The following is a 115,343-nucleotide window of genomic DNA, read 5'->3' on the forward strand; positions in this document are numbered from 1 at the left end:
CTGTAATAATTAAGATTCAGCTTAACAGTAAGCTGAACCTTAATTATGAGAATAATGTTAACTTAATATCATTTCAAATCACTCAAATAAAATTTAAGAAGATTTGTCAGTGATGATAAAGTCAACTCGACGAGTTTTTGAACGCTCAGAGCTGGTTAGTCTAACACCATTATCTTCAATAATTTTAGTGCTAGAAACTAACTGGTCGTATGACGCACCTAAAGAAACTAAGTACTCTACGATTCCATCAGCACGACGTTGTGCCAGTGCTTTATTGTACTTTATAGTACCTTTATCGTCGGTTAAACCTTGAATGTTAAGTTCTTTATCGACGTGGTTAGCTAAATAAGTAGCAACGCAAGACATGTGCGCATCAAGCTTACTGTATGACTTATCGCTATTCAGTTCGAAATACACAGGTCTAAATCCTACAATCATTTCATCATCTGTTTGTAAGGTATATTCAATACACTCTGGAGAAATTGAAAATGTTTTGATGGGTTCTGATACAGTAACGGGTGCTGATTGACAGCCCGTAAGTGCTAATAACACAACACCTGCTAATGAAAGATTGATCGGTCTCATATTTGACTTAATCCTTTAAAACTGTGGTCCATTAAAAAGAAGACGTAAATTACCGATTATGTTTTATTGGGTCAATAGGAAAACGATATTTTTGATAATTTGATATTTATTTATCTTAATAAGACATACTTTTTAATGTGTTTTTATTTCAATACATACTAATGGGTAGTTAATTTAAACTGATTTATATAAAATTTATTTTGCTGGTTTTTAAATGTTGTTTTTTGAGTTTGCTTGCTGCAACATATTGTGGTTATTTTGATTCACTAGGACGTTAGTTTACATACTTTAGGATAATATCAAGGGATTAACCTGTACTTATGGATAAGAGTAAAGCACCAAATAACTTAGCTGAAGACAAAACTGTCATAGCAGGATTAGACAATTCTGAAAATAATGCTAACAAAGTTAATTTGATTGGCAAATGTTTCAAAAATCGATATTTAATTGAATCAAAAATTGGTCATGGAGGTATGAGTGATATATACCGTGCCAAAGACCTGTACTTAGAGTCGTTGAATGTCAGTGAGCCATTTGTTGCAATAAAGGTATTATTGCCTCAGTTATCTGATATACCCGAAGCTCAACAAGTCCTGATTAAAGAGTCGGTGCAAACCCAAAAACTCTCTCATCCAAATATCATCCGAGTGTATGATGTTGATACTGATGATGGCTTTCACTTTATGGTAATGGAGTGGTTAGACGGTGAATCATTAGACCAAGTCATTAAACGTTCCAAACCGATGGGGATTAATTTCAAAGGATCAATGAAAATCATTGATCAGATTGCTTCAGCCTTATCGTATGCGCATCATCAAGGTATTGTTCATACAGATTTAAAACCATCGAATATTTTCCTGACTCGCCAAGGTAATATTAAAGTCTTCGATTTTGGTGTTGCAAAAAACTTGCAACAAAGAGAAGACCGCTACGCACTTGCTGAGGTAGATCAAGACTCATCATTAACAGGTTACACTCCAGCATATGCTAGCTTTGAACAGCTAACTGGCGAAGATGCTTGTGCGGAAGATGATATTTTTGCTTTTTCATGCATTAGCTATGAATTGCTTACAAGTAAACATCCCTATCAGCGTGTCGCAGCAAATGAAGTTGACGTTACCAAGAATAAATTGGTCAAGCCAAAGCATATCAGCATGTCTTTGTGGCCTACACTCAAAAAAGGCTTGGCACTCAAAAAGGCGCAACGAGCATCATCAATTGATCAGATAATCAGCACTTTACACCGTAAAACTTGGCCGATTTTAACTGCCATTGCAGCAGGTACGATTTTGGTTATTGGGGGATTTCAAATTCAACAATACTATCAAGTGCAATTAGATAACTTGAATAATAAAGTGGCGATAACAAATAAGGCAAAAAGTGAAGTTCAAGCATTTGAGTTTATCCCAGCTTCAGACTTATTAGCCCGAATTGACAGTATTCCTGAATCTAAAAGCATCATTAAAAATGGTCTATTAAAAACACATCAATCAGAAGTATTGGATATCGTTGAACAACGTATTGCTTCCTTACCTAAAAGTGATAATGGCCTCTATCAGGATTATGTAAAAATAGCTGAAGTTATTAATGATATAGAGCGTTTTTATCCTGATTCAGTTCGTTTGCTGCAAATGAAAAATCAAGCTGAACGAAGTAAACAATTGGTTGTTGATGCTCTGTCTGAACGTTTGAGTCTTTTATTATCTCAAGCTCGTTATAACGAGCAAGGGACCAATAATATTAAGGCTATCGTTGATGGACTAAGCTTTGTTGAGCCTAATTATGTATATCTCGCGAGTAATGAAGAATATACGCTCTATGCAAGCACCTTTGATAGTGCATTAAAGAAACACGATATTAATCAAATTAGCGAACTTATCACTACGGGTGAAAATGTGTTTGCAAACTATCCTGAAGCTAAGTCTTTAATTGCCTATGGTGCACAATTAAAAGTTGCCGTAAAAGCATTGAACGAATATCACAATGCGACGGCAAAAGGCAAAACTGTTGATTATCCGTATGACGCCGCTGAGGTTTATTATCGGGATACATTTGAGCAATTAACCGCAAGACTAGAAGCGATTGATGATCCCAAAGATCTACATGAATTTGATAAAGAAGTAAGAGATCTTGCCACAAATTTACCTGATGATTTTGATCCCCTACTGACGCTTGATAAACGTCTCGCGGCGTCATTTTTACGCCAGGCAAACGTGTATCTAGAAAAGCAATATCTGAAAACTGCCAGAGAGTTATTTGCTCGGGGTAATGAAATGTATGAACGTCTTAATGGTGTTCAACGTTTATAGCTCTGTAGTGATTGATCAATCGTTGTATGTTGATGAAGGAAGATGTAATAAAAATGGAATTATCGCTAGAGATTTTGAGCTATCACAGGTTATCTCCTGAGCAAATTATAACAAAAACAGTTATTAATACTTTGACGCTAGGTCGCTCAGATACGTGTAATTGGCATTTACCCGATCCTGAAAAGGTGGTTTCTGGTACTCATGCTCGGATCACTAAGCGCAGTGACGGTTTTTACATTGAAGACTTATCAACTAATGGTTTATACGTTAATCGTGCCGTTGAAGCCTTGGGCAGCAATCGTGAACATAAAATTGAGGTCGATGATTTATTCACTTTTGGTGATTATGAAATCAGTGCTAAATTGCAGAGTTTACCTACCTCTGAACACACTCATCAGCAACCCAGTGTACAACATGCTCCTGTTGCAACGACCTTGGATGATCATCATGCGTTACCGACTTCATCCTCATCAATTCTTGATACTGGGTTTGAGTCTGATTTAGCTGGATTTGATTCTGCAATGTTGCTCAAGCAATCTCGGCAACAATCAGCAGGTCTATCGCAAATGAACGCTGATTTACAAGACCACTTTCAACCACCTTTATCTATCCCTGAAGAATGGGATAAGGATATTTTTGGCCAACATTCTCAAGCACGTCCTAGCTCTACTGTTGCGCCAGAACCCAAAGTGGAAGTTGCTCAAGCGCCTGTGATGCCAGTTGTCGAGACTAAAATAGCAAAAGCAGACGTTAAAAAAGACGCTCCTGTGATACCTGAATCAAAGCCCTCGATAAACACTCAAATTACTTCAGCATCAGTGTTAAGTAAGGCTTTTTTTCAAGGTATGGGAGTAAATCAACAAGACTATGAAAAGGTGCTAAGCGAAGAATTGATGTTTGAATTGGGTAAGAGCATGCAATCTATGTTAACCGGACTCATGGATTCTTTACGCCAACGTTCAAAGCTTAAAACTGAGTTTCGAATTAATCAAACTACTTTTCAGCAACAGGAAAATAACCCATTAAAATTCTCAGCCAATATTGATGATGTTTTCCAAAATTTATTTTTAAGAAAAAGTGCCAGCTTTTTATCATCACAACAAGCTATTTCCGAGGCATTTAATGATGGCCGAAAACATGATGCTGCATTAACGGCTGGGACGTTAGGCGCTATCCGAGGGTTATTAAATCAATTAGATCCTGAGTCTATTGAATCTAAAACACAAAGCCAATCTCTGGCAGACATGTTAGTACCAGGACAGAAACAAATGCGTCATTGGAAGCTATATAAAAGCTTACACTCAGATTTGAAACACGAATTTATGCAAGACAGTGCTGCAGCATTATCAGATGATTTTGTTAAAGCATACGACAATAAAATCAAAACGTTATAATTTACTAAGGGCTATTAAATGACATTAAAGTTAGGTCTATACCGAATCATATTAGTAAGCTTTTTATTACTTAACTCTGGTTGTAAAACAATTAATGCAGTTGTTCCTCCATCAACAGACGTTACGTTTAATGCCAGTGCTGACATTAATCCAGACATTAATAATCGACCATCACCTGTGGTGGTTAAAATATTTGAACTATCGTCACGGACTATCTTTGACACGCAAGATTTTTTTACCCTTGATGAGTCTGCTGAAAGCGTTCTTGGCCCCGATCTTATCCGTAAAGATGAGTTGGAATTACAACCATCAGAAACCCGTGAATATGCGATGACATTGGGACAAAACACACGGTTTGTTGGGGTGATAGTCGCCTATAGAGATATCGATTCCTCTCGATGGCGATCGGTCGTCGCCGTCGATCCTACTGGCTATGATGATGTCACTATCAACATAGAAAAAATAGCAGTGTACAACTCTGAAAAGTAATCGTTGTGAATAAATAGGGAAATTATGAGCGATTTTAGCCCAATAGCATGGACAGAGGGCATGTTTCTTCGTCCACAACATATGCAGCAGCAAGAGCGTTTTTTGCAGCATCAGCAAGCGCGTATGGCCAAAAATAATAATCCACTGGCCTGGGGTATTGTAAGCTACGAAGTCAATTATGGCTTGCTTCCGTTAGGGCAGTTTGGTTTAGACCGCATTGATTGCGTATTTCCGGATAATACTCTGGTTTGCTTACCAGAGCAGAGCCCATTGCCGACATCTATTACAATCCCAGCAGGAACACTTGATCAATTGGTCTACCTCGTGCTGCCTGTTGCCAAAAGTAATGGTGTCAATATTTCATCTTCTGAGCAGAATCAAATTACCCGTTACATCTATGAGGATCATAACATTGTTGATACCAGTGTTGGCTCAGATGCAATGGAAGTGCTACAAGTGGCAAAATTGGACTGCCGTTTCAAGTTACAGAGTGAAGATCGTTCTGGATATGTGTCTATTGCCATCGCTCGTGTTATTGACGTATCAGAGGAAGGCGTAATTCGGTTAGATAAAAAGTTTATTCCTGCATGCACAGGCATCGAACACATTAAAACCTTGATGAATATGACCACTGAAGTTACGGGCATGATTAATCAGCGTGCCGAAGCGATTGCGGCTCGATTAAGTCAATCTCAAGGGACTTCAAGTTCGATTGCCGATTTTTTAATGTTGCAGCTTTTGAACAAATATCAGCCTATTTTTGAACATTATGCGATCGTTAATCATATCCATCCTGAATTGCTATACCGCACATTAATCAGTTTCTCAGGTGAACTGTCAACATTTAGCAGTCCTAATAAGCGTCCGCCTAAATTCCCGACTTATCAGCATGATAATTTGACCTATGTTTTTAGCAATACAATGGTCATTGTCAATCATGGCTTAAGCAGTGTATTAGAACAAAGTGCTACGGAACTCATTCTTGAGAAGACCAAATTTGGGGTATATTTCTCGACTATTGCAGACAAGAGCATGCTTGATAATGCTGAGTTCATTCTTGCTGTTAAAGCCAATGTGCCGCATGACGAGCTACGTCAGCGTTTGCCTTCGCAAATCAAAATAGGCTCGGTTGAAACAATCCGTGAACTGGTTAATAACCAATTAGCAGGCATTGGCATTTCAAATTTACCCGTTGCGCCAAGACAAGTGCCATATCACGCTGGTTATCACTATTTCCAATTAGATAAAAATAATAGCCATTGGATAAAGCTCAAATCGAGTGGCGGTGTTGCTATGCATATTTCTGGTGCATATCCAGAGTTACAACTTGAACTTTGGGCTGTGAGTATTTAAACGCCAAAACATTAAGGATAATTTTGTGAACGATAAAACCATCGTTAAACCTCGCCCAGGGAAAGGGGCGGGTATGGCTGGCAATAAAACAAAAGTCGATGATGATAGTCAAAAAACTCTGATCCAAGAACAGCGTAATGATAATCGGGATAATCGCTCGCAACTTAGTCTATCGCAAAATCCGTTAGTTGATTTTGCGGGCACGCTATTATCGATCTGTACTCAATTACGAAACAGTACCCAGCATGATGACGTGAACACATTACGGGTACATTGCGTTGAGTTGATTAAGCATTATGAACAGCAGCTTCGTAATGCAAACCTAGCATCTGATGACATTCAATCTGCCCGATATTGCCTGTGTTGTTTTATCGACGAAGTTGTACTCAATACGCCCTGGGGAGAGCAAAGCTATTGGGCATCTGACAGCTTACTGTCGACTTTTCATCATGAAACCTTAGGCGGTGAGTATTTCTATACTTTACTTGATGCATCGCTGCGTCATCCTGCAGAAAAATGTAATTTGCTTGAACTCATGTATTTATGTTTAACCCTAGGTTTTGTTGGCAAAATGAGAGTTGAACCTCAAGGCGATCAAAAACTTGAAGCATTACGGGAAAAAACCTACTTAGCAATTCAATCCTGTAAAGGCGATTTCCACCGTGAATTATCTCCGGGGTGGCGACAGAATATTGTGCCAAATTTGACCTTTCAACAGCCATTTCCTTTATGGGTGATTGGGGCATTATTTGGCGTGGTCATATTATTTATTTACATGGGCTTTAGTTATAGCATTAACCATTATTCATCAGTCGCTTATAAAGAATTAACCTCAATAGTTCCATGGGAAAAAACCGTCGAAGCGCAGCAACAAATAAGCCGTGATGAAGCCTTATTGCTGCAACAACTGTTACAAACCGAAATAGGCAAAAATCTACTCGAAGTAGAGCAATTAAGTGACCGAGTGAGGATCCGCATTGGTGCTACTGAATTATTTGCATCAGGTAGCACCCAACCTCGTTCAGATTTTGAAGCCATTCTCGCTAAAATTGCCCGCACACTTGAGAGTACTGATGGCAAAATATTGATCACGGGTCATACCGATGATGAACCAATTTTTACCTCTAAATATCCATCAAATTGGCATCTTTCGCTGGCTAGAGCCACATCAATTGCAAATGTTCTCGCTAACAACGCATCGTTAAGTGGTCGTCTATGGCCTGAGGGGCGAGGGGAGTCTGAGCCTCGTGTTGTTAACGATAGCGAACAAAATCGCGCGTTAAACCGTCGAATCGAAATCGACTTATTGTTTTAATGTGACATAAAGGAATAACATAAATGTCTTTGAAATCAATTGGCAAGGGAATTGTCGATACACTTAAATCTAAATGGACTATTACCATTATAGGTTTTCTGTGCTTAGCATTACTCATTTGGTTTGGTGGCCCATTGGTGGCAATCGCCGGCTATGAGCCATTAGCCACCGCAGCTTCGCGGATTATTCTATTACTTGTTATTGTTATCATCTTTGGGGCAATCCATTTTTCTCGGCAGTTGAAGAGCAAAAAGCAAAGCGAGAAAATGGTTGATAGCTTAATTAATGGTGAAGACGATAATAGCGCGTCGGGAGATGATTCTGCGAAAGGTGAAATCACTGTTTTACAGAATAAAATGACCCAAGCGTTAGATATTCTCAAAAATACCAAGCTCACTAAAAATAAAAGTATTTACGAATTACCCTGGTATATCATGATTGGTCCACCAGGAAGCGGAAAAACGACTGCAATTCAGCATTCTGGTTTGGAATACCCATTAAAAGAAAAAATGGGTGTAGACATGATTGAAGGTGTCGGCGGCACAAGACACTGTGATTGGTGGTTTACTAATAAAGCAGTATTAATAGATACGGCCGGTCGTTATACCACTCAAGATAGTCATGTAAAACAAGACTCTCGTGCATGGCAAGGATTTCTGGGATTATTAAAAAAATACCGTCCAGTTCGCCCCATTAATGGTGTCATCATCAGCATGGGCATGTCTGACTTATTAAACCAAACTAAGACAGAAAGAAACTTACATGCTCGCGCAATCAAACAGCGATTACAAGAGCTGCAAAATCAGCTTGGTATGACTTTTCCTGTGTACGTATTGTTTTCTAAATCTGATTTAGTTGCAGGTTTTAATGAATTTTTTGACGATTTAACTAAAGAAGATTGTGAGCAAATTTGGGGTATTACCTTCCCACTCAATGCCGATACCGAAGACACTGATATCGTCAGTTCATTTAATAAGGAATTTCACGATTTATTACTTAATTTAAACGCACGACTCAATAGCCGTTTGAAAAATGAGCGAGACCTAGAGCGCCGTGCTGCAATTTATGAATTTCCTAAACAGCTGAGATTATTACAAAGTTCTGCCGATGATTTTTTGAAAGAAATTTTTGCTCCCAATGCCTATGAAGAAGCCCCATTATTACGCGGTGTTTATCTCACCAGTGCGACACAAGAAGGCACTCCAATAGACCATCTTTCTAGTCATTTATCCAGTGGGATAAAAAGTAAAACAAAAACATTTGCAGCCAATAAACAACGAAGCTACTTTATAAAACGACTGTTAGAAGACGTTATTTTTCCTGAGAAAAACTTAGCATCAACCAACCGTAAACATACCAATCATAACCGATTGTTACGAAAAGTCTCAGTGGGCGTAGCTGCTGGCGTCACCTTGCTTGCAAGTGATTTTTGGTGGCAAAGTTATGATTGGAATCGCAAGTTGATTGATGATACTTATCAAGGTGTTAGTGCCTATAAAACCATTACAAATGGTGGATTAAATGCTAAGTCAGATGTGATTACATTAACCAAAGGCTTAACCTTAATTCGAGATCTACCAGTGGGGTTTGGAACCGATAAGGCCGAGGACGCACAAACCTTTGGTTTGTACCAAGGCGATAAGCTCAAGCAGCCTGCTACAGCCGCTTACCATCGCGCACTAGAAACGCATTTGATGCCTTTCTTACAAACCGTGCTAAGTGATGAAATGGATGCAAATGGCGATCATCTTAATTATTTATATGAAACATTAAAAACATACTTAATGCTCTATTTCCCTGAGCATTTTGATAAGAGCGATGTTCAAGTGTGGTTTTCCGCTTACATTGATAGAAACCTTGTTGGTGATGTTAATCGTGATGTGCGGGTACAACTCAACCAGCATATTGATACCTTGCTTTCTTTGGGGATTCGAGGTCATCAGTATGACAGTTCGACTGTTGATAGTGCTCGAGTTAATTTAACCATGTTGCCACTGGTTGAACGAGCTTATCAGCGTTTGAAAAGTGATTTTGCAAATAGCAGTATTCCAGACTTTAAGCTGGTCGATATGTTGAGTTTAGACAGTTTAGATGGGCTGATGTTCATCAGTGGCCGTCAATTCAATCAGGGTATCCCAGGGCTTTATACCTTCAATGGTTTTCATGGCATTTTTAATATAGAAAAGAATAAAATAGTTAAGAATCTAACTGCCGACAGCTGGGTTTATGGAGACGATTTAGTTGATTTAGATGAGCAAGCTAAAGCGCTGATAACCCAAGAGTTAGAAAAGAGATATATTCGTGATTATATTTTTTATTGGGAAGATTTCTTAAATGATATCGCGATTAAACCCTATTCTACCCGCGAAGAAGCTGAACTCGTTACGGCAGCGCTTGCCAGTCCTGATCAACCGATAAAGACCATTATTGCCGCAGTACAGAAAAATGTGAATTTAACCAAACTGCCGGCAGAGTCGAATAATTTAAAGGCTGCAGCTGAAGTGGCAGATAATCTGTCGGATATCGCCTTTCGTTCTAAAAAAGCACGCTTAAATCGCTTGTTACCAGACACTGATATTACATCAGAGGAGGATTTACCCGGCCAAGATGTTGAATATGCTTTTGCTGAGCTGCTTAAAATTAATCTTGCAGACATTGATAAGATTCAAACCACCTTACGAGCACTTAATCGCAATTACACTAAGTTATCATTGCAAGCTGATGGACAAGGTAATGTGATCAATCAAGCCACAGAAGAAAGCTTTGCTCAATTAGGCATGGCTTTATCTGAGCAATTGATTGATTTACCAAGTCCAATCAATAATTTACTTAGTGATGTTGCATCCCGTACACGCTCATTTGCCAAATCAAATCAAAGTCAGCGATTTAACGGTATTTGGCGGTCGCAAGTATTGGCTGAATTTAACCGAGCCATTGCTGGACGATACCCATTTGATCGTAAATCTAAAGAAGATGTCAGGTTAAAAGATTTTAGTAAGTTTTTTGGTTACGGCGGTACTTTAGATAAATTTTGGGATCAGTACTTAGCCGCTCATGTGGATACCAGCAAAAAACCTTGGCGTTTTAAGCGTAATATTGGCATTCGTAATGACATATTGGAAATGTACCAGCGCGCTGAAACCATTAAAGAAGCATTTTTCGAGCCAGGCTCTAGGCAGCCTATTGTCAATTTTTCATTGGAACCTGAATTATTAGATCAGAATGTGAGTATGTTCTTATTTGAATTAGACAGCCAGCAGCTTAAATACCGTCACGGTCCGACTCGCAAAGAGTTATTTGTTTGGCCTGGTCCTGGGGCAAATAACGAAACTCGAATTGCATTTTCACCGCCTAATGGTGGTCGCTCAATCAACAAGAAGTATGAAGGTGAATGGTCATTCTTTAAGTTATTGGATGAGTTAAGTAAAAAGCGTCCACAAACTAAAAAAGACGGCAAATTACTTATAGACCTTAAAGGTTACAGTGCTGTACTTAAATTGACAGCAAACAGTGTTAACAATCCATTTTGGATGGCAAATATGGAGACGTTTAGATGTCCTGCGAACCTTTAACATCAGTAGGTTACTGTGGAAAAGTCCCGTCAAAAGGTGACTTTATTCAGCAGAACTTGAATGTTGATTTTCTAAAAAATTGGAATGACTGGCTACAAGCTGTTATTGCGGTGAGTAAAGAACAAACTGAACATAATTGGTTGGACTATTACCTCACAAGCCCTATATGGCACTTTTCGTTATCTGCAGGTGTTTGCTGTGATCAAGCTGTTGTAGGCACAGTGATTCCTAGTATCGATCATGTTGGGCGCCACTATCCATTTACGCTAGCTGGATTGCACAATCAATCTGCTTTAAGAGGATGGCAAGAAAATCAGTGGGTTGATGTTTTTGAAAAACATATATTGCAAGTTCTTGAAGATGAAACTGTTCTAGAGCATTGGCTCGAAACAATTACTAAAGAGCCTCTTTCTGTTGCTGCTAATAACGACAGATTTGTCGAAAATGAATCTATAGATCGAAATAAGAAAGCATGGGTATTTCAGGGGGATAACTCACCTGATGTACTGTTATTACTGGATCAGCAATACCGAAAGCGCTTTGATTGTTACAGTATATGGTGGACTGAAGGATCTGATGAAGTAGGGCCATGCACTATCATCACAGAAGGCTTACCGCAAATAAGTCAATTTATCTCTATGTTAAATGGTCAATGGGGACAACGTGGTTGGAATACTGCGGAGCTTATTAAGGATCAAACTTCATGCACTTAAGTCACGCATTAACTCATAGAGGAACCGTTAGAGAAATTAACGAAGATGCTTACCTTGAGTTACCACATTTAGGTGTCTGGGTTGTTGCTGATGGAATGGGTGGACATGCCGCCGGAGATGTCGCCAGTCAGTTAGTTATCGACGGCATCCAGCAGGCTGTTGAGCACCTTGAAGCAGAAACAATTACTTTAGAGGTGTTAAAAAAATCACTGATTGATAGTAATCGTATATTACAGCAAATGAGTGAACATGATTTTGATGGCAAGGTAGCTGGCACCACTGTCGTTGTGCTGTGGCTATATCAAGATAAATATCATTTGCTATGGGTTGGTGATAGTCGGATTTATTTGATGCGTGATCAGCAAATGAAGCAAATGACTAAAGATCATAGCCAAGTGAATGACATGATTGATGAAGGGCTTCTTTCTCCTGAAGAGGCGGAGACGCACCCTTTAGCTAATGTGATCACGCGAGCGGTAGGTGTTGATACTCAATTGGACATAGACTACCGAACCGATAAGGTAAAAGATGGTGATGTTTTTTTACTCTGTAGCGATGGTTTAAACAAAGAACTAAATGATATTGAGATTGAGAGAACAATAAAATCTGGAAATATTATTGATTCAGGATTAGCACTACTTCACGCTTCATTGGTCAGAAATGCAAGAGATAATGTTACGTGTATTTTAGTCAAGAACTCACATAAGAACATTAATATTATCGATGATAGCGATAAAACCATACCGATATTTAGTCACATTTAATAAGTTGTCCTTATAATAGAGAATATAAATGGGTTGTAACGTTAATATTTATTATAAGTGTTATTGTTTTTTGTATGGACAACATTACTTATGATGTAATTCTTTTGGGTGTAATTATTTCGAATGTAATTACATAGGATGTTTTTTGTTTTCTTTATTATCCATTGTGATTAGGTGTGGGCAATATATCTTATTTTAGTTCTATTAAAGACTATTAAGTATTGTTTTTGAAGTTCTATACTTTTATTATTGCACATTAAATCATTTTTATTCAGGGATTGAATTAGATTGAGTAAGCTAAAGAATTTAACTATCGATGAATTAATTCTTCCCATTACCATTGATGCGGAATCTGGAGTTGATCCTCGCGAAGATATTAGTCCAACCTCAACGTATTATTTACTTAAAGACGTGCGCAATATTGCACGCTCTAAAGAACGAAAAGCGTTAACCGATGAAGAAGATGTGTTATCCGTCTCGGTTGAATGGCGACCGATATTTGAGCAAGTTCCGAATATTTTAAAACAACAATCAAAAGATATCGAATATGTTGCTTGGTTTATCGAGGCTGCATGTCGATTACATGGATTCAAAGGGTTGTATTTTGGTTTTACCCTAGCAGCAGAATTAATCGAGCGCTATTGGGACACGCTTTATCCCACACCAGAGCCAAATGATTTAGCGGAGCGAATTGCACCGCTGATTGGTTTGAATGGTATCGAAAGTGAAGGTTCCCTAATTCATCCAATAAGAACGATCCCTATCACCGATGGCGGAATTGTTTACTCGACTTGGCAATATGAACAGGCGCTAGATACAAGTCGCTTAGATAAAGATAAGCAAGAAAAGCGCTTCGATTCTGGTTCAGTCTCACTTGAAGACGTCGAGCAGAGCATCAAGGAAACCTCCGACAGTTTCTTTATCGAGCTTGATCGCGATGTACAAAATGCTATGAGTGCATTTAGCCGTTTGTCGGCTTCAATGGATGACGCGATGAGCGGTGATCCACAACCGACGAGTTATATTCGCAAAGCGTTAGAAGCCTGTGCACTGCAAATTAGTTCAATTACAGCACCAATAATTGCAAAGAATAAAGCTAACTTAGCGCAAGAACAACAGATTGACGAACAGCAAGACGGTGATACTACTGCTCATCATTCAACGCCTTCAGGTGTTGAAGGACAACTTAATTCTAGGGCACAAGCTATTAGTCATCTTGAGACGATAGCGGACTTTTTTCGACGTACTGAGCCACATTCGCCAATGTCTTATGCTATTGAGCAAGTCATACGCTGGAGTGACCTAAGTTTGCCCGAGTTATTACAAGAATTAATCCAAGATGGTGAAGCAAGAAATGGCTTTTTCAAGTTATCTGGAATAAAAACGGAAGAATGATCTGTAGTTGATTACTCAACATATTATTGAAAGGAGTTCATATGAGTGTACATGATAAATTAAAGCGAGTAAGAAAACCCCGTGTCCATATTACCTATGATGTCGAAACCGAAGGTGCTGTAGTAAAAAAAGAGCTGCCTTTTGTTATTGGTGTTACGGGTGATTTTGCTGGTCACAACACCGCAGATTTAAAGCCATTAAAAGACCGCCGTTTTGTACAAATCGACCGTGATAACTTTAATGATGTGTTAAAGCGTATGAGCCCTAAGTTAAATATTTTAGTGCCTAATACTCTTGCCGGCGATGATTCTGAAATGAATGTAGCATTAGAGTTTAATAGCATTGAAGACTTTGAACCTGCTGCCATTGTTAATCAGGTTGAACCATTAAGAAAATTAATGGAAACCCGTAACAAACTTCGTGATTTGATGACAAAAGTTGATCGCTCTGAGAATCTCGAAAATATCTTAGAAGAAGTGTTAAATAACACTACCAGCCTAGACAAGTTGGCTGGTGAACTTAACCTCAAAGGAGCGGAATAATGAGCATGGAAGCCGCGTCATTAGATGCTGTATCTGAAGAGCAAGCACAGAGTGTTTCTATTTTAGAGCAAGCTATCGTTGCTACAAAGCAAACCGATTCTTCTCGTGCAGAAGAATTAATTCGTTCGTTAACCGAAGAAGCCCTTAAAGGTACTGTTCAGTGGGATAAAAACCTCACTGTGACATTCAATAAGGCTATTAATCGTTTAGATGACGTTATCTCTAAACAATTAGCTTCAATTATGCACAATGAAGAACTGCAAAAACTTGAAGGTAGCTGGCGTGGTTTGCACCATACCGTTAAAAACTCTGAAACCAACGAAACACTTAAAATTCGTGTAATGAGTTTGTCTAAAAAAGAACTGCATAAAGATTTAAGTAAAGCGGTTGAGTTTGATCAGAGCCAAATGTTTAAAAAGATCTATGAATCAGAGTTTGGTACTCCGGGTGGCGAACCTTATGGTTGTTTAGTGGGTGATTATGAATTTACTAATCATCCAGAAGATGTTGAATCATTGTCATTAATGTCTAATGTTGCCGCTGCTGGTTTCTGTCCATTTATTTCGGCTGCAGGTTCATCTTTATTTGGTTTTGATGAGTGGACTGAACTGAGCAAACCTCGCGATCTTGAAAAGGTATTTGAATCTCTAGAATACACTCAGTGGCGCTCTTTCCGCGACAGTGATGATTCTCGCTTCGTGACTCTAACTATGCCTAGAGTGCTGGCTCGCCTTCCTTATGGCTCAGCGACCAAGCCTGTAGAAGAGTTTTGCTATGAAGAGTTTGAAATAGACTCAGAAAGTGGCCGTTCTAAAGTGGCTGATCATAATGATTATTGTTGGATGAATGCGGCTTACGTTATGGCTACCAATATGGGCCAAGCATTCAGTAAATATGGCTTCTGTACTGCTATTCGCGGCGCCGAGGGCGGTGGTAAGGTTGAAGGCTTGCCTGCACACGTATTTACCAGTGATGACGGTGATCCAGATTTAAAGTGTCCAACGGAAATTGGTATTACTGATCGCCGTGAAGCAGAGTTAAGTAAATTAGGTTTCTTACCTCTTTGTCATTATAAGCATACTGATTATGCCGTGTTCTTTGGTTCTCAGTCATGTCAAAAACCAAAAATAATGACAAGCCATGATGCTACCGCTAATGCTGCAATTTCAGCACGTTTACCTTACTTAATGGCAACGTCTCGTTTTGCTCATTACCTTAAAGTGATGGCCCGCGACAAAATTGGTAGCTTCATGGAAGCAGAAGATGTTGAGTCTTGGTTAAATCGCTGGATTTTATCTTTTGTTAATGCATCTGAAGGTGGCGGACAAGACATTCGCGCTAAGTATCCATTGGCTGACGCTAAAGTTGTGGTGAAAGAGATCCCTGGTCAACCGGGCTCATACAATGCCGTTGCCTGGTTACGTCCTTGGTTGCAGATGGAAGAGCTTACGGCGTCTTTACGTTTAGTCGCAAAAATCCCTAAAGTAGGATAATCACCCGCTAACGCAGTGACCCTCATTTGTTTTCAAGGATAGAAACAAACGATGCCTCAAGAAACCATTTCATTTGTAACAAGTGAAATTTTCAAAGAAGATACTGGAATTAAAAAGCCAGTATCTTCAACGACAAAGGCACTAAAAAATAAACACTTAGTCGAACGATTCTTACGAGAGTCGGATTCGACTAGGTCGTTATTGCTTTGGTTAGAAAACTCGAGCCATTCGCTGACTCAATTTGATAAAACCTCCGTATTACCTTTTCTGCTTAAGGCTATTGATCGTATCGATAGACAGCTAGAACAACAACTCAATGCCATCATTCATCACAATGCTTTTCAAGCTTTAGAGGCTAGTTGGCGTGGGGTATTGTATTTAGTTCAACAGCAAGATTTACATGACAAAGACCAGAAAGTAAAAGTTAAAATGCTCGATTGTTGTTGGACAACACTGTCTAAAGACATTAATCGGGCGATTGAATTTGATCAAAGTGATTTTTTTAAACTGATTTATAACAACGAATATGACATGTCTGGTGGCGAGCCCTTCGGCACGTTAATTGGTGATTATCAAATCACCCATAAGAACCGCCCAGGTGTGTCCACCAACGACATTGATATTTTAAAAGAAATTTCGCGTACTGCTGCGGCCGCATTTGCGCCATTTATCACTTCTGCCAGTCCTTCATTATTTGGTGCAGATGACTTTGCTGATTTATCTGCTCATATGAACATGGGCAAAATTTTTGAGCAGCATGAGTATATTAAGTGGAACTCGTTACGAAAAATGGATGATTCTCGCTTTATTGGCTTAACTATGCCCAACATCCTAATGCGTTCCCCTTATCTTATCGATGGTAGCCGCAGCGAAGGTTTTAAGTTTAAAGAATCGATTAAAAATCCCAAAAAAGACCATTTATGGGGTAATGCTGCTTATGCCTTTGGTGGTGTATTAATCCGCGCATTTAGCGAATCAGGTTGGTTTGGCCATATCCGCGGTTTAGAACCCGGTGCGCGTAAGAAAGGCCTAGTATGTGACCTTGCGGTCAGTCAATACGAGCCAGATTTATATCGAAAACGCAAGAAACCTTCAGTGGATTTGTTAATCAGTGATAGGGCTGAAAAGTCGATTTCTGATCAAGGTTTCATCCCTTTATCTCCAGTATCAGGTTGTGAACACTTAGTGTTTTACAGTAATGCCTCTGTGCAGAAACCACCAAAATATGAACAACTTGAAGATAATATTAATGCAAAACTATCCTCAATGTTGCAGTACATTTTGTGTGTATCTCGTTTTGCCCATTACATTAAAGTGTTAGGCCGTGAAAAAATTGGTTCACTTCATTCTGCCGAAGCTTGCCAGCGCGAACTGCAATTGTGGCTGCACAAATATACCACCGCTTCAGACGTATCTTCAGATGATGTAAGAAGTAAATATCCGCTGCGAAGTGCCCAAGTTCAAGTAAAAGAAATGCGCGGTAAGCCCGGGCACTTCTATTCGATTATTCAGTTACAACCTCATTTTCAGTTAGATCAAATGGTGTCCAGCATTAAATTGGTCACTGAGCTGACATCAAGAAATTAACACAAAGGTATCAAATGAAAAAGATTCAAGAAATGCTGCAAAATGGCCAGCTACAAGAAGCCATTCAGTTAGTTGAGACACAGCTAAAAGACGACCCAATGAACATTGATTTAAAAGGTCAACATATTGAGTTGTTGTGTATTAATGGTGAGCTTGAACGGGCTGACAAACAGTTAAACTTTTTAGTGCAAAAACACCCTGATTTTTTAATCGGTGCAGCTAACTTACGTCAGTTGATCCGAGCAGAACAAGCCAGAATTGATTTTATGGCAGGCAAAGCTGTACCTCAGCTTTTTGCTGAATCTGATGCTTATGTTGCAGCATTAATGAAGTTACGTTTAGCGATGGTCGACTCCCAAGATGATGTGACTCAATGCGCCAATAGTCTTGAAAATTTACGTCCGCAAGTCAGCCTGCTTATAAACGATAAAACCAATCAAGAAATAAGAGATCTTGATGATACCTTAGGCGGTTTTATTGAGATTTTCGGTACTGACGGTAATTTCTATTTAGCTCAGTTATCTGAAATCGATTACATCAACTTTAAGCCGGTGACTTCGCTACTGGAAATGGTTTGGCGTCGAGTTGATCTAGCGATTAAAGATGGACCGTGTGGTGAAGCGCATATACCGATGATATATGCAGGTAGCGAAACTGATGCTCAAAAATTGGGACGAGAAACTGATTGGCATGAAGTTGCTACTGATGTGATTGCTGGCAAGGGCTTAAAAATGTGGCTCGCTGATGATACTGCAGTCGTACTCAATCAAATTACTAAAATATCCACCCCAGTCTTGCAGTAGGCGATAGTGTTGAGTAAAAACCAGCAACCCATAATGGCATCCATTCTTGACCGATTGATAGATGATTCGCCCGGTGAACAGGATGTCAAAGATAGCCATCGAGGCCTTAACTTACGTCAGTTAAGGTCTAATGTTCGTCGTGATTTAGAGAATCTTCTTAATGCTAAATTACAGTGGCAAACTTGGCCGGAACATTTAACTGAACTTGACAATTCATTGATGAATTATGGTTTGCGTGATTTTTCATCCATGCCAGTAGCGAGTTTAGACGGTCGACAGATCCTCTGTAAACAGGTCGCCGATACTATAAAACGATTTGAACCCCGTTTTATCGAAGTGATGGTTGAGACGGTCGATAATGAACAGCCTCTGGATCGTGTTTTAAGATTAAAAATCAATGCACTGCTTTATGCTGAACCTGAGCCTGAATATATTACATTTGACTCAGAGGTTGAGCCGGTCCATTTAGCGATGATAGTGAATGAGGGAATTGTGTGAATCAGGAATTATTGGAGTATTACAATCGTGAATTGGCTTTCATTCGTCATATGGGGGCCGAATTTGCTGAGCAATATCCTAAGGTTGCAGGTCGTTTACGATTAAGTGATGAGCATGTTGAAGATCCTCATGTATCACGCTTAATTGAAGCATTTTCTCTGCTCACCGCACAAATTAGACAGAAACTTGATGATAGCTTTCCTGAACTCACTGAAGCGCTATTAGGTCAATTGTACCCTGATTATCAAGCGCCTATTCCGTCAATGACTGTGATTAAGGTGACGACTGAAAACTTATCGACCACAGGGGTATTATTGCCCAGGCTAACGCAAGTCGATACTCAAGTTGAGGGGATGAAATCCTGTCATTTCCAAACGTCATACGATATGAAGTTATGGCCTATTGAAGTTCAACAGGCTCAGTTTCAAAATGCACCGTTTAATGCGCCTGAACCTCAGTGGCCAGAACGGGCAAAGGCAATAATCAAGCTTGATATCGCGTGTGAGTTTGACGAAATTAGTATGCCAAGCCTTGGTGTAGATAAATTACGTTTTTTCTTAAATGGCCAAGACCATCAAACTTTTCAACTTTATCAATTACTATTTGAGCATAGTCTGGGTTTTGCTTTAGTTAACGAGCAGCAAACTGTGTGCAAATTTTTAACTAAACGGCACTTAAAAGCCGTTGGATTTGAAGATGAGCAACAAGTTATTCCTTATAGCCAACGGACCAGTTCTGGTTACCGGTTACTGCTGGAGAATTTTATTTTCCCTGAAAAATTCTTATTTTTTGACATAGATGATTTAGAGGGAAGTTGGCAAGGAATAGACAGTAAGTTCTCACTGTATATTTATTTAAAGGAAGGCTCTCAAGATTTAGATAAGCAAGTGAGTGCAAATCATTTTCTACTCGGTTGCACTCCAGTAATCAACTTATTTGAGCAAAAATTAGAACCAGTAAGTATCGATGCTTCGCAGTACGAATATAAATTAGCTGCTCGTTATTCTGACTCTGAAGTGACTGAGATCATCAATATCCAAGAGGTTATTGCTTATGATCCGAAAGACAATAAAGTTGAAGTCACACCATTTTATGGCGAATCACATCCGCAGTACCTTGGTCACAATAATTTATTTTGGCATGTTAGAAGAGAGTCGGCGAGTTGGTCAGGTGGCTATGCTGAACTAGGAACTGAATCATTTTTATCTTTAGTTGATCATAATTTTAAAGGCTTTAAGTCGGAAGATGATTATGGCGCTTGGATCTTAAGTATTACCGCTCAGTGCAGTAATCGAAATTTACCGGCCCATCTTCCGTTTGGCAACAATGAACCGAAAATGTTTGTCCCTGAACGCGCCGATATCATCAAGCATGTAAAATGTTTGCTTGCGCCAACATTACCCGTTCGCGCATCCCTTAGTGACGCTTCTCGATGGCAGTTAGTGACTCATCTATCAATTGACAGTTTTAGTGGAAAAGATGCACTTCATAATTTAAAAGAAACCCTTAAATTATACGATTTTAAGTGTTCACCAGAAAATAAAAATTTAATCGAGAATATTCACTTTGTTGAAGTCACTCCTGATACTGCACGAGTCAACCAACATGGTCGGATTAGCTTTTGCAGTGGCAGCCATATTGAAATAACCTTTATTAAAGATCATTACTCTGGCAGCGGAGTGTTCTTCTTTTGCACAATATTAGATCACTTCTTTGCACAATTTGCTGCAATCAATAGTTTTACCCGTTTAAGTATGCGTTTTAAAGACCATAATTCAGTCGCTTATACCTGGCCTGCACGTTCAGGACAAAGGCCGTTGTTATGACCCAAAATGCGATGCATCATCAGTTGCAGGCCATAATTGAAGCGCCCTCCGAGCATGATTTCTATCAAGCTGTTTATCAGTTTCAACAGCAGTTATCTCAAGGTCGCGAGCAAGGCTTTAAAGTTGGTTACGATACGATTCCAAGCAAAGAGCTGTTGCGGTTTAAATCAGATCAGCACCTTGGTTTTCCGGGGCAAGCCATCAGTAAAGTAAAGGCTAAACATACCAGTCAAAAGGCTAAGGTTGCCGCTGATATGCATATATCATTTATGGGGTTGACTGGGCCAAGCGGGGTATTACCTTCGCACTATACTGAGTTAGTCTTAGAGCGTTTACGTCATAAAGATAGCGGTATGCGTGATTTTTATGATTTATTTAATCATCGAATTATTTCACTATTTTATCGGTCATGGGAAAAGTATCGCTTCTCAGCTAATTATCAATCCCATGAAGATGGCGCTACGGATAGTTTTACTCATGTTTTGAGTTTACTCAGTGGTAATAAATCATTGAACCGCTATTACGCTGGTTTTTATCATAATAAAACTCCTACGGCAGAGTCATTACGAAGCATGTTGAATGACTTTACTGGCTGTAATGTCCAAGTTTGTTCTTTTCAAGGTCGTTGGCAATCTCTGGCTAAGACAGAGCAAACCCGATTGGCTAGTCGAAGCATGCTAGAAGGCCAATATGCGCGTTTAGGTGTCGATGCCAGTATTGGCAGCCGAGTATGGGATATCAACTCCAGTATCAGTATTCATATTAAGCCTAAAGAAGGTGCGTTGGTTAATGCATTTATGCCAGGGACAGCAAATTGTAAATCACTTAAAAAACTGGTCTCAAGCTATTTAGGTCAGTCAGTCAAATATAAGATTTTTCTAGAAATAAAACAAAAAGATGCACCGAAAGCACAATTATCCAAGTCTGCAATTGGCTTGGGGCTTGGTTGTGGTTTGATCAGCCGTGCAGAGTATGGTGAGCAAATAAAAAGCTTAATGATTTAATTAATAAAGGACTATGAATATGTCAGCGATGACTTTGAGTAAATTGGTTGGAAAACTTAATCCAGTATGTCGACAATCTTTAGAAACTGCTGCCAGTGTATGCCATAGCCGCAGTCAATTTAGTGTTGAAATTGAGCACTGGTTACTAGCATTATTAGAAAATGGTTCTGGTGATTTAGACATCATCATGGCCAGTTTTTCAGTGCAAAAAGATCAGCTGATCAACGACATTCGTCAGGGATTAGAAAAATTTAAAACGGGTAATAGTGCGGCTCCGAGTCTATCGCCACACATTGTCAGTTTATTACGTCAAACCTGGTTAAATACCAGCATTGAATTTAATGATAATGAGACCAGAACGGCCTATCTTATTTTTACGTTATTGACGGATGATTCGTTAAACTCCTTAGTGTCACGCTCTGCTAAACAGTTACTCAAAATCGACCCTGCGCAGCTAAAACATGCTTGGCCACAACTTGCGCGTCAATCTACAGAGCATGAAGTGTCGAGTACCGATATTGAAGAAACTCAGGCAATGCAATCTGCGCCAAGCAAAACACCAAATCTAGATCAATTTACGCAAAACTTAACCGAACAAGCTGAATTAGGCAAGATTGATCCTATCCTTGGTCGTGATAATGAAATAAGGCAAATGATCGATATTTTAACTCGCCGTCGTCAAAATAATCCTATTTTAACCGGTGAGGCCGGCGTCGGTAAAACGGCCGTAGTGGAAGGTTTAGCACTTAAAATTTTTCAAAAAGAAGTGCCAACTGCATTGCAGAATGTCCGTATTCATGTGCTCGACTTGGCTTTATTACAAGCTGGAGCTGGTGTAAAAGGTGAGTTTGAAAATCGTTTAAAAGCGCTTATTAACGAAGTTAAACAATCGGTTAAGCCAATAATTTTATTTATTGATGAAGCACACACTATGATCGGTAGTGGTGGACAAGCAGGGCAAAATGATGCTGCTAATTTATTAAAACCTGCCTTAGCCCGCGGCGAATTACGTACTATTGCGGCAACAACCTGGGCTGAATACAAAAAGTTTTTTGAAAAAGATGCAGCCTTGACTCGTCGTTTTCAGGTTGTAAAAATTGATGAGCCATCTCCTCAACAGGCGATTGCAATGATGCGAGGACTATTACCCGTAATGGAAGGCCATCATAAGATTCTGGTTTCAGATCAAGCGTTATGTGCCGCGGTAAATTTATCTCATCGTTATATTACTGGGCGTCAGTTGCCAGATAAAGCCGTGAGTTTATTAGACACAGCTTGTGCCCGTGTGGCTATGAGCCAAGCATCGACACCGGGACTGGTTGAGTCCTTACAGCGACAAATTCAGCAACTCGATACCCAGATTAATATTCTCACTCGCGAACAAAAAACTGGTGCAGATCATAAAAAATCCATTATTGAATTAACCAAGAAGCATAAGTTACTCTCAAAAGCACTTGAGCCATTAATGATCCAGTGGCAGGAAGAGTTGAGCACGGTGAAGAAAATTGCTGATTTAGTGACGCAAATCCAATCATCACAGACTGATACAGTTGCTCAATTACAGGAACTGACAGAGTTGAAGGCTAATTTAGCTGTCAATAAACAGCCTATGGTGCATTGGCAAGTTGATGAACAACTTGTTGCTGAAGTGATTTCCGACTGGACTGGGATTCCTGCAGGCAAAATGCAAAGTGATGAAATTAAAACGATTTTGAACTTGAAAGAAACCATGTCTAAGCGGGTTATCGGGCAAGATCATGCATTAGATTTAATTGCGAAAACGGTACAAACGTCGCGCGCCCAATTAGGTGATGAAAAACGCCCAATCGGTGTGTTTTTGCTGACGGGACCTAGCGGTGTAGGAAAAACTGAGACCGCACTAACCCTAGCTGAGCAAGTTTATGGCAGTGAAGATAATGTCACCGTTATCAATATGTCAGAGTTTAAAGAAGAGCATAAAGTATCCCTACTATTAGGCTCACCTCCTGGTTATGTCGGCTATGGCGAGGGGGGAGTATTAACCGAAGCTGTTCGCCGTAAGCCCTATAGCGTTATTTTATTGGATGAAATGGAAAAAGCGCATCCTGGTGTTCAAGATATTTTTTATCAGGTTTTCGATAAAGGTATGATCAAGGATGGAGAAGGGCGAGATATCGACTTCAAAAATACTATTATCATTATGACCTCAAATGCTGGAACTGAAACCACCATGGGGTTGTTTGAAGATGAACAGATTGCGCCCTCTATTACTGGTTTGCGTAAGGCGCTTCAAGATGATTTATTGGGCTACTTTAAACCCGCATTTTTAGGCCGCTTGAATGTGATTCCTTATATTCCTCTTACTCAATATATGCTTAATGAGATCACGAAATTACAATTACAGCGAGTTGCCCATCGCTTAGCAGAGCATTATCAAGCTAAGTTCACTTACAGTGATGATGTCGTTAGCCAAATCGTGTCTATGTGCCAAGATGCCGGTTCTGGCGCTCGAAATGTGCACAATATTTTACAGAATACAATGTTGCCAGATCTTTCTGTTAAGATTTTAAACAATATGGCGAATAATAAAAAAACAACTAATGTAAAAGTTAATGTCGTAAAAGAAGAATTTGTATATAAAATTTAGGTAAACATAAAGGGTATATAACCGAAAATATAAATAATCATTTAGTATTATTAATTAGATTTTTAACATTATATTTGAGGTCTATATAATAAGGTATATACCCTTTGTGATGTTATGTAGTTATTACTGATGTAGTAATAACTATATAATATTTATATTTTTTATTTATCTAAACGATTAGTTGATTATCAAAGAACCTTTGATATAATCCTCATGCTTAATAATGAGGACTCACTATATTTAAATGGATAATACAGTTATGTATTATTTGTTGATATGTGCATTTTTAATAAATTGAAATATTAAGTTTGAATTGTTGAACTTATAAAACTGTCCATTAATGGATGACATCCACGCAAAAGGAGCATTAATAATGCAAGCGAATACATATTTAAACTATGAAGGGATTAAAGGCGAAACCACTGCTGAAGAATTCAAAGACATGATTACTGTGTTATCAGTCGATTGGAATATTAGCCGTGAGATCAGTTCTTTCACTGGTACTGCTAAAGACCGTGAAGCAAGCTCTACTCGTTTAGGTGACGTTACCATTACTAAATTGCAAGATAATTCTTCAACTGACTTGTTCAAAGAAGCAACTATCGGTAAAGGTAAAAAAGCGGTTTTTCACATCACTAAACAAGGTGACAAAATCGAAGAAATCATGCAAATCGAATTAACCGATGCAATGATTTCTAGCTACAGCGTTTCAGTTCATGGTGACCGTCCAGTTGAGACTATCACTATCAGTTACACTGAAATGATGATGGCTGTTACACCTACTGATGACAAAAACAACATTACTGCAGCGCTACGTTATGGCTACAGCGGTGTTAAAGGTCAACAAATGTAAGTTGTTTGTGATCTTAAATCTTGGGGGAACTTGTTTCCCCCAAGATCTTTATTCTTAACGACTGAGGCAAGGAATGCTTAAGGCCACTCAAAAAAATAATATCATCAGTATCACTACGCCATTAGGTAAGGATGTTCTGTACCTAACGCATTTTACTGCCACTGAAGCTATTTCACAGTTATTTTCAATCAGCGTATCAATGTTTACTGTTGGTACTCAGATTAGTCTCGATAGTTTAGTGGGTAAAAACGTCTGTATTACATTACGTAATGCCGAAAGTGATGGTGCTGCTCGGTACTTTCATGGGGTCATAAGTCATCTCGAGTCTGCAGGTATGCGGACGGCTGCTTCAGATGATGCGCAAAATTATATTGATTATCAAGCTGTTATTGTGCCTCAAATGGCACTAATGAAAAAACGCAGCAACTGTAGAATTTTTCAAAATAAGTCTGTAATTGACATTATTAAAGACTTATTTGGTCAACATAAAGTCGAATTTCAAAATAAAACTACCAATACTTATCCTCAGTATGAATACTGCGTGCAGTATCTAGAATCTGATTTAGATTTTGTTTGTCGCTTATTGCAACAAGAGGGTATTTTCTTCTTCTTTGAGCACAGTCTTAGTGCCCATACCCTTGTACTTGCAGATGATATTAACGCCTATAAACCTTGTGCAGAAGAAAAAGTTCGATGTTTTTCAGGACATTTAGCTGAGTCACATGTATCAAACTGGCAAGGTGGAATGAGCATGGTCAGCGGTGGCTTTATTCAAAAAGGCTATGACTATGAACAACCTAAGCTTTATCCATCAGGTAATCATAATAAAGCGGATCTCCCAGAACAAAGTGCCCTTGAAGTGTATGACTATCTAGGTGAATCAGAATTTAATAAACGTGCTCAGCCTTTTGCCAATAATCAGCTTGAAGCCCTGCAAAAAGATATGAACAAATGCAGTGGTCAAGGTGATTGCCGCAGTTTCTTGATAGGTAAATTTTTTACATTTAAAGATCACGAAAACGTCAGTTATAAAGGTAAGAGCTTTGTTCTAAGTTCTTTAAGAACCTCAGCGACACAACCTAATCAGTCTGGCGCAGGCCAATCTATGTCTGGATGCGTGTATCAAAATGATTTTGAATGTGTTCCAAAAAGTACCCCATACCGTTCACAACTTCATTTGCGCAAACCATTAATTAATGGTGTGCAAACTGCTGTGGTTACTGGTGAGCCTGGTGACGAGCAACATATTGATAAATTTGGCCGCGTTAAAGTGCAGTTTCACTGGGATCGTGAAGGTGAATTTAACAGTAAAAGTTCGTGTTGGATCCGTGTCGCACAGAGTTGGGCGGGTAATAAATGGGGCGCATTTTTCTTTCCTCGTGTTGGTCAAGAAGTGCTGGTTGAATTTATTAATGGTGATCCGGATCAACCAATTATTAGTGGTGCTGTGTATAACGCAGACTTAATGCCACCTTATGCCTTACCAGCTAAAAAGACCCAGTCTGGTATTAAAACACACAGTACTAAAGACGCTGGTGCAGACAATTTTAATGAATTACGTTTTGATGATGAAAAGGGTAAAGAGTTACTATTTTTTCAAGCAGAAAAAGATCACCATCTCAATGTTAAACATGATCAAAAAGATACCATAGGTAATGACCGTTTTACTGAAGTGGTTAATAACGATAACGTTAAAATTGGCAAGGATCGCCTAGAAGATATTGGTAATAATGACAGTTTAAACGTTGGCAAAGTGCTCAATATTGAAGCTGGCAAAGAGATTGTGATTAAAACGGGCAGTGCATCTATCAAAATGAGCAGTGATGGTTCTATTTCTATAGAAGGGACAAACATCACCATAAAAGGCACCAATGTTAAGGTTAACGGCACCAGCATTGCCTTAAAAGCTGCTCAAATTAAGTTGAATTAGTCATGTCATCATCTCGTTATCCTGGAGTCGGCCTGTTAGGGCCTTTTTGTCGAGGCCATGAAATTACCTGTCAATTTGGGTATCGACACTTAATCTGTAAACCGGTCGATAAACCGCAAGATCCACTGCTTAATACACCTAATATGACCTTGTGGGTTAGTGCAACATTTGGTGAACAGTTTTTAGTAAATCGACACAGCTGGAAGAATTCACCAGATTTGTTGTATCTAATTTATTGCTATTTACACAATGATACCTATTTGGCTGTTCAACAATCTGAAGCGCAAATTATTAGTATCATTGCATTGGCGTTGGAACAGCGTGCTTTATTGGTTATCCCTTTAGATAACGAGTAAACCTCTGGAACAACACATTACAACAAATAAAGGAATATTTGATGGGAATGCCCGCAGCAACGCTTACATGCATGCATCTTTGTCCTAAAACCAATCCCGGTCCAGTACCTCATGTTGGCGGTCCTATTGTAATGGGGTCTGGCAATGTTCTTATTGGTTCATTACCCGCAGCACGTAAAGGTGACAAGTTAATTTGTGTTGGGCCGCCTGATACGATTAATGCAGGTTCAAGTTCGGTATTGATTAATGGCAAACCCGCTGCCCGAATGGGAGATGGTACCGCTCATGGTGGGAAGATTATTGTAGGTAATCCTACAGTGATGATTGGCTAGAACGAACAAGGATTGTGGTAAATGAATTTGATTGAGAGTTTTAATCTTCTGCTGGCGCAACGACAAGTAATGTTGTCGTCGTTTCAGTGTATGCCAAAAAACATTGAAGATAATACTCAATCGTTAACGGTCATTTTAAAGATGATCCAGCAAAAAAAAGATCCTAACTGGCCGTTACTCAGTGCCAATACTCAGGAGCAAATTGTTGATGCTTTTGAAACTGATGTGCAGTTTAGCCCAACTGACAAGGTAGTCATTTTATCTCTGTTGTTACAACTGCACTACAAGGCTCAGCCTACAGCGCAATCACATATCGTTGAGGCATTATTTGCCAGCAGTCTTGTTGATGCGAGCCAATATAGCCCTGCATTTGCATTAATGGCTAGCCAACTTCAATTTGATAAGGTTAGTTTTACTGCAAGCAATAAGACTCCTGAGCAAATTCAGCAATATATCTTGTTGTGCATCTATCGTGGTAAACGCTTAAAGCGTAACGATGGCATTAATTCACTGAACATCCCTCGGTCGTCACTGACGTCTTTATATATTGAAATGCTGATGTCTAGCATTAATGAACCGATAGAGCTCTATGGCTTATTCAGTCAATTAGATTATTGCCACAGTGCTCTTTTTGAAGTGTTTATTATTTCATTAGACGAAGCCATATTAACCAAAGTGTTCAATTTAATGAGTCAGAATGTTGATTTGACATTAAGGGTCATTGAGCTAATGGGCTATTCAGGTTTTAGTAAATTTGTGCCTTTTTTAGCTCGAGCTATGCAGCAACCAAATCAAACCTTAGTGGCTTTTAGCGCATTGAGAACTATTTTAGGCCCCGAGTTAGATCAATCGGTTCCTTATCAATGGCAGTTTGAGGAAGATGAAGCCGAACGTTGTGAATATTTACAATTTTACAGTGCTAAATTATTGCATCGTTGGATGCTATTAGCCCTTAAAATGCCTGAAGTTAGATTGATTAATGGTATTGAAGTCAATCCTGCTAGTATCGATAAAATCATTCGTTACTCTAGTCCTGTTCACCAACGAATCGCTTATTTACACAAGCTTAGGTTCAATAATGTGGTCAATCACAGCCCTCAACGAGTGAAAGTCGCCTTATGATTATGCATGCAGAGGCCATTGAAATCGTTGTGGGGACCTATCAAAATCCACTACAGTTGCTCAACCTACCTTTATCTGAGGCGGTTGATTTTGAGTATCAATTTGATGGTCAACACATCGCTGCGGTAATGGCTCAAGGCCTGGCTACTGAGTCTCAATTAAGCCGTATCATTGATATGTTACACAAGTTGCCGATCCATGACGAAGCTCAGTGGCAGCCTTACCGAACTCAGCCGATTTTTTGGATTTTACCCCATTTAGAAAAACAACAACTTGTGGATTGGGTAAGTCGTTTACATGCACTTTTCCCACATTGCTTTGAACATCCTCATAGCCGATTTTTTCCTATGGGAAGTGCTGGGTTTTTCTCTGCATTGAGCGCATTAAAGGCATTACCAGTCGATAGTCAAAGTGCGATATTTATTGCTGTAGACAGCCTGTATTTTGCGCTTTCAGATTTGCAAAATGAGCAAGAGCTGATTACCCAGGATCAAGATAGCGGTCGTTGTCCTGCTGAAGCGGTCATCATGGCCAACATCAATGTTGCAACTGATGGTATGCACGTTTTGGATTTATTCCAAGAGTCATGCAGCTTAGTTCAGCAAACTCAGGCCATAAAAACCTTATTTAACAGAGCTTGCCAAGTCGATGATATTGATCAACTGTCGCAGCTTTATTTACCCGGTAGCCATTCGACAGTGACAGACAATTGGCTTAATGCTTACGAGCAATTAGCGGGCAAAATTAATCAAGACACACAAATTACCCAATCCAGCTATTTTACTGGTGACATAGGTTGCGTGGTAGGATTATATAACTTTTTACACATCTATAATCGCTATCAACAACAGGCAGTTACAGGAATAAGTTTACAACTTGAAGTGTCTCAACAACTTCATCTTGGTGTGGCAATGTACTCATGGATAGAGAAGGCATAAACGAACATGGCGGTCAGTAATTTCTATTTTAAAGGTCATAACCGTTACATTGTTATCGCGCCTGCCAGCGCGTCAACCCCTGCTGGGTTTCAATTATCTACGTTTGAACAAAATCATAATATTAGTACCATTATTAATGAAATCTCGCCTCATTTAGTCCGCGACCGTAATGCTTTAATTCATGCCAGAAGTTTGGTGATGAACGCCGGCGTAAACGTGACTTTATCTGCCAGAGATATTACTCATAAACTCAGTGACATTATTGGGCGTAATTTACTCCGAGTGTACCTCGAAATGCCCAAACAACAGATTCAATCCTCAACAGAAATCGCTAGCGTTGGGGCGAGTTCGACGAATAAAAAATCCCCCAAAGCCAGCAAGGGTAAACAAACTTCTGCATCAGTTCAGTCTGGTACTGTGACCAATCATTCTCCGACGGAAGTGAGCATCGATAAACAAGAGTGCCGCAGCGATCCGGTTTCGATGCTAAGTGGCGAAGAAATTTTACCGTTAGTCGATTTTGAGCTTAATGGTTTAATGCCGCTAACATGGCGCCGTTTGTATCGTTCGAGTAAAGTTGGTACTAACGTTGGTATGGGGTACGGCTGGCGTCATAACTTTTGTGTACAGCTAGATCATCAATATCAAGCACCTGCGAAAGTAGGGCCTAAAAAACCTGGTAAATATTGGTTTGAGTTAACTGACGATGAAGGCCGAGTGCATGTTTTTGATTCGGTCAAACGTGGGCAGACCAGCATCCAACTTTCAACAGGTTGGTCGTTAGTTCATCAAGCCGATGGTCGTCAAGTACTCATCAAGCCAGATGACAGTCATTGGGCTTTTGTAAAGCAACAGGTTGCAGGCAAAGATGTTTGGCAATTAGAAAGCATTAGTAATCATCAAGGCCAATATTTTCAGCTGTATTATGATCATCAAGGTCGTTTAACCCAAATAACCACAGGCCCAAAACGTGGCGTATTGTTATTTTATAATGCACAGAGCAACTTATTAAAAGTGGCTTCGTACATGTTAGATAACCAAGGTAACAAACAAGTTCATCAAAATTTGTTAGCCAGTTATCAATATGACGACGATCAAGCACTTATTGCCGCCACTGATATTAATGGCCGAGTAGAGCGCTACAGTTATGTCAAGGTCAAGTCAGCCGACATCACATCTGACAGTGATCATCAATATAACCCTAAAAGTACCACTTATTTATTGCAGCGCCGAACACGCGCATCTGGCTTTAGCCATCACTTTGCATGGGACGGACAAGATCACCAAGCCAAGTGCATTGAGCAATGGGGTGATGATGATATCTATCATTATCATTTTGAATATACAGCACTCGTTCACGGCGTAAAAAGCCGTTGTACTGACTCTTTAGGTCATAGCGAAACTTTTATTCACAATACACAAGGGCTGTTGACTGAACACCACAACCCGAATGGCAGCATAATACGTCATCAATATGATGCAGTTGGTCGTAAAGTGGCCACCATTGATGCCTGTGATAATAAAATACAATATAACTATAACCATCAAGGACAGTTACTGGCTGTTATTCAAGCCGATGGCGGCACTACGCGGTTTGAATATAATCGTTTAGGTCAAAGAATTGTCACCCGAGATGCCATAGGTCGAACAGCTAAAAGACATTATGATGCCACTGGGCGATTACTGTCTGAAACAGGTTTTGATGGTCGTCCAAGTCATTATCAATACAATGATGCTGGGCAGTTAACCCAAAAAATCGATGTTAATGGTGTAACACATCGCTACCATTGGGACCGCGACGGTGAGTTACTTGCTACACAAGTCGGTGATGCGCTTACCCGTTTTAGCCATGACAGACTGGGGCGTGTTAATGCCACTATTAATCCCCAAGGCTTAGTCACTGAATTTATTCGTGACAATAAAGGTCAGATTATCGAGAGTAAATCTTACCCACAAGATAATCAAGACAAGCCTGAAGAAGCCATTAGTCATTATTATCAGTACGATGATGCCGGACGTATTATTCGCCAGCGCCAACAGGCTGATGTTGCTGGCGAGCAAGAACTCAGTAACGATAGCGAGTACATTGAAAACATTATCGACTATGACGGTTTAGCCCAACCGCGCCAGCAAACGTTTGCCGATGGTAGTTGGCTGAAGTTTTTTTATGATAAAGAACGTAACTTAAACCGCATCGAGCGCAGTGATGGGGCGCAATACCGTATTGAATACACGCCAACAGAGCAACCTAGAACCTTAATTGGTTTTGATGGCCGCGAGCAACATTATCAATATGACGCTAATGACAAATTAGTTGCCGTGAACGACAGTGATATTCGGTTTGTTGAGCTTAAACGTGATGCCATGGGGCGAATTTGTCAGCAAAGTAGCCATGTCAAACTTGAGCCAAGTGCCACATCAGCGCTACTGAACACTCAGAACTTTTATCAATATAATCCTATAGGGCAAATCACTCGTGCCCATAACCAACACCGTACTGTGCAGCGACACCTTGACCCACAAGGGCGAATAAAACGGGTATTGCAAAGCCAGTGGCAACTTGACTATCAATATGATGACTCAGGTAACCGCAGTGGCTTAACCTTACCTGACGGGCAACAGATTGACTATCAATACAATAAAAACAGTCAATTAAGTGGCATTAGCGTTACAGGCAATGGCCCATCAAAGCAGTGTGTACAGCTGGCTCATTATCACTATCTGCCATCAGGTTTATTGCATAAAACGATACAGGGTAATCAGCTTGAACTCACTCATGCGTATGATAGCCATTCAAGATTAATTGAGCAGACATGGCGACATGCGAGCTCAGATAGCGCAGCACCAGAGCTTGCCTCATCAGAGTCAGCACTATTTGCATCAAGACGTTATCAATACGATAAACAACATCAATTACTTCATTGTGAGAGCGAAGTAGTCGAGCAGGGCGCAACTAGTGAGGTTCAAACCACCCAAGGGCCTGAAACCAAAAGCGCGCCAGATGTTAAGCAATTTCGCTATAACAACATCAGCCAACTCGTCAGTGACAGTCATACTCGTGTATCGGATAACCCTACTGGTAACAAAATCCGTGTTCAGCAACAATACCAATGGGATGGATTCGGTAATCCTACCCATTCACTTCGTGCTGACAATAACAGTGCAGATGCCAGTGTTAACAGCCCAACAGCTGGCTTAGAGCGTGCAGAACACATTCAACACTCAGCGTCATCGGCTTTATCATCCGATACGGTAAGGCCCAATAAAAACAATCATGATGTAGTGGTAAACAATGACCGCTTAATGAGCATGGCTGGTGTCGATTACCGCTATGATGCCAGTGGCAACCAAATCAGCCAAATTGGCACTGGCGATAAACAACAGCGCAGTTTTAATGGCTTAAACCAACTGGTGCAAATCAACGTTAATGGCAAGCTGACACAATACGAATATGATGCCCTAGGCCGTCGCAGTGCAAAAATCACCGAACTCAGTCGCACCGACTTTATTTGGGATAATCACCAGCTGATTGGCGAATGCACCTTAGGTGAATACAGCTGGTATATTTATCAACCAGACACCTTTACTCCAGTCGCATTAATCAAAGCTGGACAGGTTTATTATTATCACCTAGACCAACTCGGCACCCCAATTTGCTTAACAGATGAAAACGCTAAAATTGTCTGGCGCAGCCAACAAGACGTGTTTGGCCAAACAATTGAAAGCGTGGATTGTAAAGATGCGGATTATGCAGCTCAGCAAGACAAGATTCCTAACCCAATTCGTTTTCAAGGGCAATACTTTGATGACGAATCAGGTTTACACTACAACCGCTTTAGGTACTACAGCCCTCAACAAGCACGATTCATCCATCAAGACCCGATAGGATTAGTGGGCGGCATAAATCATTATCAATATGCGCCTAATCATGTCAACTGGGTGGATCCGCTAGGTTTACTGTGTAAAGAAGGGCAAGCCAAGGTAGCGGAAGCAATAAATAATAGTGACAATATATCAACCGAACTCAAAGCGAAATTAATAGCCTTGTCTAAGCTAGTCGATTCGCCTTATACAGCAGATGAAATGGTTGAAAGTATTAATGCGGGTACTGCTGACCAAATGATTAAAGAGGATGAACCAGAGGCTGAGTCTGAACCTAACGCAGAGCCAAAATCCCTCGAAGAATGTCAAGAAAGATTAAAAGCAGCACGAAATAATATCATTAAAAATGGTTATAACGCAAAATATAGCGATGATGAATTATTGAATATGGCAAAAGCTGGTGATGTTGCAAATGAAAGATTTCATGTTAGGTTTATGGATGCTAGCTACCTTGAATATAAAGGGAAGCCTGGAAACTTAGGTCAACCATTTGAGGGGGTATCAGGTTATGGTGCTAAGTATTGGTCTACTACTTTCGATCAAATTGAAGATGCCGATACCGATCCGAAAATTATCAGTGCAAAATTAGGGTTAGATTATGACCCAAGCAAGACATTTGTCATGGTGATCGTTGATACAGATAAAGCCAAAGTAATCGCCGATACTCATAGTATTATTCCTACACACGAAAGGTTGGGTAAATTTGCGAAAGAGGAATTGCCCGATAGTTTCTCGCCTGAAGAAATCAATATTTTAATGACGTCTGAATTCCAAGCAAACTATTCAAAACAATATCAGGCGGCATTAGATTCTGGTGCGATGGAGAATGAATGGGATAACGCTGGTGCGATAAAGTATTTTAAAGATAATACAGCTGATCCTGCACAATATCAGTTAATGAAAAAACGTTTAGATATGCAAAAGAAATTAGGGAATAATCAACATTTCTTAGGTAACGGCTTAACTAAAACCTTGCTCCCTAATAATGGACAATTTGGTGCAGTCGAAACTTTTAATTTCGAACGTAAGCTTATTAATTTAGAAGAGTTTGGTGGCGCGATTAAGATCTCGGACGTATTAAAACCAATAGGCAACTAACATGAAAAAACAATATTTACCACCATTAATCGAAATTACCGAACCTGATAGCCCAGCTCATGGCATCAAACTAATAGCACGCATTAATGATTCATTGAATTACCCTAATCGTTCCTATTCATTTTATAAACAAGATGATTTCTTATCTATCGTTCATCACTGGATAATTACGCCAAAAAATAAAGCAGCATATTTAGCTACCGAACAATTTGATGCCCCGTTAGAAATTTTACCGTGGTTTATTGATAAACTTGAGTTCTTCATGAAATCTTCAACACAGGGAGGTTTGCCAGCTAACAAAATTGCAACTGATAAAGAAAAGGTTAGAGGGGAGTATATTATACTGGGCAGAGCAATGGATGCAGGTAATGCACGTCGCGAGGGTGGGTATATTCTGGATAATATAGATAGGAAGGACCATCATAAAATCAGTACTAACCCTCAAGATATTACATTCTCTGACAGTTTTTTATTTGAGGGTGGTTTGATGGATTTATGGAAAGACTTAGCTGAAAAATATAAAGGTGATAATTTATAATATTTTATTCTAAGAGTAACGCAAACTGAGTATGCTGAAAATAACATGGTCATCCATTATTACTGGCTGAATATCAACCAATAAACTTCGCTTTATTTACAGGGCAAGATCGTGAACGTCTTTCATACAGAGTAAGTATGTTTTTAGAACTATATTTGTTCAGTACGTTATCACTTCATGAATATTGGAAGTGATTCAGTATTGAAATTATTCATAGCGCTCAAAAAACACACACTCATGCGGTTGCCCTGAGGTATTACCGAACCTGCTTTAGTCAACTCAGAAAAAATATTTCATATTAATGAACTTTCCAAACAATTTTGAGGCTCTAAAAAATAAAATGACAAATAATAATTTTCAAAAAGCCATACAGAGTGGAAATGTCTATGATTTTTTTAGAGGCAAGGGATCATATTTTATATCAAGTCCTGATTATGATGGGCATGTGCATGGTGCTCAAATGGGAGGTGCAGCAAGGGTTTATGCAGAAGAATCAAGAGAACACTCAAAAGAATTTGATAAGTTTTTTTTAGAATTTTTAGATAGTTTGGAAGTATCTGAAGATGATCTTAACCATTTACTTGCTAACTTATCTTCGTATTGCGCTCAAAAAAGCAGGGGAGGCTTTACTTATAGTTTTCTTTTTGAAAATCAAAATGGGCCTGAATGGGATTCTGTAAATCGTTATCTCAATGAAGTATCTAAATCATCATTTTTTGGAAATGTTAAATCACAAATTGCAAGGCATGCTAATTTTATTAATAAAAAGGGATATAAATTCCTCTCGTATATTTTTGAAACTTTATAAAAATATAGGCATGTTCTGTGTGGGCTTTTTGACGATGAAAACATCTCGTGGAAATGTAATTATATCGCTAAATTGTCAAAAATCAGTTCCCAAAAATTAAAGAATTACAGATTTTATCTCTTATTAAAATCAACTATGACAAGGATAATACGATGTCATCAATAAAAATAACTCAAGCTGTCGGGCTGGGTGGAGCTAACAATGGAAACGATGTAAAAGCTGTACAAACGGCATTAAATAAATTACTTAAATTCATTCCTCCTACAAAATCATTAATTGTTGATGGCCGTTTAGGCTCTGGGCCTGAAAGCGCTAAAACTATTGCAGCGATAAAGCTATTTCAAAGTAAAGTACTCAACATGGTACGTCCAGATGGCAAAATTGATGCGAATGGTCGAACTCTTCGTAAGATAAATGAAATGTTGATAGTAAAGAGCATTCAGATCGCGGGCATGCAAGACCCTAAACTTTTCATGGCAAATGTAATAAAGCCGACTCTTTTGAAAATAGGTTTAGCCTCCAGAAAAGCAGAAATGCTACTACTGGGAACCGCCATCCAAGAGAGCCGTTTAAAATACCGACAACAATTAGGTGGCGGGCCTGCTTTAAGTTATTTTCAAATAGAACCAGCCACACACGATGATATTTGGGATAATTATCTAGCGTACAGACCTGAGCTAGCAAAGAAAGTCAGTGAATTGTTGAACAATGATGACAAATTACAAGAGCTAAAAGATAATGATCTATATGCATGTGCTATGGCAAGAGTGCATTATTTAAGGGCTCCAGCAGGGTTACCATCAGAGGATGATCTTCATGGTCAGGCAGCGTATTGGAAAGTCTATTACAATACGCCGTTAGGTAAGGGAACGATTCAAGAGTATGTTCATAATTTGCAAACCTATGGGGTTAAGTAATGACGTTATATAAATCTATTTTTGCAGTCTTATTATTGACCGCTAGCCATTTTGCTGCAGCGTCAGATTGTATTCAAATAAAAGTGATAAAGCCGATACTAGTGCAATTTAGTAGTGATGATGTTAAGTCAAAAAGATTTGATCAAGTTAAACTTTTACATGAAGATAAATCGGGCATTTGTTTACCGACTCTTGACACCTATGTTTTAGCATATAATGAAGGTGTTCCATTTATTGCTGTTCGTTTGAAGGGACACACGCCAAATATCACACTGATAAAAAAAGATGATATTGAGTATGCCTTGATCAAATATCATACGGGTAACAAGCTTCAGGTATTGAAAGGGTACCAATATGTAGACTCTGATTTAATTGAACTTCCAAACTTTACCTTAAGTAGTAATTTAAGCCAAATCAATATCGTTAATGGAAGTATTGAAGTTAACAATACCGAATTAGTTAAAAATAAGGTAATAAACCAATTGGCATACTATGATTTTGACCTAACGGGTATACATAAAAAGCGTTAAAATAATATCATTGGCATTTATCTCAGTTGCTTTGCTGTCAGCCGATAAGGCTACTGAATTGAATAGTATTTCCAGACCCAAAGGCACCATCGTTAGCGTAGAATATATTCCTTATTATCCCCGTTTTTCGCGAGTGGTGGTTAACGCTTTTTTGTGTGGCATTTAACTCGAAGAATAACGTTTACACACATAGGGTTCTATAAAGAATGGTAAAATTAACAAAGATTATCTTTTATCTTTTCAACTATTAATTATTTCATTGTCTTGGTGATTAGTGGTCTCATACCCACATTAAATAAAATTATCACCGTAATATCTGACGCCTAGTTTCCTACAGAAATTAGGTGGAATTAACATCATTAACAAAGTAAAGGAATACTATGCACGATATATTTGGCGAGATTAGACGCGAATTTTACACTCAAACAATCAAGGAGTGGTTAGGTTGGATTGTGGGGACATTTTTACTGGTCGTGTTGATTAAATGGTTTGCTCAACAATATGACGTCCCAGAATTTGAATTCCATGTTTGGGTATCAGCAACTCTCTATCTTTGGTATGTCTCTACCATTAGCTTATTAATCGGTAGCACCTATTTTATCGCCCGTAATGCCCAAACCATGTTAGAGAGGCGAGCAACACATCCGCAAAAGCCTGACAGTATTGATTTAACCAATGACTTAGTCCGAGTTAAAAAAATTAAGATTAAAGCCGGAGTAATTGCAGTTGTTGCGCATATTATCAATGCTGGCGTTGTTTACTTTGTTACTGGTCACGTACCTGGCATGACGTCAGAATATCAATTGTATGCTGTTATAGGAGTATTTGCGATAGCCGCCATTAAACCTGCGATGTTAGCGGTAAACGCTATTCGTATGGAGATTTTTGGCATGATTGAAGAGGCGGATTATCCGCAGAAATCGGTTGCTGATTTATGGCGAGTGGTGAATGACTTTAACGACTATGAAGAACGATTAGAAAAAGTATTCGAGCGTATAGATGATGCTAAGCAGGAATTCAGCCGTGAAAAAGAGATGACTATTGCTGATATTGTTGAAAAATTAACACTATATAAAGCAGAATTACAATCTGCATTTGATGAAAAAATAACACTTTTCTCATCATCAGACGGCGCAAGGGAAGCGGCTTATAACGCGTTAAAAGAAGCACAAGCACCATTAAGTAAAGAAGTCAGTAAAATATTGGCTGAGCTGCAAAATTTACAAAGCTTTGTGATTGATTTACGGGATAAAAATATCAAGGGAGAGCAATTGATGTCAGCATTAAAAGAATTTGGCATTGAGTCATTAGCTGATTTAAATGTGAGTTTTCAAAAATCGATTGTGACGCATAATCCCCCCTTACGAAGTGTGCTACCGCCAATTGTAGATGAAGAAATACGCAGCTAAATGTCGTTTTGGGGTCAAGATTATCAATTTAGTGATTGATGGACCCACGGCACTGTACTTTAAAGATTGAATCATTCCTTTAGTGCGAAACTCTGTTTAGTTCTTTAAAAAATGGATAGCCAAAAATATAGGTGCATTACTGGTTAACGCAACTATATTTTGAACGGGGGTAAAGTCTTGGAATACCTTAGATGATGCGCCTGTCGAAGGTTGTTGTTTAGTCGCTAAAGAGGGCAACATTCTACCTCATGCCTATGGTTTATGTATGAAAGCTCATAGTTACTGGCAGTAGTATTTCAACAATAAAACTGTCAATTAAGTGGCATTACATTAATAGACAGTCGCTTTACAGGCCATGGCCCATCGAAGCCGATTGTGCAGCGGGCTCATTATCATTATCTGTCATCAGGCTTATTGCATAAAACGATATAAGGTAATCAACTTGAACTGACTCATGCTTATGCCAGTCATTCAAGATTAATTGAGCAGACATGGCGACATGCGAGCTCAAAGGAATACTTGTTTTGGAGTTCAATAGTAAAAGGATGTAAGCCCAATGTTGAATAAATGTATCGTGATATTTTTTTTATTAATATCTTTTATGGCTAAAGCTGAAATTTCAGAAGATGGGAAATATGCAACACTTATGTTGCAGGTTAACTTAGCTAAATATGATAATAAAAGTAGCCATTGCTTCAAGCAAGTAACGGATTTCATTTTACCAGAAAGTGATATGTTGAAATTAAAACAGATGCCTCGAGAAACAGCTGGTGTTCTGGGTAAGCTTTTTGATGATGCGTTATATAATTGTGCTCAGCCTGAAGTCTTTAATTTAGCTCGCGCTATTCTGACATTGCAAGAGCAGAATAAGGTTGAAAAGTCTCAGGCTATAAGTGAGCAAATTAAAAATATACGTCTTTTAGTTTTTCCTAAATCTACAGTAGCTTCTGCTCGAGAGTATGAAAACCTGACTGAAAATATAAAAACTCAATTGGAAAGTATCGAATCATTAAAAAAACCATTTAATCCGATGGTCATTATTGAGCAGGTTTGGGGCGCTCCTCAGTGAAGAAGGTATTTAGCCTCTAGCCCAACAAAATATAGGTGCGAAAAAGTTAATTACTATCAACATATTAAGTAGTAAATCTGCAGATTTAACTTCTGCTTTACACCAATAATGACAAGGATAATACGATGTCATCAATAAAAATAACTCAAGCTGTCGGGCTGGGTGGAGCTAACAATGTAAACGATGTTAAAACAGTACAAAGCGGTTTAAACAAACTACTTAAATTCATTCCTCCTACAAAGTCATTAATTGTTGATGGCCGTTTAGGCTCTAGGCCTGAAAGCTCTAAAACCGTTGCAGCGATTAAGTTATTTCAAAGCAAAGTACTTAATATGCTACGTCCAGATGGCAAAATTGACGCTAATGGTCGAACTCATCGAAAGATAAATGAAAAGTTAATAGCCGTATCAAGCAAGTTTAACTATAAGTTACCGATAGCATCTATTGATATTCCAACATTATCAGAGTCTGATTATCTAGATATTGCGAATCAACTTGGCTGTAAAGTCGCTGCAGTCAAAGCTGTTGCGGACGTTGAGTCTTCTGGTGATGCATTTTTTTCAAACGGAAAGCCAAAAATTTTATATGAAGCCCATATTTTTTCTCATTTGACAAATCACAAGTATGATCAGAGTAACCCATTTGTATCCAGCAGAACTTGGAATCGAAGCTTATATAACGGTGGCTCCCAGGAGTATGCAAGGCTTGAAATTGCCATGACGTTAGATTCTTCAGAGGCTTTGAAGTCGACTTCATGGGGGCGCTTTCAAATTATGGGCTTTAATTATAGTGAGTCAGGTTTTACTAACGTAGAAGCATTTGTTAAAGCAATGTTCAGCTCAGAAAGAAAACAGCTTGATGCTTTCGTTAGCTTTGTAAAGAATAAAGGGCTAGAAAAGTACCTAATAACGCTAGACTGGGCTTCATTTGCTAAAGGTTATAACGGGTCGCAGTACGAACAGAATAAGTATGATGTTAAATTACAGAAGGCATTTGAAAAATATGACAAAAAGTAAACTCTCTAACGCTTTGTGGGTTTTACCCTTATTTTTAGTTGCATCGTGTAGTGCCTCTCAGCGTGATGAGGCAGAGATTATATTTAAATGCCACGCTGAGCAGCCCAAATCGATTGATGTTGTTATTAGTAAAATGGATAACACGTTTAAATTAGAGCAATTTAACATTGCAAGTTCAAAGCTTGCTAATGCAGAGCTAATTAGTGATGTGAGTAAATCGAGCTTCCACCGCTCTTTAGTCACTGAGCACAGTATGACTTTTACACACGGCGATAGTGAAGTCATCGTGAGTGACTACTACAGCGAAGAACTTAATATGATTACTAAAGAAACATCAGTAACAATACAAAAAATTGGTAAAAAAGAATATTGGCTTTGTGATGATTCAGGTTTTAGTAAGTTGGGCTCTGTTGAAGATTTCTAGTAAATTAAAAATGTTCATTATCTTGCTAAAATCAAAGTGGTTAAAGTGGAATAAATGTACCAAGATGATGAAGTAGAAAAGCAGGTCTATTTTGCTGAACAGGCTCATTCATACCTTCGCCTATGCTTTCTTTTACAGTTTATATTTCTCAAAAAAGAGTTCTTCAGAAGAGACTTTGACATGGGGTGGGGGAAACATTTTTGTTTGCTTTGTCATTGTTATATCTTTCACCAACGCAGCAGGTCCGAGGTGGAATAATTCAATTGATATAGATGATCACAACTTAACAATTAATGTTGCAGTTCAACAGTGCCAAAAAACTTAATTAATGCTCCTAAAAGCTGGAGCTATTGTGTAAAAAAAGCCATTAATATGGGTTCTTGGAGAGGTTTAGTACCTCTTAGCTTGCACACAGGTGATCTGGATTGTAATAGAGTCATCAACAAAGACTAGTTTGAGTTTAATTACCACCAACTCAAACTGATTACGGTAATACGACTTTGATCTGTTAACACTTGTAATATATAGGTTCTAATAAACATAGCTTCTAACAGATTATAAATTTTCAGAAGGTGTTTAGTGTTGATTTATACAATGCGTTGAATAGTAGCTGATGTTTAAATCTAGATAACAAAAAAGCGCCTTTCGGCGCTTTTTTCTGTTTGGTTAATCAGATGATTAACGCTTATCAACGCTCACAAAATCACGCGCAGATTCACCAGTGTATAACTGACGAGGACGGCTGATTTTATGGCCTGGTTGATCTAACATTTCTTTCCAATGTGAAATCCAACCAACAGTACGAGACAATGCAAATAGCACTGTGAACATATCGTTAGGGATACCAATGGCTTTCATGATGATACCAGAGTAGAAATCAACGTTCGGGTATAGCTTCTTAGAGATGAAGTACTCATCTTCAAGAGCGATACGCTCAAGTTCCATTGCCACGTCTAATAATGGATCAACCACTTTCAGTTCTTTAAGCACTTCATGACAGGTTTCACGCATCACTTTAGCGCGAGGGTCGAAGTTCTTATAAACACGATGGCCAAAGCCCATTAGACGAAATGGATCGTTTTTGTCTTTCGCTTTCTCGATAAACTCAGGAATACGATCAACGCTGCCGATTTCTTCTAACATTTCTAAGCAAGCTTCGTTAGCACCACCATGAGCTGGGCCCCACAACGAAGCAATACCCGCTGCAATACATGCAAATGGGTTAGCGCCTGAAGAACCGGCTAAACGGACGGTAGATGTAGATGCATTTTGCTCGTGATCAGCATGTAATACAAAAATACGGTCCATTGCTTTTTCAACAACTGGGTTGACTTTGTACTCTTCACAAGGAGTAGCAAACATCATCGACAAGAAGTTACCTGCGTAACTTAAATCGTTACGTGGGTAAACAAAAGGTTGCCCCATTGAGTACTTGTAGCACATCGCTGCGATTGTCGGCATTTTCGACACTAAGCGGTAAGCTGCAATTTCACGATGCTTTGGATTGTTAACATCAAGAGAATCTTGATAGAAAGCAGATAATGCACCCGTTACACCACATAGCATTGCCATTGGGTGTGCGTCACGGCGGAAACCTCTGAAAAAGAATGCAATTTGCTCGTGAACCATAGTGTGTTCTTTCACTGTGGAAACAAATTGTTCGTAATCAGCTTTAGACGGTAATTCACCATACAATAGCAAGTAGCATAAATCTAAGTATGTCGATTCAGTAGCAAGTTGGTCAATTGGATAACCACGATGCAACAAGATACCTTGCTCACCGTCGATATAAGTAATTGCTGACTCACAAGATGCAGTAGCTAAAAAGCCTGGATCGAAGGTGAAATACCCTTTTTTTCCAAGTGTACTGATGTCGATAACGTCAAAACCTTCAGTACCTTTCTTAATAGGTAGGTCGATTGAATCGTTTCCTGGTAACTCTAATTTGGCTATATTATCAGCCATACCCCGTTCTCCTTACTTCATTCTTCTATATGAGTGCGGCATGTTAAGCGGTCATTACTTTACAGTGGATCGGGATCACAGATCAATTTAAATAAGCGTTTAAATTCGTTAGACCAAGGTATATGTCTGCTGTAAACCGCTCTAGGCTTGAATTAAATTAAAAAAACAGTAAAAAAACTTATTTTGCATAATGTGATGTTTGTATTTGACAATTCCCGCGAGTATACTTGCCTGCGTCCCTAAGGGAGACTAACGTCACAGTTTAGAAACGATTAATTTACGCACTAAATAGTGGTTTCTCAACTGATTAGATGTTTTAGAGTGATCTGTTATTTGTTTTAAAACGTAAGCTAAGTGTTAGCGTTAGTGGTTAAACAAATAACAGATATATAACAAAAATAATGCTCGACGGAGCTGAGTGAGCAGAACGTGAAAAAGCAAAGACCTGTCCATCTAGACCTGCAGACGATTCGCTTTCCTGCAACAGCGATCGCGTCAATCCTACACCGTGTTTCCGGTGTTATCATGCTATTTGCTATTGGTATTCTTCTATGGTTGTTAAATTCGACTTTAACATCAGCAGAAGGGTTCGCTAGCGTACAATCCTTGTTCGATGGTTTCGTGATGAAGTTCATCCTTTGGGGCATTCTAACCGCGTTAGGTTATCACTTGTTAGGTGGCATTCGTCATCTGATTATGGATACTGGTCGCTGGGAAGAGTTAGCTTCGGGTACAGCATCAGCTAAAGCTACGTTTGCTTTAGCAGCGGTTCTATCAATCATAGCGGGGATTTGGGTATGGTAACAAATGCAGCAAGTTTTGGACGTAGTGGTGTTCATGACTATATTCTATTACGCGCAAGTGCAGTGATCCTCGCTTGTTATACTATTTTCTTAGTAGGTTTTATCGCGTGTAGTGCCCCGTTAACTTTCGAAATTTGGAGTGGCTTATTCAGTTCACTTCCAATGAAAGTCTTTACTCTTATAACGTTGGTTGCTTTGCTTATCCATGCTTGGATTGGTGTATGGCAAGTGTTGACTGATTATGTCAAAAATACAGCGTTGCGTGGTGTACTACAGTTTACTTTTGTTGTTATCGCATTGAGTTATTTAGCTTCAGGCATAGTAATAGTGTGGGGTGTTTAAGTGAGTATTCCAGTACGCGAATTTGATGCAATTGTGATCGGCGCCGGTGGCGCAGGTATGCGAGCAGCATTACAGATTTCTAAAGAAGGTAAGAGCTGCGCGCTGTTATCTAAAGTATTCCCTACTCGTTCACATACCGTTTCTGCTCAAGGTGGTATCACCGTAGCATTAGGTAATGCACACGAAGATCATTGGGAACAACACATGTATGACACGGTTAAAGGTTCCGATTTTATCGGTGACCAAGAAGCCATCGAATTTATGTGTAAAACAGGTCCTGAAGCCATCATCGAACTTGAGCAAATGGGTTTACCTTTCTCTCGTTTTGAAAACGGCACCATTTACCAACGTCCGTTTGGTGGTCAGTCTAGAAACTTTGGTGGCGAGCAAGCCGCTCGAACTGCCGCTGCTGCTGACCGAACAGGCCATGCACTGCTTCATTGTTTATATCAACAAAACGTTAAACATAAAACTGACGTTTATTCTGAGTGGTATGCCTTAGATTTGGTTAAAAATGAAGATGACGTTGTTGTCGGTTGTACAGCGATTGAAATCGAAACCGGTGATATTGTTTATTTCAAAGCCAAAGCCACTATTTTAGCCACCGGCGGTGCAGGGCGTATTTACGCGTCTACCACCAATGCTCATATCAATACCGGTGACGGCGTTGGTATTGCAGCTCGCGCTGGTGTTCAGTTACAAGATATGGAAATGTGGCAATTTCACCCTACGGGTATTGCTGGTGCCGGCACATTGGTGACTGAGGGTTGTCGCGGTGAAGGTGGATATCTTTTAAATAAAGATGGCGAACGTTTCATGGAACGCTATGCTCCTAATGCGAAAGATTTGGCATCTCGTGACGTGGTAGCACGTTCAATGATGACTGAAATTCGTGAAGGTCGTGGTTTAGACGGTCCATTAGGTCCGCATTTGTTGCTTAAACTTGATCATTTAGGTAAAGAAACCCTTGAAGCACGTCTTCCTGGTGTATGTGAATTATCCCGTACTTTTGCCCACATTGATCCAGCTGATGGTCCAATTCCTGTGATCCCGACTTGTCATTATATGATGGGCGGTTTACCGACTAAAGTGAGTGGACAAGTTATTCGCCAGAATAACGATGGCACCGAGCAAGATGTATTAGGTTTGTTTGCTGTGGGTGAGATTGCCTGTGTATCAGTACATGGTGCAAACCGTTTAGGTGGTAACTCACTACTTGATTTAGTGGTGTTTGGACGTGCTGCCGGTCAGCATTTAGGTAAAGCGTTAGACGAAACACCTGAGCCTAAAGCGGCGACAGACGAAGAAATAAGTGCATCACTTACACGTCTTAATCGTTGGGAAAGCAACAAAGACGGTGAAGATCCTTCGGTTATCCGTAAAGACCTTCAATTGTGCATGCAGTTAAATTTCTCTGTTTTCCGCAGTGGCGAAGCCATGGCAGAAGGTTTAGAACAGCTTCAAGCAATTCAAAAGCGTCTTGAAAATGCCAAGTTATCTGATAATTCAACAGAATTTAACACTCAACGTATTGAATGCTTAGAATTAGACAACTTGATGGCCACCGCGCTGGCAACGGCTTATGCAGCTAACTTCCGTACTGAAAGCCGTGGTGCGCATTCTCGTGAAGATTATTTAGATCGTGATGATGATAATTGGTTATGTCATAGCATATTTGACCCAGTCACTACCGCTATGAGTAAACGTGATGTCAACATGACACCTAAATTGCGCGATGCGTTTCCACCAGTAAAACGTACCTATTAGGCAGGAGTTGCAAAAGATGAAATTAACATTTGCATTGTATCGTTATAATCCTGATGTAGATACCAAGCCTTATATGAAGGATTACACCCTAGAAGTGCCAGATGGCTCTGATATGATGGTGTTAGATGCGTTAATTAAACTGAAAGAACAAGACCCAACGCTTGCGTTCCGTCGTTCATGCCGTGAAGGTGTGTGTGGTTCTGACGGTGTTAACATGAATGGTAAAAATGGATTGGCGTGTATTACACCAATTTCAACCTTTAAAGGGAAGAAAATTGAAGTCCGTCCATTACCAGGCATGCCAGTAGTTCGAGATTTAGTCGTCGACTTGACTCAGTTCTACAAGCAATATGAAAAGATTAAGCCTTTCCTGATTAATGATGAAAAGGCACCTGTTCGCGAACATTTACAATCACCTGAAGAGCGCGCTCATTTAGATGGTTTATACGAATGTATCTTGTGCGCATGTTGTTCAACTGCTTGTCCATCATTCTGGTGGAATCCGGATAAATTTATCGGACCAAGTGGTTTATTACATGCTTATCGTTTCTTAATTGACAGCCGCGACACGGCAACTGAAGAGCGTTTATCTGATCTAGATGATGCGTACAGTGTGTTCCGTTGTCATGGCATCATGAACTGTGTTGATGTTTGTCCTAAAGGATTAAACCCAACGAAAGCGATTGGTCATATTAAGTCGATGCTGCTAAAGCGGGCAGTTTAATGCACCAAGAAGAGCAAAATAGTCTGACTTATTAGCTCTATTAAGAGTCATCTCCAATAACGGGGATGGCTCTTTTGTGTGTTTATGCAATACCTCCTGAAATTAGGTTTTTTAAGATAGTTTCAGTCTACGTGTGATGTAACTTATGTTACTCACTGTTATGTTTATGGCTAGCACGTGTATCAAGTTTGAAAGGAATAACAATGCACCAAGGCATCATGAAAGCTTGGCTCGAGTCGTCGTATTTAAGTGGTTCGAACTCGACCTACGTAGAAGAGATGTATGAAGCCTATCAAGAAGATCCGCAATCAGTTACTGCTGATTGGCAGCTTGTTTTTGATAATCTCCCTCCCGTTAACGGTGCTTCAGTAGACGTACCCGAAACAGCCCACTCTAAAGTCCGTGACTATTTCCGTAGCTTAGCCCTAGAAGGTCGTTTTAAAAACGCGAACAGCGTAACCGATCCAGAGCTAGACGCGAAGCAAGTTAAAGTCCTGCAATTGATCAATGCCCATCGTTTCCGTGGCCATCAAAATGCCAATTTAGATCCATTAGGATTGTGGAAGCGTGAGGTTGTTCAGGAGTTAGATCCTGCTTATCACGGCTTAACTGTAGAAGACATGCAGCGTCAGTTTAATACTGGTTCATTCGCCCTCGGCGGTGAAACCATGAAGCTTGCTGATATTATTCATGCATTAAAGAGCACCTACTGTGGCTCTATTGGTGCTGAATACATGCATATTACTGATACCGATGAAAAACGTTGGATCCAACAACGTCTTGAACCGACATTAGGTAAAGCCCAATACGGTAACGATGTTAAAAAGCGTATTCTTGAAGGGTTGAATGCTGCAGAAGGTATCGAAAAATACCTTGGTGCTAAATTCCCTGGAGCTAAACGTTTCTCCCTAGAAGGTGGTGATTCGCTCGTTCCTATGATGCGTGAAATCATTTACCGTGCCGGTGAAGCGGGTACCAAAGAAATCGTTGTTGGCATGGCTCACCGTGGTCGTTTAAACCTGCTTATTAACGTGTTAGGTAAACGTCCTGCTGAATTGTTTGACGAATTTGCTGGTAAACACGCTGATACCCATGGTTCAGGTGATGTTAAATATCATCAGGGTTTCTCATCAGATTTTGAAACGCCAGGTGGTAATGTCCATTTAGCGTTAGCCTTTAACCCATCTCACTTAGAGATCGTTAATCCAGTGGTTATTGGTTCAGTTCGCGCTCGTCAAGATCGTCGTGGTTGTAAAGATGGTCTGCAAGTGATGCCAATTACTATTCATGGTGACTCTGCTATAACGGGTCAAGGCATTGTGCAAGAGACGTTTAACATGTCTCAAACACGTGGTTTTACCATTGGTGGTAGCATTCGGATTGTGGTCAATAACCAAGTTGGTTTTACCACATCTAACCATGCCGACACTCGTTCAACCGAATATTGTACTGATATTGCTAAGATGGTTCAGGCGCCAATTTTCCATGTCAACTCTGACGATCCAGAAGCGGTGGCGTTTATTTCGCAACTTGCAGTTGATTATCGTAATGAGTTTAAACGCGATGTGGTTATTGATTTAGTGTGTTATCGCCGTCATGGCCATAACGAAGCTGATGAGCCTAGTGCTACACAGCCGCTAATGTACGCTAAAATCAAAAAACATCCAACGCCACGTAAAATCTATGCAGATAAGTTAATCGCTGAAAATAGTATTCCAGCCGATGAAGTGACTGGTTTGATTAATCATTATCGTGATGCATTAGATGCCGGTGATTGTGTTGTTAAAGAGTGGCGTCCAATGACGCTGCATACGGTTGATTGGACACCTTATCTCAATCGTGAATGGGATGAAGATTATGCCGGTGCGATGTCGATGGACCGTCTACAAAACTTAGCCAATAAGTTAGTCGATATTCCTGATAATCATCCGCTGCAATCTCGCGTTGCCAAAATTTATGGCGACAGAACTGCGATGGCAAAAGGCGAGAAGTTACTTGATTGGGGTTTCGCAGAAACGCTAGCTTATGCTTCTATCCTTGAAGACAACAAGCGTGTGCGGATTACCGGTCAAGACTCTGGTCGTGGCACATTCTTCCATCGTCATGCGGTATTGCATAGCCAAAAAGACGGCACTACCTATTTACCTTTGCGTAATGTGGCAGATGAGCAAGGGCCAATTGATATTATTGACTCGGTATTGTCTGAAGCTTCAGTGTTGGCATTTGAATACGGTTACGCCACAGCAGAACCAGGTGGTTTAACCATTTGGGAAGCGCAGTTTGGCGATTTCGTTAACTGTGCCCAAGTGGTAATTGATCAATTCTTATCATCTGGAGAGCAAAAATGGGGCCGTTTATGTGGTCTCACTATGCTGCTACCTCATGGTTACGAAGGTCAAGGCCCTGAGCATTCAAGTGCCCGTTTAGAGCGCTTCTTGCAACTATGTGCTAACCACAATATGCAAGTGTGTGTGCCATCAACTCCGGCGCAAGTTTATCACATGCTGCGTCGCCAAGTTGTTCGTCCGATGCGTCGTCCATTAGTGGTAATGTCGCCTAAATCTTTATTGCGTCATCCATTAGCTGTGTCTAGCTTAGAAGAGCTTGCTGAAGGTACTTTCCAAAATATCATCGGTGAGGTTGATACCTTAGATGCAAGTAAAGTTGACCGTGTTGTATTCTGTAGTGGCAAGGTGTATTTCGAGTTACTTGAAAAACGTCGCAAAGAGAATGTCACTAACGTTGCCATCGTGCGTGTTGAGCAGTTGTATCCGTTCCCTGATGTGGAACTTCGTGCAGCATTAGAAACTTATCAACATGTTACTGATTTTGTTTGGTGTCAGGAAGAACCGCAAAACCAAGGTGCATGGTACTGTAGTCAGCATCATTTCTGGGCTAATATTCCTGCAGGTGGTCAATTAACTTATGCCGGTCGTGAAGCGTCTGCTGCACCAGCATGTGGTTATCCTGGCTTGCACGTACAGCAGCAAGAATCATTAGTTAATAGCGCATTAAAACTGTCGTAATAGATAATTTATATAAGGGAAGCTTTCCATGAGTATCGAAATTAAGGTACCCGTATTACCAGAATCTGTTGCTGATGCAACTATTGCTACTTGGCATGTTAAACCTGGTGAGCAGGTGACTCGTGATCAAAACTTAGTTGATATCGAGACTGATAAAGTTGTTTTAGAAGTGGTTGCACCTGAAGACGGTTCAATCTCTGAATTGTTATTCCAAGAAGGTGACACCGTTTTAGGCGAGCAAGTGATTGCTAATTTTGTCGCTGGTGCAGTTTCTGGCCAAGAAGTGACTAAAGCTGAAGCGTCAGCGCCTTCTGCTGCGGCATCTACTGAAGCGGCTACTGATGAATCTAACGATGCATTGAGTCCTTCTGTACGTCGTGTGATTGCAGAGCACAATCTTGATGCCAGCAAAATTAAAGGTTCTGGTGTTGGCGGACGTGTGACTAAGGATGATGTTGATGCATTTCTTAAGTCTGCACCAGCTAAAACCGCGCCAGCTGCACCTGTTGCACCACTTGAAGGTCGTAGTGAGAAGCGTGTTCCAATGTCACGTCTTCGTAAAACCATTGCTAAACGTCTTTTAGAAGCGAAAAATTCAACGGCAATGTTGACCACGTTTAACGAAGTCAACATGAAGCCAATCATGGATATTCGTAAACAGTATCAAGACATTTTTGAAAAACGCCATGGTATTCGTTTAGGCTTTATGTCTTTCTATATCAAAGCAGTAACAGAAGCGTTAAAGCGTTTTCCAGAAGTAAATGCGTCTATTGACGGTGATGATATTGTGTATCACAACTATTTTGATATCAGCATTGCAGTATCGACACCTCGCGGTCTGGTAACACCAGTATTACGTGATACCGATACCATGAGTCTTGCTGAAATTGAAAAAGCAGTTCGTGAATTGGCTATCAAAGGCCGTGACGGAAAGCTATCTGTTGCAGATATGACTGGCGGTAACTTCACAGTCACCAACGGTGGTGTGTTCGGTTCGTTAATGTCGACTCCAATTTTGAACCTGCCACAAAGCGCAATCTTAGGCATGCATGCTATTAAAGATCGCCCAATGGCAGTAAATGGTCAGGTTGAAATCCTGCCTATGATGTACCTAGCACTCTCTTACGATCATCGTATTGTTGATGGTCGTGAGTCAGTTGGCTTCTTAGTTGCGATTAAAGACTTCTTAGAAGATCCAACTCGTCTGCTGCTTGATCTATAAGTCAGTAGATAAACCCTCGTCGCTGGCTCATATTGAGCCAGTTGGATTTGATTAGAAGTATATGGATAGATCATCATGAATTTGCATGAGTATCAGGCAAAATCTTTATTTGCCGAATATGGTTTACCAGTCTCTGAAGGCTTTGCATGTGATACTGCTCAAGAAGCAGTTGAAGCAGCTGGCCACATTGGCGGAAATTTATGGGTTGTTAAGTGTCAAGTACACGCAGGCGGCCGTGGTAAAGCAGGTGGCGTTAAAGTTACCGGTAGTAAAGACGAAATCAGAGCATTCGCTGAAAACTGGTTAGGCAAGAACTTAGTAACGTACCAGACTGATGCTAAAGGTCAGCCAGTTGCTAAAATTCTAGTTGAAAGCTGTACTGATATCGCCAACGAATTGTACTTAGGTGCAGTTGTTGACCGTAGCACTCGTCGCGTTGTGTTCATGGCGTCGACTGAAGGTGGTGTTGAAATTGAAAAAGTGGCTGAAGAAACGCCAGAACTTATTCATACAGCAATCATCGATCCGTTAACGGGTCCGCAAGCTTTCCAAGCTCGTGATCTTGGCTTCAAGTTAGGTTTAAACCCAACACAAATGAAGCAGTTCACTAAGATCTTTATGGGTCTTGCGAACATGTTTAACGACCATGATTTTGCATTATTAGAAATCAATCCACTTGTTATCACTACTGAAGGCAACCTTCACTGTTTAGATGGCAAAATTGGTATTGATGGCAACGCATTATATCGCCAGCCAAAAATCAAAGCGATGCATGACCCATCACAAGATGATGCTCGTGAAGCACATGCTGCTAAATTTGAATTAAACTATGTTGCTTTAGACGGTAACGTAGGTTGTATGGTGAACGGTGCAGGCCTAGCAATGGGTACAATGGACATCGTAAACCTACACGGCGGCAAACCAGCTAACTTCTTAGACGTTGGCGGTGGAGCAACTAAAGAACGTGTTGCTGAAGCCTTTAAAATCATTCTTTCTGACAGCAATGTTAAAGCAGTATTGGTTAACATCTTCGGTGGTATCGTACGTTGCGATATGATCGCTGAAGGTATTATCGGTGCAGTTAAAGAAGTTGGCGTTAAAGTGCCAGTAGTTGTTCGTCTTGAAGGTACTAACGCCGAATTAGGTCGTGAAGTATTGGCTAAGTCTGGTCTTGATATCATCGCGGCAACAAGTCTAACTGACGCGGCTGAGCAAGTTGTTAAAGCTGCGGAGGGCAAATAATGTCTGTTTTAATTAACAAAGATACCAAGGTGATCTGTCAAGGTTTCACTGGTGGTCAGGGTACTTTCCACTCTGAGCAGGCGATTGCTTATGGCACGCAAATGGTTGGCGGTGTTTCTCCTGGAAAAGGTGGTCAAGTTCACCTTGGTCTTCCAGTATTTAACACAGTTAAAGATGCAGTTGCACAAACTGGTGCAACAGCATCTGTTATCTACGTTCCTGCACCATTTTGTAAAGATGCAATTCTTGAAGCAATCGATGCTGGCATTCAGCTAATCGTTTGTATCACTGAAGGTATTCCTACACTTGATATGCTGCAAGTGAAAGTGAAGCTTGAAGAAACTGGCGTTCGCATGATCGGTCCTAACTGTCCAGGCGTAATCACTCCTGGTGAATGTAAGATTGGTATTATGCCTGGTCACATTCACAAGCCAGGTAAAGTTGGTATTGTTTCTCGCTCTGGTACATTAACGTACGAAGCGGTTAAGCAAACGACTGACGAAGGTTTCGGCCAATCTACTTGTGTAGGTATCGGTGGCGACCCAATTCCTGGTACTAACTTCATCGACGTATTGGAAATGTTCCAAAACGATCCACAGACTGAAGCGATTGTAATGATCGGTGAAATCGGTGGTAACGCTGAAGAAGAAGCGGCTGAATATATCAAAGCACATGTAACTAAGCCTGTTGTGTCTTACATTGCTGGTGTTACTGCACCAGAAGGTAAGCGTATGGGTCATGCTGGCGCAATTATCGCTGGTGGTAAAGGTACTGCTGCTGATAAATTTGCTGCTTTAGAAGCTGCTGGTGTTACGACTGTTCGCTCTTTAGCTGATATCGGTAAAGCATTACGTATTCGTACTGGCTGGTAATATTTACTCGGCTTAAAAAGGCGCTTAGGCGCCTTTTTTATTGCTTTTTTCTCAGTACGGTTGAGATTGTTATCGCCTATTATAAGTTTAGGTTACCTCAGCGTTAGTAAGGTTGTTATGCATATAGTGAGTATTATTTTCCCGTTAATGTTTATGGTCACCCTAGGCTATGGCTTAACCCGAGTGGGCTTTTTTACTCAAGAACATATTGCAGGCATCAGCAAATTCACTTTTTATGTCAGCATTCCGGCATTTTTATTTATCAATATGTTAGCTGCGCCACTGGCACAAAGTATTGATCCACTTGCGTTGCTGGCTTTTTATATACCGGTCTTAGTGGTATTTACCATTGGTTATCTAATTAATCGATATTGTAGTCCCGTAGCACAACAAAGCCGAGATGCCAGTGCCGTTTTTGCCCTAGGCAGCAGTTATTCTAATACTGTATTGGTCGGATTACCGATTATTACCGCCGCCTTGGGCGACACGATGATCGGGCAGGTATTTATGATCATTACTTTTCATAGTGCTACCTTGTTTGCGTTGACATTTATCTTAGCGGCACGCGCGCAAGAACAAGGCTTTTCGTGGCGTCGATTTACTCGTTCTATGCTACTCAATCCGGTGGTGATGAGCATTAGCTTGGGCATTTTAGCTAATGCGATAAGTATTAACTTGGGGGAACAGCTTAGTGCAGGGCTAGCATTACTCGCAAAACCGGCATTAGCCTGTGCATTATTTGTTCTAGGCGCTAATTTAAGTTTCTATCGGATTGGCGATCATTGGCGTTTAGCATTAGTGGCAAGTAGTTTGAAAATTATCTTGTTACCCGCATTAGTGTATGTGATGGCGCATTTTGTGTTTCAGTTAACATTACAAAATACGGCGATGTTAGTGTTACTTAGCGCCTCGCCATTAGGTGTTAATGCTTATTTAATTGCTACAGAGCTTAAACAGCATGAATCAACCTTGGGCAGCACAGTGGTATTATCTACCTTGTTATCTGTGCTGAGTTTCAGTCTATGGTTAACACTGCTAATTTAACCGTATTTATTTAATAAGACTTTTTACAATGCCATCCGCACTTGTGTGCTATGTACGGCTCCCAGTTCTATACTTTTTACCCCAAAAAGAGATGCAGATGATAAATTTTAAGCAATAAAAAACCAGCAAATTTGCTGGTTTATTTGTTGCCTACATATAGACTATTCGTCAGCGTGATCACATGTGTCGTTGGTGCAACGACCATAAAGGTACAGGCTATGGTGAGTTAACTTGATGTTATGACGCATGGCGATTTCGTCTTGACGACGCTCAATTACATCATCAGAAAACTCAATGACTTTATCACAGGTCAGACACACCAAATGGTCGTGGTGTTGTTGAGTCGATAATTCAAACACCGCTTTGCCACTTTCAAAATGATGACGATTAAGAATGCCAGCATCATCAAACTGGTTTAATACTCTATACACAGTAGCAAGGCCAATTTCCTCACCAATTTCGAGTAACTTTTTGTATAAGTCTTCTGCACTGATATGCTGATTATTTGGTTCTTGCATCAGTTCTAGAATTTTAACTCGCGGCAGGGTTATTTTTAATCCGGCTTTTTTGAGCGCTTGATTTCCATCTGTCATTGCTAATCTCTTGATTGCAGAACCAATCGGTTCATCGGTGGATATTCTGATCATTATATGTCTTGAGTTTAAAAACATAAACCTCTTAAGGTGCTTAATCAACCTATATGGAGCATATTTAGCAAAACACTCGCTGAAGTTGATATTATTTGTTACTAATCTCTCAATAAACTTACTTATACTAAGGGATTATTGTGCCAATTGGCTAATTCGATATGATTATATTATCGATAAAATGGCTTTTTAGGCCGTCAAGTCACAACATTTTGAAACGTATGGGCGTATTTTTGATATCGTATTGAAAGTATATGGCATTATATTTTACATCATTACACTAAAGGATAATCAATGTACCGGCAAATTGTAGTGCTAACCGGCGCGGGTATATCTGCTGAGTCGGGTATGAGCACGTTTAGAGATCAGCATGGCTTATGGGAACAGCATCATATTGAAGATGTTGCCACTCCAGAAGGCTATGCCAGAGATATTGAACTCGTTGAGCGTTTTTATAATAGTCGCTGGCAACAATTACACAGTGATGATGTTGTTCCCAATGCTGCACATTTAGCATTAGCCAAGCTTGAGACCGAATTTACGGGGGAGTTGTTAGTTATAACCCAAAATGTTGATGATTTGCATGAGCGGGCAGGCTCTAAACGATTGCTGCATATGCACGGTGAACTTGCTAAAGGTCGCTGTCCACAATCATTACAAACATTTATTTTACGTGAGCCATTTGGCGCTGACAATTGCTGTACCTGTTGTATTCCAGGTAAGCGTTTAAGACCACATATTGTGTGGTTTGGCGAAATGCCCTTTGGTATGGATAGAATTCATGATGCCTTAGATAGTTGTGATTTGTTTATAGCCATCGGCACCTCTGGTACCGTTTATCCTGCAGCCGGTTTTGTCGATAGCGCTAATCATCATGGTGCACAGACGGTAGAAGTTAATCTCGATCCTGCTGATCGCCACAGTCAGTTCCAATATCATTTTACCGGTAAAGCAGGTGATATTTTACCAAGTTTAGTGGCAGATATTTTAGCGGGTAAGGTGATTGGTAGTGAGTAAAGTGTTAGTTGATGGGACGAACAATGAGGTGATAGTGCCAAAGTTAGCCATTATCATGCGTGGCTTACCTGGTAGTGGTAAGTCTTATTGGGCTGAACAATTTATTATATCTCAAGGTATTGAGCAGGCGATTCATATTCGACAACACGGTTACTTTTCAACAGATCGCTATTTTTATTATCAAGGTGAATATCGCTTTAATCCGCAAAAAATTGCGCAGTATCATCAGGCTAATTTAACAGCATTTATCCAAGCATTAGCCCGAAGTGAACCGATTGTGATTTGCGATAATACCAATATTGCCAAGTGGGAATTTATGGCTTATGAGGCAGCGGCTAAAGCATTAGGTTATAAAGTTAATGTAGTATTAGTTGGACAACCTAAAGATGAGCCGCATCAACAGCTTTGTGCTCAACGAAACCAGCATCATGTTCCATTAGTACAAATTCAAAAAATGGCCCAGTTGTTTGAAGAGTAGTGATTTGAACAATAATTGTCTGACTATACAGTTGATGCCATAACGTTATGCTTATATCTTGCAAAGGTATTAAGAAAAAGGCGCATATAGCGCCTTTTTTATTGGATAATTATTACTTAGCAGCAACCGGCGTTGTTAGGTCGATGCTGTAAATAGCAAATCCTGACACTACATCAGCTGTTTTAGGTAACTTGACCATTTTACGTTGTTGGTTATCAGCAACGAACTTGTCGGCAACATCGCTGTCTTGAGTTTCAAAACGAATGTCTAATGCCACGGTGGCATTATCTATGGTTTTAAAGTCCCAGTTGTAATCAGCTGATGGATCAACCATAGCATCATATCCGCCAGTAGCATTAGGCTTTGATTGCTCAGTAATATAAGCAGACAATGCATCACGGTTGGTATCAGGTAGCTCAAGTACTACATGATCAGAACCAGTACCTGCAAATGCCCCACCAAATGCACGGTAGTTATTTGATGCTACAACAAATGACATAGCAGCCAAATCATCACCGGTGATAACCTTTGAGTCTGCATCTGTATAAGCCAAGTCAACAATTCGATTTGCATCTGGGTTAACGACTTTACAATCCCGATCAAACTTACTCGGTTGGGTCACATCAATTTTGTAAGTTAAACCATCAATTACGTCAAAGTTATAGGTTGGGTGGCCGGCGCGGTTAATCAAGTTTTGAGGAGCACTCACGGTTGGATCAATTTGATTAAACTGATTTGCTGAGCATTCCAACCAGTCTTTTAACTCAGCCCCAGTCGCTTTAACTGCTACCATGGTATTTGGGTACAGATATAAGTCAGCGGCATTTTTATAAGATAAATTACCTTCATCAACCTGCACATACTGGCTAGCATCACCTTCAGCATAGCGTCCACCGGCTTTAAATGGTGCAGAAGCAGACAAAATAGGTAAATCTTTTAGATCATCGGTAATTAATGTTTTAACGCGGGCAATTTGGGCATCTGAAACAATTTGCACAGTTGGATCATCTTGCACCAGTGTTAAGAAACTGTACATATTGGCGGCAGCAACACCGATAGGTTGGCTGACGTATTCAATCGTACCTTGGTGTTCTATTTCAATCGCATCACGTAAGCTTGCTTCACCTTCAACTAAGGCAATTTTATTGGCATTGTCGTAAATAGGGCGTGCTTTAGCCGTTGATTCTTCATGGATTACGGTCCATTTACCTTCAATTTGACGCACCACTAAGTCAACAACGCCTAAGTTATCTCCCCAACGACCAGGCATCACTGCAGGGATACCATTTAATAAACCTTTTTCTACGTCGGTATTAGGTAAATCACTGTAGCTTGCAGCAGGGAACACCGAGTGGCTGTGACCAAAGAAGATAGCATCGATGCCAGCAACATTGGTGAGTGCATAAGTTGCGTTTTCAGCCCATGGATCCCCAGGGTTTTCACTTGACCCAATTCCTGAATGCGGAATGGCTAAAATTATGTCAGCACCTTCAGCTTTCATTTGCGGAATAAATTTATTAGCTGCTTGAACTATGCCTAATACTTCAACTTTACCTTCTAAGTTAGCTTTATCCCATTGTAAAACCTGTGGTGGTACAAAACCGATATAGCCTATTTTTATGGTGTGCTCATTACCGTCGACATCAAGGACCACTTTGTCTTTAATAATATACGGTGTGAACATATTCTCATTAAATAATACATTATCCCAGCAGCCGTCTTTATCAGCACAAATGACATTTGAGTTAATATAAGGGAAGTTTGCACCGGATATAGATTGCTCAAGAAACGATAAACCGTAGTTAAATTCGTGGTTACCAATATTGCCGACTTCATAGTCTAAAGTATTCATTGCTTTGTAGACGGGATGGGTCTCGGTAAGCGTGTTACTGTCAGTTTTAAATTTATTGGCAATATAGTCTCCCATCGGACTACCTTGTAATAAATCGCCATTGTCGACTAACACTGAGTTCGTTACTTCAGCGCGAGCGGCATTGATCAAACTGGCAGTACGAACAAGACCAATAGTCTTGTCTTCTTTACCTGAGTAGTAGTTATAATCCATCATATTAGTATGAAGATCAGTTGTTTCCATCACTCGTAAATTAATATCTGCAGCAACAGTACTTGTTTTATCGTCGTTATTTGAGTTGCAACCGCCTAGTCCTAGTGCACCCGCGATAACGACAGCAAGTAGTTTTTTATTTAACATATTTTACTCTCTATTTTTATTTGACCCTGAGGTATATTTGTTATTTTTACCTCTTACGTAGTGTTAACTTCTTTTTATCTAATTGATAATAAGATGAAAATACAGCGGTGATTATAAGCATAGTAAATGAATAAATTGTGATACAAGGCTAAATAAAATCTATTCGTGAGTGAGATTGCGCAATTAATCATCATCAGAAATGATAACAGGCTACGCAATGTTAATGTTACGGTGTCAATGTTAATAAGTGGTGTTATTTTACTTCGGAAAAATGTGGCGAAATAACGCAACGAATAATTGAGTATTTTATATTCGCCAGAATTTACTTAATATTGAATTGTTAAATTTAACTCGATAAGCTATTAAGGATAGAGTGCGATATATTGCTTTTGCTCGTCATCATCTAATTCGACGTTATAAATGATGGTTATAAACCAAACAAGTTTTGGTGCTGATTTTTTATTAGGTTAGTCATAAAAAAACCGGGCAACAAATATCATTACTCGGTTTATATTTCATCTTCCAATTAACTAACATCGGTGATTATGTGCTCACGTTTATGGTGAGTTAATCACAGTAGTAATCAATCTATGGCTTCAGTATGACTTTTACTGTGGCATCAACATCAGCTTCATCAATGTAGCCAATGGCATTTGGATTGCTTGCAATCGCAGATTTCATTGCACCCGCACCAGAAACCGCTGGTGGTGGCGTACCTTTACCAGTAAAGACTTGCTTAGACCAAAATGCTTTGAGTTGTGCATCTGTCTTACCGGTTACTGCTTGATGAAACTCACTGCGTACAGGATTGCCTTCTTCTAATTCGTAAACGACGACTGAAGAATCCCCTTTACCCAAAAACGCTTTTTTAACATCATTAATTGCAATATCTGCAGCAGCAGGATTGCCAATGACAACAACCGCTGCATTAGCTGAGGTAACGGCTGTTAAACTTAGCGCTAAAATAGTCAGTAACTTGTTCATTATCATACCCCTTAAAATACTGCGTCGAATTTAACGGTGTAAATCAAGGTGTCATCATAGGCAAATTTACCTGTTGATGCGTCGAAGCTATTGGTATCTAATCCACCTGATGTATTGCCAAAGTCATCAGCGTAGGTGACATCAAATTTTATCGCGACATTATCAATTGCATCCCAACGTAAACCTAAGCTATAAGCCATACGCTCAGCATTGAATGCGATCATTTGTGTTGCCGCAGCAGTTGATAGCGGTAAACGATCCTCATTGTCTTGAGTTTTCGAGTAAGCAACGGTGATATAAGGCGTGAATGCCTTAATACGATAGCCTAATGTCAAGTAACCTGAATCAATATCAGGGTAGGCATTATCAATTTCTGAACGAGTCCATTCAGATATTGCAATAACTTCACCGTTGTCATAACTGGCACCCACACCAACAAAAGAGCCTTTATCATCGTTAAGCTCTAATAGGGTATAGTTAGCTTGAGTATTCACCCCTGGCGCTAAAGGAACAGTTACTTCTGTCACAACGGGTCCGTCTAATTGGGCTTGTGCGTATACGGCACGTAAAGTCCATATTTCGTCGGTCCAACTCACGTTAGCACCCATAAGATTACTGAGTTCAACCGCTGTGTTTTTAACTTTTGATTCACCACCAAATGCTTGCATTGTTAGGGTTGAGTCATCGTATTCAACATCATAAGATACACCAGCACCTGTGTAAGATGAAAACGGAATGGCACCGTAAACTTCTTGTGGCGGACGAGCAAAAGGTTGTGCATATCCTACATCGAGGTAATCAGAATACATGAACAAAGGTACACGCAGTTTACCGCCACGAACCTTGATACCGTTTTCAAAGCGGTGAGATAAATAAGCCCATTCAGCTTCAACTTCCCAGTCATATTTACCGCGCATCATTAACTGCAATACCGCTTGAGTGTTGTCAGAAATGTTGAAGGTACCTTGTAGACCTAATTTACTGTCTTCACTAAAGTCAGCGCTTGAGTCTGCACCGTTATAACCCGCATCATTATCAGAGCTAATATAGGCTCCGCTAATAAAGCCATTAAATTTGACCTTGTCTGCTAAGCTCGCATTTTGTTGCGCCTGCAAGGTTTGTACTTGTTGCTCTAGTTTAGCAATTTTAGCATCAGCAGCTTCATCAGCTGTTGCCAGGCTAGGGACCATTGCCATCGATATCGCAACAGATAACACTTTTAAATTAAATTGCATGGTTTTACTCCTTGAACATCACTCATCAATACGCCATTAAGGCTTATATTTTTTGGTTTTTAATACTAGCAATGCAATCAATCTCAAACCTTAAATTGATTGGTAATTGATTGCAGTCTTTCGCTAATATTTTGAATATCAACACTGATACCTCCCATATCAGCAGTCGTTACTCTTACTTTTTGCGAACCGGTTTCCATTTCAGTTATATATTGCTGGATTAACACCGAAGTGGTGTGTTGTTCTTCTGTCGCAGTAGCAATTTGATCATTAACTTCAGAGATTGCACTGACTTTACCTGTGATACGTTGTAATGCTTCACCGGCTAAAGAGGTTGATTGCACCCCTTTGGCCGCTGTGTGAATACCGCGATCCATAGCGTCAACCGCTTGTTTAGAAGTAGAACGTAATTCTTGTAATACTTGCTGGATCTCTTGGGTCGACGTTTGTGTTCTAGAAGCCAATGTTCTGACTTCATCAGCTACTACCGCAAAACCACGACCATGTTCCCCCGCACGAGCGGCTTCAATTGCAGCGTTGAGAGCCAGTAAATTAGTTTGATCTGCAATACTGCGGATTGTGTCTAATATGTCATTAACATTATGGGTAAATGCGTCGAGTTGATTTACCACGACGGCTGTTTGCTGCACTTCGTCAGCCAAGGTGTTAATGGTAGAAACGGCATCATTAACTATGACAAGGCCTTGTTTCGCCTCTGTGTTGGCATCTTCAGCCTCTAATGCTGCACTGGATGCATACTCGGCAATGTGAGTCACACTAACAAACATCTCTTTCATCGCTTGTGATATCTGCTCTATAGCCTCATTTTGCTGCTTTACGTTGAGTTCACTGTACTGACTGCCGCTGAGTAAGGTTGCAGCCACTTCAGTTAAGTTTTCTGTGGTGTTCTTTGTATCGGCAATAGACGATTGAAGTTTAGAGACAAATTGGTTAAACCAGTAAACAAGCTGTGCTATTTCGTCTTTGCCCGCATAGTGGATCCGTGCGCGAAGATCGCCTTCACCTTGTGAAATATTTCGCAAAGATTGAGTGACATTGTCTATGGTATTAATGATTGAGCGATTAACCAGTAATCCCATAATGATCATCAGTGCAGTAGCAATCACGCCAATAAGCAGAACACTATTTTCCGCATTTTTTGAACTGGTAATCGTCGTTTGAATACTTTGTTGAAATTGTTCTGCCAAAAGTGATTTTTTTTCAGCAAATTGTTTGACCAATGTTTGGTATCGCTTTGCATTTTCAGCAGCTTGCAGCTGTATTTTGCTAAAATCGACATCATCTTTAATAAACTCCGCGGCTAAACTGCTAGCATTATCATAGTAGATGTTCATATCGCGGTTCATTTTTTGCGCCGCAGCTGCCTCGTCTGGCAGTAGATCGATAAGTTGGCGTAAATTAGCTGAGATTTGCAATACCATGTTATTGGCCACATCTAACGCATCTTCTTCACCTGTAGTAATTGCTGATTGGATTGTTTGATCCAATTGTAATATTAAGCCTTGGTTGATCGTTGCAAGATTTAAGGCTGGATAAAGTTGATTTTGGAGTCCATTTAAGCGTTGTTCATTATTCTTACCCGTTTGATTATTGATGATAATCGAAATGACAAACGACACGATAGCGACAAAGGTGAGTAGGGCAATTCTATGTTTGATTTTTAAATTAATGAGTTGCATGAGGCCTTTTGTTAATTTAGTTAAGCTAAAAAAAGATAATAACAACTTAGATTGTGACTTAGAAATATTAACGTTTGATTAACTCGGGGTATATAATTATTAACAATAATAGCAGATGCAGCAAAGTGGTTCATTAATCTTAATAATATTTAAACAGTTTGAGGATTAGCATGAGTCTGACTAAATAACATTCAAGCTTATATTAATGATTGCCATTGTTTATCCTGCGGAGCAGGGTATAGCTTTGTTGGCGAGTCGTTTCGAGTTTTACTGGACATGAGGTTTTGAGTTTTTGAACGAATTTTGCTCACCAGTACAGTGGTAGAAAATTAAGCGTAAAATGATAGTCGATATCAATGCATATCTTGGTATTAATTATATGTAATAGCGGCTTTAGATGGTGTAAAGCCGCTGCCTTTTTATACTTGCAGATTAACGCTCTAGTAGCCGATGGCGGCAGAGCCTGCACGTCTTGGATCTGATGCGCCAAAAAGACCTTGTTCTGTCATCATTATTGATTGAGTACTGCCAATTGATTCTTGAATTTTGACTTTATGACCTTTAGCTTCAAGTAATGAAATCGTGTCTTTATTCAAGGTGTGCTCTACCCAAATAAAATCCGGTAACCATTGATGATGAATACGTGCTGCTGCAGTGGCTTCGGCAATATTTAAATTATGATCAATAACATTCATAATAATTTGCAAAGTAATATTAATAATACGCGAGCCACCAGGGCTGCCGGTCACAATGAATGGTTTACCATCTTTCATTACAATGGTTGGACTCATTGAACTCAGAGGGCGCTTATTCCCTTGAACAGAGTTTGCTTCACCACCAATTAAACCATAACCGTTAGGTGTACCAGGTTTAACCGAAAAGTCATCCATTTCATTGTTTAATAAAATACCAGTGCCTTTAGCGACTAAGCCAGAACCATAACTGAAGTTAAGGGTGTAAGTGTTGGCAACTGCATTGCCCCATTTATCGATAACAGAGAAGTGGGTAGTTTGATCGCTCTCATATGGCGCCAATTCTCCTGGCAGTATTTCGCTGCTTGGGGTGGTTTTATTAATGGAGATCTTACTGGCAATACTCTTAGCATATTCTTTGCTGATCAATTGTTTAACCGGAACGTTAACAAAGTCAGGGTCGCCTAAAAATTTACTCCGATCGGCATAAGCATACTTCATGGTTTCAGCCATAAGATGCAAGGTATCAGCGGTATTGTGACCTAATTTATCAATTGGGAACTGCTCAAGCACATTTAGCATTTCGATAATATGTATGCCACCAGAAGAAGGCGGCGGCATTGATACCACTTCATAACCGCGATATTGACCACGAACCGGTTGGCGCTCAATCACTTTATAGTTTGAAAGATCGGTTAGGCTCATCACCCCACCAGCATTCTGGACCGCAGAAACAATTTTTTCAGCGGTTTCACCTTGATAAAACCCTTTACTGCCTTTCTCTGCTATTAACGATAACGATTGTGCTAATTCCGGTTGTTTGAATAATTCATTGACCTGATAATTACTGCCATCAGCATGATAGAAAACCTCTGCTGAACTTGGCCATTGTGTAATGCGCGATTTAAGGCCGGCAAGAGAGTTAGACAAATCTGAGGTGACTAAAATACCGTCTTTAGCCAGTTTAATAGCAGGTTTTATGACTTGTTCCATGCTCATGGTGCCATATTTTGTCAGGGCCAGTTCCATTCCCATGACGGTACCAGGAACGCCAACAGCTAAACCGTGCTCACGGCTGAGCTTATCGACAGCATTACCTTGTTCATCAAGAAAGATGTCTTTGTGTGCTTTAGCTGGCGCCGTTTCACGGTAATCGATAGCGATAGTTTTATGTTGCTCGGCTAAATGCACCAACATAAAACCACCGCCACCAACATTACCCGCGCGAGGTAATGTCACGGCAAGTGCATATGCTACCGCGACAGCAGCATCGACCGCATTACCGCCTTGTTTTAAGATATCTACGCCAATTTTACTTGCTAATGCTTCTTGGCTTGAAACCATGCCATGCTTAGCATAGATTGGCTGAGCCGTTGCCATTTCACTAAAAATTGAGGCTTCGTTTGCTTGGCTGTTAGCAATATGAATGGCGGGATAACAAAGTGTTAGTGTTAAGGCTGAGCTCAACAGAAGCGGTGTTAATTTAGGGAATAGTGTCACGATTAATCCTTGGCGTGAATGGAAAAGATATTGTGATAGAACATGCCACATGATAACAATAATTGGTATGTGTTTTAACTTTACAACGTTAATTATTATAGGGTAGGTGTGGGTGGAACAAGTACAAAAGCAAAGTTATCAATATAAATTTGTTAATAGTATTAATACTATAGATCCTTCTGTATGGAATGAAATGTTTGGGGTGTCTCATCCTTTTACCCGTCATGAATATTTATCCGCACTCGAAATGAGCGGTTGTGTTAGTGCTGAAACGGGCTGGACTCCCATGCATCTTGTGGTGATGGATATTGATAATGTTATCGCCTTAATGCCTTTGTATCTTAAAACGCATTCTTGGGGCGAGTATGTGTTCGACTGGGCTTGGGCAGAGGCTTATGAGCGTAATCACATTGAATACTATCCTAAACTTGTCGCGAGTATTCCTTTTACGCCTACCACTGGTCAGCGTATAGGTTTTAGTGCTGCTTTGTCTATCACGGCACAGCAAGCTTTAATCGAGAGCATTCAGCACTTCTTGTCGCAGACTGTCATTGAGCATAACTGGTCATCTTGGCATTGTTTATTTATCCATGAGGCGCAACAGCATCAGTTTTCTCAGGCAGATGCTATGCAACGCTTGGGGTGCCAGTTTCATTGGCACAACCAAGGTTATGCTGATTTTAATGATTTTATTGCGAGATTAACGTCACGTAAACGTAAAAACATCATCAAAGAGCGAACCATAGCAAGACAACAGCTACAATTTAGTTTTATTGATGGCGATAAGGTCAGTCCTGAGCAGTGGCAGGGTTTTGTTCGCTGTTATCAAAATACCTATTTAAAACGTTCCGGTCACACAGGGTATTTATCACCTGCCTTTTTCGAACAAATAGCAGCAACGATGGGCGCGTCGATACGCTTATTGATAATTGAAGATGTTGATGGAAATCTAGTGGCATCGGCGCTGTACTTCGTGTCAGATACACACTTATTTGGCCGCTATTGGGGAGCATTAACTGAATGTGATGGATTGCATTTTGAGGCCTGTTACTATCAAGGTATTGAGTTTGCCATTGCCAATCAATTAATGGTATTTGATGCTGGCGCCCAAGGTGAACATAAAGTTATGCGAGGATTTCGTCCGGTCAAAACTTTCTCAAGTCATTTTATTGCTCATGAAGGTTTTAATGATGCGATTGGTCATTTTTGTCAGCAAGAACGCGCGCACATTGACATCTACATGCAACAAATGTGCGAACAACTGCCGTATAAGGCGATAGAATAATAGACATATCGGTAGTGAAATGGCTAAGTCAGTGGGATTGTATGGTTAGCCTAATGCTAACCATATACCAACAACGATCATTAAACTCCCAGCAATACGGTTCATCCAACGAATGTTATCGCCGCGGCTTAAGAATAAACGTAAGCTTTTGCCACCACTGGCATAAGCCAACATAGAGACACTTTCGGTGATCATGATAATCCCGAGTAACACCGCAAGTTGTGGGCCAACGGCATAATCGACATTAATAAACGGTGGCAATAGTGAAATCATAAAGGCCCAACCTTTAGGGTTCGCAATGGCGGTGATAAAACCTTGACTGATTAAACTGACTCGGTTGGTTTTCACATCTAGGCCAGTAATGATGGCCATTCTGCCTTTGGCGCGCCACATATTAATTCCAATATAAGCCAGGTAGGCGCCACCCACCCACTTAAGGATATCGAACACTTGTGGATAATTTAACATGATGCTGGCCACCCCAAGTACTGCCGCAATGGCGACCAATGCCACGCCCACTAATTCACCGAGCATCATCCATAATGTTTTACGCACACCAATGCTCATGCCGAGGGTCATGGCTAATGTCATGCACATCCCAGGGGTGATAGACACAAAAAAGAATGTAGGGATAAAAACCGCAAGAACAGCATAATCTGGCATGGGTAACGTCTTTGGTTAGCAATATGGATGGCAGAGTGTAATGGCCTAAAATGATAAAAACCAGCACTTTGCTGGTTTTTATGTATCACTTAGTGTCTATAAAATTACAGCACACCACGTTTCATTTGATCACGTTCAATGGATTCAAATAATGCGGTAAAGTTACCCTCGCCAAAGCCAAGGTTATTTTTACGCTGAATGATCTCAATGAAGATTGGCCCAAATAAATTTTTGGTGAAAATTTGCAGTAAATAACCGTCATCATCACCATCAACCAAAATCTGGTGATGCTTGATCCGATCGTGATCTTCCGTGACCTGTGGCAACTTATCGAAAATAGTGTCGTAATATTCAGGAATAATATCCAGAGTCTTAATTGAAGTGCCTTCCATTGCATCTAATGAAGCAACAATATCACGGCTTCTAAATGCTAGATGTTGCACACCTGGGCCATTGTATTCACCCAAGTATTCATCAATCTGGTTTTTGTCGTTGCCTTTACCTTCGTTAATCGGAATGCAGAAGCTGCCATCTGGAGAACGCAAAGCATAAGACACTAGAGCCGTTTGCGCGCCACTAATATCAAAGTAACGCACTTCGGTAAAACCAAAGATATCTTTATAAAAGTTAGCCCATTTTTCCATAGTGCCTTTGTAGACATTATTGGTTAAATGGTCGACTTCCATAAAGCCTTTTTCTGGTGTGACGATAGGCTGCTCTAAATCAACAAAGTCAGTTTGATAAATATTGTTTTGTTCGCCAAAGATATCAATAAAATAAATTAAGCTATCGCCAATGCCATAAATAGCCGGATACGGCATGTCTTTGTTGGCATCATCTGCCGGTTTTGCACCTCGAGCCACCGCTTCGGTATATGCAAAATTAGCATCTTCAACCCGCCAACCCATTGAACAAATAGCTGGGCCGTGTGATTTAGCAAAGTCTGCAGAAAAGCCTGCGCGGCCTTTATTCAACAAAAAGTTAATGTCGTTTTGTTTGTAATAAACGATGTCGTTATTTTTGGCTTTTTTTAACATTGAAAAACCAAAATCAATAAACACTTGATGCATATATTCGGTATCTGGACTGGCAAATTCGGTGAATTCAATGCCTAATAGGCCCAGTGGGTTTAGTTCGCTTGCCATTTTTTTTTCCTTTATTTTATGTCAACACCATCACTCTTAGATGACTTAGGGTTGATATAAATGTGGTCTTAGTTTTCTAACCAAGAGCGATTGTAATCATCACTCATGCAATTTTTTACATGAGCGGTTAAATTCAGTGGGGCGAAGGTATCGACCATCACCGCGTATTCGTAAGTTTCAGTTTTGCCGATAGAGGCTTCGGTCCGTCCAGGTTGCGGGCCGTGGGGGACACCTTTTTGATGTAAGGTCATGTAGCCGGCTTCAATACCGGTACGGCTCATAAAATCACCGTCGACGTAATACAGCACTTCATCGCTATCGATATTGTTGTGGTAATAAGGCGCCGGAATTGATCTAGGGTGGAAATCGTATGGCCGTGGCACAAAGTTACAAATTACAAAATTGTGTGCAGTAAACACTAAATGTTCAGATGGTGGTAAATGAATTTTGCCAACTTTAGGGGCATATTCACTGATGTTAAATGCCCATGGATAGACACAACCATCCCAACCGACTAAGTCAAATGGATGCCATTGAAGTGTCATCTGTTGATAGCGATCGCCAAACTTACACATTAACGGGAATTCGCCTTTTTCGACCACAGCCTCGGTTAAGGTTGGGGTTCGAATATCACGCTCGCAATAAGGAGCGGACTCGAGCATTTGGCCATATTCATTTCTAAAATGCTTAGGCACCTCTACCATTGACGAGGATTCAATCACAAACAAACGTACATCTTGATAATCGTTAAATTTTAGCTGGTAGGTGGTTCCGCGCGGAATAATTAAATAATCCCACTTCTGAGTATTGATAACACCGTACTCACTTAATAGTTGCCCTTCACCTTGGTGAATAAACACCACTTCATCGGCATAAGCATTGCGATAAAACTCATTAGTGTCTTCAGTCACTTTAGCCGTGTACATGGCGACATCATTATTGAAAAATATTTTATTGCGGGCACTAAAAAAATTGCCTTGGCAGTCGGCTTGGCGCGAGTCTAATTTGTAATTTTGAATGAGCGGATCTTGCCATTGTTCGCCATGTGACAGAGCGTAAGGTTTAACATCGATCGCTTTGGTTGGCATATTATGATGATATTTATTGGAATAAATATTTGAAAAGCCATGGGTCGAAAATAATTCTTCACGGTACAACTCACCATTATCTTTTTCGAAGGCAATGTGACGTTTGGTCGGGATCTGACCTTGCTTAACATAGAATGGCATGTGATTGTCCTATGGTGAATCGACTGCGAGTGTCGTGGCGTTTATGTTATTTATTGTTATGGCCTAATCTCATTGGCTAAACCAATATGTGATCTAACTAACAATTTAGTGGTAAAGATCAACAAAAAAAAGAATAATAAATAACTCAACTCAATCGACTTTTTTGATTGTTATGTTAGCTTTACATTTGTGTATGGATAACGGGACAGTGGAAATCTTATGCGAATAGATATAGATGCCTTTAATGTACTGCAAGTACTTGTTGAAGAAGGAAGTTTTGCAAAAGCTTCAGAACGGTTACACAAGGCACAATCGGCAGTAAGCTATCAGATTAAAAAACTGGAGCAACATCTGGGGGTAACATTATTTAATCGAGATCATTATCGAGCGGAATTAACCCCCGAAGGTAAAGTGATTTTGGCCGAAGGGCAGCGCTTATTACAGCATTTAGCCAATATTGAACATCTTGCCAGTCGCTTTAGTCAAGGATGGGAACCTAAACTTGAATTAGTGATAGACGGCGCACTGCCGATGGAACCGATTATGACCGCATTAAAACGGATGTCGGAGCATAACATACCCACTAAAATTCAACTCAATATGGAGTTTTTAGGCGGTGTACAGCATCGATTTGAACGTGATCAAGCCGACTTAATGCTAGTGAAAGACTATCGTACCGGGCCCTCTTATCATCCTAAAGCATTGCCTACCATTACCAGTGTGCTGGTGGCATCATCACAGCATCCATTAAGTCAGCTTAAGAGGATTAGTTTGCCTGAGTTACAGCAACATGTAGAGTTGACCATTGAAGATTCATCTCCTGGTAAACGTGACCGCGATGAAATGCAGTTTGGCGGCGATAAAGTCTTTTATTTGTCGGGCTTTATCATGAAAAAAAATGCCTTACTAAAAGGCCTAGGTTTTGGCTGGATGCCGGATTTTTTAATTACTGAAGAATTACATCAAGGACAACTTATTGAAGTTGATTTTATTGGTGGTAATAGGTTTAGTTTTACCCCGCAACTAGTATCAACTTTAGAGCGACCACTTGGTCGAGCAGGGCAATTATTTACTGAATTAATTTTGCAAGAATTTGCCCAATATCAGCAACAGCAACAATTAGGGTTAAGTGGTGCTGGATTGGGTTAATCATTGGCATACGTCTGCAGAGCCATCAACAGATTTATTGGGCAGCCTAGCATAGTTAAAAGTTGTCGTGTTAAATTGCGGATCCTTTTGTTATTTTATAACATTGTTACAGGGAAATTATTTAGCTTTGTTTGGCGACAACAATGTTAGGCGACAACAATCAATAATAAATTTTTAAGGAATGAAAATGACCAGAAAATGCCATGAAGTAGATTATGAAATTATCGGTTCTAGTATGCAGCTTGTTGAAGTTGAACTTGATCCAAATGAATCAGTGATTGCTGAAGCAGGCGCGATGACCTATATCGAAGAAGATATTAGTTTTGAAGCTAAAATGGGTGATGGCTCTGAGCCTGAATCTGGTTTCTTTGGCAAGCTACTGGGGGCTGGTAAACGTGCCATTTCGGGTGAGGGGATTTTTATGACTCACTTTACCAATGAAGGTCAACATAAACGAAAAGTGGCATTTGCTGCGCCGTTTCCTGGGACTATTTTGGCGATCGACTTAGCTCAACATCAAGGCGAACTTATCTGCCAGAAAGACAGCTTTTTAGCAGCGGCTTTAGGTACGCAAGTGAGTATGAAGTTTAATAAGCGATTAGGAACCGGTTTTTTTGGTGGTGAAGGTTTCATTCTACAAAGCCTTAAAGGTGATGGTATGGCATTTGTGCATGCCGGTGGCACACTGATAAAAAAAGAATTACGTGGTGAGACATTGCGAGTTGATACTGGGTGTTTAGTCGGATTTACGCCCGGGATTGATTATGATATTCAGCGCGCTGGTTCTTTAAAATCAATGGTGTTTGGTGGCGAAGGTTTGTTTCTTGCGACCTTGCAAGGTCATGGGACAGTATGGTTACAAAGCTTACCGTTTTCTCGCATGGCTGACAGAATTATTGCTCATGCACCATCTCGTGGTGGCAAAGATCAGGGTGAAGGATCTGTGCTTGGTGGAATAGGGCGGATGATTAACTAATCTGGGCATTGGCTGATCTTATTCATTTTCGTTCGTAATTAGATGCTCAGACGATTTAGCGCTAATTGTCTGAGCCGTCTTTAGGAAGCGGCTTTTAAAAGGATGGTTGCCTGTTACCGACCAGCTGCCCAGTGGTTAATTCAAGGTTATTAATCTACGTTTGTTAATTTCATTATGTGTTGGTATTGCTCTTGTGTGACGGGCTGAACACTCAGGCGAGTACCTTTAGCCACTAGTACCATATCTTGCAGTAAGGGATCTGCCTTCAATTGCTTCAAGCTGACTGGGTTAGAGAATTTGGCCATAAATTGAATATGCACTTGCCACCAACGAGGTGCAGTGGCGTCAGATTTCATATCAAAATACGCTGAGCGGTCATCAAAAGCGCTGACATCAATTTGAGGCTGACTGCTAATGTTGGCTAAACCTACAATGGCAGGTAATTTGCAGCTAGAGTGGTAAAACAACACTAGATCACCCAATGCGATTTGATCGCGAATATAATTACGTGCTTGATAGTTACGAATACCTTGCCAAGCAACCGTTTGCTGCTCACACATCTGAAGATCATCAATGCTAAAGTCATCTGGTTCAGACTTCATTAACCAATAGTTCATGCGATTCCATTACTGTCATTAAAGAGAGTGAATTACTTTTCTGTGCTTGATTATGGCAATGTACACGCTGCGAAGACAATTAGGCAAATAAAAAGCCGATAGCACTGTGCTATCGGCTTTTTATAACAGTGGTCATTCAACAGTTATTAATGAATGCTAATAAGTCGGTTTGGCAATAACAGTTTGACCAATAGGGGTTAAACTTAATAAGGCTAACTTAAGATGTTGTAACGCGAAAGGAATACCTATAATTGTTACAAAACAAGCCAATGCATGGACTAGATGGCCAATCGCAAGCCAAATACCAAAGCATAAAAACCATATAACATTACCGACTAAACCTAACGTGCCAGTGCCAATATCTTCTTGGCCTGAAAGGTGTTTTCGGTTAACCGTTTCTTGCCCAAATGGCCAGAAAGCTAGCTCGCCAATAACAAAACATGCACGGCCAAATGGGATACCAATGATACTGATAAAGCATAATAGCCCCACCAACCACCATGCTAGGCCCATGATAAAACCACCCATAAGAAACCAAGCAATATTAAAGATTAAGCGTAAAAGTGACATTTTCAATCCTATCAATAGTCAATATTACTTAGAATATAGCGATATTCATGCCATCTTTTTAACTGTTTGATTATAATAGGTTAAATGTTAATTTTTTACTTTATGATTAGGTGTGTGTGATGAGTAATACAAATGAATCGATGAGATTTATCATTTTTTAGTTAAAATACTCATATTACAGTTGATTAAGGCAATGTATGTTTTCGATAAGCCCAGTACAAGCGATGAACTTTGATGGACGCAGCATCTATATTAAACGGGATGATCTATTACATGCTGATTTTAGTGGTAATAAAGCGCGTAAATTTTATCATTTCCTGCATCATGATTATTCACACGTTACCCAGCTAGTGGCATCGGGCTCGGCACAAGCCAACTCATTATACTCCTTGTCTGTACTTGCAAAGCTGCAAGGATGGAAATTTGATTACTATGTAAGTCATATCAACACATTCTTGTTACAACATGCTCAGGGTAACTATGCTGCTGCGATACAAAATGGTGCCAATATTATTGATGTCAGTCATTTGGCCGATGCCGAAAACCTTCAAGGTATGCATTTAGACGATGCGATGCAACACATTGTGTCGTCGCATCCAAATTACACAGATAAAAATCAATTACTATTTATTCCCGAAGGTGGACGTTGTGGGTATGCCGAAACCGGGATAACACAACTCGCCACTGAAATTATTCAATGGGCTCAAGACCGACGACTAAATGAGTTGATGGTATTTCTCCCCTCAGGTACGGGGACCACTGCGGCTTATTTAAATAAACAAATTATTCAACAACTGACTCAATTATCATTAACGGAAGTTTTTGCTATTGAGGTGTTAACTTGTAGTACTGTTGGCGGAGATAAATATTTACGCCAACAGTTTTCACAATTAGTTGATGAGATTTATTTTCCTAGAATTATTAATGATGGTCATAAATATCATTTTGGGAAATTATCACAACGTTGTTTTGATATGTGGAAAACAGTTTGCCAGTCGGGAATTGAATTTGAATTGTTGTATGATCCGGTTGGCTTTTTAGTATTACAACATTATTTAAATAGTCAGGCTGTCAGTGCCACCAATGTTCTTTACATACATCAGGGGGGAGCCTTAGGCAATAAAACCATGTTACCAAGATACCAACGAAAATTTCCTCACTCGGTTTGATCACACCAGTGCAGGATACATTTTTGCTACAAGGTATTGATAGTAAGAGAAATAGGTTTTTTAGATGGTTAACTTGGGGTTTAAAATTGAAGAGTAACTTGAAAATAAGCTAGTGAGCTATTCATTTTACTCTGTTTTAATAAACATCGGTAATTGAGAGGAGAATACCGAGAAATGAGTTTATTAAATAACAGAGTAAATGATTAACGCAAAGCGTTAGGGGGGATTACTTATTAGCTGATAATAACCATTTCATGAAGTTTATTGCTTCAATACGCTTTGAAAAGGTTTTTTTGTTTTTACCTAGGCTGTCGGTAAAAGCAATTGAGTTTTTGTTTGACGAAATAGAATTAACTGGAAAGCTAACTGAAATTTCGTGTCCATTAATGTTGTATGACATTGGCCACACTCCTTCTATATATTCACCCATTAGGTGAGACAATTGTTCAATAAAATATCCTTGGCATTTTTTAGTGTTGCAAAAGATTAATGTTTCGAGATTTAACTTAACCTATCTTTTACTCACTAATCAAGTGTTGTTATGTGAATAGTTGATTAAGGTCTAATTTGTGTCTACAACTTTTATGTTGCCACATAGCCTAAAATCACAGGAATACATACAGCACTTAATTTGTAAGTTGAACATAGTTTTATGACAATAAGATTACGCCAATAGAAATTATCATATCAACAGAAATCAATTGAATTTAAAACAATGTACAGAAGCTTGTCTTGGGTTTATTTACGAAGTGAAGTTGAGCAGACTTACAGGTAGGTAACCAAAATTAACAAGAAAACTAAATCTGTGTAGATAATATACTGAGTGTTTGCATATGGCAATAGTCTTTTTCAATTTTTAATCAAATTAATGTGCTTTTCGATTAAAAAATAGCTAATCCTAATGGCATTACTGGTTATTCATAGGATAATTTCACTGCGTTATACAGTTTAGCTCATAAAAATGGATGATGAGGTACCTCATCATCCATCTTCTAAATCATTCTTTTAGAAGAAATTAAACTAATAATCTAACTTATGCCGCCATCATCAGCTAAGTGATAAGTTGGCATACGTAAGATATCTTTGCAGCGAGCAGTAAATAACTCGCAAGGATATTGATATTTAGTAAATTAGATCACCAATTGGATTTAGTAACTTACTTATACCTTTAGTGAAGTATAAGGGCGCATCGACTACGGTGTAACACAAACAACCATCAATTGTTTTAGGTGAATGTTGGTGGGCTTTATCAAGCAACATAAAATCACCTGGTTTATAAGTGTTATAGCAATCGCTAAACTCTCCTGCCAGTAACAAGGTTAACTCTGCACCTTTATGAGTATGCTCAGGTATTTCACCATTAGCAGCAATGTGTAACAAACTCGCTCTTGCTTGCGGCTCTCCGGTATCAAGTCTTAAACGACTCACTTTACCAATACCTTGCCATGATGCATTGATTTGATTGCGAAATGCTCTTGGTAAAGGGTAATGCTGACCTTTGATGTTAACACTGTTATCTTCTGTCTTGTCGATATTCGTCGGCTGCTCGGCCGATAATGTATCTAGAGTTGAATTTAATAACTGGCTCAATAATGCGTCTAACTGATCATTATCTTTACTGTTAGTGAATTGTGGTGCTACTGCCGATTCAAATTGCTGTTCAGACATGGCAATTGTCATCTGGTCAAGCTGCTGTTGGCAATGCTGACAAAACTCAGCATGGGCAGAGATTGCAATCGACATGGACAGCGGTAATTCGCCTTTAGCATGGAGAGACAGCATGTGCTGGTCAGGGTGGTAATTAATCATAGTGTTTCTCCATAAAGCTTTTCAATTTTTCTAAACCTAGTCTAAGTCGAGATTTAACCGTTCCAATTGGAATATTAAGTTTGTCTGCAAGCTCTTGTTGAGTCAGCTCTTGCATATAAATACCTTGTACTACTTGGCGTTGTAAGGGAGGTAATTCCTCTACATGTTGCAATAAAGAAGCCGACAATAAGAAGTCATTGTCGTCATTTTCTGCATCATCAGATTCAAACAATGGCCAAATGTCATCACCAAATGCATCTTCGCGGTTATGTTGCACTTTGCGAAGCATGTCAAAGCATTGATTACGCATTATGGTGAAAACCCAAGTGCTTACAGCTGCTTTATCTGCATTATAAAGATGTGCTTTGGTCCATACTCGAGTCATTGTCTCTTGCACTAAATCCATTGCTAAGCCCTGTTGACTTAAACGCTGTACGCCAAAAGAATTAATTTTAGGGCCAAAATGCGAAAAGAGTTTGGCAAAGGAAGTCTTGCATCGATGATTAGCGACTTTCATCATTAATGCAGCGAGTTCATCTGCCATTGGATTTGGTTCGTCTGATTTCATAGCACCGCTTCGTTTAATTAGGGATCTCTGTGCAAGATGTCCCTTATCATAACGATTTTGTGCGCTTTGTGATTGAATATTTTCCATTATTTTCACTCGCATCCAATAATTACGTCATTAAGCATAATTAATTATCTTATCGATGCAGTTGCTAATGTGGCCTAAAAAGACATTAGCAACTTCATTGACAAACAATAGCTATAATCATGTATACGAAAGCTCACTTAATTAAGATCACTCTTGTTATTATTTTATGATATCGAATAAGAATGATTTAGCTAATTGGTGGTCATGACTATTTATACACTGATATTTTTGTTTTGAACTCAATGGGATAATTTCAAGCCAACGCTGGCATACCCAAGACATATCATTAAAACTTTCTTCAGAGTAATGGGCCAGATGCTGCGGATACTGCTGTAAAATTTGCTTTAACGTTTGACTCAGTATTTTATCTTTTTTTCGGTTAATCTTATTGCTTTGAGCCGGTTCAATTTGTTGTTCAATGATATCGCTTGGCCAAGAATCAATTAAGCTGACGTCACCTCGTTTCAAGCCGTCATCATCAACGCTAATGTGGTTAATGGTGAAGGTTTGTTTTCCTTGAACACTGATGCCTAATAAGCCATCGTCAAGCGTCTCAAAGTCGATAATTTGGGTTAACGTACCAATAGGTAGAATGGTTTTTTTATCATCAGCCAGCATACATAAGCCAAACCCAATACCACTCTTTAGTGATTCAGATACTAAGCGTTTGTATCTGAGTTCAAAAATGCGTAATTGGGTATATCCCTGAGGCAATAAGCAAACGGGTAGTGGAAATAATGGGATATTCATAACGGCACCTGTGTCAGATATAACAAATAAACTTACTTAATGTACGTGTAAAAAGAGCTTAACGATCATCTTTTAATGCGCCTTGATCCACCCAAATTAGATTGTTGGTATTAATCCCCAATGCTGAGAGTTTGTTTATAAAACCTTGTTTGGTGTTGGGGTTAATCACAGCTGTTCTCGAGAGGATCCATGCATATTGCGCGTTAGGGCCAATCACTAGGGCATCGGTATATTGACCATTAGGCTCTTGGATTACGTCATGTATTTGGTATGCGCCATAAAAAGGACCAAAAAATGACACTTTAAGTAAGCCTTGGTCACTGCCATCAATAAAATAAGCTTTACCATTAGCTTCATCCCATTGCTGTTCATCTTGTTTAAATCCACGGTTAGTCACCACAACCTTGCTTCCTTGAAGTGTATATTGTGCGGTCACATGGGACATATTTCGCTCAAATGAATGATCGAGGCGGGCGATTTCATACCAAGTTCCTAAGTACTGATTTAGCTCAAACGGTTTTACAACAGTGACCGGTTTATCGATTAAGGTACAAGCAGATAAACTCATCATTGAAAGCCATATGCTTAAGTGCCTCAGAGGTTGGGTGATATTTACCATGTATAACCTTTGCAGAAAGTTTGCGAGATGCAACAGCTTGCTTCTCTAATAAAATATGATACGAATTAAGGACGCTTTTTGATCTTGTTTAAAGTTTTTTTCTTTTTTGGGGGATAAATCTTGTTTTAACACTGTTAATAAATCTTTTTTAAGTATAATTAGCGTTAATAATACATTTTTACGTTGTTTGTAGGTGGGACTCGTCCATGAGAAAAGTGCTCGATACGGTTGATCAAAGGACTAAGCTAGTTGGCGAAAATCGTTTAGAACTATTGCTGTTTCGCATTAACTCGACCCAGTTATTTGCCATTAATGTATTTAAAGTTAAAGAGGTGGTTAAGTTACCTCCGCTAAGTAACTTGCCTGGCAGTAACCACAACGTCTATGGTGTCGCTAATATTAGAGGGGTGTCGATCCCGGTGATCAATTTGCGTGAAGCAATTGGTTTTTCACCTATGCCGGTGACTGAAGACAGTAACTTGATTATTACTGAATATAACCGCAGTGTGCAGGGTTTTTTAGTCGGTAAAGTTGAGAATATTGTTAACATGACCTGGAGTGATATTATGCCTCCGCCTAAAACCTCTGGAGGGCATAATTACTTAACCGCGATAACTAAAATAGAAGACCAAGGTCAATCACGATTAGTATCCATTATTGACGTAGAGAAAGTCTTAGCTGAGATCATTAGCTATGATGTGAAGTTGTCAGATGGTGTGCTTGATGAATCTCTGACTTCTCATATGCCAGGGCGTAAGATATTAGTCGTCGATGACTCCTCCACAGCTCGCAAGCAAGTGAGGGACACATTAAGTAAGTTAGGCATTGAGATCCTTGAGGCATCAGACGGGCTACAAGCGTTACGGTTATTACAATCGTGGGCCGATAAAGGTCAAAACGTTGCCGAAGAATTGCTTATGATGATAACCGATGCAGAAATGCCTGAAATGGATGGTTATAAGTTGACTCATGAAGTCCGTAATGATCCCCGAATGGCGGCATTATTTATTACACTCAATACTTCTTTAAGCGGCAGTTTTAACCAAGCTATGGTAAAAAAAGTCGGCTGCAATGAGTTTATTTCTAAATTTCAACCCGACTTGTTAGTGAGTGTTGTTCAAGATCGTTTACGTGCTATTCTTTCATAGGCAATAGCATAAATCGTTAACCAGAGGCACGTATCCAGAGTGGATTGAGTTATTGAGCCGCACCTTGGTCCATATCTTCGATTAACTCATCAAGAATTCGACGCTGGTTTCCAGGGGTAATACCAATATTGAGCCGAGCTATTTTGACCGCATGGCCAAATTGGGCTTTACCCAATAGCGTAATGAGCTGCTGTAAAAAAATACTGTCTAAAGACAATGTTTGGCTGTAGTGGCTAATGGCTTTAGTGAGTGACGTAAACACAATGCCGTCAAATTCAAAACCTGTTTTATATTGACTCACATCGCCAGCAATCTCGCCATCGAGTAATATACCTTCCAGACTTAATGGCCAACCTCTTGCATTCATTCGACTTTGTGCAATTTGGTACATCATCCAAGCACTTTTTTTAAAGCCTCCAAAAATCATACAGTCAAATTCTGATTGTTCGAGTTCTTCTTCAGTCCAGTTAATTCCAATGGCCAAGTCTTTACGGTATAAATGCATTAAATTGTCTTTTACTGCATCTCGACAATCCCAAATAGAGGTCAGCAGATTTTTCTTGGCTAGCATATGGCATTCTTTACACGCCGGAATCGTTAAAGAGGGGTGGGGAGTGTGAGTCATTCTATAATAATCAAACAATTGATTACTTGGCTCGTTACAAAACCAACATGTATGACGTTTATCAAAAGGAATATCAATCTGTGTAGGCATGGATGCAATACTATTAATGAGCAGTGAAATGATGGCTGAACTTAGTCGCTAAGCGTAAATTAATCTGAGCTTAGGATTATCATACGCAGCGATAACACCAAGCTGTGGCTTGTGAGTTATCACTGCGAATGGCGCTCTTTGAATGACCTACAAAGTCGAACCTAGTGTAAAGAATAACCTTAACAAAAGGTAAAGACGCTGTTTAAAGTGCGCTTTTTATTCCATATTCAGCTTAAATTAGTGACGATTATTCTTTTTCAAAATCGACTAATTCTTTAGCGAGTACGATAGGATCAATTTCTAAGCACTCTTGTTCTGCTTCCCAATTAACACCGATTAGAACGCCATCGTCATTTAAATCACTCACCCAGTATTCTAAGAACTCCGTTAGCGTAATAGTAACCGGATTATAGTCAGCCCATTCATCAGTGCAGTGACTTTTTGCTGCAGCTTCGCTTGACCAAAGTGGCATAACATCTGTTTCTTCAAATTCTGATGAGTCACATACTACCCAACCCTCACCAGTTTCATCTTGTAAGCCCCATAAGACTTGATGTTGTTTTACGCTTTCGATAAAGCTTGATAATGCTGCAGTTTGTTCTGTCATGATTAATCGCTCAAATGAGTTAGAATTAATGTCATTATACGGACTCATTGAATAAGGAAAAGGCTTAATTAATGACAATTATATTTAGGTGGAGACTTAAGCAGTGTTTAAAGGCTAAATTGACTCATTATCTTGTGACTCTGCGGTAAATGAGAGCAGCATAGATAATAGACACATCAAAAGTGTTTCGGTGATAATAGCTAGTGGCTCGTTGTTGTTGCTGCAAGTCTTTATGGCATGGCTCCTATTAAACTAACGTTTAAATGCGATGATTGCTTGGTTTTATGAGGTATTCATAATGGATAAACCATGGGGCTATTTTAAATGCTGCTGTGGTTTTGAGTCGGTTCACCATGATTGCGCACTTGTTAGCAGATTTTTCATTTTTCACTTCGGTTTAGCATAAATAAACAGGGTTTAATGTTAACAGCTCTTGTTTCCTTAAGGCTGATGCGTCACGATATTCAATATTCATTTTGCGTAAATTAAGTGTTGTTCATGGCCCATAAAAGACGTTTATCTGTGTTTATTGCTTCAATGTTTTTATCTAGTACCTTATTAAGTGCTTGTGCGGTATCGGCATCACCCGATCCTGTTGCGGATGTTGCTCCTGCTCAAGAGCAAGCTGATTTTGCAACTTGTGTCGTTACGTTACAGCAAAAAGCTAAAGCCGCAGGGATTTCACAACAGATTATCGACACTACAGTGGCAAATTTAAAGTATGTCCCTAGAGTGATTGAATTAGATAATCAGCAACCTGAATTTACCACCACCTTTGGTGATTACTTTGATAAACGTGTCACTGCGTGGCGAGTTGAGCAGGGTAAAAAAATGTTGGCTGAACATAAATCATTATTAGCTAAGCTCACAAAAGAGTATGGCGTACCAGGGCAATACATTGTTGCTTTCTGGGGGCTAGAAACTAATTTTGGGAGTTATAAAGGCAGCATGCCTGTGCTTGATTCATTAGCCACATTAGCGTGCGATCCAAGACGTAGTGATTATTTTACTGGTGAGTTACTGCAAGCGTTGATCTTAAAGCAGCAGTATAATTTTGCCGACAGTAAAATGGTTGGTTCATGGGCCGGAGCTATGGGGCATACTCAATTTATGCCAACCAATTATCGAAAGTATGCGGTAGATGGCGATGGCGATGGTGTTGCTGATTTATGGAACAGTACTGATGATGCACTGACATCTGCGGCAAACTTTTTACAGCATCTAGGTTGGAAAGCAGATGAACGATGGGGGCGTGAAGTGTTGATTCCTAGCGATTATTCTTTTGCTTACTTAGGCGGTAAACATCCTCTACCACTGGTTAAGTGGCGTGAGCTTAATGTTAAGCAAGTTAATGGTCAGCCTTTGTCTACACCAGATATGCAAGCAGCGTTATATTTGCCAGCAGGGCACACAGGGCCTGCTTTTTTAGGATATGACAACTTTAATGTGATAATGCGTTGGAATCGTTCTGAATTTTATGCCATTTCAGTGGGGCATTTAGCCGATCGTATTAATGGTGGTGCGGTATTAACCCGTGCAGTACCTAAACAGCCAAGGCTAAGCCGAGAAACGGTCAAACAAATTCAGCAAAAGCTCAATGATGCTGGTTTCGATGTGGGTAAGCCTGATGGTATTTTAGGGCGTAATTCAGTATTAGGGTTACAAGCTTTTCAACATGAAAAAGGGCTTATTGCTGATGGATTTCCTGATGTAGAGACGTTTACTGCCTTGGGTATCAAACTATAATCAGTATTTTTATGAGCATTTTTTGTGGATGCATTAGTACGCTTTTGCTAAGCTTCGGCAAATTTTTGAATTAAGGAACGATAATGAGCATTAAAGACAATATGGTCGTGCAGTTTAATTACACGCTACGTGATGAAAAAGGCGAAGTACTTGAATCAAACGAAGGTCGTGAGGCGATTGCCTATTTGCATGGTCATGACAACATGATGCCTGGTATTGAAGATGCGATTAATGGCAAAGAAATTGGCGAGAAATTCACTATTACTCCGCCAGCTGCAGATACTTATGGCGAACGTCAACCAGATTCTGAGCAGCGCGTGTCGGTTAAACACCTTGTAGGTGCTAAAGTATGGAAACCGGGCATGGCTGCCGTGGTGAATACTGAGCAAGGCCAGCGTCAAGTGACCATTATTAAAGTCGGTAAGTTTATGGCGACGGTTGATGTTAATCATCCACTTGCTGGCCGTGAATTAACTTTCGACATTGAAATTGTCGGTGCCCGCGATGCATCTGATGAAGAAATTGCCCATGGTCATGCCCATGGCGCTGGTGGTCATCACCACTAGTAGGGGACCGCTTGGGTAAATTGATATTTACTTATGGTTTAACCCTGTACCGATCCCAAGTGAAGACTTGGGATTTTTTGTTTTAAGAGAGTAGATATGATTATTGATTTCTCATTAGGTAAAATTATTGTCACTGTGCATGAAATTCAGTGCCGGTTTCATGATAGCCAATTAGTGCTTACCGCATCCATGGATGACATTAGCTGTTTTCATCAAGGCTTAGTGATTGTTGCCGATGCAGGAACGGTGAGGTGGAGTATTAAACTGGATAATCCAGCGCAATTAGACGCGCTATTGCAACACACTGGCATTCAAGCGCAATAACTTAATTTGTATCGGCTTAGTGGCAAGATGAATGAGAATAGGCTGCTCGGCTATGAGCCTTGATTCACTTGAATGACAAACTGAAAGTATTGACATGCTATGAGCGATACATGACATGTCAATACGATTACTATCTATTTAATATCCAACCAAAGCGAACCCAAAGTTTGTGGCTTATATTATTGCTGCCGTTTTCGCTGCACTTCTGACTGCGTATTGCCGCGAGTCCATTAAACTCCCAAAGCGTGTTCAAAAACCTATGACAGATTAACCTTGTGGGTGAGATGTTGACGTCATTAGTTGCTCACGGTTATGTGGGCGTAAAAAGTCAATATCAGGCCCGGCAGGGACGATTTGAGTCGGATTAATTTGTTGATGGCTAAAGTAATAATGCTGCTTGATATGATCCATATCGACTGTGGCAGCAATCCCAGGTTGTTGATATAAATCACGTAAATAATCTGAAATATAGGTCATGCTTTCGATTGTATTGCGGTTGGTTTTAAAATGGCCGACATACACATTGTCAAAACGGATCAGGGTAGTAAATAGACGCCAATCCGCTTCAGTAATGCTATCGCCCAATAAATACCGTTTTGTGCTTAAGCGGGTCTCGATGGTGTCCAGCGCCGAGAATAAGGCATCATAAGCTTCTTCATAAGCGGCTTGTGAGGTAGCAAAACCACAGCGATAAACCCCATTATTGATTTTTTCGTAAATGAACTCATTGAGTTGGTTTATCTGCGGTTGTAAGGCTTGAGGATAATAATCGAGTGTATTGCCGGTAATATCATTAAAGGCGGTATTGAACATTCTAATGATTTCAGATGATTCATTACTGACGATAGTGTTGGTTTTTTTGTCCCACAATACTGGTACTGTGACTCGACCATTGTAGTGTGGTTTCGCTAATTGATAGATTTGGTATAAAAAGTCTTTTTGATGTAAAGGATCGGCTTGAGCCCCTGCTATGTGTTGACCAATTTTGCCATCAACAGCATTGGCAAACTCCCAGCCGTTTTCCCGCATATGTGCTTCAACAACAGTAACATCAATAAGTGATTGTAATTGCTTTAATTCTCTAAAGATAAGGGTGCGGTGCGCCCAAGGGCAGGCTAGAGACACATACAAATGATAGCGGCCTGCTTCTGCAACAAAGCCTGCGTCGCCAGAGGGGCCAGCTTGGCCATCCGCAGTTACCCAATGACGTAATTGCGCATCTTCTCGAACAAACTCACCGCCATTTTCTTCGGTTGCATACCATTGATCGACCCACTGGCCATTTTGTAGTAATCCCATATATCTCATCTCCTTAGTGGCTTTAGTCTTAGGTTACAACAAATAAAATCGAATAAAAGTGTAATTAATCGCTAGTTTTGTTCGATTAAATTAATTACATTGCCGTCAAGGTTGATTATTTGTGGTGATGGGGTGTGAATAGATCGATGTTAAAAATCAATTGACGTAATATAGCCTGCAATATTTTATTGCATTGATAGGATTGATATATATATGTCTTTTAAGCTAGAAAAAATTGTAATCGAGCCGCAAACACCTGCAACAGCATGCGTTATTTGGCTTCATGGATTGGGTGATTCAGGTGCTGGCTTTGCGCCCGTCGTCCCCGTATTAGGCTTAGCTGGTCAGCACAGTATTCGTTTTATTTTTCCTCATGCACCAGAACAAGCAGTGACCATCAATGGCGGTTTTGTTATGCGCTCATGGTACGATATTAAAAGCATGGATTTACACGATCGCGCCGATATACAAGGTGTTATGGCGTCTGAGCAAGCCATCCGTCAGTTAATTGTTGAGCAGATTAATAGTGGTATACCTGCTGATAAAATCGTTTTAGCTGGTTTTAGTCAAGGTGGGGTCATGAGTTTGTTCACCGGGCTGCGTTTTGAACAAAAACTGGCCGGTATTATGGCGTTATCATGTTATTTACCCGGTGGCGAAACATTGCCAGAGCAACTTGCTGATGCTAATGCTCATACTGCTATTTTACAACATCATGGTGAGCAAGATGATGTTGTCCCGATGTTTGCAGGTAAAATGGCTTATGACGCACTGATTGCGGCAGGTTATCAGAGTACCTGGAAAACTTATCCGATGGCTCACAGTGTATTGCCTAATCAACTTGCTGATATTGGTCAATGGTTGCAGCAAGTATTGAAATAACGCAAGTTCATCACTGTTCTTATACAAAGACAATAATCGTTATTGTCTTTATATAAAAAAATCAATCTATTTAAATGGCTTAGCAGCAAAAATGCTTAAGCCATTTTTTTTACTTTAGTTTAACATACCCATTAACATGGTAATTGTTTTTTACTGGGAACTATTGAGGTGTAAGTTATTGTTAAATAATGTATTAAAAATCACATTCTGTCATAAAAGTGACATCAAAAACCGTCAATCTTTGTTATCATTCTGGCCGTGAATAGGATAATTCACGGATTTAAAAATATAAATTATAACATCGGGGTAAATCATGACAAATATGTTAATTAAAGGATTAGTCGCAACGGCTGTACTAGCAGCGTTGACCGGTTGTGGCAGTGACGACGACAATACCGCTGTCGTTGCACCGACGACGTGTGCCGAAGCTGGTGCAGATTGTAAAATATTTACAGTATTACATACCAATGACAACCACGGTCGTTTTTGGGAAAACGGTGACGGCGAATACGGTATGGCAGCACGTAAAACGCTGATTGACCAGATCCGTGCTGAAGTTAGCTCAAACGGCGGTGAAACGATTTTACTTTCGGGCGGAGATATCAACACTGGCGTCCCAGAGTCAGACTTACAAGATGCAGTGCCAGATTTTATTGGTATGAATGAAATTGCTTATGACGCAATGGCAGTCGGTAACCATGAGTTTGATAATCCACTTGCGGTATTAGATTCACAACGCTCAATTGCTAACTTCCCAATGTTAGCGGCTAACATTTATAAAGCTGATGGCACTCGCTACTTTGATGCTTACAAAGTATTTAATATAAATGGTTTGCGCATTGCTGTGATCGGTTTAACCACTGAAGACACTGCGAAGATTGGTAACCCAGAATTTATCAAAGATTTAACCTTTACCGATCCAACCACTGAAGCAGCAAAAGTGATTGCAGAAATTAAAGCTGCAGATACTGCGGATCTTATTTTTGCAACCACTCATATGGGTCACTATGCTGATGCAATGAATGGTAGTAACGCCCCTGGCGACGTCGCCATGGCTCGTGCTCTAGCAGAAGGTGATTTGAATGCCATTATTGGTGGTCATTCACAAAACCCAGTATGTATGGAACCAGGTACAAACGATTACGCTGACTTTGCTCCTGGCGATGACTGTACGCCTGATATGCAAAATGGCACTTACATTATGCAAGCTCACGAGTGGGGTAAGTATGTCGGTCGTGCTGATTTTGAATATTTCAATGGCGAGCTTCACCTTGCTAGTTACAAGTTAATCCCGGTTAATTTGAAAACATCAGTGACTGATGCAGATGGCAATAAAACGAAAGTATTGGTTGCTGATGAAATCGCCGCAGATGCAGACTTAAAACAACTACTTTCTTATTATCAAGAACGTGGTCAAGGCCAACTTAGTGAAGTGATTGCTACCACCGATGGTTTATTAGACGGCGAACGTGCAAATGTACGTAATATGCAAACTAATTTAGGCCGTTTGGTTGCAGAAGCGCAACGCACTAAAGTCGGTGCCGATATCGGTGTAATGAACTCTGGTGGTGTGCGTGCTTCAATTGCTGAAGGTGATATCTCTTACCGTGACGTGTTAACCGTGCAGCCTTTTGGCAACATGGTAACGTTAAGCACTATGACAGGTGCAGAAGTCACTGAGTACTTAAACACTGTAGCATCTTTCCAACGTGGTTCTGGCGCATATGCACAAATCACCGGTGTGAAAATGACAGTAGATTGTACTGCTCAAACAGTTGCTATCAGTGAAATCAATGGTAAAGATTACAGTGCCACTGACTCATACAGCTTTACTGTACCAAGCTTCAATGCTGCTGGTGGTGATGGCTATCCTGAGCTTGCACCAATTCAAACAGGTTATGTTGATGCAGAAGTGTTATACACTTTCTTCAAAGATAAAGGCACTATTGCGGCTGCAGATTATGCTCCAATGGGTGACATTGTTTATGAAAACTCAAACAGCCCACTAGGTTGTGAAGTAACAGCAAACTAATTAGCCTCAGTTTGGGTAAACAGATGGTATAACCATTTCTTATCTCGACCAAAGGTACGATTGCAAAAAAGGCAGCTGAAGCTGCCTTTTTTATTGGCTGCTATTTAGTTGACTTACAGTGGATTAAAGGGCTAATGTGATTGGAGAATATAGTGACTGATGAACAGTTCATTGATTGGGTTGAGAGAAAATTAATATGACAGGTATCTACAGAGTCGTGGTCTTAATCGCATTAATTGCGCTGGCGTTGACATGTTATTTAGCCGGCAGCCAAACCGGGGCGGTGACTTTTTTTGTGGCTGGAGGATTACTTGAAACTGCTTTTTGGTTTGGTTTGTTTCGAAAATCTACCAATCGAACCATTAATTAATTCTCACAGCTAAGCTGATTAGTCATTTTACGATAAGCGATTTGCTCTATGTGAGCGATATCCTTAATGCTATTAAGCAACATGTGATAATCAACAGGCAGCCGAGGCTGCCTTTTGATTATGCTGAAGTCAAATTAGTTTGATAACTGCGTGTTTCATCAGTCTATGGCTGACATGATTAGCCACAATTAAGTGATATTATTTCCAGCCTATTTATTTCCAACCGATATGAGTGGTTAACGTGTGGGTTTGTCCTGGCGCTAACACTATGCTGTCGTCTCGCACGTTGGCTGCTTCTAAACAGACCATGGTTAAGTAATCATCATGATTAAACCGAGATAGGCGGGTTGACTTGTCTATCCAAGGGTTCCATAACACTGCGGATTGGCTGTTTTCCCGGCTCACCACAATCGTTCCATTTGGAGTATGTAATTCCTGAATGGGCGCTAGTTTGGTATAAACTCTATCGGTTTCTCGATCAAATTTAACCACATCGTCGACTTGTTCAAAAGGTCCTTGATCAAATTCAATGTATTGTGAACCGCTAAATCCACTGGCCTTAAGTTGGTGAATATCTTCTATGGGGAAATAGCTATGCAATGCTTGTGTGAGCTCGATGTCGTAATCTGCATTGTTAATATTGATGATGCTTACCGATAATGTTTCACCTAAGTTAAATAGCACCTTCACTTGGGTATTATGCGGCCAATACTGCTTATCTATTTCGCTGGCGGGCAGGGCAAACAGCAACGCAACAGATTGATCGCCCATGTTGATGGATTCTAATGACCAAATCTTATTGCGCGCAAAACCATGCTGCGGAAAGCCTTGGATATCGCTCATCCCAAACCAAGGCCAACAAACTGGAATTCCACCTCTTATGCCATTGCCTGGTTGGTAATCGTCGGCACTTGATACCCATAAAAGTGGTGATTTTCCACTGGGTGTAAATTGATCTATTTGCGCCCCTTGCAAAAAAATACGCGCTTGGCAAAACGCGGTATCGACAGCAACATAATCGAGACCATTGGCATGTCTCTTGGTGGTAACTGAACCCATAATCTGTGTCCTTATATGTGTGAATCCAAGCCGATAGCTTATAAATGAACAGAAGCAATTAGCTTATTGGTTAAATGATTTGGGCTTACTTAATAAAATGCAGTAAACGATTATTGGCTGGCATAGCAATGTCTTCTCGAAGCGTTAGCCCTTGCTGCTGTGCTAATTGACAGATCCATTCGATATCGCGGATGCCGCTTTGGGGATTATTGTGTTGTAAAGACATATTGAACTGTCGATTACTGTTACTGGTAAATTGGCCTTGGTAATTGAACGGACCATAAATAACTAATGAGCCAGCGTTTACCAATAGATTACCCACGCCAATAAAAAATGCTTCAACCATAGTTTTACTCATAATATGCAGAGTATTAGCACTGAATATCGCATCGACATTTGATGTCAGTTGCGGCCATGGTTGGGTGACATCTAATTCAATAGCCGGCTGTAAGTTTGGTGATGCTTGCAAATTGAGACGAGCTTGCAAATTAGGCAGATAATGCCGTTGATCGCTTGGTTGCCAGCGGATATGCGGAAGATGGTTAGCAAAATACACGCTATGCTGGCCAGTACCACTGCCTATTTCAAGCAAATGAACGCAACTAGGAAGCCACTTTGTTAATAGCGTTAATATAGGCTGCTGGTTATTTTCACAAGCTTGCGAAAAAGGTAGCTGTTGTAACGTTAATGATTGAGGCATTACGAGATATCAATTCTATCCATTTCTAATTGTTGTAATGCTATCACCGCTTGAGTGCGATTGCGAACCCCCAATTTGCGAAATATTGCCGTTGCATGAGCCTTGATGGTGGCTTCTGATACCCCAAAATCATAAGCAATTTGTTTGTTGAGTAACCCTTCGGCAAACATCTGCAGTACGCGATATTGCTGTGGGGTTAAATCAGATAGACGTGAGGCCATTTTGTCAGTTGGATCATCAGAAACCGGTACAATTTGGGTACCTTTGGGTAACCAAATATCACCGTATAACACCGCGTTTAATGCTTCTTCCAACACTTCCATAGACGCTGATTTCGGAATGAATCCGCTACTACCATAATGTATTGCTCGGCTTATGGTATTGATGTCTTCGTGGGCAGAAATCACCACCACAGGAATGTCTGGATGATGGGTTCTAAGGTGGATTAACGTTGAATAACCGTGAGATCCCGGCATCTGTAGGTCAAGTAAGATTAAGTCAAACGGTTGGTCTTTCTCATCAAGGACATGTTGTAATGCCTCTGCACTATCAGCCTCAAACCATTGCGTGTGTTCAAAGGCATTACTCAGCGCTAGCCTTAAGGCATTACGGAATAATGGATGGTCATCTGCAATAATGATATTTAAATTTTCGAGCTTCATGGCGTTTTTTATTCTATGTTGCACGTGAAGATAAACTCAATGTAACAGAAAAGTAATCGAGTATTCTATTGCTTTGTGCAAGATTATCATTGATTTGAATAAAAACAATCAAACTATAGACTTTAGTCTAGTGAGCGAAATGATGATGCAGCCATCTATCTGACTGCATTTACTGGGGGTTATTAATTATGTGGCCACACTTGGGTCGGGTTGCGATTTTCATCTACCGCAACAAAAGTAAACACGCCACGTATTGCATGTTCCCTATGATCGCGGTACATATCTTCAACATAAATATTCACTTCAACTTTTAGCGATGTGTTACCAACATGGATCACATTTGCAATCAGCTCAGCCAAGCTGCCAGCGGGTATCGCTTTTTTGAAATCAATCCTATCAGAACTCACGGTTACTAATGATTTACGACAAAAACGTGTAGCGGCAATAAATGCTGTTTCATCCATCCAGGCTAATGCATCACCACCAAATAAGGTGTTATGGTGATTAGTATTAGATGGGAAAATAGCCTTAATAACGCGGGCTTCTGATTGAGCAATACGTGCTGCAATGTCATCAGGGAAATGGTTTTGAGTTTGTGCTGGGTTTTGAGCAAGGGACATACAACGACCTAATGTTATGCGGTTCAATAAAGAATTAAGCGAAAAAGCCGCGCATTGTAATGTATTGAGCGTATTCGTGTCGATGTTGTGGTGCTTATTTGTCGATAAGGGCTCACGATTGTGCAAGCTTATCGACAATATGTTGTTTAATAGTAACAACTGAATTATTTGATTAACCTAATGTGCTTAAATGCAGTTGTCGATTGAGTTGATGTCTATTCTGCACAGGCCAATTAATAACGAAGCAATACCGTTGATACTATTTGTTTGTTGGGATTTAGGGTCACAATATATAAACGATCAAATTCACTGGCGTCATCAATCGGTATTTGTTGCTTTGCCCCGAGTTTTTCAACTAAATCTGTCGAAGTATTACTGTGGCCTACCACTAAAATATTACCCTGTTCGGTTAATAACTGCTGGGCAAAGTTTGCCATATTTTGAGGATCATAAACACTTAGCTCCAGGTGATGATCTTGAGCGACTTGCTTGGCTGTTTCACGGGTACGATTATAATCAGTGGTGTAGACTTTTTGTAATGGGGTCGCCGATAACACTGTTGCTAAACGTAAGGCTCGTAATTGTCCTTGGGCAGATAAACTGGGATTTTTACCAGCATTTTTTTCTGCATGCCTAACGATAAAGATAACGTGATTACTTGTGGCCCCTTTATGGTTAAGATCAACTGATGTCGATTCTGACGACTGTGCCATTATCGATATGCTCATCAAGCTCATTAAACCAATCAGTATGCTGGTGATTATCTGTTTCAAGTGGTTAATCCGCTAAGTAATATTCGATGGTTGATACCACACGCACTTGCTTAATGTATGGCGTATTCTTATCTCTGTTACTGATACTGAATTGCCCTTGAGTGGCTTTTTTAATTTTTCCTAATCGGCTTTGAGAATCTTTAGCAAATTTTTCGGCCACTGAGCGGGCATTGGTGGTCGATTCTTCGATCATTTTTGGCTTAACGTCATTTAATCGGCTGAAAATATACTCGACTTGGGCATCATAGTTATTCTGCGAGAATACAATGCCTGTTTTCCCCAGCTCAGTTAATTGCGGCATGACACCACGCACTTTATCGATGTCATTAGAATAAACCGTAATGGTTTGTGTCGCGGTATAGCGCAATTCTATTGGTTGATTACCACCATATTGTTGCGCCAATTTATCGGTAATTGTCGGCGCTGTGAGGGTAATTTCTTTTGGATCGATATGTTGCTCAGTTAAAAAACTGACCACTTGGTTGTTTTGTGCTTCCAGCTGTTTATACAGTTCATCGAGATTATTATTGGCTGCAGTAAATTGGATAGGCCAGATGACAATGTCAGCAGGATATTCATTTTCTGCTAAGCCTTTAACTGTGACACTGCGCTCAAGTAATTTGTATTCAACAATGGCTTGTTTGAGTAACAGACCCAAAGCACCAAAGCCCAGCGCAATGAATATTCCAAAAACAGCAGCACTACGAGACGAACTTTGCATAACAACATCCTTATTAATAGGTAACAGTGTGGCTCGACGAAGGTGACTCTTTGTTGCAGAGAATGAATAGAAGTACCTCATTATCATATAAGGGCATCATTATGGTCAAATAAGGCACTATCAACAATCATCGTCAGTCCAATGAAGGGCGATCATAATCGAATATGGACTCAATATTAGTTTTATGGATTATTTTTAATCCTATTTTTTGCGTATTGTCAGTGTTGCAACAATACTTACAAGCGCAAATAACACAATTGCTATATTGCCTTTATCACTTGGATAACGTTTTAAGCTATTCAATTTACTATATTAAAAAAACTCAATGCTGTGAGCACAACCTCGTCTTAAAGGAATTAATATGTCTTCTCGGTTAACCGCACAGCTTATTCTTCATGGGTTTGATGATTCATTACCAGCATGGCGTCGAGTGATTTTTCAACGATTATTTAGCATATTAGCTTTATTGTGTATTCCGGTTTACATCACCAGTGTCTATTTGTGCGTCGTTAAAAACTTATGGGGCATGGCAATATTTGATACTCTCGCTTATGGAATATTGTTATTCATTTTGTTTTATCCTCGCATTACTGATAGGCAAAAATTTATCGTAGGATGTTACCTTGCGTTTGGTATCGGTATTGGTTTTGTCATTGCTATCGGCCCCTCTGGCGCGGGCTTTTTTTGGCTATTTGCTTTCCCTCCACTGTGCAGCATTTTGCTCGGCGAAAAAATGGCGCTATGGGCTCAAGTTGTCAACGCGATATCGCTATTACTAATTGGTATCGCCTATCAATACCAACTAGTTCATTGGCCTGATGTGAGTGGATTTTCGACCTTGATCTGGTATGTGGTAGCGATTAACTTTTTAGTGACTAATGCCATTGTGACTCAGTCTATATCTTATTTGTTGGGTAAATTAACGCATTCGTTAGCATCTACTTTGGCCTCACGTAAAGCCACTGTGATGGGATTAGCTAAGTTAGCTGAGTACCGTGATAATGAAACGGGGGCGCATTTAATCAGAATGCAGCAGTATGCCAATATGCTGGCAAAACAACGATTAACTGATGAGCATGTTCCACAAGAATTAACCGAAGCTTTTATTCAAGAAATAAGCCTCTCAGCCATTTTGCATGATATAGGTAAAGTGGGTATTGCCGATCATATCTTATTAAAACCTGGACGCTTAACGGCAGAAGAGTTCGAGCAAATTAAGGCGCATCCTGTGATCGGTGAAAAAGTACTGAATAGTCTATTAGCCTATGCCCCAGAATGTTCATTTATTCGGATGGGGCGCGACATTGCCGGAGCTCACCATGAAAAGTGGGATGGCAGCGGCTATCCTAAGGGGTTAATCGGTGATGCCATTCCCTTGTCTGCGAGAATAGTGGCTCTGGTTGATGTATATGACGCATTAACATCACCACGCTGTTACAAGAGGCCGTTTAGCCATGAAGAAGCGATGACGCTTATTTTAGAAGGTAAAGGTAAGCATTTTGACCCTGAGTTAGTCGACAGCCTGATGATGATCAGTGAACAGTTTGCCGTATTGTCTAAAGCTTCTTTACTAGAACAAGAGTAATAGGATGGATTTAAGACTATAAATGGCAATGCCAGTCATAAATGACTGGCATTGGTAAACGTTCATCAAGCTGCTCAACTAGCGAATAAGTCAGTAAGGACTTATTGTGCGAGTAAGGCTTTACGCTCTCTTGATGCTTGAGCTAAATCACGTAACAGTTTTTCTGAATCAGCCCAATGTAAACAGGCATCGGTAATACTTTGACCATAAACTAAAGGTTCGCCTTTAACGACTTTTTGATTACCTTCAATCATAAAGCTTTCTGCCATAATACCAGCGATAGCTGTGCTACCACTGCGCAGTTGCGCTATGATGCTATCGGCAACATTTAACTGATTTTTATGCTGTTTTTCACTGTTGCCGTGGCTAAAGTCAACCACCATACGCTGAGTTACACCCACTTGTTCAAGTTGGGCGCGAGCCACTTCAATGTCCTCTGCACAATAGTTTGGTGTTTTCCCACCACGTAAAATAATATGCCCAAATGGATTGCCGTGAGTACGATATACCGCCATGGCGCCATCTTTATCCGGAGAATAAAAAATATGTGGAGCTTGGGCTGCGCGAACGGCGTCAACAGCGATATTAATGTTACCGTCGGTACCATTTTTAAAGCCCACAGGACAGGACAACGCAGACGCCATTTCACGGTGAATTTGGCTTTCGGTGGTACGTGCGCCAATAGCGCCCCAAGTGATTAAGTCAGCAATATATTGACCGTTTACCATGTCTAAAAATTCAGTGGCGATAGGCAGTTTTAATTCGGTGATCTGCTGCAATAGCTCACGCGCCAAGCGCAAGCCTTTGTTGGGGCTAAAGCTGCCGTCTAAATCAGGATCCGAAATTAATCCCTTCCAGCCAACAATAGTGCGAGGCTTTTCAAAATAGACCCGCATCAGAATGCATAAGTCATCTTTTAGTTCGTGGTGAAGTGCCGATAAGCGCTCGGCATATTCAAGTGCCGCTTTGGTATCGTGAATTGAACAAGGGCCAATAATGACTAATAAGCGTTGGTCTTCACCGGCAATAATGGCTTCAACTTCTCGGCGCTGTGCAACAAGATAGTCTGCAGCATCTTGAGTCAAAGGGTATTCTGATGCCAGTTGAGCGGGTGAAATGACTTTGCTTAAAAGGGTAGTTCGTAGTTCATCTGTTTTAATTGTCATGCATATTACCGAGAAATCGTGAGATGCATCAGCATCATATTACTCGGGATTATATACCCAAAGAAGTTCAAGATGCGAGGCTTAGCCTCGGATTCTCTGGCTGAATAAACAGATTGCTGTAAACGGCTTACCCGAATTAAGCGAGTCAGTCTGGGTTTGAAAGCCTATTTACAGCGTATTTTATTGTTTATAAATTAGAACATGTGACGTTCTAAACCGGTTATATCAATAATTTTTGTGGCAATTTCTTCAACCGAATGATTGGTGGTATTCACAAAGGGGATACGTTCTTTCTTATACATCATTTCCACTTCTTTCACTTCAAGCTTGCATTGTCTTAATGATGAGTAACGGCTGTTTTCCATTCGGCTTTGACGAATTTCATGCAAACGATGGGGGTCAATTGTTAAGCCAAATAATTTGGATTTATTGCGTTTTAATGCCTCAGGTAGCTGAAGGTTATCCATATCATCTTCAGTAAACGGGTAGTTTGCAGCCTTTATACCAAACTGCATCGACAGATATAAACTGGAGGGGGTTTTACCACAGCGAGATACGCCCAATAAAATGATATCGGCTTTATCCATGTGTTTCATGGTTTGGCCATCGTCGTTTTCCATTGTGTAGTTAATCGCATCTATACGAGTTTCGTAACCGTGGTTACTTTTACCATGAGTTCGATGCAATAAAGGCTTCGCTTGCACGCCCAAGTGTTGTTCTAATGGCGCGACAAAGGTATTCAAAAAGTCATAATCGACACATTCGCTTGAAAAAATCACATTGCGGATTTCCGGATTAATGATTGAGTGGAACACAAGTGGTCTTACACCTGTTGTAATAAAACAATCATTTATTTGTTGCTTCACTTTTTGTGCTTTCTGAATCGTTTCCACAAACGGAATCGTAAGTGCTTCAAATTCTATGGGAAATTGCGAAAGCACCGCATGCCCAAAAACCTCAGCTGTGATCGCGGTCCCATCTGAAATGTAGAATACTTTTGGTGTCATTCTGACCTCTTGTAGTAATAAAATTACAAATAAAATTATAGATTTACGCGTGTTGTATGGGAGTGTAAGATGCTATTGCCCTCGTGTGAAGTGGCCACTGAAATAAAAACTTGCGGAGATAAAACTGTGCAGCAATACGTACTCTGGTATCAAGAATTAGGCATGGGTGATGTAAACAAGGTTGGCGGTAAAAACGCATCCCTTGGTGAGATGATCAGCAATCTGGCTAATGCAGGGGTTCAAGTTCCTGGCGGTTTTGCAACGACCTCTCATGCGTTCAATGAGTTCCTTGAACAAAGTGGAGTTAACCAGAAAATTTTTGACATTCTGGCGACATTGGATGTTGATGATGTCAATGAACTGGCAAAAGTAGGTGCCCAGATCAGACAATGGGTTATTGAAACCCCATTTCAACCCGCATTAGAAGACGCGATTCGCGAAGCTTACGAGCAATTGTCGAGCGAAACGAAAGAAGCATCATTTGCTGTGCGTTCTTCAGCCACTGCTGAAGATATGCCTGATGCATCTTTTGCTGGTCAACAAGAAACCTTCCTCAACGTTAAAGGGTTCGATGCTGTCATGCTGGCAATTAAGCATGTATACGCATCACTGTTTAACGACCGTGCAATTTCTTACCGTGTCCACCAAGGTTATGAACATCAAGGTGTCGCTTTATCTGCTGGCGTACAACGTATGGTCCGTTCAGACAAAGCCGCATCTGGGGTGATGTTCACTATGGACACTGAGTCAGGTAATAATGACGTTGTATTTATCACTTCATCTTTTGGTTTAGGTGAAATGGTTGTACAAGGTGCTGTTAACCCTGATGAATTCTATGTGCACAAACCTATTTTAGCGCAAGGCCATCAGGCTGTTGTGCGTCGTAACATCGGCAGTAAGTTGATTCAGATGGTTTACTCTGATGATGCCGGCCATGGTAAGCAAGTTAAAATTGAAGACGTTGCTGCAGAGCAACGTCGTGTATTCTCGATTAATGATGAAGAAGTCATGGAGCTTGCTAAGCAAGCCATGGTGATTGAAAAGCATTATGGTCGTGCAATGGATATCGAATGGGCCAAAGACGGTAACGACGGAAAGTTATATATTGTCCAAGCTCGTCCAGAAACCGTTCGTAGCCGTGAAGATGTGCAGTTAATTGAACGTTATCACTTAAAAACCAAAGGCGAGGTGATCTGTGAAGGTCGTGCTATTGGCCATAAGATTGGTACTGGTGTCGCCAAAGTATTAACCTCTATCGACCAGATGGATCAAATTGAGCCAGGTGATGTGTTAGTGACTGACATGACAGACCCAGATTGGGAACCTATCATGAAACGTGCTAGTGCGATTGTAACCAACCGTGGTGGCCGTACTTGCCATGCTGCGATTATTGCACGTGAACTAGGTGTTCCTGCTGTTGTAGGTTGTGGTGATGTGACTGACCGCATTAAGACTGGCGACATAGTTACCGTATCTTGTGCTGAAGGTGATACTGGCTTAATTTTCTCGGGTAAACAAGAGTTTGAAATCGTCACTAACCGTGTTGATACCTTACCGCCTTTACCAATGAAAATTATGATGAACGTGGGTAACCCTGATCGTGCATTTGACTTTGCTCGTTTACCTAACGAAGGTGTGGGTTTAGCGCGTTTAGAGTTTATCATTAACCGCATGATTGGTATCCATCCTAAAGCATTGCTTGACTTCAATGGCCAAACTGCTGAGCTACAGACCGAAATTAATGAAATGATCGCTGGGTATGACTCGCCAGTTGAGTTTTATGTTGCGCGTCTAGTTGAAGGTATCGCGACTATCGCATCGGCTTTTTATCCGAAGAAAGTTATCGTACGTATGTCAGACTTTAAGTCTAACGAGTATGCAAACTTAGTCGGTGGTGATCGTTACGAGCCAGATGAAGAAAATCCAATGTTGGGCTTCCGTGGTGCGAGCCGTTATATTTCTGAATCATTCCGCGATTGTTTCGCGCTCGAATGTGAAGCTATTAAACGTGTTCGTAATCAAATGGGCTTAACCAATGTTGAAGTGATGATCCCGTTTGTGCGTACCGTAAACGAAGCATCTCAAGTTATTGAGTTACTAAAAGAACAAGGCTTAGAGCGCGGTAAAGATGGCTTACGCGTTATCATGATGTGTGAACTACCTTCAAACGCCTTGCTAGCTGACCAGTTCCTTGAGCATTTTGATGGTTTTTCTATCGGTTCAAATGATTTAACTCAGTTAACATTAGGGCTTGATCGTGACTCAGGAATCATCAGTCACTTGTTTGATGAGCGTAATGATGCGGTTAAAGCATTATTAGCCATGGCGATTAAAGCGGCTAAAGCGAAAGGTGCTTACGTCGGTATTTGTGGTCAAGGTCCTTCAGACCATTCTGATTTTGCTGCATGGTTAGTTGAGCAAGGTATTGATTCTGTATCGCTTAATCCTGATACCGTTATCGATACTTGGTTATATTTAGCTGAAGCTCATGGCTAAATTATGCTAAAAATTGCTGGTGGATTGTCTGCCTAACATGCAATTTTATCAAGTTGTTATAAAAGCCGCTTTTTAGCGGCTTTTTTTTGTTTATAATGGCTGCAATATGCCAATAAATAATAAGTCCTCTATGTTACCTTTACTATCACATAAACAAACATTAGAACCTATCTATCTTGAGTATCTTGACGCGCTGGAGCAAAGCGAGTTTGAAGGTGAAATAGACAAGCGCTACAGTGCGCGGCTTATTCAGGCAACCGATAATTCTGTGTATCAATTTTTGCCACAAGCGGTGATTTATCCTTTACATCAACAAGATGTCGAGTTGGTATTATCGTTAGCGGCGCAACCTCAATACAAAGCTGTGACTTTCAGTGCGCGCGGCGGTGGAACGGGAACTAATGGCCAGTCATTAACCCACGGCTTGATTTTAGATGTGTCGCGGCACATGAACCAAGTACTCGAGATTAATGTCAAAGAGGGTTGGGCTAGGGTACAAGCAGGCGTAGTCAAAGATGCGTTGAATGATGCTTTGCGCCCGCACGGCTTCTTTTTTAGTCCAGATTTATCTACGTCAAACCGCGCGACAGTTGGCGGCATGGTTAACACCGATGCCTCTGGTGCGGGGTCACTGGTTTACGGTAAAACATCGGATCATGTTTTAGGACTGACCAGTGTTCTCATTGATGGCAGTGTACTCACTACTACGCCGATAGATCATGACAAAGTTGATCAACACCCTTTTGCTGCTAATCAACTTGGCAATGCCATTGCTAGCCAAGTAGCTGCTTTATGCTTACAAAAACGTGACACCATTATTGAACGTTTCCCTAAATTGAACCGATTTTTAACTGGTTATGATTTAAAGCACGTATGGAATGACGACCTAAGCCAGTTTGATTTATCGCGCATTTTAGCTGGCTCCGAAGGGACGCTGGCGGTGATCACCGAAACCAAGCTGAATCTAACGCCATTACCGAAAACGCGCATGATGGTGAATATTAAGTATGACTCCTTTGAGTCAGCGTTACGTCATGCCCCATCATTAGTTAAGGCCAGTGCCACAGTTGTTGAGACTGTTGATTCCAAGGTACTTAACCTTGCTCGCGAAGACATTATTTGGCACTCGGTGGCCGATCACATTAAAGCCGTACCGAATAAGATCATCGAAGGTCTTAACATGGTTGAATTTGCTGGTGAAGATGATGAAGTTAAACATAAAGTTGCCCTATTAGAAGAAATGCTCAGCGGACAACTCAGTCAACCTCAGTTTGGTTTAGTCGGTTTTCAAATCATTACCGACAGAAGTGATATTGACAGTATTTACGCGATGCGTAAAAAAGCCGTTGGCTTATTAGGTGCCACCAAAGGCACTCGTAAGCCGCTAGCCTTTGCTGAAGATACCGCGGTACCACCAGAACACTTAGCCGACTATATTATGGAGTTTCGGGCACTGCTTGATAGCCATAATTTGCAGTACGGCATGTTTGGTCATGTCGATGCAGGCGTACTTCATGTGCGTCCGGCGCTTGATATGTGCGATGTCGCCGATGAACAATTACTCAAAGTGATATCTGATCAAGTGGCTGCATTAACGCTAAAATATGGCGGTTTAATGTGGGGCGAACACGGCAAAGGGGTTCGCGGTGAATATGGCCCCGCGGTGTTTGGCGAAGAACTCTACGGAGTACTTGAACAGATTAAAGGATTATTTGACCCTGACAATCGCTTAAACCCTGGTAAATTAGTCGCGCCACCTCAATCTGGCCCACTACTGTTCAATGTTGACAGCGCCAAACGTGGCAGTTTCGATAGACAAATCCCAGTGCAAGTGCGTAATGCTTTTCCTGACGTGATGAACTGTAATGGTAATGGATTGTGTTTTAACTACAGCAGCTATTCGCCTATGTGTCCGTCGTTTAAGGTCACTGGTGATCGAGTGCAATCACCAAAAGGGCGTGCCGGGTTAATGCGTGAATGGTTACGTTTGCTTGAAGCTGAAGGCGTTGATGTTGACGCGCTGGCAAAGTCGAAGCCACTTGGCTGGATGCAACGTACTCAAAATACCTTAAATAACCAACGTGATTATGACTACTCGCACGAAGTCATGGAATCTCTTAAAGGCTGTTTAGCCTGTAAAGCTTGTTCAGGTCAGTGTCCGGTTAAGGTCGATGTACCAAAGTTTAGGGCGCAGTTTTTCAATATTTACTACAAACGTTATTTGCGTCCGGCTAAAGATTATCTGGTTGCAGGAATCGAAGATTCATTGCCGTTAATGGCTGCTATGCCTAAATTGACTAATTTAGCTTCGCAAAATCCGTTGAGTAAATGGGTGATTAAAAAAGCGATTGGGTATGTTGATGCCCCCAAACTATCTGTGCCGACACTTAAACAGCGTTTAGACGGGCATTCTAGTCGTGGTTATGATTTGGATTCTTTGTACACCATCCCAGAAGACCAGCGCAATCAGTATGTGCTAGTTGTACAAGACCCGTTTAACAGCTTTTATGATGCTGACTTAGTTTATCGCTTTATTCAATTAATCGAAAAGCTCGGCTTTAAGCCGGTTTTACTGCCATTTAAACCCAATGGTAAACCGACCCATATAAAAGGCTTTTTAGACAAGTTTGCCAAAACAGCGCAAAACAGTGCTGATTTCTTAAACCGTGTACATGCCCTTGGTATGCCGATGGTCGGCTTAGACCCTGCTTTGGTATTGTGTTATCGCGATGAGTATAAAGAAGCCCTCGGCATGCGCCGTGGTCCCTTTGAGGTGCTTTTAGCCAATGAATGGTTAATGGATGTTGTTGCAAATCGAAGAGAAGCGACAACGTTAGCCAATGATGCGCCACAATATACCTGGTTTAGTCATTGTACAGAATCTACCGCAAAGCCTAATACCGCCAATGAATGGAAAGCCATTTTTAGTCATTTTGGCGCAAACTTGAGCAGTGTTAATTTAGGCTGTTGTGGGATGGCTGGCACCTATGGCCATGAACTTGAAAACCTTGAACGCTCTGAAAAACTGTTTGAAATGTCTTGGCAACCTAGCATTGAAAAAATAGCTGAACAAAGTCAAGTTTTGGTTTCGGGCTATTCTTGTCGTAGTCAAGTTAAGCGCTTTGCAGGCTTTAAACCTCAGCACCCAATTGAAGCCTTGCTTAAGTTAATGGCATAAAGGTATCAGCATAATGACAGATGAAACAGCAGCATTAGCTTCGTTTACTCAGCCAGATGGAGTGGCGCTGTGCAATGATGATGCACTGTTTCACATCCAAGCTAATGGCGATTGGTTATATTTAGACAGTCCGTTGCCCGCAAAATTTGCGGCTTTATTCAGCAGTATTTTACATTGTATCGATGGCGAGTATTTCTTAATGACTCCGGTGGAGAAGGTGAGAGTCTCTGTTGAGGCATATCCTTTACTGCTGGTGGACTATCAAGCTAATTCTGTTGCTGCTAATAATGTTAATGACAGTATGAAGCTGATATTTACCAATAGCATAGGTAAACAGCATTCCGTTGTTGATCGTGCTGATATCATAGTCACCGATGATGGTATATATGTACCATTATTTCGCGGCTTGGTCGGGCAATTGAATCGAGCCTGCTACTATCGTTATATTAACGAATATTTATCTTTTGACTAAAAGCGCTTTTTTTAACGTATAGAGATGGTAATGTAAACATGTTCAAGTGTGGTTAGCTGCTGTATAGGCCAATATGGTAATAGGGCCAAAACATCCCACTGACGATGTAGGAGGTTTCATTTGAAACGCTTTGAAAGTTTAAGTTACCTGATTTCTCATCTGAATATTGCTTTGCAGCAAGAAATCGATACGCGCTTAAAGCGCTACGATTTAGACAGTAAACTTTGGCCGGTATTGTTTACTTTGTGGCAAGAAGAGGGCTTAAGTCAAACTGAGCTTTCTAAACGTTGTGATGTGGCAAATTACACCATGACCCGTCTGCTCGACCATCTGCAAGTTCAGGGGTTTATTACCCGTCATCAAGAAGCAGACAACCGCCGTGCATTTCAAATATTTTTAACCGACAACGGTAAAGCGTTACAACAAGATTTACTTCACGAGGCTGCGTGGGTTAATGAACGATTTTTAGAAGCGCTGACAGATTCAGAGCAGCACGAGTTTATGCGTTTGTTGAATAAAGTGAATAAATTTAACCAATAACATATTGTTTTTGGTTACTAAGACCATAGGGCTTTACCGAGGCAAAATGATGATTGCCAGTTTCTATCCTGCAATAGCTAAATGGCGAGCAACAAGGATCAACCAAGGTATTTTGCAACCCCCATTTTTGTACATCATTTATCGCGATGATCATTTATTCATTTATTGAATGGAAGTTAGCCAGTAACCATATCTATTTCTAATGAGAAAACCATCATGGCTTTTAACGATTTATTTAGACTCAGTTCCCATGCGGTGATCACCAATGACGATGGACAAGTGCTGTTGTTAAAAGCCAATTATGGAAATAAACATTGGGGTTTACCCGGTGGTGGGCTTGATCCTAATGAAACCATACATCAGGCGCTGCAGCGAGAATGTATTGAAGAGCTGGGTCATGCTGTGACGATAAATTATCTCTCTGGGGTGTACTTTCACAGTGCTTATCAATCTCAAGCGTTTATATTTCGTTGCCAGCTACCTGAGTCGGCTCAAATTATCTTAAGTGATGAACACAGTGAATATGCTTATTTCGCTGTTGCCGATCTACCTGCAGTGCAACAACAGCGAATCAATGAGTGTTTAGCTTTTAGTGGTGTGGTGACTAGTGCTGCCTTCTAATACCGCTAAGGCTCACAACAGTGGCTATCTTTATCGTCAATCAATTAACAATACATTGGCATAAGATTATGGGTTGAACATTCCTTTTAATACTATGTCATCGTAAGCGACAAAGCCTAAAATATTACCAGATTCAATCACTGGAGCTTTGTTTATATTGAAACGTTCAAATAAGCGTGCGGTATAGCGCACATCCATGTCTGCTGAAACAGCAAATACCGGTTTAATCATGATTTCATAAATGTTGGTGCGCTCAGGTGATTTGTCTCTGGCTAAAACTTTTCGGGCAATATCACTCATTAATACCATGCCATATTCGTCATGTTCATTGCGCTTATTGACCACTAAAATGTTCACTTTTTTACTGACGGCAACTTCAATGGCTTCTGCTACCGTATGCATTCCATCGATCATAGCGTAATGGTTATTCATCACATCGCGATTGCGGGTCGGGATTGTGCTACTCATATTTGATCCTCAATGTCTTTACTTAGCTTTTCAACTTGATGCGCCACACCAACGGCGTCTTCAACATCAATTTGAATCGCAATACCTTTACCAGAATTGGTGTCAAATTCACCTACTTTTGCAATAGTTTCTAGAATATGCCGACTCATGTGTTCTTCTACCAGCCATAAGATCACATCCCGCTGCACATCTAAGGTCAGTCCCATAAAGGTTTTCTTTTTTTCTAATCCTTCACCTCGGGCATGATTAATTACCGTAGCGCCAGTTGCGCCAGCGATACGCGCTGCATCGAGTACCTTGTCGGTACAGTCATCATCGACAAAGGCGACAATTAATTTAAAGCGCATAGGTTACTCCTTAATGGCTTTTCGTTTTGATAAGTAATCAACCACTTGGGCATAGCCCATCACAGTGATCATCGGAAATAAGCTGGCAAAGGCGATTAAACCAAACCCATCAATCAATGGATTACGCCCTTCAACATTAGTAGCAAGCCCAAGGCCTAATGCGGCGACAAGCGGAACAGTCACAGTAGAGGTTGTTACGCCTCCGGAGTCATAGGCTAATGGCACAATCATTTTAGGGGCGTAAAATGTTTGGATCACCACTACCACGTAGCCGGCCATAATGTAGTAATGAATGGGGTCGCCAACCACAATGCGAAAACAGCCTAAAGTGATGCCGATAGCGACTCCAAGTGCCACTGACATTCGCAAACCTTGAATGCCTATGGTGCCACCGGACACTTGGTTAGCTTTAATGGCCACAGCAATGAGTGAGGGTTCAGCAATTGTGGTACTAAAACCTATTGCAGCAGCAAATACATACACCCAAAAATAGTCTTGCCAAATGAACGGCGCATTATTACCGTCAGGATGTAAAAATGCGCTGGTGGTGAGTTGATTGGCCATGCTTTCACCAATAGGGAACAGCGCAAGTTGTAAGCCTACTAAGAAAAATGTTAGCCCAATAATGACATACACAAAGCCGAGTAGTACTTTGCGCCATTGGCTAACGGGACGTTTTAGTACGCCTAATTGAAAGCCAAACAAAATCACCGCAATGGGGATCACATCGCGAGCGGTCAGTAACAGAGTGGACATCAGTTCATTAAACAAATGTACGCCTTCTTCTTTTGATGATACTACTTAATTTAAAAATACCATGCCGTACAGCAATACAAAAATCATCGGACTAAGGCTGGCAAAAGCAATCAAACCAAAGCCATCAATCATCGGATTACGGCCTTTAATGACGCTGGCTAAGCCAACGCCCAGTGCGGTGACTAACGGAACAGTAATGGTCGATGTGGTAACGCCGCCAGAGTCATAAGCAATACCTATGATATTAGCTGGAGCAAAGCTGGTAAGGATCATCACCAATACGTAACCGCCAATAATAAGGTAATGAATTGGCCAACCTTTAAGGATACGGATCACCCCCAGTAAAATCGCGAGCCCAACCGAAACGGCAACAGTTAACCTTAATCCCATGGAATATGAGCTCATTGCTTGTCTATTGGATTCAATGGCGCCAGCGTCAGCGGCAACTTGTGCGGCTTCGTTTGCCACGGCAGTCAGTGCTGGCTCTGCTAATGTGGTCCCAAAACCTAATGAGAAAGAGAAAATAATTAACCAAAATACACTGCCTTTTCGGGCCAGGGCTTCTGCAAGTGATTCGCCTATAGGAAATAAGCCCATTTCTAAACCAAAGACAAAAAAGGTCAAGCCAAATACAACAAACACTATCCCCACAAGAATAGAGCCAAGTTCTGCCGGTGCTTGATGAAGTACAAATAGTTCAAAAAAACTGACCACTAAGATAATCGGAATAAGATCTTTAAAACTGCTTAGCATGGCGTGGAGCAATTTCATGATGGCTGACATCTTGGCTCCTGTAGTTTTTGGTCATTATTATCATTGGTGCCGGTGTTATTATATGGGCCTATACCATCGTAGGCGGCGTCATTCAGTTTGCCAATTAAGAGAGATTAAACAACATATTGTTTACAAAATTTTTCATTAAGTTGACGTGAGTCATAAAAATGATCCAAACTGTTTACGATATCGATAATGGCTCACATTGTGCAAAGAATGACGAAGGGCCAAGGATAAAAAATAAAAAGGATTTAGACAGTAATGAAAACACTTTTACGTATATCAATAGCCGCGGCGTTTGTGAGTCAGTTTGCTTATGCAGAACCTACCGATATAAATAGTTTTTCTCAAGCTTACCAGCAATACAATGTTTCTCTTGAAAGCCACAATAACCAAGATACGCTGAAATATGCGCAACAAGCCTATGAGTTAGGCCAAATCAAGTTTGGTCAAGATAGCTTTGATAGCGCTAAGTTAGCCATCAATTATGCAAATGCGTTAATGGTTGAACCAAAGAACAACAATCAGGGTCGTGTTATTGAAGATGAAGCGACACTTAAGGCGCATCAATTATTTACATCTGCATTAGCCGTATACCGAGAAAACGTGACGGATAATGGCATCGAGTTAATTGATCCTTTGGTTGGGTTAGCTGAATCGACAACAGATGATAAATACGCGAAAACGTTATTATTTGAAGCAATTGAGATTGCTGATAAAGCTGACAATCAGTTGACGGTTGCCGAAGTGAAACTCATCGCGTTTCATCGCTTATCACGCACCGAGTATTATACTCGTAAAGTGAGAGATTTTGCGTTTGATGCTTATGATATTTATAGCCGTAAATTACCAGAAGATGCCATAAAACGAGTTGATGCTACTTACCTAGCTGGTGCGTTATATGAAGCTATGGGTAAGCCAACTCAAGCTATCGACAATTTAGTTGAAGTTATCAAACAATATCAGGCATTGCCTTATAGTCATCCCTATGAGCTTCGTGCGCATGCCTTGTTAGTGAAACTGTATGAACAAAAAGGCCTTGGCGATAAAGCTACTGAGCATTGCGTTGCAATTGGTAAAATGACTCCATGGAATGACCAACAAGAACAAACCCCGTTGTTTAGAAAACCACCTAATTACCCTCAATCATATGCCCAAAGAAGAAAATCTGGTTGGGTGAAAGTTGAGTTTACGGTTGATGCAAATGGCTTTGTTAAATCGCCGGAGATTATTGACTCTAAAGGTGGTGTCCAGTTTGAAAAAGAATCGATAGAAGCACTTAGCCAGTGGCGTTATGCACCTAAATTTGTTGATGGCAAGCCAACAGAAGCAAAGTCTACTGTCCAGCTTGAGTTCACTATAGGTTAATAGCTCAATCAGCTGGTTTTATACTAATCCCATTAGACATGTTTAGTTAACTCAGCCAATACACGCTCAACATGGCAATGCACAAGAAAACAAAGCTAGTTTCAATCAGAAACTGGCTTTTTTGTAGCTGTTTTTTGCCTTGCTTTAAAATAGTAACGAGTTGGTTTTGTTTATAAATACGGCACGAGACTAATTCTGTCTGTGGATCAACAATTAATTGGAATCGGCATTTTTTACCATTATTAAGCAGCACGTCATGCATACTTTGTAGGCCAAAGTTGAATTTTCGTGACACGACTTTGCCGTTAATAAATACCCGCTCTAGTCCACACCAATTACTTGCTTGTAGCTCAATATTGTCTTGATTGAGATGGTAAGTAAACTTAATCATAATGCCGTCCTTATCACATGATACTCGCGAGCCCTGTGTACAATAAAAGCAGAGTAATGTGACATTTTCCAGCATATAAATATGAACAATTTACGAAATGTAGCTATCTAGTTGGCCAGCTTAATAATATTTATTTTTTACAGATTCGGTTGCAAAAATGGGTTTTATGTACACTCTAATATTAGCTATCTATGATGAATTAAGCGTGCCGGGAGTGGCACAATAAGCAATTAAGTTAGCGGGTAAAAAAGCGACGACAAGCATAATTCAAACCGCAGCATTACGAGTAGTGTATCTGGAGGGTTAATTAGATTTTGCTATGACGTTGATTGCTAATATTAGCCATCGCTTCATCGAGATGGTCATCAGAATTTATCGAACGCAATAGGCATTTAATAGATCTTTCCAAGTAATAATACCGACAATGATGTTGTTTTCTAATACTGGTAAGCAGCCTATATCATTGTCTAGAATCATTTTAGTTGCTTGGTTAATATCGCAATGAGGGGCAATAGTGATCGGGTTGTGAGTCATGACTTGATGAACCCTTTTTTGCAGGGTTTCTGTGTCTCGAATGAGTTCAGCTGCAGTACCAATATTAGGACTCAGCGCCCGTAAAAAGTCCCGATGAGACAAGATGCCACTCAATTTCTCGTTATCCACCACGAGCAAATGGTGAAAGCTGACATTGTCAAAAATTTCTTTGGCAAGTACCAGGCGATCATCCATTTCTATGGTAACCACTCGAGTTGTCATGATGTCCGAGACACTGATACGGTTAGTCGTGCTATCTGATAATGTCTCTGTCAGCATTTCGGTAGAAGTTGTCATAAGCGATTCTCCACATATTTATTCTTTTATATCAGATAAATATCAGTGTAACAATCATTTAACGGCCAATGACAGTTGCTTACTCAGGTTAGTGCGCGATTGGCTCACGATGCAATTTTGTTTTCGGGTAAATGCCCCGCTAAATATTTTTGATATTTAATCGGTTTTAATTGATGGATATCGACTAACACTAAACCATCGATACAGTCACCAAACTCTGCATCAATACCAAAGTCTAAAAACTGAACGCCTTGGTTATCACACAGTTCACCATATTGCTTAAATAGTGTCGGTACTGATACAGCCATATTTGCAAGTGTCCGTTTGAGTATTTTAAAGTTTTCAGCATAGTCACTGCCATTAAATAGCTGGTGTAATTGATGCTGACGTTCGTCAGTGAATTGATATGAATTAAATGAGCTGGCTAAAACATCTTGGGTAGCAAATTGATGTTTATAAAAAAACACCAACATTTCTTTGGCTTGTACGGGTAAATTGTCGCTTAATGATACTGGACCAAAGAGGAAACGATACTGGGGATTGTTAATTAAAAATGCCCCAATACCTTGCCATAAATATTCTAAGCTACGACGCCCCCAATATTTAGGTTGCACAAAACTGCGACCTAGCTCGAGTCCTTGGTCAAAATAGGGAGCAAACGCATCGTGGTATTCAAATAATGACTGACTATAGAGGCTGTTTTTACCAATGGTTTCATGTAGCATTTTGGCACTGGCAAAACGGTAAGAGCCAACAATCTCTAACTCATCCTTGTCCCATAACACTAAATGATAATAATGATTATCATATTTGTCGGTATCACGTCGCTTACCTGTACCTTCGCCCACCGCTCTAAATGCAATTTCACGAAGCCTGCCAATCTCACGCATAATCGCACTGCTTTGACTATGCTTGTATAAATAGATTTGTTTGTTGTCTTGGGTCTGCCCCAGTAATTCACATTGTTGTAGCGCTTGTTGAAGCTCACTGCGTTTTTCTGGATGGGCAATGGCATTCTGAGTTATAAATAATGGGCTGCGATTTTTACCAATGCGGTATAAATGATTTTTAAGCAGTTTTACTTTGGTTTTAAGGGGGAAGTCTTGGCTGCCGACCACTTCCTTGGCAATTAATTGACCAATTCTCACCGGCATCACATGGTCCATCTGCTTAAACATTTCTTTAACCAGCAGCAAGGTGGCTAATGGTTTGTAGATCATTGATGCACCATAAAATGTGGCTGAGTTTTTAGCATCAACAAATATAGGTAAAAGCGGTGCATTACACGCGCGGGCCATTTTCAAAAAACCACTGTGCCAATGTAAGTCTGTTACGCCTGTAGGGCGCAAGCGTGATACTTCACCTGAGGGGAAAATTAATACTGCACCTTCGTTGTTAAGGTGATGATGGATTTCATTTAAGTGTTGTTTCGGCGTGCCGCCAGTCATATTGCGTACTGGCAATAAAATTGAATGCAGTGGCTTAATGGCCATGAGTAATTCATTGGCAACGACTTTTATGTCTGGTCTAACTTGGCTAATTAATTTGATTAACGCTAATGCGTCTAACGAACCAATAGGGTGATTAGCATAGATCACCACACGACCTTCGATAGGAATATTTTCAATTTCGTTATTAGGGACACTGTAACTGAAATTTAAACATGCAAGAATTTGTTCAACAAAATCGACGCCGGATAAATGCGCGTGTTCATTGGCCATGTCGTTACACTGCTTTTCATGCAGTAAATAGCGCAACATTGCTCTTGTTGGCACGGCTAACCAAGGCTTGTTATGCACATTGGGCAGGTTTTTTTCTACTACATTATCGACAGAAAATATCATATTTTAGCCTTATTTATGCAACGTGTTGGGGCTGAGGCGTAATGATTAACTCGGTTTGTGAAGCGCCGAAATAAATCGTGTTAACAACTTTTGCTTGTAACGTTTGTTCATCCCACTTGAGCAACTCCACGTTACCCGTTTGGGTTTCAGCAATTAAGGTGCAATTTTCGACCCAGTCGCCATCATTGGCATAGGTGATAGTGCGATTATTGATAGTGTGCTGTGATAACTCTGGTTGATGTATATGACCACAGATAACCATGTCGACCTGTTGTTTAGCACAATAGCGAAGTACTGCATCTCGATACTGATTAATGGCTTGTTGGGCTTTATTGACCCGCAGCTTTATATAGCTGGCTAATGACCAATACGGATATCCTAAGCGGCTTCTAACACTGTGTAATTGGCGGTTTGACCAAAGTAAAACATCATATAAATGGTCACCTAATTTAGCGTAGATCCTGCTGACACAAACTTGGGCGTCAAATTGATCACCATGAAGAATTAAAAAGCGTTTGCCATTAATGGACTGATGGACATACTGTTTGGCGAGGGTAATGCCTCTAAAGTGACTGTCTGCGTAGCTTTTAAACGCTTCATCGTGATTACCGGGGATATAGATAACTTGAGTGCCATTACTGGCCAGTTCGAGTATTTTCTGGATGACGTTGTTATGACTTTCTGGCCAAAAGACCCGTTTTTTTAATGCCCAAATATCAATAATATCGCCCACCAGATACAAATATTGGCACTGGCTATGATTTAGAAAATGCAATAAAAATTCTGCTTTGCAATCTATGCTGCCTAAATGCACATCAGAAATCCACAGTGCATGAAAATGCTGGATTTTCCCAGACGTAGTTAAATGAGATAACGGTTGGCGTTGCTGGTTACTCTTATTGCTGTGGGAGTTCATCTGCCTTCATCCTAATACACAGATTGCGTCAGTGTTAACTTAGAGTAGGGCAGTTATTTGACGCTAAGGTGAACGATTTGTTGCAACTTGATTAAGCTTGCTGCTTAAGTTAGGTCATAAAAAAAGGAAATGCCTGAGCATTTCCTTGTACATCAGAGTAAAAATCACTCTCAATCAAGCATATTAATGATTGATATTAACGAGCCGCGTCGATAATCGCTTTAGCCATTTCATCTGCAACTGAGCCTGTGGTGCGATCTTCAGCATCAGCACGCTCAAAAATGGTCAGTAGCGTATTGTAAATCTGTTCTACTTTGGCGGTTGACGCTATAGCATCATAGTTTTTCTCGAACGACACATTGATAATACCGCCAGCGTTTATCACATAATCTGGCGCATACAAAATACCCATTTGCTTGAGTTTTTCACCATGGCGAACTTCAGCTAACTGGTTGTTGGCACAACCAGCAACTATGGTGGCTTTGAGTAATGGTAAGGTCGTATCGTTAAGTGTTGCACCTAATGCGCATGGCGCATATACATCAACATCTTGGGTATAGATATCTTGCGGTGCGACAAGAGTTGCACCAAATTCGCTAGCAACACGGTCAAGTGAAGCTTGATGAATGTCGGTTACAATCAGCTCAGCGCCTGCTTCGTGTAAATGCTTACACAAGTAGTAACCCACGTGACCGACTCCTTGCACTGACACTTTAATGCCTTGTAGGCTGTCGATACCTCGTTGATGTTTTATCGCAGCTTTAATACCAAGGTAAGTGCCTAAGGCGGTCAGAGGTGATGGATCACCTGATTTACCTTCCAGACCTGCTACGAATTCAGTTTCACGATTGGCTATCATCATGTCTGACGTTGAAACACCAACATCTTCAGCTGAGTAGTATTTTCCGCCTAAACTGTTCACAAAGCGTCCGAATGCAAGAAATAACGCTTCGCGGTCGGTGGTTTTCGGATCGGCAATAATAACCGCTTTACCACCACCCATAGTAAGACCGGCCAATGCATTCTTATAAGTCATACCGCGAGAAAGGCGTAATACGTCTGTTAAAGCTTCATCATCCGATTGATAATTCCACATACGACAACCACCTACCGCTGGGCCGAGGTTAGTGTTGTGTACGGCAATGATGGCTTTTAAACCACTTTGCTTATCATGACAAAAGACCACCTGTTCGTGTTCATCGAACGAAACATGATTAAAAACTGCCACGTGACATCTCCGTTTACTAGCTTGTTAAAGTAAAGTTTTGGCACCTGATGCAATTGAGTACATAAGGTGCTAACGACTGCTTGTTATATTTATTGCAGCAAGATAGCATTTAGAGATACTCTCAACAAAGCATGATTTAGTTATTTTTGTGATTAGTGTGGCAATTTAGCTTGCCACTTTACGTAAACGTAAAGTATTTTGTGTTACGTAATTGTTTTTTGATTAAATCGCAGGTAAGTTTTTTGTTCTAATCTGCATTATAACAATAAGATAGGAAGTATTATGACTGAAGAAGTTGCAGAACAGGTTGCACAGCCAACACCAGAGCCAGAAGCATTAAGACAAGAATGGGTGCGAACTCAATTCCAAAAGGCGAATCGTTTTTTGGCTGAAAAAGGGGTGATCCCAAGCAAAGTCCTTGCTGACGAAAGTCGTTATCTTGCACCTTATTTAGCTATTTGGAAGATGGAATCGAAACAGCCTAAAAAACAAACCTTTTGGGTGATGTCAGGCGATTTACCGTCGGACTATGTTGATGTGAAAGTGGCCGCAACGGCGCGTGACGCGATTAGACATTTTTCGATGATGTGGCAACTTAAAGCGGAAAACTTGCATAAGTCAGGTGTCACCAAAGATGCTACCCAACTGAAATTTGCGCAGTTATTGGTGTCGCGTGCAGAAAGTCTATATAAAATGCATCAAGATGAAAAATTGTGGGCGTAACAGCCTGAGTCACCAAACTAAAGTAACAGACACAAAAAAGGCACAGTTAGTGCCTTTTTTATTATTTTAGCTAAGCGAGGTTAATAACCATCACTCAGCTTAGTCGCTTATACGCTATTGATCAGACGCTTATTCGCAATCGTCTTCTGCTAAGTAGAATAATCCTTGATTGAGTAATCCCGTGATGACATCTAGCGCTGCCACATTGTCAGTGAATAAATGAGCCTCATTAGGGGTAATGCTCACTTGATTGGCCAAAAGTTGTAGCATGTCATTCGGCGCATCAGCAAAGGTGTACGCTTCACCGTTAATAAACAAACGAGGTAGGTTATCATTTTCTAAGCGCAAGACTTTTAGACCACCGATACGTTGAATAACCGCACCTTGTTCAATGGCTTCTAATAAATCATCAGCCGTTAATGGCTCTTCGCCTTCACAAATATCCAGTTCAAAACGATTTTGACTGAGTAATTTACCTAACATAGTCTGGTAGCTGGCAGGATCTTGTGCCAACTGCGTCAATAAATCCATAATGCCTTGTTGATGAGTTTGGCTGATTAGGCCGGGTTCTGCTGGCTCGTCAGATGACGTGAAACGCTTCTGCCCCTGGTTGCTGTCAATTAACGCGTCAGCTAATTCAGTTAATAGCTCTTGCTGACTTGGGGCTCTAAATCCAATGGAATATGACATAGCCAGTGATAATGTTTCGCCGCAATGTGGGTATCCTGATGGAATATAAAGTACATCACCTTTTTGTAAAATCACATCAATAATCGGCTCAAAATCGTCAACCAAAGGCGAGTTTGGATTATCGCCGCGGCGTTTATGTTGCCCTTTATCGCCCACTTTCCAACGACGTTCCCCATCACCTTGAATGATAAACACATCGTAATTGTCGATATGCGGGCCAACACCACCACCAGGTGTGGCAAATGATGCCATTAAGTCGTCAAAGCGCCAGTCTGGTAAAAATCGGAACGCTTCGACTAAAGCTTGCGAATCTGGGTACCAATGATTGACGGCTTGGACTAATAATTGCCAGTTGTCTTCACCAAATTGGTCGTAGTCTTCAAATGGACCTTGAACAACGTCCCAGTCGTCACCTTTGGTCACCACAACACGTGACGATATTTCTTCTTCACAGGCAAGTCCAGCAAGTTCATCTGCTGCGATAGGGTCGTCAAAGTCGACAAAAGCCTGTTTGATCACAAGTGGTTTTTGTTGCCAATGCTGTTTAATAAAGGCTTGGGTATCAATATTTAATGTGTACATGGTTAATCTCAGATCGGGATAATAAATAGGTGCAATATTCTGATTTAGCTTACTTAGCCCATCTCTTAATCCGAGTTGAGATTAGTGAGTCTTAATGAACAATAACGTATTTTCAGCAGAATAATAACAGGTATTTCATACAATAAAAAAGCGGCCACATATGCGACCGCTCATGTTATGCATAAAGCGTGTAAGACTATTTTAGCTCATCAACAAAGGCTTCTGCGCGGCCAATATAGTTTGCTGGAGTCATTTTTTTCAATTCAACTTTTACGTGTTCTGGTAATTCAAGACCATCAATAAATACTGCAAGTTGTGCCGCATCAATACGCTTACCACGTGTCAGTTCTTTTAGTTTCTCATACGGTTTTTCAATGCCGTAACGACGCATAACGGTTTGTACTGGTTCTGCCAGAACTTCCCAGTTTTTGTCTAATTCCGCTAAAAGTTGTGCTTCATTGACTTCTAACTTGCTAATGCCTTTTAAGGTCGCTTGATAAGCTATTAACGAGTGAGCCATACCTACGCCTAAGTTACGTAATACGGTTGAGTCAGTTAGGTCACGTTGCCATCTTGATACCGGTAATTTAGCAGCTAAGTGTTGCATTAGCGCGTTAGCGATACCTAAGTTACCTTCGGAGTTTTCAAAATCAATTGGATTGACTTTGTGCGGCATGGTTGATGAACCAATTTCGCCAGCGATAGTGCGCTGCTTAAAGTGGCCTAGTGCAACATAACCCCAAATATCACGATCAAAATCGATTAGGATGGTGTTGAAACGAGCAATGGCATCGAACAATTCAGCAATGTAATCATGCGGCTCAATTTGGGTGGTATACGCGTTCCAATTAATACCAAGACTGGTGACAAAACGTTGCGACAGCTCATGCCAGTTAACTTCAGGGTAGGCTGAAATGTGGGCATTATAGTTACCCACAGCACCGTTAATTTTACCCATGATTTCAACTGCGTTGATTTGGTTTAATTGGCGGTCTAAACGCACAGCAACGTTAGCCATTTCTTTACCAAGTGTTGATGGCGATGCTGGCTGGCCGTGGGTTCGCGACATTAGCGGTACGCTTTTATTGTCATGTGCTAATTTTTTGATAGCATCAATAATTTGCTGACACTGTGGTACTAACACTTGCTCGCGCGCTTCTTTTAACATTAAGCCATGAGATAAGTTGTTGATGTCTTCAGAAGTACAGGCAAAGTGCACAAATTCATCGATAGCAACTAGCTCGGCGTTGTCGGCAATTTGCTCTTTAATGAAATACTCAACCGCTTTTACATCGTGATTAGTGGTGCTTTCAATCGCCTTAATACGCAGGGCGTCTTGTTCGCTAAAATTGTCTTTGATGCTGTCTAACAAGGCGAGGGCGGTTTCGCTAAAAGGGGGAACTTCTTCAATCTCTGGGCAGCTAGATAATAGCTTTAACCAATTGATTTCAACTTGAACACGGTACTTAGTAAGACCGAACTCGCTGAAAATCCCTCGTAATGAGGCGGTTTTGCTACCATAACGACCGTCTATCGGA

At 40.4% G+C, this 115,343-nt stretch carries 102 protein-coding genes (1 of these 102 running past the window's edge); 62 read left to right on the top strand and 40 right to left on the bottom strand.

The features are described 5' to 3' along the window. Positions 1-93: 93 nt before the first annotated feature. A complete protein-coding gene (locus H5123_RS03840; protein WP_182697086.1) occupies positions 94-585 on the bottom strand; it encodes an OmpA family protein in 492 nt (163 codons plus the stop codon). Between the two features lie 320 nt (positions 586-905). Here H5123_RS03840 and H5123_RS03845 point away from each other — a divergent pair, with 320 nt between their 5' ends. The 32 genes from H5123_RS03845 to H5123_RS04000 all read left to right on the top strand — a co-directional run bounded on the left by H5123_RS03845 (position 906) and on the right by H5123_RS04000 (position 41,490). Further along, positions 906-2,894 (top strand): serine/threonine-protein kinase, encoded by a 1,989-nt coding sequence (locus tag H5123_RS03845; protein WP_182697087.1) that lies wholly within the window; start codon positions 906-908, stop codon positions 2,892-2,894. A gap of 53 nt (positions 2,895-2,947) precedes the next feature. Continuing rightward, a complete protein-coding gene (tagH, locus tag H5123_RS03850) occupies positions 2,948-4,288 on the top strand; it encodes a type VI secretion system-associated FHA domain protein TagH (protein ID WP_182697088.1) in 1,341 nt (446 codons plus the stop codon). A gap of 18 nt (positions 4,289-4,306) precedes the next feature. Further along, positions 4,307-4,777, top strand: coding sequence for a type VI secretion system lipoprotein TssJ (gene tssJ, locus H5123_RS03855; RefSeq protein WP_124015780.1), 471 nt, complete (start codon positions 4,307-4,309; stop codon positions 4,775-4,777). Positions 4,778-4,801: 24 nt separating this feature from the next. Beyond that, positions 4,802-6,130: a type VI secretion system baseplate subunit TssK gene (gene tssK, locus H5123_RS03860; RefSeq protein ID WP_182697089.1), complete on the top strand. Its 1,329-nt coding sequence runs from the start codon at positions 4,802-4,804 to the stop codon at positions 6,128-6,130. A gap of 25 nt (positions 6,131-6,155) precedes the next feature. After that, positions 6,156-7,445 carry a type VI secretion system protein TssL, long form gene (gene tssL, locus H5123_RS03865; protein WP_124015782.1) on the top strand — a complete coding sequence of 430 codons (1,290 nt, stop codon included), beginning with the start codon at positions 6,156-6,158 and terminating at the stop codon, positions 7,443-7,445. A gap of 23 nt (positions 7,446-7,468) precedes the next feature. Continuing rightward, positions 7,469-11,017 carry a type VI secretion system membrane subunit TssM gene (gene tssM, locus H5123_RS03870; protein ID WP_182697090.1) on the top strand — a complete coding sequence of 1,183 codons (3,549 nt, stop codon included), beginning with the start codon at positions 7,469-7,471 and terminating at the stop codon, positions 11,015-11,017. Continuing rightward, positions 10,999-11,730, top strand: coding sequence for a type VI secretion system-associated protein TagF (tagF, locus tag H5123_RS03875; RefSeq protein ID WP_182697091.1), 732 nt, complete (start codon positions 10,999-11,001; stop codon positions 11,728-11,730). The genes tssM and tagF overlap by 19 nt, the downstream gene beginning before the upstream one ends. Beyond that, positions 11,721-12,494 (top strand): PP2C family serine/threonine-protein phosphatase, encoded by a 774-nt coding sequence (locus H5123_RS03880; RefSeq protein WP_182697092.1) that lies wholly within the window; start codon positions 11,721-11,723, stop codon positions 12,492-12,494. The genes tagF and H5123_RS03880 overlap by 10 nt, the downstream gene beginning before the upstream one ends. Positions 12,495-12,782: 288 nt before the next feature. Next, positions 12,783-13,889 (top strand): type VI secretion system protein TssA, encoded by a 1,107-nt coding sequence (gene tssA, locus H5123_RS03885; protein WP_124015786.1) that lies wholly within the window; start codon positions 12,783-12,785, stop codon positions 13,887-13,889. A 41-nt stretch (positions 13,890-13,930) separates the two neighbouring features. Further along, positions 13,931-14,431, top strand: a complete 501-nt coding sequence (gene tssB, locus H5123_RS03890) for a type VI secretion system contractile sheath small subunit (RefSeq protein ID WP_124015787.1) — start codon at positions 13,931-13,933, stop codon at positions 14,429-14,431. Further along, positions 14,431-15,924, top strand: a complete 1,494-nt coding sequence (tssC, locus tag H5123_RS03895) for a type VI secretion system contractile sheath large subunit (protein WP_182697093.1) — start codon at positions 14,431-14,433, stop codon at positions 15,922-15,924. Before tssB ends, tssC (H5123_RS03895) begins: the two co-directional genes overlap by 1 nt. A gap of 51 nt (positions 15,925-15,975) precedes the next feature. Then, positions 15,976-17,511 (top strand): type VI secretion system contractile sheath large subunit, encoded by a 1,536-nt coding sequence (tssC, locus tag H5123_RS03900; protein WP_182697094.1) that lies wholly within the window; start codon positions 15,976-15,978, stop codon positions 17,509-17,511. Between the two features lie 14 nt (positions 17,512-17,525). Further along, the gene (locus tag H5123_RS03905) at positions 17,526-18,314 is read left to right on the top strand and encodes a type VI secretion system accessory protein TagJ (protein ID WP_182697095.1); all 789 of its coding nucleotides are present in this window, start codon (positions 17,526-17,528) and stop codon (positions 18,312-18,314) included. Between the two features lie 6 nt (positions 18,315-18,320). Beyond that, entirely contained in the window at positions 18,321-18,812 is a 492-nt protein-coding gene (gene tssE, locus H5123_RS03910) for a type VI secretion system baseplate subunit TssE (RefSeq protein WP_371697234.1), read from the top strand. Further along, on the top strand, positions 18,809-20,638 hold the full coding sequence (tssF, locus tag H5123_RS03915) for a type VI secretion system baseplate subunit TssF (protein ID WP_182697096.1): 1,830 nt from the start codon (positions 18,809-18,811) through the stop codon (positions 20,636-20,638). The genes tssE and tssF overlap by 4 nt, the downstream gene beginning before the upstream one ends. Next, positions 20,635-21,642, top strand: coding sequence for a type VI secretion system baseplate subunit TssG (gene tssG / locus H5123_RS03920; RefSeq protein WP_182697097.1), 1,008 nt, complete (start codon positions 20,635-20,637; stop codon positions 21,640-21,642). The genes tssF and tssG overlap by 4 nt, the downstream gene beginning before the upstream one ends. A 19-nt stretch (positions 21,643-21,661) precedes the next feature. Then, positions 21,662-24,268 carry a type VI secretion system ATPase TssH gene (gene tssH, locus H5123_RS03925; RefSeq protein ID WP_182697098.1) on the top strand — a complete coding sequence of 869 codons (2,607 nt, stop codon included), beginning with the start codon at positions 21,662-21,664 and terminating at the stop codon, positions 24,266-24,268. A gap of 373 nt (positions 24,269-24,641) precedes the next feature. Further along, positions 24,642-25,121, top strand: a complete 480-nt coding sequence (locus H5123_RS03930; protein WP_124015793.1) for a type VI secretion system tube protein Hcp — start codon at positions 24,642-24,644, stop codon at positions 25,119-25,121. A 73-nt stretch (positions 25,122-25,194) separates the two neighbouring features. Then, positions 25,195-27,051, top strand: coding sequence for a type VI secretion system tip protein TssI/VgrG (tssI, locus tag H5123_RS03935; RefSeq protein ID WP_182697099.1), 1,857 nt, complete (start codon positions 25,195-25,197; stop codon positions 27,049-27,051). Between the two features lie 2 nt (positions 27,052-27,053). Then, the gene (locus H5123_RS03940) at positions 27,054-27,407 is read left to right on the top strand and encodes a hypothetical protein (RefSeq protein WP_124015795.1); all 354 of its coding nucleotides are present in this window, start codon (positions 27,054-27,056) and stop codon (positions 27,405-27,407) included. Between the two features lie 41 nt (positions 27,408-27,448). Beyond that, positions 27,449-27,739 (top strand): PAAR domain-containing protein, encoded by a 291-nt coding sequence (locus H5123_RS03945; protein ID WP_124015796.1) that lies wholly within the window; start codon positions 27,449-27,451, stop codon positions 27,737-27,739. A 21-nt stretch (positions 27,740-27,760) separates the two neighbouring features. Further along, the gene (locus tag H5123_RS03950) at positions 27,761-28,861 is read left to right on the top strand and encodes a hypothetical protein (protein WP_182697100.1); all 1,101 of its coding nucleotides are present in this window, start codon (positions 27,761-27,763) and stop codon (positions 28,859-28,861) included. Further along, positions 28,858-29,799 carry a hypothetical protein gene (locus tag H5123_RS03955; RefSeq protein WP_182697101.1) on the top strand — a complete coding sequence of 314 codons (942 nt, stop codon included), beginning with the start codon at positions 28,858-28,860 and terminating at the stop codon, positions 29,797-29,799. Before H5123_RS03950 ends, H5123_RS03955 begins: the two co-directional genes overlap by 4 nt. A 6-nt stretch (positions 29,800-29,805) precedes the next feature. After that, entirely contained in the window at positions 29,806-34,779 is a 4,974-nt protein-coding gene (locus tag H5123_RS03960; protein WP_182697102.1) for an RHS repeat-associated core domain-containing protein, read from the top strand. Position 34,780: 1 nt separating this feature from the next. Further along, positions 34,781-35,317 carry a hypothetical protein gene (locus H5123_RS03965; protein ID WP_182697103.1) on the top strand — a complete coding sequence of 179 codons (537 nt, stop codon included), beginning with the start codon at positions 34,781-34,783 and terminating at the stop codon, positions 35,315-35,317. Positions 35,318-35,657: 340 nt separating this feature from the next. Beyond that, entirely contained in the window at positions 35,658-36,125 is a 468-nt protein-coding gene (locus H5123_RS03970) for a hypothetical protein (RefSeq protein ID WP_182697104.1), read from the top strand. Positions 36,126-36,277: 152 nt separating this feature from the next. Beyond that, on the top strand, positions 36,278-37,042 hold the full coding sequence (locus H5123_RS20575) for a peptidoglycan-binding protein (RefSeq protein WP_259395586.1): 765 nt from the start codon (positions 36,278-36,280) through the stop codon (positions 37,040-37,042). Next, on the top strand, positions 37,042-37,572 hold the full coding sequence (locus H5123_RS03980) for a hypothetical protein (protein ID WP_182697105.1): 531 nt from the start codon (positions 37,042-37,044) through the stop codon (positions 37,570-37,572). The genes H5123_RS20575 and H5123_RS03980 overlap by 1 nt, the downstream gene beginning before the upstream one ends. Before the next feature lie 380 nt (positions 37,573-37,952). Next, entirely contained in the window at positions 37,953-38,981 is a 1,029-nt protein-coding gene (locus tag H5123_RS03985) for a hypothetical protein (RefSeq protein ID WP_182697106.1), read from the top strand. A gap of 556 nt (positions 38,982-39,537) precedes the next feature. Continuing rightward, entirely contained in the window at positions 39,538-40,050 is a 513-nt protein-coding gene (locus H5123_RS03990; protein ID WP_182697107.1) for a hypothetical protein, read from the top strand. Positions 40,051-40,175: 125 nt separating this feature from the next. Then, positions 40,176-41,066: an N-acetylmuramidase family protein gene (locus tag H5123_RS03995; RefSeq protein ID WP_182697108.1), complete on the top strand. Its 891-nt coding sequence runs from the start codon at positions 40,176-40,178 to the stop codon at positions 41,064-41,066. Beyond that, positions 41,053-41,490: a hypothetical protein gene (locus H5123_RS04000; protein ID WP_182697109.1), complete on the top strand. Its 438-nt coding sequence runs from the start codon at positions 41,053-41,055 to the stop codon at positions 41,488-41,490. The genes H5123_RS03995 and H5123_RS04000 overlap by 14 nt, the downstream gene beginning before the upstream one ends. Before the next feature lie 678 nt (positions 41,491-42,168). On the opposite strand, the gene H5123_RS04005 is transcribed toward H5123_RS04000, so the two are convergent. Further along, positions 42,169-43,455: a citrate synthase gene (locus H5123_RS04005; RefSeq protein WP_124015805.1), complete on the bottom strand. Its 1,287-nt coding sequence runs from the start codon at positions 43,453-43,455 to the stop codon at positions 42,169-42,171. A 429-nt stretch (positions 43,456-43,884) separates the two neighbouring features. On the opposite strand from H5123_RS04005, the gene sdhC reads away from it, so the two are divergent. The 9 genes from sdhC to H5123_RS04050 all read left to right on the top strand — a co-directional run bounded on the left by sdhC (position 43,885) and on the right by H5123_RS04050 (position 54,497). Continuing rightward, positions 43,885-44,259, top strand: coding sequence for a succinate dehydrogenase cytochrome b556 subunit (gene sdhC, locus H5123_RS04010; RefSeq protein WP_124015806.1), 375 nt, complete (start codon positions 43,885-43,887; stop codon positions 44,257-44,259). After that, a complete protein-coding gene (sdhD, locus tag H5123_RS04015) occupies positions 44,253-44,600 on the top strand; it encodes a succinate dehydrogenase, hydrophobic membrane anchor protein (RefSeq protein ID WP_124015807.1) in 348 nt (115 codons plus the stop codon). The genes sdhC and sdhD overlap by 7 nt, the downstream gene beginning before the upstream one ends. Further along, positions 44,601-46,367, top strand: a complete 1,767-nt coding sequence (gene sdhA / locus H5123_RS04020) for a succinate dehydrogenase flavoprotein subunit (RefSeq protein ID WP_124015808.1) — start codon at positions 44,601-44,603, stop codon at positions 46,365-46,367. A 16-nt stretch (positions 46,368-46,383) separates the two neighbouring features. Continuing rightward, positions 46,384-47,091, top strand: coding sequence for a succinate dehydrogenase iron-sulfur subunit (locus H5123_RS04025; protein ID WP_124015809.1), 708 nt, complete (start codon positions 46,384-46,386; stop codon positions 47,089-47,091). Positions 47,092-47,294: 203 nt separating this feature from the next. Continuing rightward, positions 47,295-50,117: a 2-oxoglutarate dehydrogenase E1 component gene (gene sucA / locus H5123_RS04030; protein WP_124015810.1), complete on the top strand. Its 2,823-nt coding sequence runs from the start codon at positions 47,295-47,297 to the stop codon at positions 50,115-50,117. Between the two features lie 28 nt (positions 50,118-50,145). Next, entirely contained in the window at positions 50,146-51,339 is a 1,194-nt protein-coding gene (odhB, locus tag H5123_RS04035) for a 2-oxoglutarate dehydrogenase complex dihydrolipoyllysine-residue succinyltransferase (RefSeq protein ID WP_124015811.1), read from the top strand. A gap of 75 nt (positions 51,340-51,414) precedes the next feature. Then, a complete protein-coding gene (gene sucC, locus H5123_RS04040) occupies positions 51,415-52,581 on the top strand; it encodes an ADP-forming succinate--CoA ligase subunit beta (protein WP_124015812.1) in 1,167 nt (388 codons plus the stop codon). After that, positions 52,581-53,453, top strand: a complete 873-nt coding sequence (sucD, locus tag H5123_RS04045; RefSeq protein WP_124015813.1) for a succinate--CoA ligase subunit alpha — start codon at positions 52,581-52,583, stop codon at positions 53,451-53,453. The genes sucC and sucD overlap by 1 nt, the downstream gene beginning before the upstream one ends. Before the next feature lie 117 nt (positions 53,454-53,570). Further along, positions 53,571-54,497 carry an AEC family transporter gene (locus H5123_RS04050; protein WP_182697110.1) on the top strand — a complete coding sequence of 309 codons (927 nt, stop codon included), beginning with the start codon at positions 53,571-53,573 and terminating at the stop codon, positions 54,495-54,497. 161 nt (positions 54,498-54,658) lie between these two features. Here H5123_RS04050 and fur read toward each other — a convergent pair whose 3' ends face one another. Beyond that, the gene (fur, locus tag H5123_RS04055) at positions 54,659-55,090 is read right to left on the bottom strand and encodes a ferric iron uptake transcriptional regulator (protein ID WP_124015998.1); all 432 of its coding nucleotides are present in this window, start codon (positions 55,088-55,090) and stop codon (positions 54,659-54,661) included. A gap of 348 nt (positions 55,091-55,438) precedes the next feature. Between fur and cobB the strand changes: the two genes are divergently transcribed. Then, on the top strand, positions 55,439-56,161 hold the full coding sequence (gene cobB / locus H5123_RS04060) for a Sir2 family NAD+-dependent deacetylase (RefSeq protein ID WP_124015815.1): 723 nt from the start codon (positions 55,439-55,441) through the stop codon (positions 56,159-56,161). 31 nt (positions 56,162-56,192) lie between these two features. Next, the gene (locus H5123_RS04065; protein ID WP_182697249.1) at positions 56,193-56,639 is read left to right on the top strand and encodes an AAA family ATPase; all 447 of its coding nucleotides are present in this window, start codon (positions 56,193-56,195) and stop codon (positions 56,637-56,639) included. A 112-nt stretch (positions 56,640-56,751) separates the two neighbouring features. On the opposite strand, the gene H5123_RS04070 is transcribed toward H5123_RS04065, so the two are convergent. The 5 genes from H5123_RS04070 to ggt all read right to left on the bottom strand — a co-directional run bounded on the left by H5123_RS04070 (position 56,752) and on the right by ggt (position 64,962). Further along, positions 56,752-58,851 carry a bifunctional 2',3'-cyclic-nucleotide 2'-phosphodiesterase/3'-nucleotidase gene (locus tag H5123_RS04070; RefSeq protein WP_182697111.1) on the bottom strand — a complete coding sequence of 700 codons (2,100 nt, stop codon included), beginning with the start codon at positions 58,849-58,851 and terminating at the stop codon, positions 56,752-56,754. Between the two features lie 588 nt (positions 58,852-59,439). After that, positions 59,440-59,835 (bottom strand): phosphate ABC transporter substrate-binding protein, encoded by a 396-nt coding sequence (locus H5123_RS04075; RefSeq protein WP_182697112.1) that lies wholly within the window; start codon positions 59,833-59,835, stop codon positions 59,440-59,442. 11 nt (positions 59,836-59,846) lie between these two features. After that, positions 59,847-61,070, bottom strand: a complete 1,224-nt coding sequence (locus H5123_RS04080) for a hypothetical protein (RefSeq protein ID WP_182697113.1) — start codon at positions 61,068-61,070, stop codon at positions 59,847-59,849. 83 nt (positions 61,071-61,153) lie between these two features. Next, entirely contained in the window at positions 61,154-62,770 is a 1,617-nt protein-coding gene (locus H5123_RS04085) for a methyl-accepting chemotaxis protein (RefSeq protein ID WP_182697114.1), read from the bottom strand. 440 nt (positions 62,771-63,210) lie between these two features. Next, positions 63,211-64,962, bottom strand: coding sequence for a gamma-glutamyltransferase (gene ggt, locus H5123_RS04090; protein ID WP_182697115.1), 1,752 nt, complete (start codon positions 64,960-64,962; stop codon positions 63,211-63,213). Between the two features lie 112 nt (positions 64,963-65,074). Between ggt and H5123_RS04095 the strand changes: the two genes are divergently transcribed. Next, positions 65,075-66,247 carry a GNAT family N-acetyltransferase gene (locus H5123_RS04095; protein WP_182697116.1) on the top strand — a complete coding sequence of 391 codons (1,173 nt, stop codon included), beginning with the start codon at positions 65,075-65,077 and terminating at the stop codon, positions 66,245-66,247. A 45-nt stretch (positions 66,248-66,292) separates the two neighbouring features. Here H5123_RS04095 and H5123_RS04100 read toward each other — a convergent pair whose 3' ends face one another. From H5123_RS04100 to H5123_RS04110, 3 genes are all read right to left on the bottom strand, one after another. Next, complete coding sequence (locus H5123_RS04100; protein ID WP_124015822.1) at positions 66,293-66,910, bottom strand: LysE family translocator; 618 nt, start codon at positions 66,908-66,910, stop codon at positions 66,293-66,295. Positions 66,911-67,014: 104 nt separating this feature from the next. Then, a complete protein-coding gene (gene hppD / locus H5123_RS04105; protein WP_124015823.1) occupies positions 67,015-68,055 on the bottom strand; it encodes a 4-hydroxyphenylpyruvate dioxygenase in 1,041 nt (346 codons plus the stop codon). 68 nt (positions 68,056-68,123) lie between these two features. Continuing rightward, positions 68,124-69,284 (bottom strand): homogentisate 1,2-dioxygenase, encoded by a 1,161-nt coding sequence (locus H5123_RS04110; RefSeq protein ID WP_124015824.1) that lies wholly within the window; start codon positions 69,282-69,284, stop codon positions 68,124-68,126. Positions 69,285-69,503: 219 nt separating this feature from the next. On the opposite strand from H5123_RS04110, the gene H5123_RS04115 reads away from it, so the two are divergent. Continuing rightward, positions 69,504-70,433, top strand: a complete 930-nt coding sequence (locus tag H5123_RS04115) for a LysR family transcriptional regulator (RefSeq protein ID WP_124015825.1) — start codon at positions 69,504-69,506, stop codon at positions 70,431-70,433. A gap of 187 nt (positions 70,434-70,620) precedes the next feature. Continuing rightward, a complete protein-coding gene (locus H5123_RS04120) occupies positions 70,621-71,409 on the top strand; it encodes a TIGR00266 family protein (RefSeq protein WP_124015826.1) in 789 nt (262 codons plus the stop codon). Between the two features lie 149 nt (positions 71,410-71,558). Here H5123_RS04120 and H5123_RS04125 read toward each other — a convergent pair whose 3' ends face one another. Together H5123_RS04125 and H5123_RS04130 are read right to left on the bottom strand one after the other, a co-directional pair. Beyond that, the gene (locus H5123_RS04125) at positions 71,559-72,026 is read right to left on the bottom strand and encodes an EVE domain-containing protein (protein ID WP_182697117.1); all 468 of its coding nucleotides are present in this window, start codon (positions 72,024-72,026) and stop codon (positions 71,559-71,561) included. Positions 72,027-72,182: 156 nt separating this feature from the next. After that, positions 72,183-72,596, bottom strand: coding sequence for a YccF domain-containing protein (locus H5123_RS04130; RefSeq protein WP_182697118.1), 414 nt, complete (start codon positions 72,594-72,596; stop codon positions 72,183-72,185). 197 nt (positions 72,597-72,793) lie between these two features. Here H5123_RS04130 and H5123_RS04135 point away from each other — a divergent pair, with 197 nt between their 5' ends. Further along, complete coding sequence (locus H5123_RS04135) at positions 72,794-73,765, top strand: 1-aminocyclopropane-1-carboxylate deaminase/D-cysteine desulfhydrase (protein ID WP_182697119.1); 972 nt, start codon at positions 72,794-72,796, stop codon at positions 73,763-73,765. A gap of 226 nt (positions 73,766-73,991) precedes the next feature. Here the strand turns inward: H5123_RS04135 and H5123_RS04140 are convergent, their stop codons facing one another. From H5123_RS04140 to H5123_RS04160, 5 genes are all read right to left on the bottom strand, one after another. Beyond that, positions 73,992-74,165, bottom strand: a complete 174-nt coding sequence (locus H5123_RS04140) for a hypothetical protein (RefSeq protein WP_124015830.1) — start codon at positions 74,163-74,165, stop codon at positions 73,992-73,994. A gap of 722 nt (positions 74,166-74,887) precedes the next feature. Then, the gene (locus H5123_RS04145) at positions 74,888-75,574 is read right to left on the bottom strand and encodes a ChrR family anti-sigma-E factor (protein ID WP_182697120.1); all 687 of its coding nucleotides are present in this window, start codon (positions 75,572-75,574) and stop codon (positions 74,888-74,890) included. Then, positions 75,567-76,229, bottom strand: a complete 663-nt coding sequence (locus H5123_RS04150) for a sigma-70 family RNA polymerase sigma factor (RefSeq protein ID WP_124015832.1) — start codon at positions 76,227-76,229, stop codon at positions 75,567-75,569. Before H5123_RS04150 ends, H5123_RS04145 begins: the two co-directional genes overlap by 8 nt. 159 nt (positions 76,230-76,388) lie before the next feature. Further along, complete coding sequence (locus H5123_RS04155; RefSeq protein ID WP_182697121.1) at positions 76,389-76,979, bottom strand: LON peptidase substrate-binding domain-containing protein; 591 nt, start codon at positions 76,977-76,979, stop codon at positions 76,389-76,391. A gap of 58 nt (positions 76,980-77,037) precedes the next feature. Continuing rightward, positions 77,038-77,550 (bottom strand): lipocalin family protein, encoded by a 513-nt coding sequence (locus H5123_RS04160; protein WP_220487545.1) that lies wholly within the window; start codon positions 77,548-77,550, stop codon positions 77,038-77,040. 254 nt (positions 77,551-77,804) lie between these two features. Between H5123_RS04160 and H5123_RS04165 the strand changes: the two genes are divergently transcribed. Beyond that, positions 77,805-78,746, top strand: a complete 942-nt coding sequence (locus H5123_RS04165) for a chemotaxis protein CheV (RefSeq protein WP_124015834.1) — start codon at positions 77,805-77,807, stop codon at positions 78,744-78,746. A 49-nt stretch (positions 78,747-78,795) separates the two neighbouring features. On the opposite strand, the gene H5123_RS04170 is transcribed toward H5123_RS04165, so the two are convergent. Further along, positions 78,796-79,470, bottom strand: a complete 675-nt coding sequence (locus H5123_RS04170) for a hypothetical protein (protein WP_404948297.1) — start codon at positions 79,468-79,470, stop codon at positions 78,796-78,798. A gap of 238 nt (positions 79,471-79,708) precedes the next feature. Then, on the bottom strand, positions 79,709-80,068 hold the full coding sequence (locus tag H5123_RS04175; RefSeq protein ID WP_182697124.1) for a DUF2750 domain-containing protein: 360 nt from the start codon (positions 80,066-80,068) through the stop codon (positions 79,709-79,711). A 498-nt stretch (positions 80,069-80,566) separates the two neighbouring features. Here H5123_RS04175 and H5123_RS04180 point away from each other — a divergent pair, with 498 nt between their 5' ends. From H5123_RS04180 to H5123_RS04190, 3 genes are all read left to right on the top strand, one after another. Further along, positions 80,567-81,814, top strand: coding sequence for a lytic murein transglycosylase (locus H5123_RS04180; RefSeq protein ID WP_182697125.1), 1,248 nt, complete (start codon positions 80,567-80,569; stop codon positions 81,812-81,814). A gap of 83 nt (positions 81,815-81,897) precedes the next feature. After that, a complete protein-coding gene (locus tag H5123_RS04185) occupies positions 81,898-82,380 on the top strand; it encodes a peptidylprolyl isomerase (RefSeq protein WP_124015838.1) in 483 nt (160 codons plus the stop codon). Between the two features lie 96 nt (positions 82,381-82,476). Further along, the gene (locus H5123_RS04190) at positions 82,477-82,704 is read left to right on the top strand and encodes a DUF3389 domain-containing protein (protein WP_124015839.1); all 228 of its coding nucleotides are present in this window, start codon (positions 82,477-82,479) and stop codon (positions 82,702-82,704) included. Between the two features lie 267 nt (positions 82,705-82,971). On the opposite strand, the gene H5123_RS04195 is transcribed toward H5123_RS04190, so the two are convergent. Then, positions 82,972-84,003, bottom strand: coding sequence for a glutathione S-transferase family protein (locus H5123_RS04195; RefSeq protein WP_182697126.1), 1,032 nt, complete (start codon positions 84,001-84,003; stop codon positions 82,972-82,974). A gap of 213 nt (positions 84,004-84,216) precedes the next feature. Here H5123_RS04195 and H5123_RS04200 point away from each other — a divergent pair, with 213 nt between their 5' ends. The 3 genes from H5123_RS04200 to H5123_RS04210 all read left to right on the top strand — a co-directional run bounded on the left by H5123_RS04200 (position 84,217) and on the right by H5123_RS04210 (position 87,287). Further along, positions 84,217-84,885 carry an alpha/beta hydrolase gene (locus H5123_RS04200; RefSeq protein WP_124015841.1) on the top strand — a complete coding sequence of 223 codons (669 nt, stop codon included), beginning with the start codon at positions 84,217-84,219 and terminating at the stop codon, positions 84,883-84,885. Between the two features lie 313 nt (positions 84,886-85,198). After that, positions 85,199-86,917, top strand: coding sequence for a bifunctional UDP-sugar hydrolase/5'-nucleotidase UshA (ushA, locus tag H5123_RS04205; protein ID WP_124015842.1), 1,719 nt, complete (start codon positions 85,199-85,201; stop codon positions 86,915-86,917). Positions 86,918-87,113: 196 nt separating this feature from the next. Then, positions 87,114-87,287, top strand: coding sequence for a hypothetical protein (locus H5123_RS04210; protein ID WP_182697127.1), 174 nt, complete (start codon positions 87,114-87,116; stop codon positions 87,285-87,287). A gap of 213 nt (positions 87,288-87,500) precedes the next feature. Here H5123_RS04210 and H5123_RS04215 read toward each other — a convergent pair whose 3' ends face one another. The 6 genes from H5123_RS04215 to H5123_RS04240 form a co-directional block, all read right to left on the bottom strand. Next, positions 87,501-88,346, bottom strand: coding sequence for a D-hexose-6-phosphate mutarotase (locus H5123_RS04215; RefSeq protein WP_182697128.1), 846 nt, complete (start codon positions 88,344-88,346; stop codon positions 87,501-87,503). A gap of 85 nt (positions 88,347-88,431) precedes the next feature. Next, on the bottom strand, positions 88,432-89,046 hold the full coding sequence (locus tag H5123_RS04220) for a DUF938 domain-containing protein (protein WP_182697129.1): 615 nt from the start codon (positions 89,044-89,046) through the stop codon (positions 88,432-88,434). Then, positions 89,046-89,708: a response regulator transcription factor gene (locus H5123_RS04225; protein WP_182697130.1), complete on the bottom strand. Its 663-nt coding sequence runs from the start codon at positions 89,706-89,708 to the stop codon at positions 89,046-89,048. The genes H5123_RS04220 and H5123_RS04225 overlap by 1 nt, the downstream gene beginning before the upstream one ends. Before the next feature lie 182 nt (positions 89,709-89,890). Next, positions 89,891-90,328, bottom strand: a complete 438-nt coding sequence (locus H5123_RS04230) for an acyl-CoA thioesterase (protein ID WP_124015846.1) — start codon at positions 90,326-90,328, stop codon at positions 89,891-89,893. A 233-nt stretch (positions 90,329-90,561) separates the two neighbouring features. Continuing rightward, positions 90,562-91,101, bottom strand: a complete 540-nt coding sequence (locus H5123_RS04235; RefSeq protein WP_182697131.1) for a histidine phosphatase family protein — start codon at positions 91,099-91,101, stop codon at positions 90,562-90,564. 4 nt (positions 91,102-91,105) lie between these two features. Next, entirely contained in the window at positions 91,106-91,822 is a 717-nt protein-coding gene (locus H5123_RS04240; RefSeq protein WP_124015848.1) for an SIMPL domain-containing protein, read from the bottom strand. A 361-nt stretch (positions 91,823-92,183) separates the two neighbouring features. On the opposite strand from H5123_RS04240, the gene H5123_RS04245 reads away from it, so the two are divergent. Then, positions 92,184-93,407 (top strand): HD-GYP domain-containing protein, encoded by a 1,224-nt coding sequence (locus H5123_RS04245; RefSeq protein ID WP_182697132.1) that lies wholly within the window; start codon positions 92,184-92,186, stop codon positions 93,405-93,407. A gap of 101 nt (positions 93,408-93,508) precedes the next feature. Here H5123_RS04245 and H5123_RS04250 read toward each other — a convergent pair whose 3' ends face one another. Both H5123_RS04250 and H5123_RS04255 read right to left on the bottom strand, forming a co-directional pair. Continuing rightward, positions 93,509-94,573, bottom strand: coding sequence for a 3-deoxy-7-phosphoheptulonate synthase (locus H5123_RS04250; RefSeq protein WP_124015850.1), 1,065 nt, complete (start codon positions 94,571-94,573; stop codon positions 93,509-93,511). Positions 94,574-94,767: 194 nt separating this feature from the next. After that, complete coding sequence (locus tag H5123_RS04255; RefSeq protein ID WP_124015851.1) at positions 94,768-95,580, bottom strand: pyruvate, water dikinase regulatory protein; 813 nt, start codon at positions 95,578-95,580, stop codon at positions 94,768-94,770. A 126-nt stretch (positions 95,581-95,706) separates the two neighbouring features. On the opposite strand from H5123_RS04255, the gene ppsA reads away from it, so the two are divergent. The 5 genes from ppsA to H5123_RS04280 all read left to right on the top strand — a co-directional run bounded on the left by ppsA (position 95,707) and on the right by H5123_RS04280 (position 102,887). Next, positions 95,707-98,076 carry a phosphoenolpyruvate synthase gene (gene ppsA, locus H5123_RS04260; protein ID WP_124016001.1) on the top strand — a complete coding sequence of 790 codons (2,370 nt, stop codon included), beginning with the start codon at positions 95,707-95,709 and terminating at the stop codon, positions 98,074-98,076. Positions 98,077-98,206: 130 nt separating this feature from the next. Continuing rightward, a complete protein-coding gene (locus tag H5123_RS04265; protein WP_182697250.1) occupies positions 98,207-101,254 on the top strand; it encodes an FAD-binding and (Fe-S)-binding domain-containing protein in 3,048 nt (1,015 codons plus the stop codon). A 13-nt stretch (positions 101,255-101,267) separates the two neighbouring features. Then, positions 101,268-101,726, top strand: coding sequence for a DUF1285 domain-containing protein (locus H5123_RS04270; protein ID WP_182697133.1), 459 nt, complete (start codon positions 101,268-101,270; stop codon positions 101,724-101,726). A 120-nt stretch (positions 101,727-101,846) separates the two neighbouring features. Beyond that, positions 101,847-102,266, top strand: coding sequence for a MarR family winged helix-turn-helix transcriptional regulator (locus tag H5123_RS04275; RefSeq protein ID WP_124015853.1), 420 nt, complete (start codon positions 101,847-101,849; stop codon positions 102,264-102,266). 216 nt (positions 102,267-102,482) lie between these two features. Further along, positions 102,483-102,887 (top strand): NUDIX hydrolase, encoded by a 405-nt coding sequence (locus H5123_RS04280; RefSeq protein ID WP_182697134.1) that lies wholly within the window; start codon positions 102,483-102,485, stop codon positions 102,885-102,887. A 66-nt stretch (positions 102,888-102,953) separates the two neighbouring features. Here H5123_RS04280 and H5123_RS04285 read toward each other — a convergent pair whose 3' ends face one another. Genes H5123_RS04285 through H5123_RS04300 form a run of 4 tightly spaced genes read right to left on the bottom strand, consistent with a single transcriptional unit; the run spans position 102,954 to position 105,241 of the window. After that, positions 102,954-103,355, bottom strand: a complete 402-nt coding sequence (locus tag H5123_RS04285) for a CBS domain-containing protein (protein ID WP_124015855.1) — start codon at positions 103,353-103,355, stop codon at positions 102,954-102,956. Then, on the bottom strand, positions 103,352-103,702 hold the full coding sequence (locus H5123_RS04290) for a P-II family nitrogen regulator (RefSeq protein ID WP_124015856.1): 351 nt from the start codon (positions 103,700-103,702) through the stop codon (positions 103,352-103,354). The genes H5123_RS04285 and H5123_RS04290 overlap by 4 nt, the downstream gene beginning before the upstream one ends. Before the next feature lie 3 nt (positions 103,703-103,705). After that, entirely contained in the window at positions 103,706-104,458 is a 753-nt protein-coding gene (locus H5123_RS04295) for a DUF1538 domain-containing protein (protein WP_124016003.1), read from the bottom strand. Positions 104,459-104,503: 45 nt separating this feature from the next. Further along, positions 104,504-105,241 carry a DUF1538 domain-containing protein gene (locus H5123_RS04300; RefSeq protein WP_182697135.1) on the bottom strand — a complete coding sequence of 246 codons (738 nt, stop codon included), beginning with the start codon at positions 105,239-105,241 and terminating at the stop codon, positions 104,504-104,506. A 252-nt stretch (positions 105,242-105,493) separates the two neighbouring features. Between H5123_RS04300 and H5123_RS04305 the strand changes: the two genes are divergently transcribed. Further along, positions 105,494-106,600, top strand: coding sequence for an energy transducer TonB (locus H5123_RS04305; RefSeq protein ID WP_182697136.1), 1,107 nt, complete (start codon positions 105,494-105,496; stop codon positions 106,598-106,600). 46 nt (positions 106,601-106,646) lie between these two features. Here the strand turns inward: H5123_RS04305 and H5123_RS04310 are convergent, their stop codons facing one another. The 5 genes from H5123_RS04310 to H5123_RS04330 all read right to left on the bottom strand — a co-directional run bounded on the left by H5123_RS04310 (position 106,647) and on the right by H5123_RS04330 (position 111,810). After that, on the bottom strand, positions 106,647-106,991 hold the full coding sequence (locus tag H5123_RS04310; protein ID WP_182697137.1) for a hypothetical protein: 345 nt from the start codon (positions 106,989-106,991) through the stop codon (positions 106,647-106,649). A 372-nt stretch (positions 106,992-107,363) separates the two neighbouring features. Beyond that, entirely contained in the window at positions 107,364-107,822 is a 459-nt protein-coding gene (locus H5123_RS04315) for a CBS domain-containing protein (protein WP_182697138.1), read from the bottom strand. Between the two features lie 104 nt (positions 107,823-107,926). Beyond that, positions 107,927-109,666: a lysophospholipid acyltransferase family protein gene (locus tag H5123_RS04320; RefSeq protein WP_124015861.1), complete on the bottom strand. Its 1,740-nt coding sequence runs from the start codon at positions 109,664-109,666 to the stop codon at positions 107,927-107,929. 13 nt (positions 109,667-109,679) lie between these two features. Continuing rightward, positions 109,680-110,582: a UDP-2,3-diacylglucosamine diphosphatase gene (locus tag H5123_RS04325; protein ID WP_182697139.1), complete on the bottom strand. Its 903-nt coding sequence runs from the start codon at positions 110,580-110,582 to the stop codon at positions 109,680-109,682. Between the two features lie 196 nt (positions 110,583-110,778). Then, a complete protein-coding gene (locus tag H5123_RS04330) occupies positions 110,779-111,810 on the bottom strand; it encodes a Glu/Leu/Phe/Val dehydrogenase dimerization domain-containing protein (RefSeq protein WP_124015863.1) in 1,032 nt (343 codons plus the stop codon). Between the two features lie 282 nt (positions 111,811-112,092). Between H5123_RS04330 and H5123_RS04335 the strand changes: the two genes are divergently transcribed. After that, the gene (locus H5123_RS04335) at positions 112,093-112,533 is read left to right on the top strand and encodes a DUF4826 family protein (RefSeq protein ID WP_124015864.1); all 441 of its coding nucleotides are present in this window, start codon (positions 112,093-112,095) and stop codon (positions 112,531-112,533) included. 129 nt (positions 112,534-112,662) lie between these two features. On the opposite strand, the gene H5123_RS04340 is transcribed toward H5123_RS04335, so the two are convergent. Both H5123_RS04340 and purB read right to left on the bottom strand, forming a co-directional pair. After that, positions 112,663-113,805 carry a cupin domain-containing protein gene (locus H5123_RS04340; RefSeq protein ID WP_182697140.1) on the bottom strand — a complete coding sequence of 381 codons (1,143 nt, stop codon included), beginning with the start codon at positions 113,803-113,805 and terminating at the stop codon, positions 112,663-112,665. Positions 113,806-114,001: 196 nt separating this feature from the next. Then, positions 114,002-115,343, bottom strand: the 3' portion of a protein-coding gene (gene purB, locus H5123_RS04345) for an adenylosuccinate lyase (protein ID WP_124015866.1). It continues 29 nt past the right edge of the window; only the last 1,342 of its 1,371 coding nucleotides appear in the window; the start codon falls outside the window, past its right edge; the stop codon is at positions 114,002-114,004.

It is taken from the genome of Shewanella sp. SR43-4 (genome assembly GCF_014163845.1).
Classification (GTDB): Bacteria; Pseudomonadota; Gammaproteobacteria; order Enterobacterales; family Shewanellaceae; genus Shewanella; species Shewanella vesiculosa.

Bases quoted from the DNA above. Each gene is read 5' to 3' on its own strand.
- H5123_RS03840 (WP_182697086.1), bottom strand. From the start codon at position 585: ATGAGACCGATCAATCTTTCATTAGCAGGTGTTGTGTTATTAGCACTT.
- H5123_RS03845 (WP_182697087.1), top strand. From the start codon at position 906: ATGGATAAGAGTAAAGCACCAAATAACTTAGCTGAAGACAAAACTGTC.
- tagH (WP_182697088.1), top strand. From the start codon at position 2,948: ATGGAATTATCGCTAGAGATTTTGAGCTATCACAGGTTATCTCCTGAG.
- tssJ (WP_124015780.1), top strand. From the start codon at position 4,307: ATGACATTAAAGTTAGGTCTATACCGAATCATATTAGTAAGCTTTTTA.
- tssK (WP_182697089.1), top strand. From the start codon at position 4,802: ATGAGCGATTTTAGCCCAATAGCATGGACAGAGGGCATGTTTCTTCGT.
- tssM (WP_182697090.1), top strand. From the start codon at position 7,469: ATGTCTTTGAAATCAATTGGCAAGGGAATTGTCGATACACTTAAATCT.
- tagF (WP_182697091.1), top strand. From the start codon at position 10,999: ATGTCCTGCGAACCTTTAACATCAGTAGGTTACTGTGGAAAAGTCCCG.
- H5123_RS03880 (WP_182697092.1), top strand. From the start codon at position 11,721: ATGCACTTAAGTCACGCATTAACTCATAGAGGAACCGTTAGAGAAATT.
- tssB (WP_124015787.1), top strand. From the start codon at position 13,931: ATGAGTGTACATGATAAATTAAAGCGAGTAAGAAAACCCCGTGTCCAT.
- tssC (WP_182697093.1), top strand. From the start codon at position 14,431: ATGAGCATGGAAGCCGCGTCATTAGATGCTGTATCTGAAGAGCAAGCA.
- tssC (WP_182697094.1), top strand. From the start codon at position 15,976: ATGCCTCAAGAAACCATTTCATTTGTAACAAGTGAAATTTTCAAAGAA.
- H5123_RS03905 (WP_182697095.1), top strand. From the start codon at position 17,526: ATGAAAAAGATTCAAGAAATGCTGCAAAATGGCCAGCTACAAGAAGCC.
- tssG (WP_182697097.1), top strand. From the start codon at position 20,635: ATGACCCAAAATGCGATGCATCATCAGTTGCAGGCCATAATTGAAGCG.
- tssH (WP_182697098.1), top strand. From the start codon at position 21,662: ATGTCAGCGATGACTTTGAGTAAATTGGTTGGAAAACTTAATCCAGTA.
- H5123_RS03930 (WP_124015793.1), top strand. From the start codon at position 24,642: ATGCAAGCGAATACATATTTAAACTATGAAGGGATTAAAGGCGAAACC.
- tssI (WP_182697099.1), top strand. From the start codon at position 25,195: ATGCTTAAGGCCACTCAAAAAAATAATATCATCAGTATCACTACGCCA.
- H5123_RS03940 (WP_124015795.1), top strand. From the start codon at position 27,054: ATGTCATCATCTCGTTATCCTGGAGTCGGCCTGTTAGGGCCTTTTTGT.
- H5123_RS03945 (WP_124015796.1), top strand. From the start codon at position 27,449: ATGGGAATGCCCGCAGCAACGCTTACATGCATGCATCTTTGTCCTAAA.
- H5123_RS03950 (WP_182697100.1), top strand. From the start codon at position 27,761: ATGAATTTGATTGAGAGTTTTAATCTTCTGCTGGCGCAACGACAAGTA.
- H5123_RS03955 (WP_182697101.1), top strand. From the start codon at position 28,858: ATGATTATGCATGCAGAGGCCATTGAAATCGTTGTGGGGACCTATCAA.
- H5123_RS03960 (WP_182697102.1), top strand. From the start codon at position 29,806: ATGGCGGTCAGTAATTTCTATTTTAAAGGTCATAACCGTTACATTGTT.
- H5123_RS03965 (WP_182697103.1), top strand. From the start codon at position 34,781: ATGAAAAAACAATATTTACCACCATTAATCGAAATTACCGAACCTGAT.
- H5123_RS03970 (WP_182697104.1), top strand. From the start codon at position 35,658: ATGACAAATAATAATTTTCAAAAAGCCATACAGAGTGGAAATGTCTAT.
- H5123_RS20575 (WP_259395586.1), top strand. From the start codon at position 36,278: ATGTCATCAATAAAAATAACTCAAGCTGTCGGGCTGGGTGGAGCTAAC.
- H5123_RS03980 (WP_182697105.1), top strand. From the start codon at position 37,042: ATGACGTTATATAAATCTATTTTTGCAGTCTTATTATTGACCGCTAGC.
- H5123_RS03985 (WP_182697106.1), top strand. From the start codon at position 37,953: ATGCACGATATATTTGGCGAGATTAGACGCGAATTTTACACTCAAACA.
- H5123_RS03990 (WP_182697107.1), top strand. From the start codon at position 39,538: ATGTTGAATAAATGTATCGTGATATTTTTTTTATTAATATCTTTTATG.
- H5123_RS03995 (WP_182697108.1), top strand. From the start codon at position 40,176: ATGTCATCAATAAAAATAACTCAAGCTGTCGGGCTGGGTGGAGCTAAC.
- H5123_RS04000 (WP_182697109.1), top strand. From the start codon at position 41,053: ATGACAAAAAGTAAACTCTCTAACGCTTTGTGGGTTTTACCCTTATTT.
- H5123_RS04005 (WP_124015805.1), bottom strand. From the start codon at position 43,455: ATGGCTGATAATATAGCCAAATTAGAGTTACCAGGAAACGATTCAATC.
- sdhD (WP_124015807.1), top strand. From the start codon at position 44,253: ATGGTAACAAATGCAGCAAGTTTTGGACGTAGTGGTGTTCATGACTAT.
- H5123_RS04025 (WP_124015809.1), top strand. From the start codon at position 46,384: ATGAAATTAACATTTGCATTGTATCGTTATAATCCTGATGTAGATACC.
- sucA (WP_124015810.1), top strand. From the start codon at position 47,295: ATGCACCAAGGCATCATGAAAGCTTGGCTCGAGTCGTCGTATTTAAGT.
- odhB (WP_124015811.1), top strand. From the start codon at position 50,146: ATGAGTATCGAAATTAAGGTACCCGTATTACCAGAATCTGTTGCTGAT.
- sucC (WP_124015812.1), top strand. From the start codon at position 51,415: ATGAATTTGCATGAGTATCAGGCAAAATCTTTATTTGCCGAATATGGT.
- sucD (WP_124015813.1), top strand. From the start codon at position 52,581: ATGTCTGTTTTAATTAACAAAGATACCAAGGTGATCTGTCAAGGTTTC.
- H5123_RS04050 (WP_182697110.1), top strand. From the start codon at position 53,571: ATGCATATAGTGAGTATTATTTTCCCGTTAATGTTTATGGTCACCCTA.
- fur (WP_124015998.1), bottom strand. From the start codon at position 55,090: ATGACAGATGGAAATCAAGCGCTCAAAAAAGCCGGATTAAAAATAACC.
- cobB (WP_124015815.1), top strand. From the start codon at position 55,439: ATGTACCGGCAAATTGTAGTGCTAACCGGCGCGGGTATATCTGCTGAG.
- H5123_RS04070 (WP_182697111.1), bottom strand. From the start codon at position 58,851: ATGTTAAATAAAAAACTACTTGCTGTCGTTATCGCGGGTGCACTAGGA.
- H5123_RS04075 (WP_182697112.1), bottom strand. From the start codon at position 59,835: ATGAACAAGTTACTGACTATTTTAGCGCTAAGTTTAACAGCCGTTACC.
- H5123_RS04080 (WP_182697113.1), bottom strand. From the start codon at position 61,070: ATGCAATTTAATTTAAAAGTGTTATCTGTTGCGATATCGATGGCAATG.
- H5123_RS04085 (WP_182697114.1), bottom strand. From the start codon at position 62,770: ATGCAACTCATTAATTTAAAAATCAAACATAGAATTGCCCTACTCACC.
- H5123_RS04100 (WP_124015822.1), bottom strand. From the start codon at position 66,910: ATGCCAGATTATGCTGTTCTTGCGGTTTTTATCCCTACATTCTTTTTT.
- hppD (WP_124015823.1), bottom strand. From the start codon at position 68,055: ATGGCAAGCGAACTAAACCCACTGGGCCTATTAGGCATTGAATTCACC.
- H5123_RS04110 (WP_124015824.1), bottom strand. From the start codon at position 69,284: ATGCCATTCTATGTTAAGCAAGGTCAGATCCCGACCAAACGTCACATT.
- H5123_RS04115 (WP_124015825.1), top strand. From the start codon at position 69,504: ATGCGAATAGATATAGATGCCTTTAATGTACTGCAAGTACTTGTTGAA.
- H5123_RS04120 (WP_124015826.1), top strand. From the start codon at position 70,621: ATGACCAGAAAATGCCATGAAGTAGATTATGAAATTATCGGTTCTAGT.
- H5123_RS04125 (WP_182697117.1), bottom strand. From the start codon at position 72,026: ATGAACTATTGGTTAATGAAGTCTGAACCAGATGACTTTAGCATTGAT.
- H5123_RS04130 (WP_182697118.1), bottom strand. From the start codon at position 72,596: ATGTCACTTTTACGCTTAATCTTTAATATTGCTTGGTTTCTTATGGGT.
- H5123_RS04135 (WP_182697119.1), top strand. From the start codon at position 72,794: ATGTTTTCGATAAGCCCAGTACAAGCGATGAACTTTGATGGACGCAGC.
- H5123_RS04140 (WP_124015830.1), bottom strand. From the start codon at position 74,165: ATGTCATACAACATTAATGGACACGAAATTTCAGTTAGCTTTCCAGTT.
- H5123_RS04145 (WP_182697120.1), bottom strand. From the start codon at position 75,574: ATGATTAATTACCACCCTGACCAGCACATGCTGTCTCTCCATGCTAAA.
- H5123_RS04150 (WP_124015832.1), bottom strand. From the start codon at position 76,229: ATGGAAAATATTCAATCACAAAGCGCACAAAATCGTTATGATAAGGGA.
- H5123_RS04155 (WP_182697121.1), bottom strand. From the start codon at position 76,979: ATGAATATCCCATTATTTCCACTACCCGTTTGCTTATTGCCTCAGGGA.
- H5123_RS04160 (WP_220487545.1), bottom strand. From the start codon at position 77,550: ATGATGAGTTTATCTGCTTGTACCTTAATCGATAAACCGGTCACTGTT.
- H5123_RS04165 (WP_124015834.1), top strand. From the start codon at position 77,805: ATGAGAAAAGTGCTCGATACGGTTGATCAAAGGACTAAGCTAGTTGGC.
- H5123_RS04175 (WP_182697124.1), bottom strand. From the start codon at position 80,068: ATGACAGAACAAACTGCAGCATTATCAAGCTTTATCGAAAGCGTAAAA.
- H5123_RS04180 (WP_182697125.1), top strand. From the start codon at position 80,567: ATGGCCCATAAAAGACGTTTATCTGTGTTTATTGCTTCAATGTTTTTA.
- H5123_RS04185 (WP_124015838.1), top strand. From the start codon at position 81,898: ATGAGCATTAAAGACAATATGGTCGTGCAGTTTAATTACACGCTACGT.
- H5123_RS04190 (WP_124015839.1), top strand. From the start codon at position 82,477: ATGATTATTGATTTCTCATTAGGTAAAATTATTGTCACTGTGCATGAA.
- H5123_RS04195 (WP_182697126.1), bottom strand. From the start codon at position 84,003: ATGGGATTACTACAAAATGGCCAGTGGGTCGATCAATGGTATGCAACC.
- H5123_RS04200 (WP_124015841.1), top strand. From the start codon at position 84,217: ATGTCTTTTAAGCTAGAAAAAATTGTAATCGAGCCGCAAACACCTGCA.
- ushA (WP_124015842.1), top strand. From the start codon at position 85,199: ATGACAAATATGTTAATTAAAGGATTAGTCGCAACGGCTGTACTAGCA.
- H5123_RS04210 (WP_182697127.1), top strand. From the start codon at position 87,114: ATGACAGGTATCTACAGAGTCGTGGTCTTAATCGCATTAATTGCGCTG.
- H5123_RS04215 (WP_182697128.1), bottom strand. From the start codon at position 88,346: ATGGGTTCAGTTACCACCAAGAGACATGCCAATGGTCTCGATTATGTT.
- H5123_RS04220 (WP_182697129.1), bottom strand. From the start codon at position 89,046: ATGCCTCAATCATTAACGTTACAACAGCTACCTTTTTCGCAAGCTTGT.
- H5123_RS04225 (WP_182697130.1), bottom strand. From the start codon at position 89,708: ATGAAGCTCGAAAATTTAAATATCATTATTGCAGATGACCATCCATTA.
- H5123_RS04230 (WP_124015846.1), bottom strand. From the start codon at position 90,328: ATGTCCCTTGCTCAAAACCCAGCACAAACTCAAAACCATTTCCCTGAT.
- H5123_RS04240 (WP_124015848.1), bottom strand. From the start codon at position 91,822: ATGCAAAGTTCGTCTCGTAGTGCTGCTGTTTTTGGAATATTCATTGCG.
- H5123_RS04245 (WP_182697132.1), top strand. From the start codon at position 92,184: ATGTCTTCTCGGTTAACCGCACAGCTTATTCTTCATGGGTTTGATGAT.
- H5123_RS04250 (WP_124015850.1), bottom strand. From the start codon at position 94,573: ATGACAATTAAAACAGATGAACTACGAACTACCCTTTTAAGCAAAGTC.
- H5123_RS04255 (WP_124015851.1), bottom strand. From the start codon at position 95,580: ATGACACCAAAAGTATTCTACATTTCAGATGGGACCGCGATCACAGCT.
- H5123_RS04265 (WP_182697250.1), top strand. From the start codon at position 98,207: ATGTTACCTTTACTATCACATAAACAAACATTAGAACCTATCTATCTT.
- H5123_RS04270 (WP_182697133.1), top strand. From the start codon at position 101,268: ATGACAGATGAAACAGCAGCATTAGCTTCGTTTACTCAGCCAGATGGA.
- H5123_RS04280 (WP_182697134.1), top strand. From the start codon at position 102,483: ATGGCTTTTAACGATTTATTTAGACTCAGTTCCCATGCGGTGATCACC.
- H5123_RS04285 (WP_124015855.1), bottom strand. From the start codon at position 103,355: ATGAGTAGCACAATCCCGACCCGCAATCGCGATGTGATGAATAACCAT.
- H5123_RS04290 (WP_124015856.1), bottom strand. From the start codon at position 103,702: ATGCGCTTTAAATTAATTGTCGCCTTTGTCGATGATGACTGTACCGAC.
- H5123_RS04295 (WP_124016003.1), bottom strand. From the start codon at position 104,458: ATGTCCACTCTGTTACTGACCGCTCGCGATGTGATCCCCATTGCGGTG.
- H5123_RS04300 (WP_182697135.1), bottom strand. From the start codon at position 105,241: ATGTCAGCCATCATGAAATTGCTCCACGCCATGCTAAGCAGTTTTAAA.
- H5123_RS04305 (WP_182697136.1), top strand. From the start codon at position 105,494: ATGAAAACACTTTTACGTATATCAATAGCCGCGGCGTTTGTGAGTCAG.
- H5123_RS04310 (WP_182697137.1), bottom strand. From the start codon at position 106,991: ATGATTAAGTTTACTTACCATCTCAATCAAGACAATATTGAGCTACAA.
- H5123_RS04315 (WP_182697138.1), bottom strand. From the start codon at position 107,822: ATGACAACTTCTACCGAAATGCTGACAGAGACATTATCAGATAGCACG.
- H5123_RS04320 (WP_124015861.1), bottom strand. From the start codon at position 109,666: ATGATATTTTCTGTCGATAATGTAGTAGAAAAAAACCTGCCCAATGTG.
- H5123_RS04325 (WP_182697139.1), bottom strand. From the start codon at position 110,582: ATGAACTCCCACAGCAATAAGAGTAACCAGCAACGCCAACCGTTATCT.
- H5123_RS04335 (WP_124015864.1), top strand. From the start codon at position 112,093: ATGACTGAAGAAGTTGCAGAACAGGTTGCACAGCCAACACCAGAGCCA.
- H5123_RS04340 (WP_182697140.1), bottom strand. From the start codon at position 113,805: ATGTACACATTAAATATTGATACCCAAGCCTTTATTAAACAGCATTGG.